A 115343-nucleotide genomic window follows, 5' to 3' on the forward strand; every position below is an offset into this window, starting at 1 on the left:
CGTCGGCCTCAAGGTGGTCAACGCCAACAAGATCGGCGCCTTCCTCGACTGGGGCATGAAAAAGGATCTGTTCGTGCCAAGCCGCGAGCAGAACAAGCCGATGCAGGTGGGCCACGTCTACCTGGTGCACCTGATGCTGGACAACGAGGGGCGCATGGTGGGCACCAGCCGCCTCGAGCGCTTCCTGCGCGTCGATCCCCCCTTCAAGGCCGGTGACGAGGTGACTGCGCTGCCGGGGGAACATACTCCCCTCGGCATCAAGGCCGTGGTCAATGGTCAGTACTCCGGCATGCTGTTCAAGAACGAGGTGTTCGGCCGTTTGATGACGGGCCGACCGCTGACCGCCTGGGTCAAGCAGGTGCGTGAGGATGGCAAGCTGGATCTGACATTGCAAAAACCGGGGCAGGATCGGATGGATGATGCCGGCAGCCGTATTCTCACCCGCTTGCAGAAGCAGGGTGGCAGCCTTGCGGTGGGGGACAAGAGCGAACCCGAGCTCATCTACAAGATGTTCAACATGAGCAAGGGCACCTTCAAGAAGGCCATCGGCGGGCTCTACAAGCAGGGCAAGATCGTCATCGAAGACAACTGCATCACGCTGGTCGCCGCAGAGACCAGCCCGGCGCAGGACGGCGAATAAGGTGCCGAGTCCCTGCATCGGCGACTGCCGGGCCAAGGACGGGCTCTGTCTCGGCTGCGGCAGGACCCTGACCGAGATAGGTCAGTGGTCCGCCATGGACAGCGAGGCCCAGCTGGCCCGCATGGCCGAGCTGGACGGCACGCGCAGCACCCATCAGTGTCCGGGATGCGGCGAGCCGGCGTTTTGCGCCGTCTCCGCCGGTGAACCCATAGAGCGTTGCTGGTGCAGCCAGCTGCCTTCCTTGCCCATGAGCGAGGCGAGCGCCTGCTGGTGCCGCCGTTGTCTGGTCAAGGCCATAGCGGCTCGCCCCTGAAGGGGTAAACAGCAGAGACGAAAAAGGCGCCAGGGGCGCCTTTTCTTATGCCTGTTGCTGGCGGTGCCAGCGAACATGGACCTGGTGTTCGCTCTGATCCCGCGGCAGCAGGAAGGTGGCGTAGATCACCTCGAACTCCTCCTGATGATCCAGCAAGCCGACCCACACCTCGGCCCAACGCTCCATGTCGACCGGCACGCCGAGCTCGGTCGACCAGTCGGCGTTGGGCAGGGTCGCCTCGACGGCGCCACGCTGCTCAAATTCGAGGGTGATGTCGACGATTTGTTCGGGGGCCAGCATGTCGGCGGCCTGCTCCAGAAACTGATCATAGGCCCACTCGACCAGCTGATCCGGGCTACGTTGTTCCATGAAATCACTCCAGATACGTCCAGGTTCGCCACTTTAGCAATTATTGGGGATGGCGACCAGCGTATGAGGCCGGTAACCCCGTGCTGTCAAATGGCCGAAACAGGGGATAAGGTTAACAGAGCTGCCGCCATCGGGCGGCATCACGAGGCATGTGGGCAGCATGAAGCGACGACAGCACAGGCGGCAGATCAAGCGGCGACGGGAGACCTGGTGGTGGCACTATTTACCGCTGCACCGGGAGGTCGTCGGCGGCCATCTGGGGCCGCCCTCCGATCCCCTCGATGAACCTAGCCGGCCTCGTGTACCCGGTTCAGGGTGATCTGACCGAGCTGACTCATCTGGCGGCGGATCCAGGCCGAGCGCTGCTGCACATAGGGCGAGGGGGGCTTGACCCGGTAGCGCCAGGGATTGGGCAGGGCGGCGGCCAGCAAGGAGGCCTCGTAACGGGTCAGGCGAGCCGCCGGTTTACCGAAGTAGTGCCTGGCGGCGGCTTCGGCGCCATAGATGCCGGGCCCGAACTCCACGATGTTCAGGTACACCTCGAGGATGCGGGACTTGTCCCAGCCCAGCTCCATCAGCAGGGTGAACCAGGCCTCAATCCCCTTGCGCAGGAAGCTGCGATCGCTCCACATGAAGAGGTTTTTGGCCGTCTGCTGGCTCAGGGTACTGGCGCCGCGCACCCGCCTGCTTTGCTGGTTGTGCTTGAGTGCCGAGCTGATGGCGTCCATATCGAAGCCATTGTGATCGGCGAAGCGCTGATCCTCGGCGGCGATCACCGCCAGCTGCAACTCCCGAGAAATGCGTTCGAGCGGCACCCAGTCGTGCTTGACCTCGGCCACCTTGGCGGGCGGAAACAGCGCCCGCTCGAGGCGCCAGGTCCACATGGGGGGATCGATGAAGCGCAGCAGCGCCACCGAGACGATGGAGCTGACCAGCGCCGCCAGCAGCAGCTTGCCGAGCCAGCCCAGCAGGCGACGCCAGCGCGTCGGTCTCACGGGCTCGGGCTCTGAGTCCCACTCATAGTGACCGGGATCGTCGGGATCCGGAATTATTGGGGCAGCCATTCGATGTGGCAGAACTTCTCGTCGACACGGCGGGAGAGCAGCATGCGGGCGAACAGGTGCTCATACTCTTGCTCGGCATTGCCAAGGCCAATCCAGATCTCGGCGTACTCGGCATCACTCACGGCAAACCCCACGTCCGCTTCCCAGTCATCGGCGGGATCCGTCTCTGCCAGCAGGCCGCGGTCGTTGAACGCCTGGTTGAACAGGGCTATCTCCTGCTCGGGCAGGTTGTCCGAGGCCAGCTCCATGAAGAGTTCGAGGGCGGTATCGAGCAGTTCCTCGACGCTGTGCATTTCGTCATTCAAAGACATAAGAGCTGTGTTCCAGATGAGGGGGGAGAGGTCCCGTCGGCAGGGCCGAGGGGCGGGCAGTATTCTAGCTGGCCCCGCACGCCTTGGCGAGATGCCTCTGCGCCAGGCAATAAAAAACCGGATCCTGACAAAGGATCCGGTCTTCACTGGGGAAAAGGGTCACGCATGGGGCGTCAGCTCATCCCTTCTTCTGGTCGTCGGCGAAGGTGATGTTGAGCTCCAGCACCGACAGCTCGTCACTCTTCTGATCGAGCTGGACGGTGATCTTGTCCGGATCGATCTGCACATATTTACGGATCACGTCGAGGATATCCTGCTTGAGCTGGGGCAGGTAATCCGGCCCCCCTCTGGATGAACGCTCGTGGGCAACGATGATCTGCAACCGCTCTTTGGCCAGTTGTGCGGTGTTCTGTTTCTTGTTGGAACGAAAATAATCCAATAATGACATGTTTAACTCCCGAACAGTCGGCTAAAGAAGCCCTTCTTCTCTTCTTCCAGAAAACGAAAATCCTTGGTATCGCCCAGCAGGCGCGCGACGGCGTCTTCATAGGCCTGACCGGCATCGGACTCCTTGTCCAGAATGACCGGCTCCCCCGAGTTGGAGGCACGCAGCACCGCCTGGGACTCCGGGATCACTCCGAGCAGTTTGATGGCCAGGATCTCCTGCACATCCTGCACGCTCAGCATGTCGCCACGGCTGACGCGAGTCGGGCAGTAGCGGGTCAGCAACAGGTGTTCCTTGATGGGGTCTTCACCGCGCTCGGCGCGACGGGACTTGGAGGCCAGGATGCCGAGGATGCGATCCGAGTCGCGCACGGAAGAGACTTCCGGGTTGGTGGTGACGATGGCCTCGTCGGCAAAGTAGAGCGCCATCAGGGCGCCAGACTCGATGCCGGCGGGAGAGTCGCAGACGATGTAGTCAAACTTCATCTCAGCCAGCTGATCCAGGATCTTCTCGACCCCTTCACGGGTCAGGGCGTCCTTGTCCCGGGTCTGGGAGGCGGGCAGGATGAAGAGGTTTTCCGAGCGCTTGTCCTTGATGAGTGCCTGGTTGAGGTTGGCCTCACCGTTGATCACATTGACGAAGTCATACACCACGCGCCGCTCGCAGCCCATGATGAGATCCAGGTTTCGCAGGCCAATGTCAAAATCGATGACCACTGTCTTGTGGCCACGCTGGGCTAAGCCGGTGCTCAGGGCCGCGCTGGTTGTGGTCTTGCCAACGCCACCTTTGCCCGATGTAACGACTATGATTCGCGCCATTCTCGCTTCCTTGTAACTCTATTTGATGCGGTCTATTCGGAGTTGTTCGTTGTCCAGTCGGATATGGACTGGCTCTTGTATCAGGCCTGCCGGCAAGGCATCGCTGAGCTGGAAGGTGCCCGCGATGGAGAGCAGCTCGGCCTGCAATTGCTGGCAATAAATGCGGGCAAGAGGATTGCCCTTGGCCCCCGCGATGGCTCGGCCACGCAGGGCGCCATAAATATGAATGCTGTCGTCGGCGATGACTTCGGCTCCCGGACTGACCGAGCCCAGCACCACCAGGGAGGTGCCGGCAGCATAGATCTGCTGGCCGGAGCGCACCGGCCCGACGTGGACCTTGCTCGGCTCCATAGGAGCCTGAACCGGGGCGACCGGAGCCGCCTCCACGGGGTCAGGTGTTGGTGCCGCAGGCTCGGGATCGGCCTTGCGGCTCTTGCCCGACACCATGACCGCCAGCCCGGCCGCCTTGGCCGCCGTCTTCATCGCCTCATCCCGCGCCCCCGTGATGCCGACCAGCACGAAATCTTCCGACTCGACCAGCTCCCTGAGCTGCTCGAAATCCGGGATCTCGCTGAGGCGTTCCACATTGAGGACGAGGGGGGCACAATTAAAAAACTGGGGGGCCTGCGCAACCTTGGCCTCCAGCAGTTGTCGGATCCGGTCCGGATTGCCATCGCTGAGATGCAACACAGAAATAGTGAAGGTGGTCCCTTTCAATTCGTTATCGCGTTCAACCATGAATCTTCCCCGAACCGAGACGGTAATACGTTATTGTTATTCAATTCCTGATGTTATAGTTTGCCACCACCAGAGGCAATGAACCCGTCGGATTATATCAATTTCCATGTTGTGTGCAGTCTATAAAAGTCGCAAAAAAGCCGAGACCTATCTCTTTATTGAAAGAAGAGAGGACTTTTCCCGTGTGCCAGAGGCACTGATGAGTACCTTCGGACGTCCCGAGCTGGTCTTGATGACCAAGCTGGACCCGGCCAAGCCCCTGGGGATCGCCTCCACCGAGCGGGTGATGGCAGCCTTGCAGAGCCAGGGCTTCTACCTGCAGGTGCCTCCGCCACCGGAAAATCTGCTGGAGCAGCACAAGGCACAATTAAAGGGCGCCCGCTGATGCAGGGTCGGCCGGTGCTGTTATTGTTGGGCGCACTATTAAGTGCATCCGCGCAGGCCGGCGCCGATTTTGACCATTATGTGACGAGTCTCAAACAGCAAGCCCTGGCGGCCGGCATCCAGCCTGCGACGGTAACGGCCGCCTTTGCCGATATTCGCCTTATCGAGGCGGCCATCAAGCACGACAAAAATCAGCCGGAATTCAAACTGACCCTGGATTCCTATATTCCCCGCGCCGTGCCCCAATGGAAAGTCAAGCAGGCCAGATCCTTATATCGCCAGCATCTGCCGCTGCTCACGAAAATAGGTGATGAATATGGGGTGCAGCCCCGTTTTATTGTCGCCTTGTGGGGCATAGAAACCAATTTCGGCAAACTCACCGGTAATTTCCCGCTGATCTCCTCCCTGGCGACCCTGGCCTGGGACGGGCGACGGGAAGCCTTCTTCAAGGATCAGCTGTTCGATGCCCTGCGCATCATAGAGCAGGGGCACGTGAGCCCCGCCGCCTTCAAGGGCTCCTGGGCGGGTGCCATGGGGCAGGTGCAGTTCATGCCCTCGTCATTTCTCAAATACGCGGTCGATCAGGACGGGGATGGCAGGAAGGATCTGTGGGGCAATCTGGCGGATGTGTTTGGATCGGCAGCCAATTATCTGCATCAGAATGGCTGGCGGGAAGATGAGACCTGGGGACGGCGGGTGAAGGTGCCTGACTCCCTCAATCCTGCCCTGTTCGGGCTTGAGACCCGCAAGCCGCTGTCGGCCTGGCAGGCTCTGGGGGTACGGCAACTGGACGGTTCGCCGCTGCCGAAGGCCGACATGCAGGCCTCCCTCATTCGGCCCGATGATGTCCATGGCCGCAGTTATCTTGCCTATGAGAATTATCGGGTGCTGCGCCACTGGAACCGCTCCCCCTATTTCGTGGTGGCGGTCGGCACCCTGGCGGATCGGATAGTGGAATAAAAGTGGAATAAAAGCGGGCAAGGAGCGAAATAGGATGCGGGAATAGTCTCTCCCCATTCTGACACCTGACGGATAAGCCAGGCCCATCTGAACGAATTGCCCGCTTCTTTTTTATTCTTTATGCCAATGCGACTGCCGTTGAGAAAATCACAGACAAAAAAAGGCGGGAATCTCTCCCGCCTTGTTTGTATCTGCTGTCTGCCGCTTATTCGCAGGCAACCTGCATCACCTTGATGGCCAGGCCACCGCGGGAGGTCTCACGGTACTTGGAGTCCATGTCCTTGCCGGTGATGTACATGGTCTCGATGACCTTGTCCAGGGAGACACGGGGCTTGGAGGTACGACGCAGGGCCATGCGGGAGGAGTTGACCGCCTTCATGGCGGCGATGGCGTTGCGCTCGATGCAGGGGACCTGTACCTGGCCAGCGACCGGATCGCAGGTCAGACCCAGATTGTGCTCCATGCCGATCTCGGCCGCTTCACACACCTGCTCCGGGCTGCCGCCCATCAGTTCGGTCAGGCCAGCGGCGGCCATGGAGCAGGAGACACCTACCTCACCCTGGCAACCCACTTCGGCACCCGAGATGGAAGCGTTCATCTTGTAGAGCATGCCGACGGCGGCGGCGGCCAGGTAGAAACGGGTGTATTCGTCGCGGCCGACCGGCTGGATGAACTTGTCGTAGTAGGCCAGCACGGCCGGGATGATGCCCGCGGCGCCGTTGGTCGGAGCCGTGACGACGCGGCCACCGGCGGCGTTCTCTTCACTCACCGCCAGGGCGAACATGTTGACCCAGTCAACGATGCTCATGGGGTCGTTGGAGAGATGCTCGTTGGTGGTCAGCTGACGGTAGAGGGGGGCAGCACGGCGCGGCACCCGCAGCGGGCCGGCCAGGACACCCTCGGTGCGGCAGCCGCGCTCTATCCCTTCACGCATGGTGGTCCAGATCTTGCCGAGCTTCTTGTAGATCTCTTCCGGGGTATTGAAGCACTTCTCGTTCTCCAGCATCAGGGCGGAGATGGAGAGGCCGGTCTGGCCGCAGTGGGCGAGCAGCTCGGCGGCGCTCTTGAAGGGGTAGTTGACGGTCATGTCGCCGCTGTCGGCCTTGCCGAAGCTCTCTTCGTCGACGATGAAGCCACCGCCGATGGAGTAATAGGTCTTGCTGTAGACGGCCTCGTCTTCGATGAAGGCGGTCAGCTTCATGCCGTTCTCGTGCAGGGGCAGGGCCTCGTCATGGAACACCATGGCGCCTTTCGGGAAGCTGACGGTGTGGCAGTGCAGGCCGATGGGCAGGCGACCGGTCTGCTCGACCCGGGAGATGAATTCAGGAATGCCGTCGATGTCGACATTTTCCGGCAGGTTACCCGCCAGACCCATGATGATGGCGGTGTCGGTGTGGTGGCCTTTGCCGGTCCAGGAGAGGGAGCCATAGACGTCAACCTGGATCCGGGTGATGTCACGGATCTTGCCGCTAGCACGCAGATCATCCACGAACTGTTTGGCAGCTTTCATCGGGCCGACAGTGTGGGAAGAGGAGGGGCCAACACCGATTTTGAAGATATCAAAAACGCTGATCATGTAACAATTACCTCAGGGTAGAAGGGGGCGCCATGCCCGCTCGCAGAAAGGGTGATCCATGGGACGGGTCTGTCGTCACAAAGGCCGGGAAACCAGATAACCGCAGTGTAACGGCTTCCTGCCTAAAAAAAGTTGAAATAGATCTATTTTTGTTGAATTCACGGCGCGAGTATAAAATTTATTTTGATGGTTATCCATTTTGTTAAGCGCAAGGCAAACGTTTTGCAAAAAAATACCCGGCCAAGCCGGGTATCTGAGGGTCATCTGAGATCGTTTTTACTCAGGTTTAACATTCGGTGATGTTGACGGCGAGGCCGCCGCGGGCGGTCTCCTTGTACTTGGTCTTCATGTCGTTGCCGGTTTCCCACATGGTTCTGATCACCTTGTCCAGCGACACCTTGTGCTCGCCGGTGCCACGCAGGGCGAGGCGGGCGGCATTGATCGCCTTGACCGCTCCCATGGCGTTGCGCTCTATGCAGGGCACCTGCACCAGGCCGCCGATGGGATCGCACGTCAAACCCAGGTTGTGCTCCATGCCGATCTCGGCGGCGTTCTCGACCACGGCCGGACTGCCGCCCAGCAGCTCGGCCAGAGCGCCGGCGGCCATGGAGCAGGCGACCCCCACTTCTCCCTGACAACCCACCTCGGCCCCCGACAGGGAGGCGTTCTTCTTGTACAAGATGCCGATGGCGGCGGCGGTGAGGAAGTACTGCATCAGCAGCTCGTCATCCACCTTGCGCACGAAGCGATCGTAATAGTGCAGCACGGCGGGGATGATGCCGGCGGCGCCGTTGGTGGGGGCGGTCACCACCCGGCCACCGGCGGCATTCTCCTCGTTGACGGCCAGCGCAAACAGGTCCACCCACTCCATCACCATCAGGGGATCCTTGTTGAAGTTGGTCTCGCCACAGAGCTGGCGATAGAGGGCCGGGGCGCGCCGTTTCACCTTGAGGCCACCCGGCAATACCCCCTCGCTCCTGCAACCGCGCTCGACACAACCCTGCATCGCCTGCCAGATCTTGCGCAGGCCCGCCTTGATCTCGGCTTCACTGCGAAACACCTTTTCATTGGCCAGCATCAACCCCGAGATGGAGAGGCCGCTCTCCTGGCAGTGGGCCAGCAACTGGGCCCCGCTCTCGAACGGGTAGGGCACGGGGTGGGCGGCATCGAAGCGGGCGGCCTCTTCGCGGGCGTTGGCGAAGTGGCTCTCTTCGATGATGAAGCCGCCGCCGATGGAGTAGTAGGTCTGCTCAAACAGCAGGGCGTCACCCGCGAAGGCGCGCAGGGTCATGCCGTTGGAGTGGGCGGGCAGGGTCTTGCGCCGATTGAAGAGGATGGCGCCGACGCGAGGGAACTGGCTCGGTTGCTCACCCCCCAGGCGCAGGGTCTGGCTGTGTTCCACCTGATCGAGGAAGGCGGGGATGGCCTCGATGTCCACGGATTCCGGCTCGAACCCGGCCAACCCCAGGATGATGGCCTTGCCGGTGCCATGACCCTTGCCGGTCTGGCCGAGGGAGCCGTAGCACTCGACCACGACGCGTTCGGTGCGGGAGAGGAGTGCGCTCTGCTTGAGGGTGTGCACGAAGGCGCAGGCTGCCCGCATCGGCCCCACTGTGTGGGAGGAGGAGGGACCAATCCCGATGGAAAACAGGTCGAAGACACTGATCATGACGTACTCCGATTATGGATTTCGTCTAAACATTGTAAATTTTTTGTAGTCGATGAAAAGGGGGGAAGCAACAGCCTGTGATGGCGGTGTGGAAATGGGGCAAGACAGGGGGATCAGGGGTGCCAGGAGGAGCGGATCTGCATCTCATGGCACCCCTGCGGGGCTATCAGTCGAGGAACTCGCACAGGTAGGCGGTGGCTGTCTTCACTTCCAGCTTGAAGGAGGAGTGACCGGCCACGTCGAAGGACTCGCCCTGATGGTAGCTGTGCCACTCGTCTTCATCGGCCAGCTGGATGCGAAGGGCACCCTTGATCACCGTCATCCGCTCCGGGGCGGCGGTGTTGAACTGGTAATCACCCGCTTCCATCACACCGACCGTGGCTTTCTCGCCTTTTTGCTCGAAACCGATGGATTTAACATTTCCGTCAAAATATTCGTTAACTTTCAGCATCTTTTCTTCCCTGTATGCACGTTTGCAGAGCAAAAGTAGCACATTATTTTGGCGATTGTCATGGTGAAATAGGGAAAAAACGGAGAGTTTCTTGTGGGTCTCAACTTTGTGAAAAACCATAAAAATTCGTTTCGTTCAGGGATCACGATGTTAAACGGGTAATAAATATGAGATAAAGCGCGCCGCCAGAGCAATGGAGAGGATTTGACGCTCTGGGTGGTCATTTGCACTGCCAAAGTGTGAGTAATTGCTTAATAAAGGAACATTCTGTGTTGACAAAAGGATTAATTAAAAATATCGGCTTCCAGGTTGTGGTTGCCATGATCCTGGGGGCGCTGGTGGGTGCCCTCATGGGTGAGCAGGCGACCGTCTTCGCGCCGTTCGGTACCCTGTTCATCCAGCTGATCAAGATGCTGGTGATCCCGCTGGTGGCGGTCGCCATCCTGTCCGGGGCCGCCAATCTGGGCGCCAGCCCGGCCGCAGGCAAGATAGGGGTGACCACGCTCGCCTTCTTCCTCGGTACCTCCGCCCTGGCGGTGTTGCTGGCACTGGTGATGGGTCAAGTCTTCAAGCCCGGTGTCGGGGTCGATTTCGGCTCCACGGCCGCCATGTTCTCTGGTGATTACGCCGACAAGGGCGCCCTGCCGGACGCCGTGGCTACCCTGCTTGGGATGATCCCGACCAATGTGTTCAGTGCCCTGAACGAGGCGAACATCCTGCAGATCCTGGTGTTCTGCATGTTCCTCGGCATCGCGCTGGCCAAGCAGCCCCGCGAGCGTGCCAAGCCGCTGGTGGATGGCCTCAACACTCTGGTGGACGCCTTCGTCTGGATGATCAACAAGGTGATGCTGATTGCCCCCATCGGGGTCTTCGGCCTGATGGCCGACGCCATCGGTACCTATGGTTTCGACGTGCTGACCCTGGTGCTCAAGCTGTTCGTGGTCTATGTCGCCGCCATCCTCATCTTCGGCTTCGTGGTCTACCCGCTGCTGATCGCGGTCTTCTCCAACACGCCGGTACGCAAGTACTTCTCGGCGATGAAGAAGCCGCAGATCGTGGCCTTCTCCACCGCCTCTTCCATGGCGACCCTGCCGGTCAACATGGAGACTTGCGAACACGATCTGAAGGTGACCAATGCCACCGCTTCCTTCGTGCTGCCGCTGGGCGCCACCATCAACATGAGCGGCAACGCCATCTATTACGGTCTGGTGGCCATCTTCTTCGCCCAGGTTTACAACATCGATCTCAGCATGGGCGCCTGGGCGGCCATCATCCTCACCTCGACCCTGGGTGCCATCGGCCAGGCCGGCGTGCCAGGCCCGAGCTTCCTGGTGGTGGCCGTGCTGCTGGCGGCCGGTATCCCCATCGAGGGCCTGCCGCTGTTGTTCGCGCTGGATCGCCTGTTCGACATGATCCGGACCGCGCTCAACATCACCGGCGATGCGGCTTGCGCCATCATCGTCGATCGCTACAGCCCGGATTACGATCCGAACCGCTGGAGCAAGGAGGCCTGATACCAGGCTCACAACCATGAATGACAAGAGGGAGGCGCAAGCCTCCCTCTTTTCGTTGTCCCCGGGCTATCTGCCCCCATCCTCTGCCGACTCAGGGCGTCAGCTGCCCCAGCGCCTGCCGGCAACGCTGCTCCGCCGCCTCCAGCTCCAGCAATACCATCTGGATGTCTTCCAGCTGTTGCTGCAGGGTCTCCCGCTTGTCGGCCACCAACCCCAGCATGGTCTGCAACTGGGAGCGGCTGCTCTTGTCCGCGTCATAGAGATCGAACAGCTCACGGATGTCTGCGAGGCTGAACCCCAGCCGTTTGCCACGCAGGGTCAGCTTGAGACGCACCCTGTCCTGGCGGCTGTAGATCCGGGTCTGTCCCTGGCGTGTCGGATTCAGCAGGCCCTGATCCTCGTAGAAACGGATACTGCGTGTGGTCACATCGAATTCACGGGCCAGCTCGCTGATGCTGAAGGTCCGGGCGTCATCCTTGGATTTGGTCATAGGGCTGTCTTGGCTGTCATCTGGTTGTCAATGCAGGCTGGCACCTTACCCAAACGTCAACTTCCCCGCAAGTCTTGTTCCGGGGACGGCGGCGGCATATGTTATCCCAATGTAACAAGGAGAGCGCTATTGATGGATATCGTGATTGTGGCAGCCAAACGTACCCCCATGGGGGCCTTCCAGGGGGCCTTGAGCACACTGAGTGCTCCGGAGCTCGGCGCCTGCGCCATCCGCGCCGCCCTGGCGGCGGCCGGGATGGGGGGGGATCGGGTCGATGAGGTCTATCTGGGCAATGTGCTGAGCGCCGGGGTCGGGCAGGCACCGGCCCGGCAGGCGGCACTCAAGGCCGGGCTGCCGGACAGCGTGCCCTGCACCACCCTCAACAAGGTGTGCGGCTCCGGCATGAAGGCGGTGATGCTGGCGGCAGACGCGCTGCGGCTGGGGGAGGTGGACGTGGTGGTGGCGGGCGGCATGGAGAGCATGAGCCGGGCCCCCTATTTGCTGGACAAGGCGCGCAGCGGTTTTCGCATGGGTCACCAAAGCGTGCTGGATCACATGTTCCTCGACGGTTTGCAGGATGCCTACGAGGGGCACCTGATGGGCCACTATGCCCAGCTGAGCGCGGACAGAGCCGGGCTGACCCGGGCTGACATGGATGCCTTCGCCATCGCCTCTCTCGAGCGGGCCCTGGCGGCGCAGCGAAGCGGCGCCTTCGGGGCAGAGCTGGCGCCGGTGATGGCCGGGGACACCCTGTTGCTGGCCGACGACGAGCAACCGGAGAAGGCCAGGCCCGACAAGATACCGACCCTGAAACCGGCCTTCAGCAAGACGGGCACCATCACGGCGGCCAATGCCAGCTCCATCTCGGACGGGGCGGCGGCGCTGGTGCTGATGCGGGCCGAGACGGCCCATCAACTGGGCTTGCCGGTGCTGGCCAGGGTGGTGGGATACCAGAGCCATGCCGCCCTGCCGGCGGAGTTTACCAGCGCCCCGGTGGGGGCCATCGACAAGTTGCTGGCCCGGGTGGGCTGGTCGGTGGAGGAGGTGGATTTGTTCGAGGTGAACGAGGCCTTCGCCATGGTGAGCATGCTGGCGATGGCGGGGTGCCAGATCCCCCATCACAAGCTGAACGTGAACGGAGGCGCCTGTGCCCTGGGGCATCCCCTGGGGGCCAGCGGTGCCCGCATCCTGGTGACGCTGATCCATGCCCTGCGCACACGCGGGCTTAGGCGAGGGGTGGCGAGTCTGTGCATCGGGGGCGGAGAGGCGACGGCCATGGCCATCGAGCTGGTGTGAGCCCTTGGTCCCAACACCGGCCCCAGGCCGGTCCGGTGTTGAGGCCGTTTCCCTCTGTTTCTCCCTCCACTCATTACTTATGTCCGGCAGCGGGTCGTTCAGGTGACCCGCTTGTCTCCCTCCATGTCGCTCTATCAACCCCTGGTTTTCCAACTGTGCTGTTCGTTCGTCATGTCACCTGGCCTGATGGATAGACGGTGGCGAAAAGTCCGGTTTTGGTGGGGAACATGGACTGATTTGCTTTCATTCAGCCGGGATTAAGCCTGATGACCGTTTTCGACACTGGTCTGCTTTGTGGCGGGAGATGGGTGCCCTACTATTCGCCTCTGTTTTACTGTCCTCGCACCGTTCCCATGCGCCACTGACCCACGGCAGTGCTCTGTCGTTGCCGTCATGGCCACTGCGACGATCAATGCCCGCTTGCGGTGGGTACCCACAAGAGAAACTCAGATGACTACGCCATTCAAGCGCAGCACCCTTGCCAGCGTGCTGGCACTGCTTGCCACCCATGCCTCAGCCTCCGGCTTCCAGATCAACGAGCACTCCGCCGCCGGCCTTGGCCGAGCCTTCGCGGGTGAGGGGGCCATCGCCGACAGCGCCGCCGTGCTGGGTCGCAACCCCGCTGCCATGATGATGTTCGACAAGACCGCCGTCTCGGTAGCGGCCACCATGGTCGATCCGGATTACAGCGTGGACGGGGCCTTTGTCACCGATCTGCCGGGTAGCCGGTTTGACTCCAGCACGCCGGCAAGTCATGGCAACGCCGGCCCCAACGCGGTCATCCCCGCCGCCTACATGATCCACCCCGTCAACGACCAGTGGGCCGTCGGTTTCGCCATGATGACCAACTACGGCCTGGGCACCCGTTTCGACGACAGCTTCGGGGCGGGCAGCCATCCCGCCGCCGGCCTGTTGGCGGGTGAGACGTCCCTGATGAGCGTCAATCTGAACCCCAATGTTGCCTATCGCGTCAACGAGCAGTGGAGCCTCGGGGCCGGTATCAACTACACCCTCGCCACCGGTTACGTCGATAGGGTCGATGCCAATGGAAACGCCAATGGTGCTCACAATACCCTGGCCAACTTCGATGGCGCCGGCAACGGTTGGGGCTGGAACCTCGGTACCCTGCTCGAGATCAACCAGGATAACCGCCTGGCGCTGACCTATCGCTCCCAGATCGATGTGGCGCTGGAGGGGGATTACACCGGGGCAGTGGGGGCGCCCGGCTATAAGGCCGAGGCCACGGTCGATGTGCCCATGCCCGCCATCGCCGAGTTTTCCGGTTACCACCGCCTGACCCCGCAATTTGCACTGCACTACTCCGTGATGTGGACCGACTGGAGCGCCTTTGAAAAACTGGAAGCCGTCAGCAGCCAGTGCAACCTGCCGGGTGGCGTCTGCCTGAGCAAGAACGAGCAGCTGCAAGATGCGATGCGCTACGCGGTCGGGGCGACCTGGTATGTGAACCCGCAGTGGGAGGCACGCGTCGGGGTGGCCTATGACGAATCCGCCGTGCAGAGTGAGCACGCCACCATCAGTCTGCCGGATGCAGACAAGTGGTGGTACAGCGCGGGGGCGACCTATCACATCGATGAGAGCAAGAGCATCGATCTTGGCATGGCTTATATCAATGGGGAAGCGAGCGGGGTGAAGGAAGGGATCCACAACAACGACCCGGGTCAGCCGTTCTATTTCGAAGGCAACAATGAAGGCAATGCCTTCCTGGCCTCGGTCCAGTTCAATATGGTGTTCTGAACGAAACGTCCCCTCGCGGGACGTTTGTGTTATGAGATGACATGAGGGAGAACCATGGCGGGTTCGCGGGTTCAGTCCATCCCTTCCATGGCCTGGAGCTGCTGATTGACCCAGGCGGTGGCGGCGAGATAGAGGTGGCTGACCTTCTCCTCGTTGAGGCCGAGGCGGGCGGTGCTGGCGGCGATCCGTTGCCAGTTGGCCTTCTCGTACTCTTCACAGAACGCGAGGTAGAACCCCAGGTTGCCCTTGCGCTCCAGCAGGGCGGCACGGATCTCGGCGGTCAGCGGTATGGTGCCGAGCAACTGATCCAGCGGCTGCCCCATCAGCACATCCAGCAGGGAGAAGAGCCCGGTGATGAAGGCTTGCTGAGCCTGCTGGGTGGGGGCATGGGTCTGTGCCAGCAGCTCGCAGAAGCGGGCACGGATGAGGGACATCTGGTAGAGCTCGGCACTCTTGTCGTGACCGGCACTGGTGGCGGCGATCAGGGCCACGAAGCGTTTCAGCTGGGCGTGACCCAGGGAGCTGGCGGCCTGGCGAAACGAGGCGATGGGCTGGGGAAAGTGCTTGAGATGGTTGACGTAACGCAGCAGCTTGAGGGAGAGGGAGAGATCCTGATTGAGCAGTTGCTCAATCTTGTCCAGATCCGGCTCGGCCTGATTGACCACCTTCAGCAGTTGCATCACCACCAGCTGGGTCGGGGGCATGGTGGTCTGCTGTACCATCTGGGGCCTGCTAAAGAAGAAGCCTTGGAACAACTCGACCCCGAGCCCCTTCATCCGTTCAAACTCGGCCTTGTCCTCCACCTTTTCGGCGAGATAGGTGAGCGGCAGGTGGCGATGGGTCTGCATGAACCGCTCGATGTTGGCAAGCGGCGTGGCCCGCAGATCGAACTTGATGATATGGATATAGGGAAGGAACCTGTCCCAGGCCGGGACCAGGGTGAAATCATCCAGCGCCAGCCGATAGCCCAGCCCGTGCAGCTGGATCACCTTGTCCAGCAGCGCATCGTCGGGCTCGGCATCTTCCAGTATCTCGATCACCACCTTGTCCTGGGGCAGGCATTCGGCCAGACCGTCCAGCAGCAGGGAGTGAGGGAAGTTGATGAAGCAGGGGTGTCCGCCAAGCAGTTGATCGATGTTCTGTTGCAGAAATTGCTCTGTCACCAGTCGGGAGGTAGCCAGCTGTGCGGAGATGGGGGGAAACACATTATCCAGGCTGTCGCGAAACAGCAGCTCATAGGCATGGGTCTTCAACTCCCGATCCAGGATGGGCTGCCTTGCTACATAGGAATACATGCATCTCTCCAGCATGGGTGAAGGCTTGATTCTATGGTGAAGCGGATCACTATGCCAGTGCCGACCGGGTCGAAACGGTCAGCAACTGGCAGAGTGCAGCCAAGGTTGGCAGGATCAGAACAGGTAGTTGAGCTGCAGGCCAGCCAGCCAGGCATCCCCTTCCGAGGTGCCCTGGAAGGTGGAGGTGGTTTGTGCCATCCCGGGTCTGAGCTGCATGGTCTCGTTCACCTCGACTTTTTTGCCGTCGATCAGGGTCAGCCCCAGATCCAGCGACAGGTTGCGATCTATCTGGTAACCCACCCCGGCGCTGTACCACACCCGATCCGAGTCCGGGATGGAGATGGTGCGGCGATCGGCGGGCACCGGGCTGCGATCGTAGGCCAGGCCGGAGCGCAGCTGCCACTTCGGATCCAGGCGATAGGTCAGGCCGAGGGCGTAGCGCCAGCTGTCTTCCCAGTGTTCGTCCTTGATGTGCATGGTGCCATGGTGATCGAGCTCGGACTCGAGCTGGACGAACTTGCTCCAGTTGGTCCAGTTGATGCTCGAATGCAACGCCAGGGCCGGGGTCAGCTGATGGAACAGGGCCAGCTCCGCAGTGGCGGGCAGCGGCAGGTCCAGGGTGCCGGTGTCGGTGAAGGTACGGCCCAGCAGATCGGTGCCGACAGCATCCCCTGAGAGGGTCAGGGTCACGTCATGGCGATAGGAGAGGCCGATGCGGGTGGCCGGCGACAGCTCCAGCAAGGTGCCGAGATGCCAGCCAAGGGCCCAGCCATCCCCCTTGAGGTGCTTGGCAATCTTGTTGTTGGAGGGGAAGGTGCCGCCCACTTCCCCTTCCCCCTGGATGGCGGAAAGCCCGGCACCGACCGACCAGTTCCGGTTGATGCGATAGGCCAGGGAGGCACCGAGATCCACGGTCTTGATATCGGAGATGTTGCCAAAGTGACCGGCGTTGTAGTTGTCCGGCATCTGGACGCCGAGGCCGTAATAGGAGGTGGCCGCCAGCCCCAGCCACCACTGTTCATTCAAAGGAAGGATGAGATAGGCATTGGGGACCCAGGCACCGTCCGCGATGTCGCTGGCGCTTGCATCCAGCGTCACCGGGCCCATGGCGGTAGGCACCCGGGTCACCCCCTCGATGTTGACGTCAGGCTGGATGTGAATGACGCCCCCGGAGAAGGCGGTGCGCTCGAAGCGGGTCATGGCCGCGGCGTTACGGGCGAGCACGCTGGCATTGTCGGCGATGGCAGCTTCACCGGCGAAGGCGCGGCCCATGCCGGTGGCCGATTGTTCCGCCAGCTGGAAACCGGCCGCCTGGGCTTGACTCGATAACACCAACAGGGCGATGAGGGAGGGCTTCATGTTCGGGAGCATTGCTTTTCCTCGGGATGAACTTGGAATTCATTCTGTTATTTGGTTGGGGACGGGATTTTATATGGTATGACCAGTAAGGCAACGGGGGCGGGGGCAGAGAGGACAAAACGGGATTTAATGCTGGAGGTATTGCCTCTAATAGCTTGATAAAAAACAAAAAGAGTACAGCTGTTTGCTACAGCTGTGCGCCGAGATGGGGATGTCGCATAAAAAAGAGCGCCCGGAGGCGCTCTGTTTTATCGCGATGAAATCAGAACTTCATGTTGAACTGGGCGGAAGCCAGGAAGGCGTTACCGTGGGAAGTGCCCTTCCAGCGAACCGGATCGGTATGGCTGGTCAGACCTTCGTTCACGTCCACTTCCTTGCCATCCAGGTAAGCCATGCCGAAATCGACGCTCATGTCCTGATCGATGTGGTAGGTGGCGCCGGCGCTGTACCAGACACGGTCGGAGTCAGGAATGCTCAGGCTGCGGTATTCCGGCTCGATCGGGCTGTTGTCGTAGGCGAAGCCGATGCGGGCTTCCCAGGACGGGTTGACGTACCAGGTTCCGCCGAGGGAGTAACGGGTAGAATCCTTGAACTTCTCGTCTTTTTGCAGGCAGACCCCACCGGCGCAGGCGTTGCTGGTGGCCTTGAGCTCCTGGAAGGCGCTCCAGTCGGTCCAGTTGACGGAGTAGTGCACCGCGAACTGCTGGTTCAGACGGTGGTAACCGGCGAATTCGGCCTGAGCAGGCAGATCCAGCTTCAGGTTGCCATCGACGGTCCGGTAGCCGGAGGTCAGCCCCTTGAAGTCGCCGTCAAAGCTCAAGTCCACCTGGGAGCGGTAGGTCAGGGCCAGGCGGTTGTTCTCATTGATCTCGTACAGGGTGCCGACGTTCCAGCCAAAGCCCCAGGTATCACCCTTGAGGTGAGCGATGGCGGTGTCGCTGTTGTGAACGATACCTGTCTTGGCAGTCAGACCCGGTGCCAGGGCTCCGGCATAGCGGTTCAGCTCGGCCTGGGCATAGACGGCATTGATGCCGGCACCCACGCTGAAGTTGGAGTTGATGCGATAGGCGATGTTGGGGTTGATATTGAAGGTCAACAGCTCGGTATCACCGGCACCGGCACCGGCCGGGAAGGTCTTGGAGTACTCGGTGGAGAGGCCGTAGTTGGAGAACAGGCCGATCCCCCAGGCCCACTGATCGTTCAGGGGCTGGATGAAATAGGTGGCCGGCACGAAGGCATCTGGCGCGATGTCGCTCTCGCTGGAAGAGGCCAGCTTGGCCGGACCGGCATAGATGTCGCCCGCGACATCCACGTCGGGCTTGATATAGGTACCGGAAACAGACAGTGCCATCTTGTCGAAGGTAGTCATGGCGGCCGGGTTGCGGGACAGCACGGACGCATTGTCGGCGATGGCTGCTTCCCCGGCATAGGCGCGGCCCAGACCGGAAGCCGAGTGTTCGTTCAGCTGGAACGCGGCGGCGAAGGTCTGAGTGCTGGCCAGGGTGACGGCCGCGGCGATCAGGCTTTTCTTGAAAAAGGCAGTTGTCATAGTGTTCTCTCTTTGTAAGCAGATTTTTTGTCGACATCAGGGCTCTTTGGCCGCTATAGACGACAAGATCTGTTGTTATGTCAGCTTCTTCCCATTCATTTCTGGCGTGATTCTATGGATCTGGTAGGAGGTAAGAAATCAGACCAGTGACAGCAGAATACATAAAAGTTTCCATTGTGTTAATCATTTGTTTTAACTTGCCGTTTAAATGGTCTGTTTTATCCATTATTGAATGAATAATATACAATGGGTGTCGTTTGTATCTTTCAAAAAAAATAGTAAAAATGTGACTTCAGGTGGGTATCAAGCGGGAAGTTGTCGGGATTCTGAGATGAACAGGCAGACAACGACGGTGTCTGCCTGTGATATGGAGGGGACGGGGGCCCAGTCAGCCCCAGTCAAGTTCTGTTAAATGGACCAGTGCAGGCGTGACTCAAGCTGCTGGGCAACCGGGGCAAGTGACTCCTGCATGTCTCCAATCAACACCATGTTTGCCCCTTTGAGCGGCAGTATCTCCCCCTTGAGGGTACCGTCTGCAAAATCGGGCTGGATCGTGAGTGGTACATGCTTGGGCACCAGGAACAGGGTGACCGGGCCCATCTTGCCCTGGATCACCATGTGCAGGGCCGGCCCCTGATAAAAGGCACAGTGATTGACATAGGTTACCTTCATGCCGGGCATGCCCATCAGGGTGGCACCATATTTTTCCATCTTGGCGTTGATGGTCTGCAGGCTCACCTTCTCATCCACCCCCTGGATGAAGGGCTCCTCCCCATAGACGTGGGCCATGGCCACCTGGGCCAGCGACAACGGCTCCGATGCCGGTGGCCAGCTGATCCAGCGGGTACTCATGCCGAGCAGGAAGGCGACCGAGGCCGCCATGGCGAGCGGGCGCCAACCTCTGCCTTTGGTCGGGGGGGGCAGTGGCATCACCACATCCTCGCTCGCGTCCATCGCCTGGCGGAGCAGGATCCGCTCGGCGAGACCGGCGGGCACCTCCACCTCCAGGGTGCGGCGCAGTTTGCTGTCCAGCTGCTTCATCTCGTCCAGATGCTTGCGATTGGCGGAAGACGCCTCTGCCGCGGCGAGGAAGGCCGGATCCCTGTCCGAGGGATGGGTGATGGCCCGGCGGCGAAATTCAAGCTCATCCATTGGTGTGACCTCTCTGTTGTACCGCAGCCTCCATGGCCTCTTTGATCTGGTTGCGAGCCCGGAACAGCCGCGTCATGACGGTATTCTTGTTCAGGCCGAGCTGGGCGGCGATCTCCTCGCCGCTGAATCCCCCCAGCACCTGCAACAGCAGGGGTTCCTGATATTCGGTAGGCAGGCGGGCGATATGGCGCCGAAGCCATTCGTGTTCCATCTCCTGCTCGCTGTGCAGCGCATCCGGATCGCTTTGGGGATGCTCGTCGAGATCGATGAGATCGAACTGCTTGCGCTCGAAGCGCCGGGCATTTTCCCGCCGCAAGATGGTGATGAGCCAGGCCTTGGCGGCCTTGTCATCGACCAGGGAGTCGAGCGCCTTCCAGGCTCGCAGGAAGGTCTCCTGCACCAGATCCTCGGCGACTTGGGGATCCCGGCACAGCCAGTAGGCGTAGCGGTAGATGTCCCCGTGCAGGGCGTGCACCAGGGCCTCGTATTTCGTTTGTTTGTCTGCCATATCCCCATAGACCGGGGTGGCCGAGGGATCCTTTCCCGTTCCTGCCTTTTTTTTTCTAAAAAAACCTAACGTCATGAATGCGATTCCTTTTTCATGAGTGGTTTGCCGCAGGCGTCAAGGATGTGCCCACGCCAGTTTTCTGAGGACATAGGCTATCGCAAAAGTCTCCCTGGCGCACAGCGACTGGGCGAGCCTCTGCCAGTCGACCCTTTGGCCGGCAGCGCCAGGGGCGGCAAAACAGGCCCTGTCCAGGTCATCGAGCAGCGTGCCCATGGCGGGATCGCCATGACAGGGCAGGTTGGCCAGGTGCTGGCAAGGCCGTCCCAAGCGCAGCGCTGCCCAGGCCAGCAAGGCCCATCTGGCCGGGTCAGGCTCCTGGGTCGCCAGGGCCCGTTGCAGCCGATAGAAGGCGAGCCAGCGCGGCCCGCCTTGGCACAGGGCGCGCAGCAGCAGCGCCCACAGCACCCAGTGGAGGCTCTCTGCGCCCGGCGCCCTGGCGGGATCGGAGGGGGCGGCGTCACCCTCGATGTGCAGGGTCTGCGTCGGCAGGCGGGCCTGCTCGATGCGCCCGGTACGGGTGTTGAACCAGGAGAGGGTCACGGCGGGCAGGGTATAGCTGCCTGGGGCTTGTGCGGTCAAGGCCTGGCGCCACTGGCGTTCGAAGCGCAGCGCCCCCTTGGCCACGAAACGCTCCTGCTGCTGCTCGCCGTCCGGTTTCATCGAAAGACCCTGCGGCAATGCCGGGGCCGGGATCTGTGGCAGGCGGTTGCCATCCCCTCCTTCCATCACCAGGGTGAGGGTGCGGATCACCGGCTCCCCGACGCTGGCTCCCCTGGCCGGACTGAACTGCTGGCGCAGGATCAGGCTGCTCGCCACCGGCTCCACCGGTGCCTTGTCTACCTTGACGAAAAGGGTGGCCGCTCTGGCGGAAAGCAGATCCCCCGCGTCGTTTTGCGCGGCAATGTCCGGGTCCTGGGGCAATCGACCCTGGAAACGGGGGGACTCCAGGGGATGCAGCCCGGGCTCCCTGGCCTGGAGCAGCCACTTGCGGATCAGGCGCCCTGGCATGCCGGGGCTGGCGGGGGACTCCCAGCGATCGTCGCCGAGGCGGCGTATGGTGAAGCCTTGACCGAGGGGCTCGCCGAGGTTGGGGGCCTCCATGTTGGCGGGCAGCCAGAGGCTCAGCTCATAGATGAAGGGTTGCCCCGGGTAGAGGGGGCCCTGATGCAGCACTCTGGCCTGCAGCTCCACGGGGGAAGGTCTCGCCTCGGGTTGTGGCATCAGGGTGCCCGTTCGGGGGCGCGTCGGAATGGACAGCGCGGGCGTCTGTTCGGCGCCGAGGGTCAAGGGAGGCACCTGGCGGGGACTGGTCTCCAGCAGGTGAAGCGGGATCTGCCAGCGGATCAGGCTGCTCACCTCGGTATTGACGCGGCTGATGCTGACCCGGCCTACCGCAAACTGGCGCAGCAGGGGGAGCAGGCTGAGCTCGTCGCCCTTGAGCTCCCCGTCGGCTTCGATGACGAGCAGCCAGTCGCGTTCGCTCTCCCCCGCCAACAGCTCGGCGCGAGGGGAGGCTGCCTGCACTTGAGCTGTCTGTACCTGGGTGGCCAGCAGCATGGCGAGCAGCCAGCAGCCGCTTAGGCCCTTCATAAACCGGATGAATGAATGCAGCCAAGGGATCACCAGGGCTCCTCCACCTTGATAAGGGGGCGGCGCTCGGCCTCCTTGCGCAGCCGCTGCTCCAGCAAGAGTACGGGGGGCGCCGGGGGGCGGGGGTTGTCCGGGACGGCAGAGGGCTCGGGGGGCTCGCCGCTCTCGGGAGCCTGGGCAGAAGGTGCCGCCTGTGGCGGGCTTGCTCGCAGCAGCGCCAGGTTATGGAGGGCATCCTGGTGCCCGGGCTCCCGCTTGAGGGCGGCCAGGTAGGCCAGCTCGGCCCCCTTGAGATCCCCGAGCCAGACCAGCGCATTGCCCCTGTTGTAGTGGGCGGTGGCCGTGTCGGCTCGGCCATAGGCGGCGACGGCCCTGGCATAGTCACCAGCCCTGTACCAGGCATTGCCCTGCCAGACGGGGTCCTGGAAGGCGCGGGCTGCCTCCTGATAACGCCCCTGGGAGAAGGCGTGCCAGCCCGGCGCCTCCTGGGCGGGCCACCAGGGGGCGGGCGCCGCCTGCAGGGGGGGCGGGGGGATGAACACCACCATGAGCAGCAGCAACCACTGCGCCCCTATGCGGGCCAGCAGCGCCAGGGGCAGCAGAGGAAGCAGCAACCAGGGGCCGAGATCGAGGGACCTGGCCCCGGTCTGGGTCTGGCTCATGGGCAGGGGGGCAAAGAAGGGGAGCCCGGCCTGCAGCCATTGCAATCTTCCCCCTGTGCTGGCCGCGAGATCCGCCATTGCGGCACCGTCCGGTGCCGGCAGAGTCTGCCCCAGGGCGCTGCCGAGTCGCCCCCCCTCGGCGGGGGGCGGGGGCAGCACGGCGCTCTCGCCGGCATTGGCCAGCAGGATGTCGAGTCGGGGGGACGGTGACTGCGGGCAGAAGAGTGTACCCAGACAGGGCCAGAGAGCGGCGATGCGCGCCATCTGGCTTTCCGAGAGGCCGTCGGTGATGAGCAGCAGGCGCGCCTGCTGGCCCGGGGGGATCTGCGCCAGGGCCAGTGCCACGGCCCGCTCCGGTGCGCTGCCCTGAAGCGGCATGATGGCCGGGCGCAAGTCCGGCAGCAGCAGCGAGATGGCCTGATGATCCCGGGTAGGGGGCATGGCGAGGTAGGCATCCCCGGCAAACAGGATGAGTCCGAGGGGATGGGGCGCCTGCCGGGCCGCCGCCTCGGCCAGCATGTCCTGAAGCAACAGCCGCACCCGGGTCGCCCGATCCGGGGGCAGATCCTTGGCTTGCATGGAGCTTGAGAGATCCAGTAACCAGAGATCCAGGGCAGGGCTGCTGACGGTCTGGCTCTGCTGGCGCAGTGCGGGGCCCGCGAGAGCCAGGATCACCGGCAGGGTGGCCAGCCAGAGCCAGGGGATGGCCCGGCCCCGGGCCGGCAACAAATAGGCCTGCATGGCGGGGGCCAGCAGGGGGCGCTGCCGACGACGGCGCCACCCCTGCCATAGCCAGGGCAGCAGGGCCAGCAGCCAGAGCGGGCGCAGCAGCATCAGCTCCATGATGACGCTCCTTCAAGCCACTTATTCATGGGGCGGCTCCGGCGCGTCCCTGTCCGTTCGCCGCCCCGGCCAGCGCAGTCGGGTCGGCCACACCAGCAGCAGCCAGGCGAGCGCCAGGGGCCAGGGATAGAGCTCATGGTGGGGACGATAGAGGGTCTGCGGACGGGCGGCCGGCTCCAGGGTGTCTATGGCCTGATTGATGGCCGAGAGATCGGCCTGGCTGCGGGCGCGAAAATAGCGGCCATGACCAAGTTCAGCCAGTTGCTGCAACAAGGGTTCATCCAGCTCGGCGCTGGGATCGGCCCCTCCCAGGGGGGAGGCGAAGGTATCGGGATCGGCCCCCACCCCCAGGGTATAGAGGCGGATGCCTGCGGCGGCGGCCCGCCTGGCCTCGGTCAGGGGGTCTGCGTTGCCCGCGGTGTTGCGCCCGTCCGTCACCAGCAGCAGGGCGGTGGGGCGGGCGGGGTCGGCGTGCTGGCGGGCCAGCAGTATGGCCTCGCCGAGCGCCGTGGTGCGCCCCACCAGATCGAAATCGAGCTCGCGGGTCAGTGCCAGCAGGGCCCGGGTCTCCTGGGTCAGGGGGGAGAGCAGGTAGGCGTGATCCGCAAAGACGATGAGGGCGATGCGATCGCCGGGGCGCTCGCCGATGAGCTGCGTTATCTGCTGGCGCACCGCAGAGAGGCGATCGCGCTGCTCCCCCTCGTCCAGCATGTCCTGGGTGCGCATGCTATCGGAGAGATCCACCGCCAGGATGAGATCCCGGCTGGCCTGGTAGTGAATGAGGGGGGGCTCCTGCCACTGGGGGCGGCACAGGGCCAGCACCAGGGCACACCAGCACAGGGCCATGCGCCACAGGGGTTGCCCGGCCTGGGGCTGCAGCAGGGGGAAGCCGGCATGGACCAGCCTGGCGCGGCCGGTGCGAGAGACCGGGGGCAGGCCGAAGCGCACCAGCAGCGGCAGCGCCAGGGCGAAGGCAAACCAGGGCCAGGCGAGGATCATCTGGCCCCTCCGCTGCGCGTGCGGCGCCACAACACAGGGCGCGCCATCCAGTGCGGTGCGCTGACGCAGCGGCGCCCCCAGCTAAGGTAGGCAAGGCGCAGCCGCGCCCGCTGCGCCTCATCCGGGGTTTCTGAGCCATAGAGCCAACCCGGCCACTGGTGGACGAACTCGCCAAAATGACAGCCCCCCCGGCGGTCGAGCCAGGCGAGCCATTCATCCCCTTGCAGGGCGCGCGCCTCCGGCCAGCGGGTGATGGCCGCCTCTCTCAGCGCGGCCTGCAGGCCAGGCACAAGATCGGCGGCCTGCCAGTCTATCTGGCGTGCCCAGCGGCGCTGACGCCACAGGGTGTTTATCGTGGCCCAGATCAGTAAAGCGGCGAGCACGGTGATCAGCAGCCAGCCCCAGGCCAGCAAACGGGGATCGCTCGTGCTCTCCAGGGGCGGGCCTGGATGGATGTCGCGAAGCTGTCCCTGGATCTCCTGAAGCCGCGTCAGCGAGAAGATCTCCCCAGGCTCGTGCTGGAGGGGGGCAGTTTGAGGGGCGCTCAAAACAGACGGCATCCAGCCTCCTGCCACTGGCGTTGCAGCGGCAAGCCGTTGTCGAGGCGGTATAGGCGCTGTACCAGGGGCAACAGCTGCTGCTGGCAGGCGTCGGCCTGCTGCCTTGCCGCGGCCTGGTAGCGCCAGCGAAAGAGGGCCTGCCCGGCGTCGAGCCAGCCGCTGCGCTTGCCCGATTGCACCGCCAGTTGCCCCTGCTCGGGCAGGGCTGCCTCCAGGGGATCCCGGATCTGCCAATAGTGGATGTCGTGGCGCTTGCCAAGGCGTTGCAACTGCTGGCAGAGCCCCTGATCAAGGGGCTGATGGTGGCTGATCAATGTCAGTCTGGCGCCATGGGGCAGGCTGAGGCGCGCCAGGGTCTGGGCCAGGGAGTGAGGCAGAGGGGCGCGATCCAGCCCTGCTTCATAGTGGTGACAGAGCGCCTCCAGCAGGGGGATCAGGGAGTCACGCTGAGACTCGCTGCGGGTCTCCACCCCGTGGCAGACCAGGGTGTTTGCCTGCTTCTCCCCCTGCCAGAGCAAGGCGGCGGCAAGTTCGCAGCCGAGGCGGGCCTTGAGCTGGGAGCCAGAGCCGAAATACATGGCGGGGGAGAGATCCAGTAGCAGCCAGTGGGCCTGCTCCTGCTCCTCGGCATACAGCCGGGTGTGGGGGCGGCCGAGGCGGGCGGTGACCCGCCAGTCGATGTGGCGCACCTCGTCCCCGGCCTGATAGAGGCGCAGCTCACGAAAATTCAGACCCGGCTGTCGCCCGAGCCGCCCTTGACGCGCCTGGTGAATGCGCGCCCGCTGACCCTGTCTCGCCCACAGCCGGATGGCCAGCAACTGGGACAGGGGCAGGGCGATGTCGGGATGGGCGCGGGGATCAGCGGATCTGGTCATGGGGGTTGCTCATCAGGGGCATGGGATGGCATCCAGCAGACGGGCGATCAGGGTGTCGTTGTCGAGGTTGTCCGCCAGGGCCTGATAGCTCGGGATGAATCGGTGGCGCTGGACGGCGGGTTGTCAGGGGCATGGGATAAGATCCAGCAGACGGGCGATCAGGGTGTCGTTGTCGAGATTGTCCGCCAGGGCCTGATAGCTCGGGATGAGGCGGTGGCGCAGCACGGCAGGCGCCAGTTGCTGGATGTCTTCCGGCAGCACGAAATCGCGCCCGACGAGCCAGGCTCGGGCGCGGGCGGCGCGGGCCAGGCCTATGCTGGCCCTGGGGCTGGCGCCTACCGCAATGAGGGATTCGAGCTCGGGGCAGAGGCCGCTGCCGGGGCGGGTGGCACAGATCAGCTGCACCAGATAGTGCTCTAGCCGGGTCTGCATCTGCACGGCCTGCACCGCGCTGCGAGCCGAGAGCAAGGCAGCCTGGCTCAGGGTCACGGGGGGCGGCGGCAGGGTGTCGCCCCCGGCGTTGAGCTGCAAGATGGCGAGCTCCATGGCGGGGCTGGGGTAATCCACCATGAGTTTGAGCAAAAAGCGGTCGAGCTGGGCCTCTGGCAGGGGATAGGTGCCCTCCTGCTCTATGGGGTTCTGGGTCGCCGCCACCATAAAGAGCGGCGGCAGGCGCCAGCTCTTCTTGCCCACAGTGATCTGGTGCTCGGCCATGGCCTCCAGCAGGGCGGACTGTACCTTGGCCGGAGCCCGGTTGATCTCGTCCGCCAGCACCAGGTGGTTGAACAAGGGGCCGGGCTGGAACACGAAGCTGGCATCTTGCGGGTGAAACACCTCGCTGCCGGTGAGATCGGCGGGGAGCAGATCCGGGGTGAACTGGATGCGGGCGAAGCGCCCCTCGACGGCGCCGGCCAGCGCCTTGACGGCCCGGGTCTTGGCCAGCCCCGGTGCCCCCTCGATCAACACATGTCCTTCACATAGGAGGGCGATCAGCAGCCCCTCGATGAGGGGGGCCTGTCCCAGAACCTGACTGCCAAGATAGTCCCCAAGTGCTCTGAATTCTGCCGCCGCCATGCAATGAACCCGTTGTTTTTATGGAAGTTGATCTTTTTATACTCCAGTTGGTCCCCAAGGGCGAGGGAGGGGGCCAAGATGGGGACAATTTAGTTTCAATCAGCCGTATGAAAGTTGTGATTGGATTGTTAAGATGTGGCGCTATGAGGTCAGACCTCTCCCTTTTAATCTTCTCGTTTAACCAAGGAGCCAGGATGAAACAGCCATTGAAACTGACGACTCGCCAGGGCGAACGGATTGCCGTCGTGGCGGGTCTGCGAACCCCCTTTGCCAAGCAGGCCACCGCCTTCCACGGCGTGCCTGCGGTGGATCTCGGCAAACTGGTGGTGAGTGAGCTGCTCGCCCGCACCGATCTCGATCCCAAGCTCATCGACCAGCTGGTGTTCGGCCAGGTGGTCCAGATGCCGGAAGCGCCCAACATCGCCCGCGAGATCGTGCTCGGCACCGGCATGAGCGTCAGCACCGATGCCTATAGCGTGTCGCGCGCCTGCGCCACCAGTTTCCAGGCAGTGGCCAACGTCACCGAATCCATCATGGCCGGCACGGTCGACATTGCCATCGCAGGCGGGGCCGACTCCTCTTCCGTGCTCCCCATCGGGGTGAGCAAGACCCTGGCCCGCGCCCTGGTGGATCTCAACAAGGCGCGCAATTTGCAGCAGCGTTTCAATATTCTGCGTCGTCTGCGCATCAAGGATCTGATGCCGGTGCCGCCCGCAGTGGCCGAGTACTCCACCGGCCTCTCCATGGGACAGACCGCCGAGCAGATGGCCAAGAGCCACCAGATCAGCCGCGAGGCGCAAGATGCCCTGGCCCACCGCTCCCATACGCTGGCGGCGCAAGCCTGGGCTGAGGGCAAGCTCAGTGGCGAGGTGTTCACCGCCCATGTGCCCCCCTACAAATCGCCGCTGGATCGGGACAACAACATCCGCGAAAGCTCGGATCTGGCGAGTTACGCCAAGCTAAAGCCGGTGTTTGACCGGCTGCATGGCTCCGTCACCGCCGCCAACGCCACCCCGCTCACCGACGGCGCCGCTGCCGTGCTGCTGATGCGCGAAGGGCGGGCCAAAGAGCTCGGTCTCGAGCCCCTCGGTTATATCCGCAGCTTCGCGTTCTCCGCCATCGACGTCTGGCAGGACATGCTGATGGGCCCCTCCTATGCCACGCCGCTGGCGCTGGACAGGGCCGGCATCACGCTGGCCGATCTGACCCTCATCGACATGCACGAAGCCTTTGCCGCCCAGACCCTGGCCAACCTCAAGATGTTTGCCAGTGCCGAATTTGCCCGCGACAAATTGGGCCGGGATCAGGCCATCGGTGAGGTGGATATGGACAAATTCAACGTCCTCGGCGGCTCTTTGGCCTATGGCCACCCCTTTGCCGCCACAGGTGCGCGCATGATCACCCAGACCCTGCACGAGCTGCGGCGTCGGGGTGGGGGACTGGGGCTCAACACCGCCTGTGCGGCGGGTGGGCTGGGTGTGGCCATGGTGCTGGAGGTTGAATGATGAGCGCTAAGACTTTTTCACTGGATATTCGCAAAGACGGCATCGGCATCCTCACCATGGATGTGCCCGGTGAGAGCATGAACACCCTGAAGGCCGCCTTCGCAGACGAGATCCGCACCGTGCTGGCCGAGATAAAGGGGAACCGCGATCTGATCGGCCTGGTGATCACCTCCGGCAAGAAGGACTCCTTCATCGCTGGGGCCGATATCAGCATGCTGGCCGCCTGCACCAGTGCCCAGGACGCCGAGACGCTGTCGCGGGAAGGGCAGATCGTGTTTGCCGAGATCGAGGCGCTGACCATACCGGTGATCGCCGCCATTCACGGCCCCTGCCTCGGTGGCGGGCTGGAGCTGGCGCTCGCCTGTCATGGCCGGGTGGTGACAGATCACGCTAAAACCGTGCTGGGCCTGCCGGAAGTACAGCTCGGCCTGCTGCCGGGCTCCGGCGGTACCCAGCGCCTGCCGCGCCTCATCGGGGTGGCCAAAGCGCTGGATCTGATGCTGACCGGCAAGCAGGTGCGGGCCAAGCAGGCCAAGAAACTGGGGCTGGTGGACGATGTGGTGCCGCCTTCCATACTGCTGGAGGCCGCCATCAAGCTTGCCAAGAAGGGCAAGCCCCGCCATCAGCTGAAGCGGGATCTGCAGGGCAAGGTGCTGGAGACCAATGCCCTGGGTCGCAAGGTGCTGTTCGATCAGGCCCGCAAGGGAGTCAAAGCCAAGACCCGTGGCAACTACCCGGCCCCTGAGCGGATCCTCGAGGTGGTGCGCATCGGTGTGGAGGAGGGGATGCAGGCCGGCCTCGCCGCCGAGTCCCGTCACTTTGGCGAGCTGGTGATGACGGCGGAATCCGCCGCCCTGCGCTCGATTTTCTTCGCCACCACAGAGATGAAGAAAGAGGTCAGCTACCAGGGCGCCGAGCCGCGCAAGGTGGCCCATGCCGCCGTGCTGGGCGGGGGCCTGATGGGGGGCGGTATCGCCTTCGTCACCGCCACCAAGGCCGGGGTGCCGGTGCGGATCAAGGACGTAGGGAGCGCCGGCATCGGCAACGCCATGCGCTACAGCTATGACCTGCTGGCCAGGAAGCTCAAGCGCCGCCAGCTGCTGCGCAGCGAGCTGGAGAAGCAGATGAGCCTGCTCACCTGCACCTTGGACTATTCCGGTTTCCACCGGGTGGACATGGTGGTGGAGGCGGTATTTGAAGATCTCGCCCTCAAGCACCAGATGGTGGCGGACGTGGAGCGCGAGTGCGGTGATCACACCGTCTTTGCTTCCAACACCTCCTCCCTGCCCATCCACCAGATAGCGGCCAATGCCGCCCATCCGGAGCGGGTGGTGGGGCTACACTACTTCAGCCCGGTAGACAAGATGCCGCTCGCGGAAGTCATCCCTCACGCCGGCACCAGCGCCGAGACGGTGGCCACCACCCTGGCCTTCGCCCGGGCCCAGGGCAAGACGCCTATCGTGGTGAAAGACGAGGCGGGCTTCTACGTCAACCGCATCCTGGCCCCCTACATGAACGAGGCGGCGCGCCTGGTGCTGGAAGGGGAACCGGTGGAGGTGCTGGACAGTGCCCTGCTGGACTTCGGCTTCCCGGTCGGCCCTATCACCTTGCTCGATGAGGTCGGTATCGACGTGGGGGCCAAGATCTCCCCCATCCTCGAGAAAGAGCTCGGCGGCGAGCAGTTCCAGGCCCCCAAGGCCTTTGACAAGCTGCTGCAAGACGATCGCAAGGGGCGCAAGAACGGCAAGGGCTTCTACCTCTACGGCAAGGCGGCGCCGCGCAACAAGCTCACTGGCAAGGAGGGCAAGAAGACGGTGGACGAGAGCGTCTACGCAGTGCTCGGGGTCAAGGTGTCGCCCAAGCTGGCCCGCCAGGAGATCGCCGAGCGCTGCGTGCTGCTGATGCTCAACGAAGCGGCCATGGCGCTCGACAGCGGCGTGGTGGCCTCGGCCCGTGATGGCGACATAGGTGCCATCTTCGGCATCGGCTTCCCGCCCTTCCTGGGCGGTCCCTTCCGCTACATGGACAGCCTCGGCATCGATCACCTGGTGGGGCGCCTCGAGTACTACCAGAAGCGCCATGGCGATCGCTTCGCCCCCTGTGCACGCCTCAAGGCAATGGCGGCGGAGCAGCAGCGCTTCTACTGATCCCAGGCGACATGCAAAGGATGTATGCGAGGCGACCCCGGGGTCGCCTCGCATTTTTTGTCTGACCGTGAGCAGGGAAGGGGGGAACGCTCGCCCCATGGGCAAAAAATCGGCACATCAGGGGCCAAATCATTGATCTGGCGCAAACTGGTGCCCCATTTATTACTTTGGTGGCATAGGACTCAGGCGCCGGTTGAGGTCAAATAGCCTTATCAGGAACGGGGACTACTCCGTCACGAAAGGGACACCCATTTCACTGGATGAAGGACACGTTATGAGTCTGCTTGAACAAACCATCTGGAACATATTGGGATACGGGGCCATGCCCTTTATCTTCCTGAGCGGCTTCGTGGCCGTGGCAGTGATCTGCTGCCTGCTGCTCAATGCCTTCGGGGTCAAGTCCGCCGAGAAGTGAGTCACTCTCGTTCATGCCGCCAAATGCCAGTCTCACGACTGGCATTTGTTTTATGTGTCTTTTAAGGCACTTATCCAGGCCCAAGTGGGGCAACTGTGGTCAATATGGTCGAACCCGGCGGCCATTTTGATTACACTGGCGCCCGGCATGTCCGCCCTTTTTCTTTTATCAGGTGTTCACGATTTCTATGGCGCTCAAGGCAACCATCTTCAAGGCCCAGATCAGCTTGTCTGACATGGACCGCAATCTCTATCAGGACTTCTCCCTCACCCTGGCCCGTCACCCCTCCGAGACCGACGAGCGGATGATGATCCGGCTGGCGGCCTTTGCCTGGCACGCCGCCGAGCGGCTGGAGTTCACCAAGGGACTCTCGGCGGACGACGAGCCAGAGCTTTGGCGCAAGAACTACTCCGACGAGATCGAGCTCTGGATTGAACTCGGCCAGCCCGACGAGAAGCGCCTCAAGAAAGCGTGCAACCGCTCCCGTCAAGTGGTGCTCTATCTCTACGGTGGCCGCGGCACCAGCGTTTGGTGGAAGCAGAACCAGGGCAAGCTCGGCCTGCACGACAACCTCACCGTGATCGAGCTCTCCGACAGCCAGACCCTGCCCCTGACCGCCATGGTGGAGCGTACCATGCAGCTCACCTGCACCATCTCGGACGGCCAGCTCTGGGTCAGCAACGGCACTCTGGAGGTCACCCTGGATCCCGTGGTGCTGATGGGGCGCCCCGCCCGCGAACTCTAAGACGGACTCCCCATGCTCAGTGCCCTGCTCGATATCGTCATCCCGGTGTTTGCGGTGGCGGGCCTCGGCGCCCTCTACGGGCGGCTGCGCGGGGGAGCCGAACTCGGTTACATCAACCGGGCCAACATAGAGCTCTTCTCCCCGGCGCTGGTCTTCTCGGCGCTGGTGAAATACCCGCTGGATCTGGCGGCCCACCTGCCGCTTATCGCGGCCGGGGCCCTGGTGATCCTGCTGCCGGGCTTGCTGCTCTCCCTGCTCAGACTCAAGGGCATAGAGCGAGCGGCGCTCATCTTGCCCGCCATGTTTCGCAACACCGGCAACCTCGGCATCCCGCTGATGGTGCTGGCCTTTGGTGAGCAGCAGCTCGGCGCCATCGTCATCCTCTTCGTGCTCTCCAACCTGCTCCACTTCTCGGTGGGCATGTTTATCCTCTCGGCCAATGCCTCGCGCTGGCTCTGGCTGCGCAGCCCCATGCTGTGGGCGGCTCTGGCAGGACTGCTGGTGGCCAACTTGCAGATCCCGCTGCCGGACTATCTGGTGACCAGCGCCTCCCTGCTCGGCCAGATAGCGGTGCCCCTGATGCTGTTTGCCTTAGGCATCCGGCTGATGGAGGGGGAGCTGGGCCACCTGGGGCTGGCGCTCAAATGCAACCTGCTCTATCTACTGGCGGGGGGGATCTCTCTTGGGATCGCCGTCTGGCTGCTGCCCCTGGATCCTGACTGGATACCGCTCCTGACACTCTCGGTGGCGCTGCCCCCGGCGGTGCTTAACTACATGCTGTGCGAGCAGTACCAGTGCCAGCCCGACAAGGTGGCCAGCATAGTACTCGGTGGCAATGCGCTCTCTGTGGTGGTGATCCCCCTGGCGGTCTGGTTGGCGCTGCATCTGGGGAGTTGACCTAGTGTTGTATTCAAGGACGCCTGATGGCGTCCTTTTTATTGCTATCGCGAATGTCCGATTACGCTTCGCTCATCGAACCTACGGCTCCTAAACCCGATTGGTTCTGTTCCCCTTGACCTTGCTGGTGATCCCTTTCGGAAACCAGCCCCCTTTACCCACCCGTGCCCGTACCTTTTTTTGATACTGCTCAGGGGATAGCACCTTGGGGGTTTTGTGGCGGGTGCCGTTGCAGTGCCGACAGGCGGCAACGATATTAGAGGGCTGATCAGAGCCCCCATTGCCGCGTGGCTTTAAATGCTCTCCTGTGCACTGCAATAGCCGGGCTTCGGCAGGGGTTAGGCTGTACTGATGCATCAGTGCGGCAGGGGAGGATTCCCACATAGGCAGTCCGCAATAGAAGCAGTGAAAGGATTGGCGAACGGCAGCTTGGTGGCGTTGTTTGGCGATGTTACCCATGGTCGTGACCTCAATAAATTTGATATTGAAGTCCGTAACGGTATGGATTGAATGATTGCCGGACGGACTTCGGTTCAAGTTGAAGTCCCGTCGGCCTGACTGGCTCAGAGCGGGTACTGACCGGCACAACCGGATCAGCCTTACACCGCTCTCCACAGATACAGCGGCAGTCAATTAATAGCGGCAGATCCATTGATTGTAAAGCCAACAAAACAAGAGGATATACATGGCATCGTAGATGCAAACAGGTCCATTCATGGAGGTATTATGGAAGGTACTGCGTATATATCTGACTAGAGTGCGATAGATGCCAAGCATATCGCCTTGTTTCGGGTTAGACGAAGGGGGGGAGAGCGGAGAGGGAGGAATGAGATAAAAACTGGACGGCCTTGGCCGCCCTGTTTATTGATGGGTGGCGGGTTGTGGCTGGGCATCCTTGCGCAATTGGGTATAGAGGCCAACCCCCGCCAGCAGGCCGGTGAGGGCCAGCAGCAGCCAGATGGCGGTGGCGGGGCGGCTGCCTGCATCCCCCAGCATAAAACCGATAAGCAGGTTGCCAAAGAGTGCCATGCAGCCCCCGGCGCTGGCATAGAAGCCGTAGTAGCTGGCGAGTTGCTCAGGGGGGGCGTAGCGGGGCAGCTGGGCGGCAAAGAGCGGGAAACAGAGGATGGAGCCCAAGGAAAGCAGGGCAACCTGTGTCAGGACCCCCGCCGTCGGCCAGGGAGAGAGCAGCGGCAGGGCCAGATAGCTCAGGCCCATCACCCCGATCCCCAGCCCCATGGCGAGCGGCACCCCAAGATGGCGTTCCACCAGACGGGACGCCGGCAACTGGAGTAGAACGCCGATCACCGCCGAGAGGGTGAAGACGCCGCCGAGCAGCTGGGTGGCGTCCGGCAGGCTCTGGATATGGGCGGGCAGGGCGAGATAGAGCTGGTGGAACAGGATCTGGTAGCTGCCCGCGAGCAGGGTGAAGATCATGAAGGGACGCTGGCGCAGGATCTCCCGCCATTGGCGCAAAATGGCGCCGCGCGGGCTCTGGTTGGCCGCCGGGCGCTTGGGCAGCACCCGGTACTGCAGCACTCCGAGCAGGGCGAACAGGCTAGCCGCCAGAATACCCGTCAGGGCATAGCTCTGCTGGGTCAGGGTCAGGCCGACCAGGGGGCCGAGCAGCATGCCCGCCTGGCTGGCGAGATTGTGCAGGGCGAAGGCGCGCTGACGCTGATCGGGCGCGCTGCATTCGCTGGCGAGATAGGCCTGGGCGCAGGGGGTGAACAGGGCCCCGGCAAAACCGGTGAGGGTCGCCGCCAGCAGCAGTATGGGCAGGGACTCGGCCCAGCCGAGCAGCACGAAGCCGACCGAGCGCACCAGGCAGCCCCAGACGATGGCGGGGTGATAGCCGATGCGATCCCCAAGGGTGCCCCCCAGCAGAAACAGCCCCTGCTGGCTGAAGACCCGCATCCCCATGACCAGGCCGCAGGCCCAGCCGGCGAGGCCAAGCCCGCTGCCCATGTGCTGGGCGAGGAAGGGCATCATCATGTAGAAGCCGAGGTTGAACGCCAGACCATTGATGATGAGCAGGCGGGCGGCCGGGCTCATGCCTTGCCAGTCCCGCCAGTAGGAGGCGCCGTTCATCTTGTGTGTACTCGGGAGCCGGTTGCGGGCCATGCCGAAGGCGCCGTCATGGGAAGTCTCGTCATGATTGTCTTCGCAGGGTACGCAGGAAGGGGGTACCGCTCTGATCGTGGCTTATCTGCACCGGCACCTGATAGAGGCGCTCGATGAGGGCTGCGTCGAGCACCCGGGCGGGGGGGCCGAAGGCTTGCAAGTCGCCCCCCGCCAGTACGATCAGCTGATCGGCAAACTGGGCGGCGAGATTGAGATCGTGCAGCACCACCAGGGTGATCCACTGCTGCTCCCGGGTCTGCTGGCAGAGGTGCTCCATCAGTTGCATCTGGTGGTGCAGGTCCAGGGCGCTGACCGGTTCGTCCAGCATCATGATGCGGGGATCGCGCAGCAGCACCTGGGCAAAGAGCACCATCTGCCGCTGGCCGCCGCTCAAGGAGTAGAGGGGGCGATCCGCCAGATGGGCGATGCCGAGCGCCTGCAGGGCGCGACCGGCCGCCAGTATGTCCTCGTCCGCCAGACGCATGGAGAGGCTGTCGAGGCGCCCCAGCACCACCACTTCGATGACGCTGAGATCCAGCTCCAGCTGGATGTTCTGGGGCATGTAGCCAAACTGCTGGCGCCATTTGGCTTGCGTCATCTGGCGGGCACTCTGGCCCCCCAGGCGGATGTCGCCAGCGGCCGGGGTCAGTTCACCGAACAGGGCGCGCAGCAGCGAGGTCTTGCCGGTCCCGTTCGGGCCGATGATCACATGGACCTGACCCGGATGCAGGGTGAGGTCGAGCTCTCGCAGCAGGATCTGCTGGCCGAGGGAGAGGGAGAGTCGGGATATTTCAAGCACGTTTACGCCCTCTGCCGAGGATCAGCCAGATGAAGAAGGGCACACCAATCAGGGCGGTGACGATGCCGATGGGAAAGAGAGCCCCCGGAATGATGGACTTGGAGAGCACCGAGGCCGCCGACAACATGCAGGCGCCGCACAGGGCCGAGAGCGGGATCAGGAAGCGTTGATCTTCCCCCACCAGCATGCGGGCGATGTGGGGGGCCACCAGGCCGACGAAGCCGATGATGCCGACGAAGCTGGTGGCGGTGGCGGTGAGCAGGGCGACCAGGATCAGGGTCTTCATGCGCAGCCTGTCCACGTTGACCCCGAGGCTCCTGGCCCGGGCTTCCCCCAGACGCAGGCTGGTGAGGGCCCAGGCATCCCGGTAGATGAGCAGGGTGCAGATCAGGGTGACGGCGGCCGTGATGATCAGGGAGTCCCAGGTGGTGCGCATCAGGCTGCCAAACAGCCAGAACATGATCTGCTGGTTGAGCTCGGGGGAGGAGAGGAACTGCAGCAGGGAGAGCAGAGACTGGAACAGGAACAGCAGGGCGATGCCCGCCAGGATCAGGGTCTGGCTGCTGATGTTGCGCATCATGGCCAGACCAAACAAGAGGCTGGCGGCAAACATGCACAGGATGAAGGCACCGGCCGGAATGGCGATCAGGGGAGGGAGCCCGAGACCGCCGCTATAGAGCGCCAGTGCGGCGCCAAGCCCGGCCGCCGCCGCGAGCCCCAGGGTGAAGGGGCTGGCCAGGGGGTTGTCCAGCAGGGTTTGCATCTGGACGCCGCCAAGGCCGAGCGACGCGCCGACCACCAGCGCCATCAGGGCGATGGGCAGGCGCATGTCATGGACTATGGTGCGGGTCATGGAGTCCGCCTGGGCGGGGGCGATCAGGGCATCGACCACCTCCCCAAGGGGCAGCAGGGAGGGGCCGGTGGCGATGTCGAGCACTAGCGTAATGCACAGCACCAGGGTGAGCAGTGCCAGCCAGTGCCAGCGACGGCGCTCCCGTTGCCGCTGGCGGGTGAGGGTCTGCTGCAGGGCAGCCAAATCATTCATGATGACAATCCTGAAGCGGGCGCCATGAGGGCGCCCGGTTAAAGAGGGATGACGAAAAGGGCTCTGCCAAGGTGGGCAGAGCCCGAACGACCGGATTTAGTTTGCTTCACCCTGCTTGATACCCAGCATGAAGGTGCCCTGGGGGTGAATGGGCAGATAGCTGTGGTAGAAGCCCTGATAGGTGGCCAGGGGATCGAGATCCTTGAACAGATCCGGATAGAGCGCCTTGGCCATGAACTCGATGAGGGCGGCATCCATGATGCTGCGGGTAGCGCCGTGATAGACCGCATAGAGGCGACCCTGCTGCACCGCGGGCAGCTCGCTCCAGCCCGGACGGGCGGCAAAGCCCTGCAGACGCTGGCGCACCGTCTCGGCCGAGACGTCCTGACCGACTTGCATCGCTTCTGCACTGCTCACGCTCTCGTATCCCGCCATCAGGATCACCTCGGGCTTGCTCGCCAGCAGTTGCTCAGGGTGGATGGGGCCCCAGCGTTCGACAAAGGGAGCCGCGACGTTGTCACCGCCCGCCAGCAGGGCCATGGCGCCCCACATGTCCTTGCCATAGGTGTAGCTGTATTCGGCCGGTCCCTTGTCACCCAGCTCGATATAGACCCGGGGTGGCTGGCGCTTCGCGGCGGCGATGCGGGAGGTGATGGTGTCAATCTTGGCCTTGTACTCGCCGGCCATTTTCTGGGCTCGGGCTTCCTGGCCGGTCACCTTGCCAAGCAGCAAGGTGCTCGCCATGTGGCGGTCCAGGGTCTGGGCGTTGTAGTCCACCACCACCACCGGGATGCCTGCCTGCTCGAGACGCGGCAGATCCGGGGCCAGGGCCTCATATTGCCACTGGGCCAGGATCACCAGATCGGGTTTGACTGCCAGGGTCTTTTCGATGGAGAAGCTCTGATCCTGCACGTTGCCAAGGTCGGGCACCCTAGCCAGTTGCGGCAGGCTGGCCACATAGAGGGACCAGATGGCGGGGCGGGACTTGACGAACCAGCCACGGGACATGCCCACCAGGCGATCGGCGCCGCCTTCACCGGCCACGGCCAGATAATCCTCGGGATAGAAACCGAGCACGATGCGACTCGCGGGCAGACTCAGGGAAACCTTGCGGCCCATCACATCTTCCACTTCAACGGGGGCGGCGGCCTGCGCCATCCAGCTCATCAGGGCGAGCTGACCAAGCAGCAGCAACTTTGCCAGGGGGTGACGAAACATCTTGTAGCACCTCAGGAATAAAGACGGTCAAAAAAGAAAGTGAGAACTATTGCCATTCGCGAGCGCAAAAGCAACAAGCGTTTGTGCCATCTCCTCTCTTGTTATTTCTGTCATTACTGAACCGGTTTCACACGAGCACAGAGTATCGTTCCAATGGAGCCCATCTCGCTGCCTTCACGGGGCATGGGGGCCTGTGGCGTCTATCTGGTTGCACTTGGAACCACGCTCTGGCCGCCTCGCTCGCACATCTGGAGCGGCTCTCAGCTCCGGACTCTGCTCGATGTCGAGCCCCTTGGCATGGCCCCCCGGAGGTGGCGACGATTTCCTGCGCACCGATGACAGGCACTGCCCATTCGGGTATTGATCGTCACCTGCGCGCAACAATTTGCGGTCATTGTTAGCCAGCTCCCAGCGGCTCCGTCGTCAAAAGGGCAGAGTAGGCGCGCTCTTGGTCATCGGCCGAGTTCGACAGGTAACAAGGTGCTGCGGCCCGCCTTGCGCGGGGCGCCAATAACATAATCTGCAAATAAAAAAAGGAAACTGACCATGTCAGGAAGACACTCTCTGGTAGCGCTGGCCGTCGGGCTGGCGCTCTCTGGACAGACACAGGCACAACTGCTGATCAGCGAATACCTGGAAGGATCCAGCAACAACAAGGCGGTGGAGCTGAGCAATCTGGGCGCGACTCCCGTCGATCTCTCTCAATACCGTTTGGCGCTCTATGCCAACGGCAAACCTCTCACCGATGCCCCCACCAACAGCCTGACACTGCAAGGCACGCTCGCCCCCGGTGCCAGCCTGGTGCTGGCCAACCCCTCCGCCAGCGGCGAGATCCTGGCCAAGGCGACCCAGACCAGCGGCAACCTGGTGTTCAACGGTGACGACGCCCTGGTGCTCTATCGCGGCAGCGAGATAGTGGACAGTTTCGGCCAAGTCGGGGTGGATCCGGGCACTGCCTGGGTGTCTGGCAGCGTTTCGACACTGGACATGACCCTGCGCCGCAAGGCCACCGTCAGCACTGGCCGCACTGATGCGACCGCCCCCTTCGATCCGGCACTGGAATACGTGGCCGCCGCCAAGGATGACGCCAGCGGTCTCGGCTGCAGCGGCGATGCCTCCTGTGATGGTACCCAGCCGCCCGCCTTCGTCTGTCCGGTAGACACTCTTGTGCCGGTGCCTGCCATTCAGGGTTCAGGCAGCAGCAGCCCGCTGGTACCGGCCGGCAAGTTTGAATCCGAGCAGGCCCATGCCACCCGTGGCATCGTCACTCAGGTGGTGAACGGTCTCTACAAGGGCTTCTTCATCCAGGACCCGCAAGGGGACGGGGATCCGGCCACCTCCGACGGTCTCTTCATCCACAGCACCCAGGCCAACGGCGCCATCGTGCCGGGCGCCGAGGTATGCGTCTCGGGCAAGGTGAAGGAGTATTTCAACCAGACCCAGCTCAGTGCCGATGCGCTGGTAGTGACCCAGCCGGTGGGGGCTGTGCCGACGGCGGTGGATCTGGTGCCGGTGGCGGGCGAGAGCCTCAGCCAGCTGCTGGAGCGCCACGAGGGGATGCAGGTACGGCTGGTGCCCGAATCCAGTCTGGTGGTGACCCGCAACTTCAGCTTCGATTACGACGGCAAGCGCAACAACCTGGTGCTGGCCTATGGCGCGCCGCTTATCAAGTCTACCCAGAAATTTGCCGCCATGAGCCAGGAGGCGAGCGACTGGGCCCTGCGCAACCAGCAAAACCAGCTGGTAGTGGAGACCGACGCCAAGGCGCCGGACGGTGTGCTGCCCTGGTTCCCCGGCTTCAACGCCGAGGATGGTTACCTGCGCATCGGTGACAAGCTCAACGGGCTGGAGGGGGCGCTTGGCTACTCCTACAACCTGTTCAGACTGGTGGCGAACAACCGCATCGATGCCAGCAACATCGATCACAGCGGCTGGGACAGGGTCGAGACCCCTGAGCTGGCCGAGGCGGGGGATCTGCGGGTCGCCAGCTTCAACGTGCTCAACTTCTTCACCACCGTGGTGGGGGGGGATGCCAACCCCACCGGCAGCAACCGGGGCGCCCTGACGGTGGCGGAGTTCGAGCTGCAGCGCACCAAGATCGTGAGCGCCATCACCCGTCTCAATGCCGACGTGGTGGGGCTGATGGAGATAGAGAACAGCGGCTACGGCGATAACTCCGCCATCGCCAACCTGGTGGCGGCCCTCAACGCCGCCCAGCCGGATGAGGCGGATCACTATACCTGGGTGGCTTCCCCCGATGGCCAGCCCATCGGCACCGACGCCATCACGGTGGGTCTCATCTACCGACCCGCCAGCGTGACGCCAGAGGGGGCTGCCAGCCTCATCGAGCTGCCGGTGCAGCAGGCCGAGGCGCAGGACGCCAGCGGCAAGCCGGTTGCCATCAAGCAGGGCATGCGCGAATCGCTGCTGCAGCGCTTCAGCTCGCCCAAGGGGGATGCGCCCCTGACCCTGGTGGTCAACCACCTCAAGTCCAAGGGTTCCGCCTGCTTCGAGGATTACCCCGACTACGCCACCGCCGATCCGCTGGACGGGCAGGGCCACTGCAACGCGCTGCGGGTCTCCGCCGCCAAGGTGCTGGGTGAGCGCCTCAAGGAGGTGAGCGGGGATCTGCTGCTCATCGGCGATCTGAACGCCTACGGCATGGAGGATCCCATCCGGGTGCTGACCGACTATGATCCGGCCGCCCAATCGCGCCAGATCATTAGCGCCTCTTTCACCACACTGGCGGGCCAGCCTTTCGAGGAGAGCGGCAGCGCCCTTGGCAAGGGCTATGGTCTGGTGAACCTCAACACCCGTTTCCACGGCACCGACACCTACTCCTACAGCTATGAGGGTGAGCTCGGCAACCTGGATCACGCCCTGGCAAGCCCCGGCCTCGTGGCCAAGGTGATCGGCATCGAGGATTGGCACATCAACTCCGCCGAGAGCAACTTCTTCGAGTACGGCAGCAAGTACACAGGCCAGCTGGCCAAATCGGACGGGCCCTTCAGCGCCTCGGATCACGATCCCGTGCTGGTGGCGATCCAGTATCCGCTGCCGCCCGCCGGAGTATTGAGTCTCGAGAGCGCCGCCGCCAGCGTGGAGGAGGGCAGCATTCTCGCCCTGTCCGTGGCGCGCCGTGACGGCAGCCATGGGGAGGCCAGCGTCAGCTATCGCATCGCCTTTGGCAGCGCCGATGCCAACGACGTGGCACCCCTCACCGGTACTCTGAACTGGGCGGCGGGCCAGAGCGACAGCCAGACCATCCAGATCCCGGTGAAGAGCGACACCCTGCACGAGGGGAATGAGACCTTCACCCTGGAGCTGTTTGACCCGAGCGGCGCGGCGCTGGGGGAGCAGCTCCAGACCCTAGTGACCATCAAGGACAAGCTGGCACCGTCCACCATCTCCCTGGCCCAGACCAGCCTGACGGTGAACGAGGGGCAGTGGTTTGCCGAGATCCCTGTGGTACGCAGCGGTGATCTCAGCAAGCCGGCCCGCGCCCAGCTGGGCCTTGAGGGGAGCACGGCGCGCTGGGGGCTGGATTTCCTGCCCTGGTTCGGCCAGTCGGTGAGCTGGGCCGCCGGTGAAGGTGGCAGCAAGTCGGTCAAGGTGCTGATCCTGGATGACTGGTTCGTGGAGTCCACCGAGCAGTTCAGCGTCAACCTCGAGAAGCTGAAAGGGGCCCAGCCGGGCACAGTTCAGCAGACCCGGGTCGATATTCAGGACAACGACAAGCCCTGGTGGCCCTTCGGGCGCCACTGATGAGCGTCAGTACCAAGATGCATAACACAAGGGGCCCGCGGGCCCCTTTTTGTCGGCCGGCACTGCGGCCTGCCTGGCAACGCAGAGATACGGGCATCTCTTCGCCCATGAAAAAAGCCCACCTCGTCGGGTGGGCCTTCTCCATGGCAGGGCGCTCCTAACGGAGTATCAACCCTGCGCGTTGCTCAGTACCAGCTTGCCATCCTTGACCGGGATGGTGGGGCCGGGTTGTTTCTCCATGCGGATCACCCCTTCCTGACCGGCGAGGCGGTAGGTGACGTCATAGCCCAGGGTGCGGGTGCTGCTATCCTGTACCGTCTTGCAGCGCTGTTCCGTGGTGGTGTAGGTGTCCCCGGCCTGCATGTTGCCCTGCACCTGGTTGCCTGCATAGCCGCCGGCGACGGCCCCCGCCGCGGTGGCGACTTTCTTGCCGCTGCCGCCACCGAACTGGTGGCCCACCACGCCCCCGAGGGCTGCGCCGACCACTGTGCCCAGGATCTTGTGTTCATCCTGCACCGGCTTGCGGTGGGTGACGGTGACGTTGCGACACTCCTGGCGCGGCGTCTTGATGGTTTCGGTCACCGGTTTGCTGGCCAGCACTTCGGCAAACTGGGGCTCTGATGAAAACAGGGATCCGCTGGCTGCCGCCGACAATGCCAGCGCAGAGGCAATACCGATCCCGACACCTGCCAACATGGATTTGTTCATCTCTTTAACTCCTGTCTACTGTGATTGCCCGCTCTCGGGGCCTGTGAGCATTCTTGTCATTTTGCTGCCCCCACTCAAGCAAAGGGGCCCCGGTCTGCGACAAGGCCTGACTGCGCAAAAAATGACCGCGGCAAAAAGGCGTCTGTGTTTGGCGACAAAAGAGAGGGCGGTCGAAGGGCGCAGACCAGCAGGCGTGGGGTCGGGCCTGCCTAAGACGTTTTGCTAATACCTGCCCCCAGAGCCCCTTGATACCCTTGCATTGAGTACCAGAAAGCCACCGCCGGCACGATGCCAGGGCGCGTTCACGGCTGCACCGCCGCTTTGCACCCCGATGAGGAAGGAACCCGATGACAAGCCAGAACATCTACGAGACAGGTCTTGAGAAAACCGCTGCCAATTTCGAGGCACTGACCCCCTTGAGCTTTCTGGCCCGGGCGGCTCGGGTCTACCCCGACTACCCGGCGCTGATCCACGGTCCCTTGCGCCAGAGCTGGGCCCAGACCGAGGTGCGATGCCGCCGGCTCGCCTCGGCCCTGCGCCGCCGCGGCATCGGTGAGGGGGATACGGTCTCCATCGTCGCGCCCAATGTGCCGGCCATGTTCGAGGCTCACTTCGGCGTGCCCATGAGCGGCGCCGTGCTCAACACCATCAATACCCGGCTCGATGCACAGTCCATGGCCTTCATCTTTCAGCACGCCCAGAGCAGGGTGGTGCTGGTGGACAGGGAGTTTGGCGCCGTGGTGCGCAAGGCGCTCTCCCTGATCGAACGCCAACCCCTGGTGATCGCCATCGACGATCCCCTCTTTCGGGAGGGGGAGCTGGTCGGCGAGCTGACCTACGAGGCCTTGGTCGCCACGGGGGATGAGCAGGAGCCCGGCTGGCTGCCGGCGGACGAGTGGCAGGCGATTTCGCTCAACTACACCTCGGGCACCACGGGCAATCCCAAGGGAGTGGTCTATCACCATCGCGGCGCTCACCTCAATGCCATCAACAACGTGCTCTCCTGGGAGCTGCCCAAGCACCCCGTCTATCTGTGGACCCTGCCGATGTTCCACTGCAACGGCTGGTGCTTCCCCTGGACTCTGGCGGCGACCGCCGGGGTGAGCGTCTGCCTGCGCCACGTGCAGGCGGGCGCCATCTATGAGGCACTGCACGAACACAGGGTGAGCCACTTTTGCGCCGCCCCCATCGTCCTCAACATGCTCAACAACGCCGATCCGGCCTTGAAACTGGGGCTCAGTCATCCCATCAAGGCGATGACGGCGGGGGCGGCGCCGCCTGCCACCGTGATCGCCGGCATGGAGGCCATGGGGATCGCCGTGACCCACGTCTATGGCCTCACCGAAACCTATGGCCCCTGCGTGGTGTGCGAGCCCCAGCGAAGCTGGCAGGGACAGGATGCCACGGCGCTCTCGCGGCTCAAGGCGCGCCAGGGGGTGGCCTCGCCGCTGCAAGGGGAGATGCGGGTGGCCAACCCCGTCAGCGGCGAGCCGGTACCCCGGGATGGCAAGACCCTGGGGGAGATATTTCTGCGCGGCAACATCGTCATGAAGGGCTACCTCAAGAACCCGGCGGCGAGTGAAGAGGCGATGGCGGACGGCTGGTTTCGAAGCGGGGATCTGGCGGTCTGGCACCCGGACGGCTACGTGGAGATCAAGGACAGATCCAAGGACATCATCATCTCCGGCGGGGAGAACATCTCCAGCCTGGAGGTGGAGGACGTGCTCTATCGCCACCCGGACGTGGACGAGGCCGCGGTGATCGCCATGCCGGACGAGAAGTGGGGGGAGGTGCCCTGCGCCTTTGTGAAGCTCAAGGAGGGGCGGGTGCTCAGTCAGGCGGAGCTGATTGCGTTCTGCCGAGAGCAGATGGCCCACTTCAAGGTCCCCAAGCGCATCATCTTCACCCCGCTGCCCAAGACCTCCACCGGCAAGGTGCAAAAATTTATGCTGCGAAAACAGCTGGAGTGAGGGTGGGACGTTACTCTCTTCTGAGTGCTTGAGTCGGCGCCATATTGCCTCGGGATGATATGGCGCCAAATCCTATGTTCATCAAACTCTTTCGGAACTCACTCTGGTAATATCCTGCTCAGTATCGAGACAGGGAAATACTATGGCGCTTGCAACATTTGATTGGGTGGAATCTGTTTCATGGGATGGTCCTGGAGCTATTGAAGGGGGAGAGGAAAAGGTCGCAGGAGATCGACTGGAGCGCGCTCGCTATGCCGAGTTTCTGACCAACTATCTGGCGGCAGAGGGCAAAGAGCGCAACTATGTGTTGAACCTCAATGCCGAATGGGGCGCGGGTAAAACCTGGTTTATCAAGCGCTGGTATATGGAGCTTAAAGAGCATTATCCCACCGTTTATATCGATGCCTGGCAGCAGGACTTTTCCGATGATCCCTTGTTGACGGTGATCTCATCGATTGTCGAACAATTGAGAGATGCTGCGGGAAATAAGCTTGCCGTACCTGATGGCATTAAATCAAAGCTTTTAGGATTGCTAAAGGTTGGTGGGAAATTGGTACTCAAGTCAGCCATTAAAAAAGCTGGACTGGAAGATGGTGACTTTTCTGTAGAAGGAGAAGACGCAGATAAGCTGGTTGATACACTTTGCAGCAATCATAAAGAGCGTTATGAATCTATTCAGTATCTTAAACAAGAGATTAGGCAATGGATTGAAGCGGCTGTTGCTGCAAATTTAGATCAATTGGATAGCCAAGGTCGCTTGGATTATCCCGCCTTTATTTTGATTGATGAGTTGGATCGCTGCCGTCCCTCCTATGCGGTAGAAATGCTGGAAACCATCAAGCATATATTCGATATCCCTGGTGTGGTATTTGTACTCGCAACGGATACCGAACAACTTCAGCATGCTATCAAGGTAATTTATGGTGACGGCTTTGATGCGGAGAGCTATCTTGGGCGATTTTTTCATAGACGATTTACGTTAGGCAGTATCTCTCGGCGAGAGTTTATTCAACAGACAATAGTAGATAAAAAATTGCATTTTGAGCATGTCAAGGTATGGCCGGAGATAACTGATACCCAAGTATTGGTAAATATATTGACAGCTGTCAGTGATCATTTTTTATTGAGCTTAAGAAAAACAGAGCAAGTGTTGGATAGAACGTTTGCTTCCATCGTGAATTATCAAGGGTATACATTAAATCTGATTTTTCTTGTTTACTTGTTCTCTCTGTGCGAGAAAAACAATGAAGATTATCGCGCTGTAGCGGATGGCAAAATGCCTACGACAGATAACCATCCAAAGCTAAAAGGTTTCAATACACTAACAAATGAGTATGGAGAACATTACTTCCAATGCTTTATAAAAGCAGGAAGTACCATAGGAAGTTATGTTGAGGATGTCGATTATGAACGATATTTAAATCCATTTAGAGATGGTGAATATATGGTTTCATTAAAGAAAATTTTGTTCATGTCTTATGAGAACCTATTCAAACCGAATTCAGACGATGAATGTTCTTATCGTTTAATAACGTTGGCAAAAGATTGTGCTAAGCGAATGCGGAATTTGACTGTAGAAGAAAATACTATTTTGGCCGAAAAAGAGCTGTCACAGTTGGAGCGACGTTTAGCAACGTATAAGAATTTAGTCGAGCTGGCAGTGCATCTTGACTAAATAAAGCCGGGAAATCCCGGCTTTATTATCAGATCACTTGTTGTGGCGCTCATGGAGACGCTGCACCACATCCTTCAGTCCCAGCCCTTCGTTTTGCAGCAAGACGGTCAGGTGGTAGAGCAGATCGGCGGATTCGTTGATGAGCTCTTCCCTGTCTTTCGCCATGGCGGCCAGGGCCACTTCCACCCCCTCTTCACCCACCTTCTGGGCAATGCGCTTGGTGCCTTTGCCATAGAGGCTGGCGGTGTAGCTGGTGGCCGGATCGGCCCCCTTGCGCGACGCCAGGATCTGCTCGAGCTCCGCCAAGAAGCCGAGTGGCGGCAGCGGGTGGCCGTCGAAGCAGGACGGGGTGCCCAGATGGCAGGTGGGGCCCACGGGATCGGCGGCGATGAGCAGGGAGTCCTGATCGCAGTCGGTGCTGATGGCGACGAGTTTCAGCACATGGCCCGAGCTCTCCCCCTTGGTCCACAGGCGCTGCTTGCTGCGGCTGAAGAAGGTGACCTGGCCGGTGGTTTGGGTCTTTTCCAGGGCCTCGCGGGTCATGAAGCCCTGCATCAGCACTTCGCCGCTCGCGGCATGCTGGACGATGGCGGGGATCATGCCGTCACACTTGTCCCAGTCCAGGCGCTCGGCGAGGGGCAATGCATTGTCTACTGCTTGATTATTCACGGATGGCGACTCCTTCGTTTTTCAGCCAGCGTTTCAATTCGGGAATGGGGATAAGGCCCTTGTGGAATACGGACGCCGCCAGGGCGCCGTCCACGTCGGCAAGGGTAAAGGCATCGCGAAAATGTTCCATGGCCCCGGCGCCGCCGGAGGCAATCAGCGGCACCTTGCAGACGGCCCGCACCAGTTTGAGCTGCTCGAGATCATAGCCCTGGCGCATGCCGTCCTGGTTCATCACGTTGAGCACGATTTCGCCGGCGCCGCGTTGTTGCACCTCCTTGACCCACTCCAGGGTGGTCCAGCTGGTGGTGCGGGTGCGGCTCTCGTCACCGGTGAACTGCTTGACCTGATACTCGCCGCTCTGCGCGTCGAAGTAGGAGTCGATGCCCACCACCACGCACTGCACGCCGAAGCGCTCCGCCAACCGGGTGATCAGGGTGGGATCGGCCAGGGCCGGGGAGTTGATGGATACCTTGTCGGCACCGAATTCCAGGATCTGGCGGGCATCCTCCACGCTCTTGATGCCGCCGGCGACGCAGAAGGGTATGTCGATGACCTCGGCCACCCGGCTCACCCAGCTCTTGTCCACCACACGGGCGTCACTCGAGGCGGTGATGTCATAGAACACCAGCTCGTCGGCACCCTCCTCGGCGTAGCGGCGGGCGAGCTCGACGATGCCGCCCATCACCTCGTGGTTGCGAAACTGCACGCCCTTGACCACCACGCCATCTTTGACGTCGAGGCAGGGGATAATACGCTTTGACAACATGCTCATTGCTCCATGTAAAGCACAGTTAAAAAAACATCGTTCTGTCGGTGATGCAGGATCAGGCGGCGAACGGAAAAGCGGTTGGCATGCTTTCACTGCAGGATCCTGAGCGGGAAACGGCGCGCTCATCGGGCGGCGCGGCCCCGGGGGAACCAACACTATATGCATGACTTTATTCAGTGATTCAACCCTTTGTCTCCCTTCACCGGGCCCGGGGGCAGCGAAGGGCCATCGGGGAGGGAGGTCTCGGCCTCAGCTTGGGGCTCATCTGCACCCTCACATTGGCGAAGGGTGAGCAGGGCACCGTCGAAGTCAAATGTCTTCAACTGCCTGGCCAGGGTTTCGCTGCGTGGCCCGAGCATGAGCCGCAAGGGGGCGGCATACTGCTCGAACAGCGGGATCACGGCGGTATCGCTTTGCACCAGCAATGCCTCCATCTGGTGGCGCAGTGCCCGTTGCCACTGGCTGCCAAGGGGGATGAGCTCCGCCGCGTGGGCGGGCACCTCCTCTCCCAACCGGTCGTGCAGGGCAGTCAAGGCCCCGTCAATGGCCGCCATCAAGGCGGTCGGCTCAGGGTCATCCCCCGCGAGTGTTTGCTCCAGCTGCAGGCATTGCTGCGCGAGATCCACCATCCCAAGGGTGCTCGCGACCCCGCGCAGGGTGTGAACCAGCCGGGTAGCGCTCGTTTTATCCCCCGTTTGCAGGTGGTGGCCGAGCAGGGTCATGTCCTGGCCATGCTCGCTGGCGAAGTAGCGCAGCAAGGCGATGTATTTGTCCTGATTGCCCTGCAGTGCCGTCAGCCCTTGCTGCAGGTCCAGCCCGTGGAAGCCCTGCAGGTGGGCGAGGGGGCCTGCCTGCATGTCGTGGGACAGCGCCTGATGCTCGGGCTCCACCATCCCGTTGCTCGGCAGCCAGCGCTGCAGCGCCTCAAACAACTTGGCAGGGGTGACGGGTTTGGTGATGAAATCGTTCATGCCGGCAGATTCACATGCCTTTCGGTCTTCCTCAAAGGCACTCGCCGTCAGGGCGAGGATAGGAAGCAGCTCCCGGCCGGGCAGGGTGCGGATGGCGCGCGTGGCATCGTAACCATCCATCACCGGCATCTGTATGTCCATCAGGATGAGATCGAAGGCGTGCTGGCGGACGCGCTCCAGCGCCTCCTGGCCATTGACGGCGGTCTCGATGACGAGGCCGCTGTTGCAAAGCAGCTCCAGCACCACTTCGCGGTTGATGGCGTTGTCTTCCACCAGCAGTACCCGGGCGTGGTGAGGGAAGTAGGTCTGCGTCACGCTCTGCACGAGCGGGCTCGGCTGCGGCACTTCCCCCTGACCTGCCGAGAGCGCGGCGGTAAACCAGAAACAGCTCCCCTGGCCAAGGGTGCTGCTGACGCCAGCCTCCCCCCCCATCAGGGCGGCGAGCCGGCTGGTGATGGCGAGTCCGAGGCCGGTGCCGCCGTATTTGCGGGTGGTGGAGACATCGGCCTGCTCGAACGCCTGGAACAGCTTCTCGCGCTGCTCCGGACTGATACCGATACCGGTGTCCTCCACCTCGAAGCGCAGCAGGTAACCGCTGGCGAGTGGACGCGCCACCCGCACCCGCAGGGTGACCGCCCCCTGTTCGGTGAACTTGATGGCATTGGCTGCATAGTTGAGCAGTGCCTGGCGCAGGCGGGTAATGTCGCCATGGACCCAGGTGGGCGAGTCTCCCATATCGACCATGATGGTGAGCCCCTTGGTGCGGGCCTGCTCGCTCACCAGGGCACTGACGTTGTCCAGCATGGCGGTGAGGGAGAAGTCGCCCTGCTCGAGCGCCATCTTTCCCGCATCGATCTTGGAGAGATCCAGGATGTCATTGATGATGGTGAGCAGGTGCTGGGCGGCGTGATCGATCTTCTCCAGCCGCTCGTGCTGGGTGCTGTCCGGGGTGTCGCGTTTGAGCAGGTAGGTCAGCCCCAGGATGGCGTTCATGGGGGTGCGGATCTCGTGACTCATGTTGGCCAGGAAGGCGCTCTTGGCGCGGTTGGCGCTCTCGGCTCTCTGATGGGCCTGGGCCAGTTGCAGGGTGCGCTCATCGACCATCTCCTCCAGGTGGTAGCGATACTGATCAAGCTCCTCGCCAAGCTGCTTCTTCTCGGTGATGTCGGCTTGTACCGCCACATAGTGGGTCACGATCCCGCTCTCCTGGCGGATGGGGGAGACAGTGGCCAGCACCTGATAGTGGGAGCCGTCTTTGCGCCGGTTGATGAACTCTCCATGCCAGCGTTGACCCTGATTAATCGCATCCCGCAGGGCGATATAGGTCGCCCTGGGGGTGAGGCCGGAGCGCAGCAGGGCGGGGGTCTGGCCGATGACCTCGTCCTGCCGGTAGCCACTGATGGCCAGAAAGGCCGCGTTGACATACTCGATGCGCGCCTGGGTATCCGTGATGAAGACACCATCCGGGCTCTGCTCCAAGGCCAGGGAGAGTTGGCGCAACTGCTGCTCGGCCTGCTTGCGCTCGGTGATGTCAAGATGGATGCCGAGCAGGCGCAACGGACGCTGGCGGGCATCCCGATAGACGCTGCCCTTGCTCACCAGCCAGCGCATGTCACCGTCTGGCAGCAGGATCCGGAATTCTATCTCGAAGGGTTTGTCGCTGGCCGACAGCTCAGCCAGCAAGGGGTCGACACGGGGTCTGTCGTCCGGGTGCAGGCAAGCCTGCCAGGCGTGAAACGTCGCGAGTTGCTCGGTGGTGCGGCCATAGAGGCGGGCGCATTCCGGGGAGAAAAAGAGGCGATCATTGACCATGTCCCACTCCCAGATCCCGACGTGGGCGCCCTCCTGAGCCATCAGCAACCGTTGCTCGCTCTCGCGCAGGGCGCTGCTGATGGACTCGGCTCGGACCCTGGCACTGATGGCATCGTCCATCAGGTTCAGTGCCGCCAGGCGGGCGCGGCGCTGGGTATCGAGGGCCGTCTGCTGATTGTGCAGCAACTGCTGCTCGGTCAGCTTGCGCTCCGTGATGTCCTGCACAGTGCCATAGAGCTCGACGATATGGCCGTCACCGTCCCGCAAGGCCGCGCCACGGGCGATGACCCAGACGGCGTTCCCCTGCTCGTTGATGACGCTGGCATCACATTCATAGGGCAACCCATCACGCAGGCAGCGCTCGACGGACTGGGAGATGGTGTGCCAGCCCTCCTGGGTGAAGTATTTTTTCACCTCGGGATAGACGGCAGGGGGCAGGGCGGGGTCACGCCCATAGATGCGATAGATCTCCGGCGACCAGAAATGGTTGTCGTCGTCGATGCGCCAACGCCAGTTGCCAATCTTGGCCAGTCGCTGGGATTCCCGCAGGATCCCCTCGTTGCGACGCAGGGCCTCCTCGGTCTCCTTGTTCTGTTGATTGTCCTCGATGATGGAAATGAAGTAATCGGGCTCGCCCTCGAGATCCCTGACCAGGGCTACCGTCAGGGTTGTCCAGATGACGTCACCCCTCTTGTGCAGATAGCGCTTTTCCAGGGTGTAATGGGGCAACTCGCCTGCCAGCATCCGGGCCACATAGTGTTGGTCAATCAAGAGATCGTCCGGGTGGGTGATCTGCTGGAAGCTCATGCCCATGAGCTCATCGGCGTGGTAGCCCAGTATGTCGCACAAGCGCTGATTGACCCGCAGCCAGCACCCATCGGGAGAGACCAGGGCGATACCGACCGCAGCCTGCTCGAAGGTAGCCTGGAAGCGATTTTCGCTTTGTTGCAGGCGAGATTGGGTGCTAATCAGCTCCTGCCAGCGCTGGATCTCCCGGGCGCGGGAGTTGTGGATGGCGGCGCTGAGCAGGCTGACGAGGATGCCGTTGGCGATCAGGATCCCCCACTGTACGAGATCCTGACCGGTTGCCACGGTCAGCTCATAGACCGGGGGCAGCAGGAAATAGGCGGTGGCCAGGGCACTGATCAGGGTACAGAGCAGGCCTGGCAGCAAGCCCCCCAGCAGGGCGCAGATGATGATGGGTAGCATGAAGAGCACCAGCAGCGGCCGCTCGCCAAAGGCGATGGGTAGCTGGACCCGGATCTGCAACATCAGGATGGGCAGTAGCAGGGCCAGCAGGCAGACGCCCCAGCGCTGGGTGGAGGGGCGGACGAGCCATAGTTGCGGTCGGTTCATCATGGATGCTCCTCCGGCGGCATGGGAGCCTGGGGGTAGGGCGGTGCCAGCCCGAGCTGGCGCGAGAGTGTGTTGATCTGGTGCTTTAGGGTCAGCATGGCGAGTTCTCTGTCCACCATCACCTTGTTGAAACGCTCGAGCTCCTCGTTTTGCTGGCGCAGCTCCATGGCTTGATGTGTCAAGGCCTGCTCGACCTGTTCCCGCTCGGTGACATCGAGCAAGAGCCCGAGCAGGGCGGGTTGACCGCGATAGTCGACACGCCGCCCGTACAGCTCCACCTCCAGGGTCTGACTGCCGTGGTGCAAGGCGCTGAAGCGGGTATGGATGTCGCCGCCCTCCTGCTCGCAGTGCAGCACCAGCTCGGCCACCCGGTCGCTGTCCTCTGGGCTTGCCAGGGCTTGCAGGGTGCCGACGCCGAGCAGTGCGCCGGGCGAGTCATAGCCAAACAGGTGGGCAAAACAGGGGTTGATGTAGCAGAGTTTGCCCTGCTGGATGATGTAGATGCCGGCGAGCGATTGCTCGACCAGGGCGCGAAACAGCCCCTCCCGCTCCCGCAGGTCTGCCTCGGCACGCTTGAAGCCCGTGATGTCGCGGGAGATGCCGAAGATGCCGATCACCTGACCGTCGTTGTCTTGCAGCGGCCCCTTGGTGGCGAGGAACACCCGATCGCCACCGGGCAGGGTCAGGTACTCCTCCTCGGTTTGCACCCGGTTGTTCTCGATCACCCGATGGCCTGCCTCCATCAGCATCTTGGCCTGCTCGGGCGGGAAGATGGCCATGTCATCCTGGCCCAGCATCTCGGCGGCCGGTTTGCCCACGAACTGGCTGGCGGCGCGATTGAACAGTATGTATCTGCCCTCTCTGTCCTTGGCAAAGATGGCATCTTCCGAGCTGTCGGCGATGGCGGAGAGCAGCTGCAATGCCTGCAGCCGTTGCGTCTGGGAATGACGGATCTGTTCAGCCATCAGCAGTCGGGTGTGCTGGCGCAGCAAGATGATGCCGGCGTTGGTGACGAAGAGCACCAGCAAGGTGATGAGACCGATCCAGATGCTCTCTTTGAAACTGGCCTGGTTGAGCTCGGCCTTGTCTATCTTGGTCAGCAGGAACCAATCCGTACCCGCGACCGGATAGACGACGCCAAAGGCCGCTATGCCTTGATAATCCATACCGGAAAGCACCCCGGGTTTTCGTTGTCCGGTCTCAAGGCGCAGATACTGGGCCGCCAACAGGGTGCTGTGATGGAGCGGAAGCTGCAGGCGCAGGGCCGAGTCGGGGCGATAGCGCAGGTCACTCAGATACTGCACCTGGTCTGCGTGCTGGCGAAACAGCGTGGCTTCGCCACTGCTGTCGGGGATGGGCCAGGGGTTGAGGATCTGGTTTACCCAGTGGCTGCCGCTTATCTGCAGCACTATGATGGGCGCCGGCTCCGCCGCCGTGGCCAGGGGCGTCAGGAAGTCGAACCTGGTTTGGCCCTGTTCATCCAGATAAGGCCCGACCCTGAGCACCTTGCCTGCTGTCGCCCGTGTCAGGGCATCGCGCAACGTGGCATTCATGATGCTCGCCCCCGGAGTCTGCCACAGGGCCTGGCCGGTCCGGTCGAAGAGGGCCGCGCCATCGAATCCCCGCACCGAGATGAACTCGATCAGCCGCTGGGTCTGTTCATCGGATGGCCTGTCCCTCTGCCCGGAGAGAGAGAGGGCACCATAACTCGGGTTGTCGAGGATCTGACGAAGATCCTGTTCCCGGTTGCCCAGCCACTCGGTGATGCGCCTGCTCTTGAGATCGGCGATGGTTTCAAGTCGGGCGACCTCCTTGTCCCGGGTCAACCCGATGTTCTGGGCGATGGCCATGATAGCCAGGGCCAGAATGAGGCTGTTGAGCAATAGGATGGGCAGCCACTGGCGCCCGGAGAGCCGGGGACTGGCCGTGGACTGATTGATGCGGCGGCGCAGCATGACATAGAGCATGAGCGCGGTGATGAGGATAAAGAGCCAGCCCTTGATGGTGCTGGCCAGGGCGAATTGGGCCGGGGTGCTGAAGAGCCACTCCACCGCCTTGTCCGACAGCAGGATCCACAGACTTGCCACGGCGGCATAGGTGAGTACCACGTTGAGCACGTGGGCTCGGGTCAGGGGAGACTGCTCAGCCATGGGGTGCCTCGGCGCCATCCTGATAACGCTCGGCGATGATGACGAACTGCTCGAAGTGGCTGTCAAAGGCCGCCACCACGTCAGGGTCAAAATGCTGACCGCTGCCGGAGAGGATCAGGGCGCGGGCCTCCTCATAGGACATGGCCGGTTTGTAGACCCGGACGTTGATAAGGGCGTCAAACACATCTGCCAGCGCCATCAGCCTGGCCGAGAGAGGGATGGCATCGCCCTGCAGGCCGTCCGGGTAGCCGCTGCCGTCCCATTTCTCGTGGTGCCAGTGGGCTATCTCCTTGGCCAGGGTGAGGAAGGCCAATGGTTGCTCTATATCCTGCTCGGCCTCCTCGATGGCATCGCTGCCGAGTTTGGCGTGGGTACGCATGGTCTGCCACTCCTCGGGGGTCAGCTTGCCCGGTTTGAGCAAGATATGGTCGGGAATGCCGACCTTGCCGATGTCGTGCAGGGGGGCCGAGCGACTCAGCAGATCTATGTAACGAGGCGTCAGGGTGTCGCTAAAGCGGGGGTGGCTGGCCAGGGTGCTCGCCAGCAACCTTACGTAGGCCTGGGTACGCAGGATGTGATTGCCGGTTTCGGGATCGCGGATCTCCGCCAGATGGGCCAGCGCCCGGATGGAGACTTGCTGGATCAGATCGTTCTCCGTCATCCGGCGCGCCACCTCGGCCTCCAGGGCCGCATTCTGATCTTGCAGACCATCCCGGGCCTGCTTGGCCTCCAGCTGGGTGCGCACCCGCGCCTGGACGATGGCGGGTTTGATGGGTTTGGTGATGTAGTCGGCGGCGCCGAGCGACAGGCCGTACTCTTCGCTCTGGAGATCGGCGAGGGCGGTGAGCAGCACCACAGGGATGCGGCGGGTGTCGGGGTTGATGCGCAGATGCTTGAGCACCTCATAGCCGTCCATGCCGGGCATCATCACATCCAGCAGGATGAGATCCGGCCTCGTCTTGCCGCTCGCAATACGCAGGCACTTCTCCCCGCTCTGGGCGGCGAGCACCCGATAACTGGGAGAGAGCAACTCGGTCAGCACCATCAGGTTCTCGGGAGAGTCATCGACGATGAGGATGGTGGCACAGTGAGATGTGAACATAAGCCTTCCGTGACGTTATCTCGATGAGACCGAGTATAGAGTCAATTGCTTCCAGATTATAAGGACTTGCCGCTGGCTCCCGGCAGAAGAGGTGCCTGTTCCGGCGCTGATGGCCGGACAGGCTCCCCTGGATCACCCGATGATCACTCATTCCAGCAGGTGATGGCCTCACTCACCGAAAATTTGCCCTCGAGGAGCGCGCGGCCAAGGATGACCCCCTTGACGCCGGTGTCCTTGAGCGCCTCGATGTCGGCCAGACCGCCGATGCCGCCGGAGGCCTGAAACGCCACGCTCGGGTAGCAGGCGCAGAGATCCCGGTAGAGCTCGACGTTGCTGCCCGAGAGCGTCCCGTCCCGGCTGATGTCGGTGCAGAGCACGTGCCTGAGCCCGGCGGGGAGGAAGCGCTCGATCAGCGCCTCGATAGTCACCCCGCTGTTCTCCTGCCAGCCGGCCACCGCGATCTGGCGCTTGCCCTGGGCATCGATATTGACGTCCAGGGCCAGCACGATGCGTTCGGGGCCATATTTTTCCATCCAGCTCGCCACCAGTTCCGGGGACTTGACCGCGGTGGAGCCGACCACCACCCGATTGGCACCAGCGGCAAGAAGGTCCGCCACGTCCTGTTCGCTGCGCACGCCGCCACCCACCTGCACCGGCGCCCTGGTGGTCGCCAGCAGCGCCGTGATGAGGGCAAGCTGGCGGGCTTTTGCATCCTTGGCGCCGTCCAGATCCACCAGGTGCAGTTGCTCCGCCCCCTGGGCGACATAGTCGTCGAAGCGGGCCTGGGGGCTGCTGCTGTATGCGGTCTTCTGGCCGTAGTCCCCCTGATAGAGTCGGACTACCTGACCATTGATGAGGTCGATTGCGGGAATGATCATCCTTGTTACAGCTCCAGAAAGTTTTGCAGTAAACGGGCACCGGCCGAGCCGGATCGCTCCGGGTGGAATTGGGCGCCAAAGAAGTTGTCACGGCCGACGATGGCGGTGAAGGGCTGGCCATAGTCGCAGGTGGCCAGGGTCGCGTCGGTCACCTCCAGGGCGTAGGAGTGAACGAAGTAGAAGTAGCTGCCGCTTTGGATCCCCTTGAGCAGGGGATGGGTCTCATCGTGCTCAATCTGGTTCCAGCCCATGTGGGGCAGGCGCAGATTGTCCACCTCCATCAGCCGGATCCTGCCAGGGACTATGCCGAGGCAGTCGATGAGCTGGCCTGAGTCGCCATCGGCGATCATGTTCTCCTCGGAGGCCTGTGCCAGCATCTGCATGCCGAGGCAAAAGCCCAGCAGCGGCTGTTTGGCGGCGCGGATCAGGGGCACCAGGTTACGTTCATTGAGATTCTTCATGGCGGCCACCGCAGTGCCCACCCCGGGCAGGATCAGCTTGTCCGCCTGCTCGATGTCGGCGGTCTGGCAGGAGACCTGCGGCTGCACGCCAAGGCGCTCGAACGCCATGCGCACCGAAGCCAGGTTCGCACAGCCGGTGTCGATGATGACCAGCTTCTGGTTCGTCATCACAGCACCCCCTTGCTGGAAGGGAGTTCGCTCCCTTCCACCCGGATGGCCTGGCGCAGGGCACGGCCGAAGCCCTTGAACAGCGCCTCCACCTGGTGGTGGGTGTTGCCGCTGCCCACCTTCATCTGCAGGGTGATGGCCATGGCGTCCGACAGGGAGCGGAAGAAGTGGGGCACCATCTCGGTGGCCATCTCACCCACGCTGTCGCGACCAAAGCCGCTCGGGCAGTCGAACACGAAGTAGGGGCGACCGCTCAAGTCCAGCGCGGTGGCCACGTCCAGCTCGGTCAGGGAGGGAGCCTGGTCGCCCTCGCGGGGACGACCATCGATCACCGCCTGCACCTCGTCCATCGCCAGCACGAAGCCGAAGCGGCCGATCCCGCGTTTGTTGCCAAGGGCCTGGCGCAGGGCCTGACCCAGGGCCAGCCCGACGTCTTCCACCGTGTGGTGATCGTCGATATGCAGATCGCCGCTGACTTTCAGCTTGAGGCGAAAGCCCGCGTGAGTGGCTATCTGATCCAGCATGTGATCGAAGAAGCCGATGCCGGTGGCGATCTGGTTGCCGCCGCTCTTGTCCAAGTCCACCGCCACCTGGATGCGGGTCTCCTTGGTGTAGCGCTCCACCTCGGCGGTGCGCCCTTTGGCGAGCAGCTGATCACGGATGGCGAGCCAATCGTGATCCTGCGGGTGGTAGCGGATGCCGCGGATGCCCATGTTCTCGGCAAGCTGCAGATCGGTCTGTCTGTCGCCAATGACGAAGGAGTTGGCAAAGTCGATACGACCGGACGCGAGGTACTCCTTCACCAGTCCGAGGTGGGGCTTGCGGCAGTTGCAACCGTCGGTGGGGAAGTGGGGGCAGATCAGCACCTGCTCCCAGTTCACCCCTTGGGACTCAAAGAGGTGCATCATCAGATCCTGAGGGGGCTGGAAGTTCTCCAGCGGCAGGCTGGCGGTACCCAGCCCATCCTGATTGGTCACCATCACCAGCACGTACCCGGCGGCCTGCAACTCGCGCAGCACCGGGATCACCATGGGTTCGAAGCGCAGCTTGGCGAGGCTGTCCACCTGCTTGTCGGTCACCGGCTCTTCTATCAGAGTGCCGTCACGGTCGATAAACAAAAACGGGGTCTTCATCTGGCTACTTCCTTATATGCTGGCGGCAGTCTGGTTGCTGGCTGAGGGGGCGTTGAGTGACAGATCTCGCAGCACGTTGATCACGGCATCCATCTCCCCCTGATAGCCGATGGTGATGCGGATACTGTTGTCCAGGCCCGGCTTGGTGGAGAAGTCCCGCAGTATGATGCCGGCGGCCTTCATGGCGGCAAAGACGCTGGCACCGTCATTGAAACGCACCAGCACGAAGTTGCCCTTGTCCTCGAACACCTCTTTCACGCAGGCAAGCCGGAGCAGCTCGGCCTTGATGAGGGCCTTCTGCTTGTTGAGTTCCTGCACCCGCTCCTGCATCAGCGATAGCCCCATGGGGGAGAGCGCCTGGGCCGCAATCTGGGCGATGGGCTCGGGGATGGGGTAGGGGGCGATTACCTTGGCCAGCATGGCAATGACCTCCGGATCCCCCAGGGTGAAGCCACAGCGGATCCCCGCCAGGGCAAAGGCCTTGGAGAGGGTGCGGGTCACCACCAGATTGGGGTATTGGGCCAGCAGATCCACCACTGAGCTTTCCGGGCAGAATTCGATGTAGGCTTCGTCCACCACCACGATGGCGCGTTCCCGGGCCTTCTCCAGCAGGGCGATAAGCCCCTTGCGGCCCACCAGATCCCCGGTGGGGTTGTTGGGGGAGCAGAGGAACACCAGTTTCACGTCGGAGAGCCGATCCGCGATGGCGGGCCAGTCCGGCTGACGGCTGGCGGTGAGCGGCAGCTCGACGATGCCGACGCCACAGGTCTCGGCGCTGATGGCGTACATGCCGTAGGTGGGGGGGCAGATGAGGATCTGATCTTCACCGGCGTCGCAGAAGGTGCGGATCAGCAGCTCGATGGCCTCGTCGGCGCCACGACTCACCAGCACCTGATCCGGATTAACACCGGCGTAGGCGGCATAACTGTTGACTACCTCGGCAGGTTGGCACTCGGGGTAGCGGTTGAGGCGATTGCCCTCGATGGTGAAGGGGTAGGCCAGTGGGGCCTCGTTGGCGTTGAGCCAGACGTGACCCTGACCGCCGATGCGGCGGGCGGATTGATAGGGGGTGAGGGCCCGCACCACGCGGCGAGCCAGATTGGCGATGCTCATGACAAATCCTTTTGCTGCTGGTTTGAAAGTGCGTTCAATCTCAGGGTCACGGCATTCTTGTGGGCATCGAGGCCCTCCGCATCGGCGATGCGCTGGACTATGGGGCCAAGGCCCTGGATCCCCTCGATGCTCAGCTCCTGCACAGTGTAGCGACGCTGATAATCAGCGAGCCCCAGGCTTGAACAGGTGCGGGCATAGCCGTAGGTGGGCAGGGTGTGGTTGGTGCCGCTGGCGTAGTCGCCGACCGATTCCGGCGTCCATGCCCCGAGGAAGATGGATCCGGCGTTCTCGAGTTTATCCAGCAGTTCCCGTGGCGCTTTGGTCTGCACGATCAGGTGCTCCGGCGCATAGGCATTGGAGATGGCGCAGGCCTCGTCCAGATCGTCGCAGAGGATCACCAGACTGCTGCCGAGCGCCTGTGCGGCGATGTCGCGGCGGCTGAGCTGGGCCAGCTGGCCCTTGATCTCGCCGGCAATGGCGTCTGCCAGGAGCGGCGAGGTGGTGACCAGCACCACTTGGCTGTCGGGGCCGTGCTCGGCCTGGGAGAGCAGATCTGCGGCCACGAAGGCGGGGCTCGCGCTCTCGTCGGCAATCACCAGCACCTCGGAGGGGCCGGCCGGCATGTCGATGGCGGCGCCGCGCCAGTCCCGGGAGACCTGGCCCTTGGCTTCGGTCACGTAGGCGTTGCCCGGGCCGAAGATCTTGTCCACCTTGGGAATGCTCTGGGTGCCGTAGGCCATGGCGGCGATGGCCTGGGCGCCGCCGATGGCGAACACCTTCTCGACGCCGCAGGCGCGGGCGGCAAACAGGATCTCGTCGCTGGCGGGGGACGGGGTGCAGAGCACCACCTCACGGCAACCGGCCAGGCCTGCCGGAATGGCCAGCATCATCACGGTGGAGGGGAGCGGTGCGCTCCCCCCCGGCACGTAGAGGCCGACCCGGCTGATGGCCTGGGTGCGCAGCTCGCACACCACACCGGGCTGGGTTTCGACACGCACCACTGGCTGCACCTGGGCGGCGTGGAAGGTACGAATGTTGGCAATCGCCGCCTCGATGGCACCCTTGATGCCGTCATCCAGGCGCGCACAGGCGGCCTCGATCTCGGCCTCGCTGACGCGCAACTGCTCACGGGGGGCGCGCTCGAAGCGCAGGCTCAGCTCGCGCAGCGCATCGTCACCCCGGCTGCGCACAGCTGCGATGATCTCCTTGACCACGGCGCCGATATCCGCCTCATCGTTGAGGGCGGGGCGGGTCAGCACATCGGCCTGCTGGGCGAGGGAGAGGGTCTTCCAGATCAGGGTCTGCATGATGTCCCTTCCTTATTCCATCATTTTTTCGATGGGCAGCACCAGAATGGAGCTGGCGCCGAGGGCCTTGAGCTGCTCCATGGTCTCCCAGAACAGGGTCTCGCTGGAGACGACGTGCAGGGCCACCTGGTTAGTGTCACCGGCCAGTTGCATGATGGTGGGGCGCTCGGCACCCGGCAGCAGATCGGTAATGGCATCGAGCTTGTCCTTGGGGGCGTGCAGCATGATGTACTTGCTCTCGCGGGCCTGCTGCATCCCCTGGATGCGGGGCAGCAGCTTGTCGATGAGCTTCTGCTTGGCCTCATTCAAGGGGTTGGGGGCCTGTACCAGCACAGCCTTGGAGCGGTAGATTACCTCCACCTCTTTGAGGCCGTTGGCCTCCAGGGTCGCGCCGGTAGAGACCAGATCGCAGATGGCGTCGGCCAGTCCCGCGCGGGGGGCCACTTCCACCGAGCCACCCAACATCACGCTCTTGAAGCCGAGCCCCTTCTCGTCGAAGAAGCGCTTGAGCAGCCCGGGGTAGGAGGTGGCGATGCGCTTGCCTGCCAGACTATCCGGCCCTGTGTAGGTGACGTCTTCCGGCACCGCTAGGGAGAGGCGGCAGCCACCGAAGTCGAGCTGCTTGAGGGTTTTGACCTCGAAGGGGAGTCCCTGTGAGGCGCGAATAAGCTGCACCTCTTCCAGCACGTTCTCGCCGATGATGCCAAGGTCGACCACCCCTTCCATCACCAGCCCTGGGATGTCGTCATCACGCACCCGCAGGATGTCGATGGGCATGTTTTCCACGTGGGCGATGAGGCGCTGTTCCCGCAGGTTGATCTTGAGGCCGCAGCTCTTGAACAGGGCCTGGGAGTCCTGGCTCAGGCGACCGGATTTTTGCATGGCGATGCGCAGACGTTGTGTTTCCATTGCTCGATTTCCTTCTAGTCAAAAACGAAAAAACCCTCGGAAGTGTGTGCTTCCGAGGGTTTATGAATCTTGCGGTCCTTTTGGAAGTCACCAGTTAAGTGTCTTCCAGCAGTCAACCTCCTGAAAGACTAGTCGGGATGATGATGGTGATGATGAGTCTTCAGCAGGGTGAACTTCATGTAATCAATCCTTTACAAATAAGATGTCGTAGTTGACGCCTGATTTAAACTACCTGCCTTGACGGAAAATGCAACCTGAAATTGTGTTTTGCCCGATTAAAGTGGGGAAAACGGTTTTCTGGTCGATAACTAATCAAGATAACCTGAGGAGTGATCACCATGCCCAGCCAGGATCTGTTATTTCCCATCTTGCCGCGCGCACCGTCGACCCCGAGCCCCGACGACATCAAGCGGGAGGTGACCCAAATCAGCCAGAAACATCAGTTGCGCAAGATTGGCACCGACAATGGTGGCGGCGCCCAGCAGCACCAGCAGGGGTACCCTCCGGCCAAGCGTGATCAGCCAAAGGTGCAGGATGATGATCACAAGCCGGATCCGGACCATCAGATCGATCTCTTCGTCTGAACGCATTATCAGTCCCGCTTTCGTCGTGCTTTTGGCATAATGGCCGCTTTTGCGCGGGACGCTCCTTTGACCATCCAGACCCTGTTCAAGCCAGATGGCCCTCTGGCCAGCCACATCGACGGCTTCAAGGCCCGTGCGCCGCAACTGGAGATGGCCGAAGCGGTGGCGCGCGCCATCAAGAGTGGCGGCCGCCTGCTGGTGGAGGCGGGCACCGGCACCGGCAAGACTTACGCCTACCTGGTGCCGGCGTTGGAATCCGGCAAGCGGGTGGTGATCAGCACCGGCTCCAAGAACCTGCAGGAGCAGCTCTTCTACCGGGATCTCCCCACCATCACGGGGGCGCTCTCCTACACCCCGCCAGTGGCCCTGCTCAAGGGGCGCAGCAACTATCTCTGCATCGAGCGCATGAACCGCCTCCTGAGCGAATCCCACCTGCAAAAGCCCGAGATCCTCAGCGATCTGGTCAAGGTGAAGTCCTGGTCCACGGCCACCGATAACGGTGATGTGGGTGACATTCCGGGGCTGCAGGAGAACGCCGAGATCCTCGCCCACGTCACCAGCACCAATGACAATTGCCTCGGTCGCGACTGCCCCTATTATGACGACTGCCATCTGGTGGTGGCCCGCCGCCGTGCCATGGATGCCCAGGTGGTGGTGATCAATCATCATCTCTTCTTCGCCGATATGGCGGTGAAAGACACGGGATTTGGCGAACTGGTGCCCGAATCGCAGGTCTATGTGTTCGACGAGGCGCACCAGTTGCCGGAGATCGCCACCAACTATTTTGGCAAGTCGGTGGGCAGCCGCACCATCCTGGATCTGGCGCAGGACATCCAGCTCGCCTACAGGGCCGAGGCCCACGATATGGGGCAGCTTGGCAAGGCGGCGGACAGGCTCTCCATCGCGAGCCAGGACTTGCGCCTCGCCTTCGGGATAGACGGGGGGCGTGGCAATACCCGCGATATCCTGCGCCAGCCGCTCTGGGGCCAGGCCCTGGCTCGTCTCAACGACGCCATCGGGCTCTGCTACGAGGTGCTGAAACTGGCGCTCGGCCGTGGCGAGCAGCTGGATCACGCCTTCGAGCGAGTCTGCGAGCTGCGCACCCGCCTTGGGGAGGTGCTGGCGGTCAATCAGACCGGTTTCTCCTACTGGTATGACTGCTCCCGGCTGCACTTCTCCCTCAATCTCACCCCCTTGTCGGTGGCCGAGCGATTTGGCGCCGAGGTGCAAAAGCCCGAGGTGGCCTGGATCTTTACCTCCGCTACCCTGACGGTGGACAACCGTTTCGATCACTTCAAGGCTGAGCTGGGGCTCGCTGGCAGCGCCGAGCTTATCCTCGACAGCCCGTTCGACTATGGCGAGCAGGCGCGGCTCTGTGTGCCGCGCTTCCTGCCCGAACCCAATGCCTTCGGGCGGGGGGAACAGTTGGCCAATCTGATGATCCCCCTTATCAACAAGACGCCGGGGGGCTGCTTCTTCCTCTGTACCAGCCATCAGGTGATGCGGCAGGTGGCCGAGGTGCTGCGCCGGGAAATCGGCCGCACCGTGCTCTTGCAGGGGGAGGACAACAAGCAGCGGCTGCTCAAGGAGTTTGTTGAGAACGGGCGCGCCGTGCTGGTGGCGACCAGCAGTTTCTGGGAGGGGATCGACGTGCGAGGGGCGGCATTGTCCTGTGTTATCATCGACAAGCTGCCGTTTGCGAGCCCGGACGATCCGCTGCTCAAGGCGCGGGTGGATGATTGCAAGCTCAAGGGGGGAGATCCCTTCGCCGAGCTGCAGCTACCCAAGGCGGTGATTGCCCTCAAACAGGGGGTGGGGCGACTTATTCGTGATCGCAGTGATCACGGCGTGCTGGTCATCTGTGATCCACGGATGGTCAACAAGCCCTATGGCGCCACCTTCATCAAGAGTCTGCCCGCCATCCCTCGTACCCGGGAGTTAGGGTCACTGGGGCGTTTCTTTGACCGCGGCGAGTAACTCGGCAGGCTATTTACCAGAACGTGGGAGCTGGCTACCCTGGGGCGTTGTGTCGAGCGGGATGCTCTGGCCTGGGCCGCGTACCCGGCGCGCCTTGCATTGGACCTGAGATGCTGGCGAGTGGATAGCGATTGACGGATTTGCCATGTTAAGAAAACGGGTGAGCACTGCTCGCTTGCACGTTATGTAATTGACTGATTTTATAGAGATTGTAACCCATGACCGAGTTGAAGATCCTGGCCGTTGATACCGCCACCGAAGCCTGCTCCGCCGCCCTGCTGGTGGGCGACAAGCTGTTCTCCCGTTGGGAAGAGGCGCCGCGGGATCACACCCAAAAAATCCTGCCCATGGTTCAGTCTGTGTTAGACGAGGCCGGTCTATCGTTGGCTGAGCTCGACGCCATCGCCTTCGGGCGTGGGCCGGGCTCCTTTACCGGCGTGCGCATCGGGATCAGCGTGGCCCAGGGGCTCGCCTTTGGTGCCGGCGTGCCGCTCATCGGCATCTCGACCCTGGCTGCCATGGCCCAGGGGGCTCATCGTCTGGAGGGGGCAACGCGGGTGCTGACCGCCATCGATGCGCGAATGAACGAGGTCTATTTTGGCCACTACGAGCTGCTTGACGGCCGCATGCAGCTGGTGGGAGAGGAAGTGGTGAGCGATCCCGCCGCGCTGATTGACGCGCGCGGCAAGCTGGCGGGCAGCCTGAGCTGCGTCGGGACCGGCTTTGAAACCTATGGCGAGACGCTCAATGCGCTGGCCGACGAGCTGGCGGTGAGCCAGGTGCGTTTCCCGGCGGCGGTCGACATGCTGCCCCTGGCACGCAGCGCCTGGCTGGCGGGGGAGGCGGTGGCTGTTGAGCAGGCAACCCCCGTCTATTTGCGCGACAAGGTGACCTGGAAAAAACTGCCGGGTCGCGAGTGACATCCAACGGCGAGCCGTGACTCGACGCCAGTGAGTGAAGGCAGACGGTGCGGAGAAGGAGAGGCAAATGATGAAACGCGTGATCATGCTGGGCCTGACGGGGCTGCTGCTCGGCGGCTGCAGCACTGTGCCCAAGGAGCTGGCCTATGAGCCGGAAAGCCAGCTGGTGGCCTATCAACCTGCCCTGCAGGGGATGGAGGGCAGGCCTGCGCGCTGGAGCGGCGTCATCTCGGCGGTGCACAACGAGCAGGATCAGAGCGTCATTGAAGTGGTCTACCTGCCGCTCAAAGCCAACGGCGTACCGACCCAGACGGAGCAGAGCCCGGGGCGTTTTCTGGCCGTCATGAAGGGGTTTGTGGATCCGACGCTCTATGCCAAGGGGCGCAGCCTGACGGTGCTCGGTACCCTGGACAAGCCGGTGGACAGCCAGATAGGCGATCACAAATATCGCTTCTCCGTGCTCAAGGTCACCGCCAGCAAGCTGTGGCCGCCGGTGAAGGAGGTGGAGATCCGCTACATGGACCCCTACTTCTACGACCCCTTCTATGATCCCTTCTGGCCAAGACGCCACTACTCCCGCTGGTGATGATGGAAGAGCGCTTCCTCACCCTGGCCGATGGCCGGCGCATTGCCCTGCTGGATAACGGCCGGCAGGGTAAGCCCCTGGTCATTGCCCTGCACGGCTGGCTCGACAACGGCGCCAGCTTCCTGCCCCTTGCCCCCCATCTCGATGAGTGCCACCTCGTCTGCGTCGATCTGCCGGGGCACGGTCATTCGGATCACAAGGCGACCCCCTATGTCTTCGTCGACTGGCTCGACGATCTGCACCAGATTGCCCAGGCTGCGGGCTGGCAGCGTTTCATCCTGCTCGGCCACTCCCTCGGGGCCCTGATCGCCAGCGCCTATGCTGGGGTCTTCCCCGAGCAGATAGTGCGGCTCATCCTGCTGGAGGGGCTGGGGCCACTGAGCCAACCCGATGAGGAGGTGCCTGCCCAGTTGCGGCGGGCCATTCTCAATCGCAGCCGTACTCGCGAGCGAGCGTCCGGTGGGTTTGCCTCCCTCGACGAGGCGGTGGCAGCCCGCTGCAAGGTGGCGGAGATCTCCCCGGCGGCGGCGCGCCTCATCTGCGAGCGCCAGCTGGAGGTGCGGGAAGGGCGCTGGCACTGGCGCAGCGATCCACGTCTGCGGGATCTCTCGCCCATGCGCATGAGCGAAGGCCAGGCCCAGGCGCTGATCCGGGCCATCGCCTGCCCTGTGCTCTTCATCCGTGGCGAGCAGGGGTTCCAGGGTCTGCTGGCGCAGTGGCAGCAGCGGGGACCACTCTTTGGCCAGATTGAAATGGTACAGGTGGCGGGAAATCATCACTTCCATATGGAAAATTCGGCCAAAACCGCCGTTTATATCGAAAACTTCTGTCAGATCCGGTAGGATCGCCGGCTTTCAATCATGTCAGGTTTGCTTTCTCCCTCACACTTCTCGTTGTTAATTTGCTGTTAATCGATGTTGCCTTGTGTAACTATGTGCGGCATTAGAGCTGTAGCTTAAAACAACTGATTGAAATGGATGTGACAGGGACGGAGGCAACACAGTGAGCGCACAGGTGCTAGTTATGCAGGAGAAGTTCGTGGAAAGAGTCTGGCTGAAGCGTTATCCAGAAGGGGTGCCCGCCGAGATCAATCCAGACCAATACGGCTCCCTGGTCGAGATGTTTGAAGAGTCGGTGACCCAGTTCGCCGACCAGCCCGCTTTCGTCAACATGGGGCAGACCATTACCTATCGCCGGCTGGAAGAGCAGTCCCGTGCCTTTGCCGCCTACCTGCAAAACGAGCTCAAGCTCGGCAAGGGCGACAGGGTGGCGGTGATGATGCCGAACCTGCTGCAATACCCCATCGCCGTGTTTGGCATACTGCGGGCCGGCATGACGGTGGTCAACGTCAACCCCCTCTACACCCCGCGCGAGCTGGAGCACCAGCTCAAGGACTCCGGCGCCAAGGCCATCGTCATCGTCTCCAACTTCGCCCATACCCTGGAGAAGGTGGTCTACGACACCCCGGTCAAGCACGTGATCTTGACTCGCATGGGGGACAACCTCGGCCTGGCCAAGGGCACCCTCGTCAACTTCGTAGTCAAGTACGTCAAGAAGCTGGTGCCCAAATACAACCTCCCGCACGCCAGCACTATGCGCCAGGCCCTGGCCAAGGGGCGCTACCTGCAGTACATCAAGCCGGAGATCAGCAACCAGGACATCGCCTTCCTGCAATATACAGGCGGCACCACGGGTCTCTCCAAGGGGGCCATGCTGACGCACCGCAACATGATTGCGAACGTGGAGCAGTGCCTCGGTGTCTATGGTCCCGTGCTGGAGCGGGGCAAGGAGTTCGTGGTCACGGCGCTACCGCTCTACCACGTCTTCGCCCTGACGGTGAACTGCCTGCTGTTCATGCGCCTGGGTGGCTACAACCTGCTCATCAGCAACCCCCGCGACATCCCGGGCTTTGTCAAAGAGATCAAGAAGTACCCCTTCACCTGCATCACAGGGGTCAACACCCTGTTCAACGCCCTGGTCAACAATGGCGAGTTCCAGGGCATGGACTTTTCCAAGCTCAAGCTCACCATAGGGGGCGGCATGGCGGTGCAGCGAGCGGTGGCCGAGCAGTGGAAGACGCTGACCCGGACCCCGCTGCTGGAAGGCTATGGCCTGACCGAGTGTTCACCCCTGGTGAGCGTCTGCCCCTACGATCTGGTGGATTACAACGGCTCCATCGGCCTGCCGGTCTGCTCCACCGAGATCCGGCTGGTGGATGACAAGGGGTTGGTTATCACCGAGCTGGGCGCCCCCGGCGAGATGCAGGTGCGTGGCCCCCAGGTGATGACGGGCTACTGGCAACGTCCCGAGGCGACCGCCGAGGTGATGCAGGATGGCTGGCTCTGTACCGGTGACATCGCGGTGTGCGACCAGCAGGGCTTCTTCAAGATCGTCGATCGCAAGAAGGACATGATCCTGGTCTCCGGCTTCAACGTCTACCCGAACGAGATTGAAGACGTGGTGGCGCTCCATCCCAAGGTGCTGGAAGTGGCTGCCGTCGGCGTGCCTAACCCGGTTTCCGGCGAGCTGGTGAAAATCTTCGTGGTCAAGAAAGATGCAAAGCTGACAGAGGACGAGATAATTGCCCACTGCCGCAAACATCTGACTGCCTATAAGGTGCCGAAACTGGTAGAATTTCGCGACGAACTTCCCAAGACCAATGTGGGCAAGATCCTGCGGCGCGTGCTGCGCGACGAGGAGATTGCCAAGCAGTAACCGGCATGCACTGCTCTGCAGTCAAGCGCTGTCGTTATGCAAAACCGTGGGTCATGCCACGGTTTTTTCTTTCTGGGTCCCGACCAACGTGCAGGCAAAGATGCAATATCAACTCATTTCACAGCAAGCCGAACTGGAGCAGTATCTCGCTTCCCTGGCCGACGTTCCCCTGGCCATAGATACCGAATTCGTTCGCACCCGTACCTACTATCCCCAGCTCGGTCTGTTCCAGATCTATGACGGCGAACGCCTCGCTCTGCTGGATCCGCTGACTCTGGATCTCTCCGGCCTGTGGCAGCGGCTCGGCCGGGCAGGGCAGATCGCCATACTGCACGCCTCCGGTGAAGATCTGGAGCTCATCCAGCATCAGGCGGGCCACCTGCCCAACCAGATGCACGACACCCAGCTCGCGACGGCATTTCTGGGGTACGGCGTCTCGGTGGGCTTCGGCGCCTTGGTGAAAGAGTTCCTCGGGGTGGAACTGGAAAAGGATCAGGCCCGCACCGACTGGCTGGCCCGCCCCCTGACCGCGCGCCAGCTCGAATACGCGGCGGCGGATGTCTTCTACCTGATGCCCCTCTACGAGAAGGTGATGGCCAGGCTGCATGAAAGCGGCAAGTTTGCCTGGTTCGAGCAGGAGTGCCAGAACCACTCCGCCCGCAAGACCCAGGGCAGCGATCCCCGTCAGGCCTACCTCGAGATCATCAACGCCTGGCAACTGGGTCGGCGTGAGCTGGCCATCCTGCGCGAGCTCGCCGCCTGGCGTCAGCAAGAGGCGGTACGCCGGGATCTGGCCCTCAACTTCGTGGTCAAGGAGCTGCACCTATTCAAGGTGGCGGAGCGCCGACCCACTTCATTGCGGGATCTCAACGAGCTGGGGCTGGCCCCCATCGAGATCAAGATCCACGGCAAGCGGATGCTGGACATCGTCGTCTCCGCCCAGCAGAGCGATCCGGACAGCTGGCCAGAGCCCATTCGCCGGCTGGTGGACTTCCCCCAGTACAAGGCCGAGCTCAAGCGCATTAAGGCCATGGTGGAAGAGAAGGCCAAGGCCAGCAACATTCCGCCGGAGCTGGTTGCCAGCAAGAAGATCATCCACCAGTACTTCACCTGGAGCTGGCGCATGAGCGCCGAGGAGCGGGCCAGGGCGGATAAACCCATGCTGCTGCAAGGGTGGCGTCATGAGCTGGTGGGCCACCTGCTGGCACAGTAGCGGCCTCTGGTGCCCCTATGACGAAAGCCCTGGCTGCGTGTGCGGCCAGGGCTTTTGCTTTTTTGGATGGCGTGAGCCGGGGTTATCCGTGGGTCAGCAGGTTGCCTTGCTGCTGCAGCTCGTCGAGATGCAGGCCTGTGGTGCCCTGCAGCAGAACCAGATCCTGGAAGCCGGCATCCCCCGTTGCACCATCCCTATCCACGCTAAGGATGGTGCTGCCATTTTCTTCCCGCACCGCCAGATAGTCCGACAGGTCGCCGCCCGTCGTATCCTGGAACAGATCTCGCAGATCCAATACGTCTCCCCCCTGTATCAGGTTGGCACCATTGAAGTCGGTTATGGTGTCCACCCCCCCTTCGCGGCCGAAGACGAAGGTATCGCTTCCTTCCCCGCCGACTAAAACATCATGGCCAACCAGCCCGTTCAGGGTGTCGTTGCCATCGCTGCCCACCAGGCCGTCATCGCTCTCTGTCCCCGTCAGTATTTGATCAGCCAGTATCGCGTGGTAGCTGATCGTGGTGCTCGCATCCTCTCCTTGTGTCATCTGGAAACCGGCTGTCGTATAGGTGCCCTGCAACTGGATTTCGCTACGGTGGGTACCATCGTCGATGGTCAGCACACCGCCGCTCGCGGTGGCGTTGCTGACATAGCTGATGGTTGCGTTGCCAACGTCGGCCAGCTCGAACTTATCTCCTGCGTTGAAGCCAGAGACAGTGCCGGTGAAGTCGGCGGCATGTGCCAGCCTTAGGATCCCATCCCCCTCGAGGGCAAAAGCGGTGTCCATGTTCGACGCAGCAGCGTAAGCCAGCGTAGCCATGCCGCTGATCAAGGCGCTGCCGGTACCGCTGACAGCCGCGTTCAAGGTCACATTGCCGCCATTGGCCCACAGCAGGCCGCTGTTGTCGAGCCCACTGTCGATGATCAGACCACCGGCCCCGATCGCTGCCAGCATGCCGGAGTTGATGATGACCTCATCGCCTGTGTCGATCACCAGGGCATGACTGCCATCGGCGATGATGCTGCCTGCGTTGTTCAATATCAGCTGCCCGGCGCCGAGTTGGCCTGCACCGCGGATGCTGTTGTCGATGTTGAACAGCACTGTATCGGCGCTGCCACCGAACAGAGCATTGTGGTCGCTGTCGGAGAGCACCAACTGCCCGCCGCCACTCAGGCTGGCTCCGCGGAACAGGATCTCCAGGCTGGCGCCGCTGTCGTGGCCACCAAGGGCAATCATCCCTTCGTTGATGAGACTGCCACCAAACGGCATGATGGCCCCGTCATCTATGGTGAGGGTACCGCCGTTGCGGGTCACCGGATCGACGTTGAACTCGAAGTTCGCCTCGCCGAGCAACGCCCCATCGACCCCCTTGATCGTGATGCTCTGGCCCTCGCCAATGCTGATCACCGCATTGCCATCGGCGTCATTGCCTATTTGCACGTTTGCCATGCTGGTGACGCCGGCAAAGCCGATCAGATCCAGCCTGTCGGTGGTCACGTCGAAGTTGTAGACGACGTTGTTGCCGATGGGTTGGGCGAACACGAACTGATCCGCACCGGATGAGCCGGTCAGGTTGTCGTCTTGCGACAGGGCGAAGATGGGGGAGCCTGGGGCATAGGCCTCGACGTTGTCGGCGATATAGGCGCTGCCCATGCTGCCGTCGACGTTGGTCCAGCTCATGTTGACAGCCAGGACTGCGGCCCCGACAAAGTCAGCCGGGGTGGTGACAGTGAGGCCGCTCGGATCCTCGGTCATTAGGCTCCAGGTGCCGTCGCCATTGTCGTTGCCGCCGTTTATGGTCCAACCCGAGGGAACGCCGGATATCTTCATCGAGATCAGGCCAATAAGCCCCTCGGGGGCTTCCAGGGCCAGGTGGATCGGTTCACCGGCAATACCAGCGGGTGCAAGAGATGCAATCTGTGGTGTGCCGAAGGAAGTTGATGTGGCGACATTGCCATTGCTGTCGATCACATTGTTACCCGCATTCAGGTTTAGCCCTAGAGTGTTACCTCGGTCGCCATTGGCTGGCTGTCGACCATCGTAGGCAACAGTCACCGTCCAGGTCGAGCCGGAGCCTGAGACGCCCGTGATACTGGGGAAGGGCGAAACGCTGGTAGCACTGCCGAACAGGGTGAAGTCTTCGGCGCTGACCCCGTTGACCTGTTCGGAGAAGGTGACGGTGAAGGTCGCGGTGCCGGAGTTGCCGCTACGTGAACTGATGCCCGTGATGGAGAGTACGGTCGGAGCGACCTCGTCGAGGTTGTTGACCGCGAGGGTGACGGCCTGCTCGGTGGCCGGGTTGACGCCATCGCTGGCCAGGACGCTGAAGCTGTAGCTGGACTGGGTCTCGTGATCGGGGTTGCCGAGCAAGGTGACCGCACCGGTGATGGCGTTGATGGTGAACTTGTTGGCATCGGTACCGGCGAGGCTGAAAGTCACGCCTGCGCTGATGTCGGCACTGTCGTCGGCGGTGGCGGTGTAGACGACCTGACCGGCGCCGCTGTTTTCATTGATAGCGGCGGCAGTGCCACCGGAGGTGATGGTCGGTGCGATCTCGTCGAGGTTGTTGACCGCGATGGTGAAGGTCTGCGCCTGGCTGGAGCCATCGGCACTGGTGGCGGTGACCTCGATATTCACGCTGGCACCGAGGGCTTCACGGTCGATGGCGGTGGCGACGGTGACCACACCGGTGGCGGGATCGATGGCAAACAGGCCGCCGGGATTGCCGGACAGGCTGTAGGTGACGGCATTGGTGGTGGCGTCGGCGTCGCTGGCAAAGGCGGTGATGCCGACCAGGGAGCCGATGGCGATGTTCTCGTCGACGGCATTGGTGGCGGCGTTGGTGTCGGTCGGGGTAGTGACATCGAACTCGTCAACATCGTTGATGGCGATGGTGAAGGTCTGCGCCTGGCTGGAGCCATCGGCACTGGTGGCGGTGACCTCGATATTCACGCTGGCACCGAGGGCTTCACGGTCGATGGCGGTGGCGACGGTGACCACACCGGTGGCGGGATCGATGGCAAACAGGCCGCCGGGATTGCCGGACAGGCTGTAGGTGACGGCATTGGTGGTGGCGTCGGCGTCGCTGGCAAAGGCGGTGATGCCGACCAGGGAGCCGATGGCGATGTTCTCGTCGACGGCATTGGTGGCGGCGTTGGTGTCGGTCGGGGTAGTGACATCGAACTCGTCAACATCGTTGATGGCGATGGTGAAGGTCTGCTCGTCGAAGGCACTGCCATCGGAGACGCGCACCACCACTTCATAGGTGTTGTCGCCGTTGCTGTCGCTCGGGCTTTCCCGGTTGGGCGCGTTGACAAACGACAGGGCGCCGGTGTTGGGATTGATGGTGAAGAGTCCTGCATCGGCGCCACCGACTATGGTGTAGGTCAGCAGCGCACCGACGTCCAGGTCACTGGCCGTCACTGTGGTGACCACAGTGGTGTTTTCGTCGATGGCCAGAGCCGCCGAGCTGCCCCCCCCGTCGGAGGTGATGGTGGGGCCGTTGTTCTGCACACCGAGGAAGTCGGTGTTGCTCAGGTCCTTGAGACCGTCGAGTTTGATCACCAGATCGGCCTGGCCGTCGCCGTTGGTATCGGCCTTGATGTAGGTGGCATTCTGCCCGGCGTTCTGCTCGTACCAGACACCGTTGATCAGGGAAATGGTGCCTCCCCACTTGAGGTCGGTGGAACCCAGCAACGGACGCAGGTCGACCTTGTCGTTGTCCGGGTTGGCGTCACGCACACCGGAAAAGTCACGGATAGTATCCATCCCGCCACTATTGGATTCCATCGCGCTCTGGTAGACGAAGAGGTCATTGCCGCTACCGCCGCTCAGCAAATCGGCGCCATTGCCGCCCTGGATGGTATCGTCACCACCTTCACCGTAGACGGTGTCGTTGCCGTTGCCGGCATAGATAGAGTCGTTGCCGCCACTTGCATGACCATCGCCGTTGTCGCCATAGATGGTCTCCGAGCCATTGCCGCCGTAGATGGTGTCGCTGCCGGCGATGGCTCGGCTCTGCTGCCGGTAGTCATCCCAGCCGTCGCCGTAGATGACGTCGTTACCGTTCTCGCTGTTGACGAGCGATGTCCCGATGACGTCGTTGCCGGATCCACCATAGACGAGGTCCTGGCCGTTGCCGCCGGAGAGGATATCGTCCCCGAGCCCGCCGTAGAGGGTATCCTCGCCGTTGCCGCCCAGCAGGGTGTCGCTCCCGCTGCCGCCGTCGAGCATGTCACTGCCATTGCCTCCATCTATGAGGTCGGCTCCTGTGCCGCCAATGAGCGAGTCGTTTTTATTGGTGCCGCTGATGTCAGCCATGGGTCTGCTCCTTCAGAAAGCGGGAAGATGATTCGGTATGGAGACAAGATCGCCGTCCTGGCCATCTGCTCTTGTACCGCGTAACACTTCATCTGGTGCAACAGTCGGGGATCTCTTTCACCAGCAGTTGCAGGTCTTTGATTTTGATGGCCATACCGGTGAGAGGGCCGTCCTGGTCTCGCCGCACTATCTGCCCGCAACACCGGATCTTCATGGCACCGTGCGTCACCCCGGGATCGAGATCGAAGCAGACATTACTCACTTGGTTCTCAGGCGTGGCAGCCTCCTCGAATTGCAGGTAGCAGCCCCCGATGCTGATGTCCCGGGTGAACCCTGTCTGGCCCGAGAGCCGGACAGGTATCACCGTCCTGATGCGATCATGCTGGCGAGCATGGATATGTGTGGGTGTTGTCATGCCGATTAGCCTAGGCCAGAAGGGGAAGATGAAAAATGGAAGAATCAGGCCGATTTATGTGGGACAAAGTGACGGTCGACCCAGGACAAAACCAGGATATTTCGACTAATTTGAGAGGGGACCATTGTCAGGCAGGATGCCTGTCACGTTGTCGTAGGCGTTGGGGAGCGGGGTATGGATACCAGAATCAATGTCATCGTGATCTGCGACTTGCCGATAGTCGCATGGGGTTTGCGCGGGGCCATTAATGCACAGCCCAACGAGATGAACGTCATCGCCTGCGTGGCCGATCCCGTCGATGCCGTGCAGTGGATGGTGCCAGGCAAGACGTGTGTCGTCCTGTTTGATCTGGATGGTCGAAATGGCATCGACCAAATACCTTCCCTGCTGTGCGATACCCACGTTCGCGTGCTGGTGATCGCCACAGCGGAGGGCACTGAACTGCAGGAGAGAGCGGTATTGGCCGGGGCCTGCGGCGCCATCAGCAAGCGGGAACCGGTGGAGGTGCTGTATAAGGCCATCCGCAAGGTGCACGGGGGCGAGTACTGGGTCGATCGCGCCGCCACCGAGCGGATCCTGATGGCCATCGCGAGGGAGAAGGGGGCTCACCATGCCGAGCAGGCGAAGATAGCGCGGCTGACCCGGAAGGAGAGACTGACCATCGCGGTCATTACCCTGGGCGTTGATGCCAATACCCTCGAGATCGCGCGGCGCCTCAACATCAGTGAGCACACCCTGCGCAATCACCTGACATCCATTTATGCCAAGTTGGGCATTCGCAATCGAATGGGCCTCTATGCCTATGCACAGAAGCATGCGCTGACAGAGCAAGGCTCCCAGACCTGAAACGCTTGTCGGCCTCCCAAGGCAGCGATGCTCTGCCGCAGGCCACCGGGGCCCGCGTGATGAAGGGGCCGGGTGCCCTTGTCGAGTTGAGAGTCAGCTATGGCCTTGGCAAGAGGAGGAGGACATGGATGGCTGTGGGCAGGGGAAGGGCCATCAGAGTTCGTGGGCGTGGAATCCCTTGCGATAACGGGTTTCGCAGCGCGGGCAGCGTTGCAGGCTGGGATCCTGATCCAACTGCTCGATGGCGAGCGGCTCCTCGCAATCGGAGCAGAGGCCATAGAGACCCAGTTCCATCTGGCAGAGCGCCGCGTCGAGGCGTTTCAGCCGTGCCACGCTCGACTCCACCTTGGGCAAGTCGAGGCGACTGGTCAGGTCCACCAGCTGATCCCGCTCGCAGGATGCCACCTTCTGTGCCCAGTCGTCACGTCGACAGGCCTTGAGCTGAGTAATCAGCGCTTCTCTTGTTTGTGCCCAATCGGTCAGCAGGCGCTCACGCCATTCGGCCAACCGGGCTTGCGTCACTTCACACACAACAGCCCCCAAAGACGAGTGATAAAACTCGGCCAGTATAGGGAAAGCCGCGGTTTATCAAGATGACATGAGTCAAGTTAACCGCGCTTTGACGCGTTTTTCCGGCAGGTGTCGTGGCTTGCCGGTGATCACGTAGAGCACCCCCACCACCAGGCAGACGATACCGAGCAGGGTGCTCATGGTAGGCATGATCCCGCGCAGCATGAAGGCGTAGAGCAGCCCCGCCAGGGTTTCAAACACGATGAGCGGTCCCACCAGCACGGTCGGCAGACGCTGGCTCGCCTCGTTCCAGCACAGGGTGCCGAGCCAGGAGCAAAAGAGCCCTACCGCCCCCATCAGCAGCACGAAGCGCAGGGGCGTCGGCCCGAAGGGCAGGGGAAAGTCCGGTGCGCTCAGGGCGAGATGACCGAGACTGCCGAGGTAGGCAATGAGCGCCACCGGCAGGGTCACCAGTCCCTGAGCCGTGGCCCAGACGACCGGGCTGCGGCTCGGGTGCTCGCGTAGCCAGCGGGCGTTGCGCAGGGGATACCAGGTCCAGCACAGCACGGCGGCCACCGCCAGGGCGAGCCCGAACAGCTGCTCGGTGGGCGCCTCTGCCTGCCAGGTCAACTCGGCGTGGTTGACCAGATAGAGGCCGGCCCCCATCAGCAGCAGGGCCGGGTAGAGGCGGGCGCGGGAGAGGCGGCCGTCCCGTGCGCCATAGAGGCAGTTGGCGGCCAGGGCCGTCACCACTGGCAGGGTGCCGATGATCATGGCCGCCAGCGGCGAGCCGATGCGCAAGATGGCCCCCGACAGGCAAAAGTAGTAGATGAGGTTCCCCACCAGGGTGAGAGCGAGAGCCTCTCGCCAATCGCTGGCCGAGAGGGCCGCCAGGCGTTTGCGGGCCTGCCAGGCGAACGGCAGCACGATGAGGCCGAAGGCGAGGTAGCGGCCGCTGGCGAGCAGGGCGGGGGGATAGCCGTCAACCAGCAGGGGGGCGACGAAGATGAGCCCCCACATCAGGCCGGCCAGCAGGGCAAACAAGACTCCGAGCAACATTTTCTATTTCCGGTGGAGAAGAAGGAGGCCAGCCTAGCAGGCGGGGAAGGGCGGTGTATTGAACCAGATTGCGCTTTAGCGGCCGGCCTGCACCTGTTTCTGGTAGCGCACCGGGGTGGTGCCATAGCGGCGCAGGAAGGCGCGGTTGAGGTGTGACTGATCGGCCAGACCACAGGCGGCGGCCACCTCGGCGGCGGGCAGGCCGGCGGCCAGCCACCCCTTGGCGCGCTGCAGGCGTATGGCCATCAGCATCTGCTGGGGGGTGACATGAAAGCGGGTCTTGAAGCTGCGCTGGAAGTGGTAGGGGCTGAGGTTCACCGCCCCGGCCAGCTCGGTCAGGGTGATGGGGCGGGCGAAGTACGCCTGCATATAGTCGATGGCGCGGCCCAGAGGATGGGCTGCTTCGCGCGGGGCCGCCAGGGCCCGGGCGTGGGGGCGCAGAGTTTCGCACACGCTCAGCAGCAGGCCGTCGGCGGCGAGCTCGCTGTCACAGTGCCAGAGGGCGTCCAGGGTCGCTTGCAGGACGGGGGCGGCGTGCGGGTCGCTTCGCACTGCCTCGGCGAAATACCAGCCGCGCTCGCCGCTGATGGCCTCGAGCCGATCGGCGGGCAGGTAGAGCATGCGATAGCGCCACCCCTGCTCGCAGGCAGCCTCGCCCGTGTGCAGTTCATCGGGGTTCATCAGCACCAGGCTGCCGGGGCCCGCCAGGAGCTGGCTGCCACGATAGCGAAAACGCTCGGCGCCACACTCGATGACACCGAGGCCAAACCCCTCGTGGCTATGGGGATCGAAGGTGTGGTGCTGGATGTGGGCGCGGTAGAGCTCGGTCGCAGGCTGGCCAGGCAGGGCACGAAAATCGGCCCTGTCGTGCTGATGGGTAAATGTGACCGGTACTCCCTGCATCCTGACCTCCTGTCATTGAGCCTTCATCATAAGGTGCCGCGGGGCGGCGGCCAAGACTAGGCCCGTGCGGCGCACTCGCGCTCGAGAGCGATACGGATCTCGTCCGCGGTCTTGATGGTGCGGATGCGGCGAAACAGCTCATCGGCCTGGGGGTATTCCCGCACTATGTAGGAGAACCACTGCTTGATGCGGCTGGGGTAGTAGTCGGCCTTGTCGCTCGCCAGATCCTGCTCGGTATAGGTCACCATCAGCTGCAGCACCTCGGCCCAGCTCATGTGGGCACAGCCGGTTTTCATCACGTTGGCCAGGTTGGGCAGAGAGATGGCACCGCGGCCCACCATGAGAGCGTCGCAGCCGGAGACGCCGGCGCAGGCGAGGGCATCCTTGTGATCCCATATCTCGCCATTGGCGGTCACCGGAATGGGCAGGGCGCGGCGGATGAGATCCACGTATTCCCAGTGCGCCGGCGCCTTGTAGCCTTCCCGCTTGGTGCGGGCATGGACAGCGAGCTCGTTGGCGCCCCCCTGATAGACCGCCTGGGCGTTGTCCATGTAGAGCTCCTTGTCGTCGTACCCCAGACGGATCTTGGCGCTCACCGGCAGGTGGGCAGGGACGGCTTCGCGCACCGCCTTGACGATGCGGTAGACGGTCTCTGGCTCCTTGAGCAGTACGGCCCCCCCCTTGCTCTTGTTGACCGTGGGGGCGGGGCAGCCGAAGTTGAGATCGACCCCGGGGGAGCCGAGTTCGATGGCGCGCACCGCATTTTCCGCCAGCCATTCGGGGTGCTGGCCCAGCAGCTGCACCCGCACCGGGGTGCCGGCGCGGGTCTTGCCATCCTGCTTGAGTTCGGGGCAGAGGCGATAGAACACCTTGGCGGGCAGCAGCTGATCGACGACCCGAATGAATTCGCTGACACAGAGGTCGTAATCGTTGACGGAGGTGAGTACCTCCCGCATCAGGTGATCCAGCACCCCCTGCATGGGGGCCAAAATAACGCGCATAGCTGCTTCCGAAGACAAGGGGAGAAAAAAGAGCGCAGATTGTAGTGGCAATGGGCGGCGTTGTCAGCCGTCTGCCCACTCGATGAGCCTAATCGACTGCTGCTGCATGGGCCGGGCTGTCAGCTTCCGGGCCAACTCTGTTAGGCTAAAGGCAGAGATGCATTCAGAGGAGTACCCATGAAACGCTGGTGTCTGATGGCCCTGGGCTGGCTCGCCTTCGCCACCGGGATAGTCGGGATAGTGTTGCCCCTGTTGCCGACTACCCCCTTCATGTTGCTGGCGGCGGCCCTGTTTGCTCGCTCGTCCCCCCGTTTTCACCGCTGGCTGCTGACACACCCCTGGTTCGGGCCCCCCATCCATGACTGGCAGCTATATCGCGGCATTCGGCGCCATGCCAGACGCCGTGCCATCGTCTTCATCCTGCTCTCCTTCTCGGTGTCGCTGATGGTGGTGCCGTTGCCCTGGGTGAGGCTGCTGCTGGTTGTCATAATGGTGATCCTGCTCACCTGGTTAATGCGTCTGCCGGTGCTGGAGCCAGTTGCAATGGAGAAGTGAAATCCCTAAGCTATCGCGGCAATAATGCTATGGAGTCGGCCTGTCATTTTTTGCATGACGGGCCTTTTTATTGCCCGCTGGCGGGCAGCGCAAGAGACGCCACGCCTGGGCTCAAAAATAAGCGGTCAAATAATGAATCCGGATACCCTGAAGTTTATCGAAGCGAGCATCAAGACCATTCCCGACTATCCGAAGCCGGGCATACTGTTTCGCGACATCACCAGCCTGATCGAGAATGCCGAGGCCTTCAAGGCCACTATAGATCTGCTGGCCGAGCATTATCGTGATCAAGGGATCACCAAGATCGTCGGCACCGAGGCCCGCGGTTTCATCTTCGGCGCCCCGGTGGCCTACGCCATGGGGCTGGGCTTCGTGCCGGTGCGCAAGCCGGGCAAACTGCCCCGCGCCATCATCGAAGAGTCCTATGCCCTCGAGTACGGCACCGATACCCTGCAACTGCACACCGACGCCATCGTGCCCGGTGACAAGGTGCTGGTGGTGGACGATCTGCTGGCCACCGGCGGTACCGTCGATGCGACCGTGAAGCTCATTCGCCGCGCCGGCGGTGAAGTCGCCGATGCGGCCTTCATCATCTCCCTGCCGTCGCTGGGCGGTGATGCCCGCCTGACCGCCTCAGGCGTCAAGGTGGTCTCTCTGGTCGAGCTCGCAGGCGAGTAATCCCCCCTGGCAGGCGGGCCTCGTCAACCCGCCAATGCCCCGAACCGGTGCCTGAATGGGCACCGGTTTGAAAATCAAGCGATTCCTCCCACGGCGGCCGATAGCCCATACAGCCCGCCCTCCATTTGTGTTAGCATCCTGCCTCAATGCCTCGTTTTCCAGCATCGAGATCTATGAGCTATCAGGTTCTGGCGCGTAAATGGCGCCCCCATACATTTGAACAAGTGGTTGGCCAGCAGCATGTGCTGACCGCCTTGACCAATGCCCTTGATCAGGGACGGCTGCATCATGCCTACCTGCTGAGTGGCACCCGCGGGGTCGGCAAGACCACGATCGCCCGCATCCTGGCCAAGAGCCTCAACTGCGAGCAGGGGATCAGCAGCCATCCGTGCGGCGTATGCGACACCTGCCGCGAGATCGATCAGGGCAACTTCGTCGATCTGCTGGAGATCGATGCGGCGTCCCGCACCAAGGTGGAAGACACCCGGGAACTGCTCGACAACGTGCAGTACCGCCCGGCCCGTGGCCGCTTCAAGGTGTACCTCATCGATGAGGTGCACATGCTGTCGCGTCACAGCTTCAATGCGCTGCTCAAGACCCTCGAAGAGCCGCCCCCCTATGTGAAGTTCCTGCTGGCCACCACGGATCCGCAGAAGCTCCCCATCACCATCTTGTCCCGCTGCCTGCAGTTCCACTTGAAGAGCCTGGATCAGACCCAGATCGCCAGGCAGCTCGAATGGGTGTTGGATCAGGAAGGTCAGCCGTTCGAGCCCCGCGCCCTGCTGGCCCTGGCCAAGGCCGCCGATGGCAGCATGCGCGATGCCCTGAGCCTGACGGATCAGGCGCTGGCCCATGGCAATGGCAGCGTGCGTCTGGAAAGCGTGCTGACTATGCTGGGGACGCTGGATCATCACCACCTGCACCAGTTGCTGGAGGCTGTCCTGCGCCAGGACGCTCCGGCCACCATGGCCAAGATCACCGAAATCGCCACCCTGGGGCCGGACTTCGATCAGCTCCACGCCGAACTGGAAGCCTTGCTCCATCGCGTCGCCATGGCCCAGTTGCTTCCTGCCAGCGTGCAGGAGCAGGGGGCGGATGCCGATGCCTTGCTGCAGCTGGCAGGGGCCATGAGCCCGGAAGAGGTGCAGCTCTGCTACCAGATAGTGCTGGGGGGGCGCAAGGACTTGCCCTGGGCGCCCGATGGCCGCACCGCGCTGGAGATGACCTGCCTGAGGATGCTGGCGTTCTCGCCGCGCCGCGAGGCGGTGCATCCCGCCAATCTGAGCGCCTTGCCCGTATCCATGGGCGCATTGCCCGGGGCGGGGAGGGAGGCAGTCTCGGCCCTGCCGGGAAAGCCGTCAGGGGCTGAGCCAGCCCCGCATCAGGCCGCGACGACGGCCGGCACGGCCGCGCCCGTAGCCCAGACGCCGACAGCGCCGCTCTTGGCTGTGCAGGAAGATGAGCCGGCTGCCGGCGACGATGAGGCCAGCGCAGCCCTCTTTGCCGAGCAGCAAGAGCTGCTGCAAGCCGCGCAGCAGATGGGGTTCGAGGCGCAGCCGATGCAGCCAGAGCACCAGACCGGTGGCGCCCCCCAGGTACAGGAAACGCAGCCCGTAGAACCCGAGCCGCCTGTCTCCTCCCATGAGGAGGCCCTGCCGACGGCGGCCCCTGCCATAGCCCCTGAACCCGAGGCTGCCCCCTCGGCGGCCTCCAGCATGCAGAGCCTGCTGGGCAAGCGCAATCTGCTGCGCAGCCGGCTGCGTGGTGAGCCAGGAGCCACCGCCGTTGCATCCGCACCTCCTCGCGTTGCGCCCACCCGGCCGGTGGCGGCCCCTGAGGCCAGCCCGATCACGCAGCCGGTTGTTGCACCCGCATCCCCTGCTTGGCAACCTGCCGCTGTGGCGCCGACCCAGAGTTCAGCAGTAGCGGGTTATGAGGATCTGCCGCCGCTCGATGCCTATGACGACAGTGGCAGCGATTACGAGGAGTACCTGAGTCAGGGCTTCGGCGACGGGCCGGTCAGTGCCCCTGCGGCGCAAGCGGCGGCGCCAAGGCCGAGAGTTGCGCAAAAGGCCAGTCCCGTCTCGGATGACTTGCCCCCCTGGGATCTGGACGGTACACCCGCGAGGTCTGCCGCTGTTCCCGTTGCCGTGGCGCCGGCAGCGCCAGTTGCGACGCCCCTTGCAGTGCCCGACAACGCGCAGCCAACGACGGCCCAGGTGATGGAGACCATCGACTGGGATGAGCTGGAGAGCGACGCCCAGCCGATGGAGGGGGAGGAGGTCAGTCGCCTGATCCCCTCTTCCCTGCTGGTCAATTGCGGTGACGCTTGGGCCGAGCTCATCGCCCGCACCGGGGTCGGTGGCCGGCTGCGCCAGCTTGCCATCAACTCGGTGATGACCCGACAAGGGGAGTTGGTGTCCCTGGTGCTCAAGCCGGAGCAGCGCCATCTGGTCAGCGACAGAGCCCTGGCCGATCTGGCGGGGATCATCGGCCCCGAGCTCGGAGAGTCGGTGCGTGTCGAGGTGACCCTGGGCACGGATCCGGTGCGGGAGACGCCGCTCGAGATCGAGCATCGCCTCTACCTGGGGGTGCGTGAGCAGGTGAGCCGGGATCTGGCGGACGATCCCAATGTGCAGTTCTTGCAACAGCGATTCGGCGCCGTGCTCCATCCCGAGAGCATCGAACCTCTGAGTCGCTGAGCGCTATGAGTTAAATCCCATGCCGGGACCCGAGTCCCGGTTGAAAAATCTTTTGGCTGCCCCCATATCCGGGGCAGAACAACCCCACAGCCCGGCGCTGGATGCCGGATTTCAAGACGAGAGACGACCTATGTTTGGTAAAGGTGGAATGGGTAACCTGATGAAACAGGCCCAACAGATGCAAGAGCGCATGCAGAAGATGCAAGAGCAGCTGGCTCAGATGGAAGTCGTCGGCGAAGCCGGCGCCGGCATGGTCAAGGTCACCATGGCCGGCAGCCACAGTGTGCGCCGTATCGAGATAGACCCGAGTCTGATGGAAGATGACAAGGAGATGCTGGAAGATCTGGTCGCCGCCGCCGTCAACGACGCCGTGCGCCGGGTGGAAGAGCAGAACAAGAGCAAGATGGGCGAGCTGACCGGTGGCATGCAACTGCCCCCTGGCTTCAAGATGCCGTTCTAAGGGTTAAAGCTTTTCAAATCAAGAAGCCATGACCCATGGCGATGGCGCAGCCGATACGGTTTTCTCCGTGTCAGCTGCGCTTTGTTTTTTCTGGCCTGCCTGCCCGGCATTTGCTTGGCATGGTGACGCAGTCACCGACTCAGCCTCTGGCCAAGGCATGCAGCCTTCCCAAGCGCCCTTCTTCGCATCTTTTCTTGTCTTGCCCTGACCCGTGCGATGCCGCCCCGCTATCCGGCATCCTGCATGATCACACTTGCTGGCGTGGAGGATCCCCTGACTCGCCTGTCGAGGGGAGTAACCTGGAAACTCGCCTCGGGTGTATCAGAGGAGGTTGCCAACATAAGCCGCCGGTAAGCTCACGGGCGCCTTGATCCGACACAGGCACGAGCACCGGGAGCGGCGTCCCACTTCTGCGGGCCAGATCTGTCTCACGCATGGCATTGGCCGGGGAGGCATGGGGATTGAGGGGGCTGGGGGAAATGGCGGGAGACAAAAGGCCCCGGTTTCCCGGGGCAGGCATGTGCTACTTGCTGCTCTGGATGGTGGTGTAGCTGTTGATCAGATTGCGATAGTCGGGGATGTGGTTGGCGAACAAGGTGCCCAGGCCTTCCACATCGTTGCGCCAGTCGCGGTGCAGTTCACAGGCGGCACCAAACCAGGTCATCAGCTGTGCCCCGGCGGCGGACATCCGATCCCAGGCCGAGTGACGGGTGATTTCATTGAAGGTTCCCGAGGCATCGGTGATGACAAACACCTGGTAGCCTTCCTCGAGTGCGGACAGGGTCGGGAAGGCCACACACACCTCGGTGACGATGCCGGCGATGATCAGCTGCTTTTTGCCGGTGGCCTTGACCGCCTTGACGAACTCCTCGTTATCCCAGGCATTGATCTGCCCTGGGCGGGCAATGTAGGGGGCATCCGGGAAGGTCTCCTTGAGCTCTGTCATCAGTGGGCCGTTGGGCCCGTTTTCGAAACTGGTGGTCAGTATGGTCGGCAGCTCGAAGTACTTGGCCAGTGCGGCCAGCGCCAGGACGTTGTTGCGAAACTTGTCCGGCTCGATGTCACGCACCAGGGAAGAGAGGCCGGCCTGATGATCCACCAGCAGCACGGCAGCATTGTGTTTGTCGAGTTTGACGTAGGGCTTGTTCATGACTTTTCTCCAGGTTTGTTGGCAAAGAGATTAACGCTGGGGGCCAGCATTTCGTTGTTTTGCAGCGCCATGCGCCGCGGTCGATCAATGGCTGTTGGTCGATGATTGTCAGCGTATAAGCGTGGTGCCTGCTTGCTGAGGATGCTTTCCCGATGTTGGTTGTTCAGCGTCCGATCTGGCCAAAGCGGCCACTGTTGTAATCATTGATGGCCTGCACGATCTCTTCCTGGGTGTTCATCACGAAGGGGCCGTGACCGACGATGGGTTCATCGAGGGGGGCGCCATTGAGCAGCAGCAACGTCGTCTCCTCCTCGACATCCATCACCAGTTTGCTGCCGCGGCGATCCATGACTGCCAGCTCGGCGGCGCTGACCGCGTGGCGGTTGCCGAGGCGAATGGTGCCTTTGAGCACAAACAGGGCGGTGGTGTGTCCCTCTGGTAACTCGAGCGTCACCTGGTGATGGGCCCTCAGACGCATGTCCCAGACGTTCATCGGGGTGAAGGTACGGGCAGGGCCGGAGGTGTCGTCCACGCGACCGGCGATGATGCGCGCTTCACCTGCGCCATCTGGCAGTGCCACCCGAGGGATCTCTCCTGCGGTGATGCCCTGGTAGCCAGGGGCCGTCATCTTGTCTTTGGCGGGCAAGTTCACCCACAGCTGCACCATCTCGAAGGGGCCGCCTGCCTTGGCGAATGCCGGGCTGTGGTACTCCTCGTGGATCAGGCCAGATGCGGCCGTCATCCACTGTACGTCACCCGGACCTATGGTGCCGCCGCCCCCCGAGGAGTCTCTGTGGGAGACCCCCCCCCTCGTAGACGATGGTCACGGTTTCGAACCCGCGGTGAGGGTGCTGGCCGACGCCGAGTTGATGGGAGGTGGCCGGGAAATTGGCCGGGCCCGCGTAGTCCATCAGCAGGAAGGGGGACATCTCCTCGGCGATGTCGTTATAGGAGAAGATGCTCCTGACCGGAAAGCCGTCACCCACCCAGTGTTGTCCGTTGCTGCGCTTGATAAATGCCAGTTCTTTCATCTCGGTGTCTCCGTTGAATCAATGGACACAGTGTAGAAAGTCGCCATTTACCGGACTAGATGGTTAAATAAGAAAACACTTTCTATTAAGTTGGAAGATGGACTTCAATCAGGTCGTCGTATTCGTCAAGGTCGTGCAAGCCGGCAGCTTCAGCGCTGCGGCGCGTCTGCTGGGGTTGCCAACCTCCACCGTCAGCCATCGGGTGGCCATGCTGGAGAAGCGTCTGGGCGTCACCCTCTTGCAGCGGACCACCCGCCGGTTGCATCTGACCGATGCTGGACAGATCTATTTTGACCACGCCTCGGCCGGCTTGGTGCATGTGCTTGACGCCGAGGCGGCGGTGACCGAGGCGCGGGAAGAGCCCTGTGGTCTGCTGCGTATCACGGCGCCCGTTGATATCGGCAACCAGATCCTGTCGTCGATCCTGGGAGAGATGCGTAGCCAGTGGCCAAAGGTCGATGTGGAGTTGGTGTTGATGAACCGCTATGTGGATTTAGTCGCAGAAGGCGTCGATGTCGCCATCCGTACCGGTCCTCTCAAGGATTCGACGCTGATAGCCAAGCAGGTGGGCGTTGCACGCTGGGCCCTGTTTGCGAGTCCGGATTACCTCGCCAGTGCGACGGCGATCGATGCACCGCAGGCGCTACGACATCATGCCTGCCTGCAGTTCACCCCATTGGGCAAGGAGGCCTGGGTACTCCACGACGGAGCCGCCAACAGCGTGACCGTCTCTCTGGCCCGGCAGACGCTGATCAACGACGTCGGCCTGATCATGACCATGGTCTCGGCCGGAGGGGGGGTGGCATTGTTGCCGTCATACCTGTGTCGTCAGGCCTGCGATGAGGGAAGATTGGTGCCTGTCCTCCCCGAGTGGCATGGCAAGGCGGATCCCATCCATATCGTCTACCCCAGGCAGCGCTTCATGCCTCCCAGGCTGCGCGCCTTCGTGGATCTCGCCACGCTGGCGCTGCGACAATGGCTCGAATGACAGCTCGCCGATGTGGTGGCTGTCAGCCCGCACAAAGAAACAAAGCGCCTGATGGCGCTTTGTTTCTTTGATATCACCTTAGGCTAGTTGAGCCAGCCCATCGTCAGGGCCAGCCGTCCACACAGGGCGGCCAGCAGGATACCGAGCAGGGTGCGCAGCAGCCAGATCACCACCAGTTGCCCCAGGTTGACCGGGATCTTGGTAGCCAGGATGCAGGGGATGGAGGCGGAGAAGAAGAGCACCGAGCTCACCGAGACCACAGCGGTCACATAGCGCACCAGCAGATCCGCATCCTTGAGCAGAATGGCGGGCAGGAACATCTCCGCCAAGCCGGCCGAGAGCGCTCTTGCAGTTTCCAGCGGTTCCCCCAGATCCAGCAGCCAGGTGAGGGGCCACAGCAGCCAGCCCAACAGATCAAACAGCGGCGTGTGCTGGGCCAGCAGCAGTCCCAGTAGGCCGACGGACAAGATGGTGGGCACCACGGCGGCAGCCATATAAAGGCCATCTTTGAGGTTGTCCTGCAACTGACGCAGCACGGGATCTGCCTGGCTGGACTGGGTGAGCCCGGAGGCGAGCGCCGCTTGCCAGCGGCTCATGCCTGCCGGCAGCGGTTCGTCGGTCTCGCTCTGGTGCGCCATGGCGCTGATGGGCGGGACGCGCGCCAGGATGGCGGTGATGACGAAGGTGATCACCAGGGTGGACCAGAAGTAGAAGTTCCAGTGCCCCATTAGGTTGAGGGTCTTGGCCACGATGATCATGAAGGCGGCGGAGACGGTGGAGAAGCCGGTAGCGATGATGACGGCTTCCCGTACCGTGTACTTGCCCGCGAGGAAGACCCGGTTGGTGATGAGCAGGCCCACCGAGTAGCTGCCGACGAAAGAGGCGACTGCATCGATGGCGGAGTGGCCAGGGGTGCGCCAGAGGGGGCGCATCACCGGCTGCATCAGTACGCCGATAAGCTCCAGCAGGCCGAAGCCGAGCAGGAAGGTAAGGGCCATGGCGCCGATGGGCACGATGAGCCCCACCGACATGGCCAGCTTGTCAAAGAGGAAAGGCAGGCGATCCGGCGTCATCAGCCAGGCGGGGCCCCAGCCTGCCACATACATGATGGCCAGCCCCAGCCCGAGCAGCTTGAACAGGCTCAGCACCCTGTCGATGGGGCGGGCGCGCCAGCGGCCATCCAGCAACGGGCTGATGGCGCCATAGGCGATCAGCAACAGGATGAGCCCCAAGGCGAGCGGGCGCTGCGCCATCAGGAAGCCCGCCAGGTGATCCACCAGTATGGTGCTGCGGCCCGCGAGCTCGAAGGGCACGAAAAAGATGGCGATGCCGAGCAGGCTGGTCAGCAGCAGTTTGATGCCAGCCCCCGAACGGGCAGGGGCGGTGAGTGCGTGTTCAGGTTCCATTTCCTCTCCTTGTGATCCACATGATTCAACTCCGTTGATGACAGGTATTTGTATATACAATATCTGCCGAAATCGAAAATGGAAACAATAAAGACACTAAAATGCAACATTCGTGATGGGTGAATTCGTATGAAACCTTCGGTAGGAACATACCGCGGGGAGCGGGTCGGGTAGCGGTCAGGTCGTGCCGACCTTGCCTGTCAAGGCGCGAGCCAGGGCAAGGTCGGCAGATACGCAGGAGGGATGCGGTTAAAGATGTTCCATAACGACCAAAAAAACAGGGAACCTGATCCTGGATTTAAACATCTCTACAATCTTCCTCAAGGTGAATTTTTTATAACTATTTATGAGTTGGTCATAAAGCCTTTGTTCATTTGACTACTTTTCGAGTATCTCATTGCGGAGTAAGATGCCACTTCAATAAAAATAAGAATTAGGAGTTCGGGTGTGAAGGCATTAGAGAAAGAAAGGATATCGCCCTATATCAGCCAGTTATACGAGTGCGGTATTAATGATTCTGACATTAAGTTGGTGGTAGACCAATTTCGCACCGACTTGTCCGGCAGTTCATCCCTGTTTTTATTGCGGGATGATGACAAGAGCGATGGAATAAAGCTCTTTTCAAGCGGGTTGACCGAGGCCCAGCAGCAATTCTATGTGCAACACCATCGCCAGGATGTGTGGTTCAATCATTATCTGGACAAGGGCTGCCAGGGGATCGTCAGCGCCAATACCATTTCCAGCTCGGTGGGGCTGCTGGCCAGTTTTGGTGCCCAGTTTGCGGCGGGCGGCGTCTGCCGCGTGAAGGGGCGGGGTCTTAGCACACTGTGCAGTTACCGCGGCGCCGCCCAGGATGACTTCAGCAGCCGGGATCTCACCTCGCTGACAGAGATCTATTCTGGTCTGGCCGCCTGGAGCCAGCATTATTGGAACCTGCTGGCCCTGGAAACCCAGAACTATCAGCTGCAGCAACTGGTGAAAAACCATAATAAACCCAGCGCCATCATAGATGACAAGGGGCATATTCATTATTCCAATGTGGCGTTCAACCGCATCGCCGATGAAAACGTCGAATTGCGGGCCGTCAATGGTATTTTCTCTTTGCAAAATAAGGAGCAGCAACGCCAGCTCAAGGAGACCTTGAATGGCTTTGCCTATTTGTTGCCAGGTGCCAGCGCCTATATGTCCATTCCCCGCCAGTCCAATCTCAGGCCGCTGCTGATCCAGTGCACCCTGATGAGCGGCCTCAGCCGCTTCGAGCGTTACGTGGAAGTGGTATTGCGCGATCCCGAGCATTCTTTCAATCCCGACATAGAGGCGCTGGCCAGCCTTTATCCCCTCACCATCGGCGAGAAGGAGCTGCTGGTGCTGATGAGCAAGGGCTACAGCAGCAACGACATCGCCGAGCTGCGCGGGGTCAAGGTGGAAACCGTGCGTTCCACCCTCAAGGGGGTGTTCAAGAAGACCGACTGCCACAGCCAGAACGAGCTGCTGCTGTTGCTGCAGTCCATCTCCTGATAGGCACGAGCTATGCTTGGTGTGAGCCGGACATAGTGCCCGGCTCGCGCCTCCTGTCGGGAGGCCTGTTGGGGGAAGCGTCATGGAATCACTCAAGGCAAAGGATTATATGCAGACCAAACCCATCACGTTCAGCGCGGACATGATGGTGCAAAATGCGGTCACCAAGTTTCTCAACAGTCATCAGCTTGGCGGCCCCGTCGTGGACAGCCAGGGCCACCTGATTGGCTGGGTGTCCGAGCAGGACTGCATTGCCGTCATGTTGAAAGAGGCCTATCACTGTGAACAGGTGGCCCAGGTCAAGGATGTAATGCGCAAGGAGGTGCTGGCCGTGGGGCCGGACACCAGCATCCTGGATCTGGCGGAGATGATGATGGGCCAAAAGCCGAAGATCTATCCGGTGGTGGAGGAGGGTCGCCTGCTCGGGGTGATCAGCCGGCACAATGTGATGCAGGCCATCCATGCCCAGCTTGGTACCTGCTTCGTGCACCAGGCCAGGGTCTGATCCGGTTTCGCCGGATCATCGAGAGCAGGCCGGGTGCCTGCTCTTTTTATTGTCCGCCGCGTCATTGAACCTGGCAGGTGCCGCTTTAAGGCTTGCACCGCCCCCGCTCGCTCTTTAGGATCGCTCCCAGCTAATCGATATGGCCCCTCTGGGCACTTATTTAAGGAATTCCTACCTTGTCTCTCTCTATCGAGGCGCTGCGCCGCCGTCTCTCTGCCTGCATGAACCTCGACGCCCGCCGCCTCTCCAGCCGTCTGCACGGGGTCAAGAAGCTGCCCGAGGCCAAACAGGCCGCCATGCTGGAGACCATCGCCGCCGATCTGGATGTCGCCGAGGCGCGTTACCAGTCCCGTCTGGCCGGTGTGCCTAAGGTCACCTATCCGGATAATTTGCCGGTCAGCCAGAAGCAGGCGGAGATCGCCCGCGCCATCAGCGAGCACCAGGTGGTGATCATTGCCGGGGAAACCGGCTCGGGCAAGACCACCCAGATCCCCAAGATTTGTCTCTCGCTCGGGCGCGGGGTCAAGGGCTACATCGGCCACACCCAGCCGCGGCGTCTGGCGGCCCGCACCGTGGCGGCCCGTATCGCGGAAGAGATGGAGTCCGAGCTCGGCCACTACGTGGGCTACAAGGTACGCTTTACCGATCAGGTGAGCGAGCAGACCCACATCAAGCTGATGACAGACGGTATCCTGCTGGCCGAGATCCAGCACGACCGCATGCTCACCCAGTACGACACCATCATCATCGATGAGGCCCACGAGCGCAGCCTCAACATCGACTTCATCCTGGGCTACTTGAAGCAATTGCTGCCAAAGCGCCCCGATCTCAAGGTGATCATCACCTCGGCCACCATCGACCCGCAGCGCTTCTCCCGCCATTTTAACCAGGCGCCCATCATAGAAGTCTCAGGGCGCACCTACCCGGTGGAGGTGCGCTATCGCCCGCTGTTTGCTGATAAAAAGAGCGGTGACAAGAGCGCAGACAAGAATGAGGCGCTGGAGGAGCGCGACGAGCTGCAGGGCATCTTCGATGCGGTGGAGGAGCTGGCCCAAGAGGGGCTGGGGGACATCCTTATCTTCATGAACGGCGAGCGGGAGATCCGCGACACCGCCGATGCCCTGCGCAAACTCAACCTGCGCGACACCGAGGTGTTGCCGCTCTATGCCCGCCTCTCCAACGCCGAGCAGAACAAGGTGTTCCAGCAACACGCCGGTCGGCGCATCGTGCTCGCCACCAACGTGGCGGAGACCTCGCTGACGGTGCCGGGCATTCGTTACGTCATCGATCCGGGTACCGCTCGCATCAGCCGCTACTCCTGGCGTACCAAGGTGCAGCGCCTGCCCATTGAGCCGGTTTCCCAGGCCAGCGCCAACCAGCGTAAAGGGCGTTGCGGTCGGGTGGCGGACGGTATCTGTATCCGCCTCTACTCCGAGGAGGATTTCAACAACCGTCCGGCCTTTACCGACCCCGAGATCCTGCGCACCAACCTGGCCTCCGTCATCTTGCAGATGCTGGCGCTCGGCCTTGGCAACATGGAGGCCTTCCCCTTCGTCGAGCCACCGGAGTCGCGTCATATCAAGGATGGTTTGACTCTCTTGAAAGAGCTGGAGGCGGTCAGAGAGCTGCCCGGTACCCGCGAGCAAGAACCCAAGCTGCAGCTGACCGAAACCGGTCGTCAGCTCTCGCGTATTCCCCTTGATCCACGTCTGGCGAAGATGGTGATCACGGCGGCGAAAACCGGCTGTCTGAGCGAGGTGATGGTGATCACCGCGGGCCTCAGCATCCAGGATCCCCGCGAGCGGCCCATGGAGAAGAAACAGGCCGCCGACGAGCAGCACAGGCGCTTCGAGGACAAGGATTCCGACTTCCTCGCCTTCGTCAATCTGTGGAATTACCTGAAAGAGCAGCAGGATCTGCTGGGCAGCAACCCGTTCCGCCGCATGTGCCAGAAGGAGTTTCTCTCCTACCTGAGGGTGCGCGAGTGGCAGGATATCCACTTCCAGCTGCGCCAGACGGTGAAAGAGCTGGGCTTCAAGGCCAACCATGAACCGGCGGATTTCAAGACGGTGCACTGCGCATTGCTGACCGGCCTCTTGAGCCATATCGGCAACAAGGATCTGGAAAAGCCCGAATTCCTTGGTGCCCGCAACGGCCGCTTCCACCTGTTCCCGGCCTCGGGTCTGTTCAAGAAGCCGCCCAAGTGGGTGATGGCCGCAGAGCTGGTGGAGACCTCCCGCCTCTACGCCCGCATCAACGCCAAGATTGAGCCCGAATGGGTAGAGCCGCTGGCGGCACACCTCATCAAGCTCCACCACAGCGATCCCCACTGGTCGAAGAAAAACGGCGCCGTCATGGCCAAGGAGAAGGTGACGCTTTACGGCCTGACCCTGGTCAATGAGCGCACCATCAACTTCAGCCGTATCGATCCGGCCCAGTGCCGCGAGCTCTTCATTCGCCGCGCCCTGGTGGAAGGGGACTTCGAAACCCGCCACCGCTTCTTTGGCGAGAACCGCAAGCTCCTGGCCGAGGTGGAGGCGCTGGAGCACAAATCCCGTCGTCGCGACATCCTGGTGGATGACGAAGATCTGTTCCGCTTCTACGACGCCCGTTTGCCGGAGGACGTCATCTCCGCCCGCCACTTCGACAAGTGGTGGAAGGAAGCGCAAAAGCAGGATCCCGAGCGGCTGAACTTTGAGAAAGAGATGCTGATGAAGGGGGATGCCGCCCACATCAGTGATCTCGACTACCCCAACTTCTGGCAGCAGGGGCGCCTCAAGCTCAAGCTGACCTACCAGTTCGAGCCGGGGGAGGCTGCGGACGGTGTGACGCTGCATATCCCGCTGCCGCTCTTGAACCAGGTGGAGGTGAAAGGGTTCGAATGGCTGATCCCCGGGCTGCGTCATGAGCTGCTGGTCGCCCTCATCAAGTCGATGCCAAAGCCGATGCGCAAGAACTTCGTGCCGGCGCCGAACTACGCCGATGCGCTGCTCGCCACCCTCAATCCCGAGCAGGGCCCGCTGCTGGACGAGATGGAACGCCAGTTGCGCCGCATGACCGGTGTCACCGTACCCCGCGAAGCCTGGGACTGGAATGCGGTGCCCGATCACCTGAAACTCACCTTCCGGGTGGTGGACGATAGGCATAAGCCTATCGCCGAGGGCAAGGATCTCGAGGCCTTGAAAGAGTCGCTGCGCGGCAAGGTGCAGGAGACCCTCTCCCAGGTGGCGGACGACGATATCGAGCAGTCCGGTCTCACCCTGTGGAGCTTTGGTGAACTGCCTCAGGAGTACAGCCAGAAGCGCAGCGGCTTCGAGGTGAAGGCCTATCCGACCCTGGTGGATCAGAAAGATTCAGTCGCCATCCAGCTGGTGGAGAGCCCGGTGGCCCAGCAGCAGCTTATGTGGGCGGGCCAGCGCCGGCTGGTGCTGCTCAACGTGCCATCCCCCATCAAGTATCTGCAGGAGAAGCTGCCGAACAAGGCCAAGCTCGGGCTCTACTTCAACCCCTTCGGCAAGGTGGCCGAGCTGATTGATGACTGTATCGCCTGTGGCTGTGACAAGCTGATCGAGCAGCACGGCGGCCTGGCCTGGGATGAGGCCGGGTTTGAGTCGCTCAAGGAGTTCGTGCGCGCCGAGCTCAACGATGCGGTGGTGGAGGTGGCCAAGCAGGTGGAGGCCGTGCTGACCCTCTCCCACGAGATCAAAAAGCGGCTCAAGGGCAAGATGCAGCTCGACACCGCCTTTGCCATGTCGGACATCCAGCAGCAGTTGGGCAACCTCATTCACAAAGGATTTGTCACCGAGACCGGCTGGCAGCGACTGCCTGACTTGCTGCGCTACCTGCGTGCCATCGAGCGGCGCCTCGAGAAACTGGCCATCGATCCCAACCGGGACCGGGTCCATATGCTCAAGGTGCAGAGCGTGGAGAGCGACTACAAGGCGCTGCTCGCCAAGATCCCCAAATCCCAGCCGATCCCGCCGGAGGTGGCCAATATCCGCTGGATGATAGAGGAGCTGCGGGTCTCCTTCTTCGCCCAGCAGTTGGGGACACCCTACCCCATCTCGGATAAACGGGTGCAGAGCGCCATAGCCCAGTGCTAAGCTGCTATGTGTCTGTTTTCTGAGCCATAGTGTGACGAAGAGCGTGGCGAAGAGTGTGGCGATAAGAGCCAGGGAAGCGCAGGAAGGGAGGCCATCACATGCTGGGGATCTGGTTGGGGGTTGCGCTGGTCAACATCAGCGGCTATCAGCCCATTGCGGAGCAAACCTGGGTGCAGCTCAATCCGGAGTACTATCCGGTGCACAGGGCCGTGCCGCCCATCTTCGCCGCCTGGCGGGGCAATCAGTTCCCGCCGCTGGAGCAGAAAAAAAAGAACGGCCGCTGGCAGATCCTGTTTCCTGCCCGTCTGGTGCCCCCCTTCGATCTGTTCGAAGGGGAGGCCCAGCTCTCCAAGGCCTATCTGGCCAGGCTCAAGCGCATCGATGAGATGGCCTATGGCATGGCCCCGCATTCATCCGTGTTGCCCGTCACCACCACCTCTCTCTCTTCTCAGGAACTGGGGGTGGCACCCTTCATCGCCGAGTTCTCCTTGCCGGGGGCGAGTGCGGGGAGGGGACGAATGCCGGAGGCTGAGCCGCTGCTGGCCAACCTGATTGGGCGGGCGGCGCCTATCCCTCAGAGAACCGCCGCTCAGATCGGGGCTGTTCAGATCGCTGCCCTCGGCCAGGGAGCCGAGGGGTCCACTCTGACCCTGTCTACGACAGCGGCGGAAGGGGCATCGCGAGTCTGCCACCAGGTCGCGGCGGGGGAGACGCTCTGGCGCATCGCCAGCCAGCTCCAGGCGCAGGTGGGCAGCGGGTCTGATACCTACAGCTATCTGCTGGCGCTGGTGGAGGAGAACCGCCCCGGGATGGGCAAGGGGATAAGGGTACAAACAGGCCAGCGTCTCTATTGCCCCAATGCCGAGACCCTGGCTCGGTTCGACGCCATGAGCCCGGCCCAGCGTCAGCAGCAATTTGCCCGCCTGGAGCAGCAGCGCTGAGCTGCGTTCGGATATGATCTGGTGCCGCGGCAGGGAGGTATGGATGGCGAGTCGCTCGTACCTTGTATCCACCCCAGGCCCATGCTAGTATTCGCGCTCGTTTTGCGAGGTGCTGACCGGTCGCAGTCAACACCATATATTCATCTTAAAAGAGATAACCACTATGTCTTTCGTATTCCAAGCTGAAGTCCGTTCTGACCTGGGGAAAGGTGCGAGCCGCCGCCTGCGTCATGCTGACCAAGTTCCTGCCATCGTTTACGGTGCAGGCAAAGAAGCCGTGTCCGTTACCCTGGACCACAAAAAGCTGATCCTGGCCCAAGAGAAGCCGGAGTTCTACTCCTCCGAGCTGACCCTGGTCATCAACGGCGAAGAAGTAAAAGTAAACGTCAAGGCGATCCAACGTCACCCGGTACGTTACAAGCTGGTTCACCTGGATTTCGTTCGCGTCTAATCGGCAACGAACTTTCCTGTAAAGAGGCCACCCAATCGGGTGGCCTCTTTGTTTTACGGTATTTTTGTCGGGAAAATAAAATACTCGAACAGCACTATTGGTCTTTACTTGCAGGCATGATTGACAGCAGGACACGTGTTGTGGTGCTCTGATGTCCACAAGGTATTCATTCAAGGCCATTTTCTGGGGTGATGTTGACCGTTATGAAGGGAATCGTACGGGCATATTTCCTGCTGTTTTCACCTATTCTGCTGTTGGTCCTGGCGGGGGGGTATCTGCTGGGCAATGCACTGATTGAGCGCGAGCTCTACCGCGTTCGCAGCGATGAGAGCACCTTCCTGGCGCTCGCCAGCGGCCGTCTTGACGACGAGCTGGCGGTGCCGCTGCGCCATGTGCGCAGCATATCGGAAGAACCCATCCTGCTCGAGGCGGCGAGTCGCAATGACCGTGACACCATGGCAGTCCAGTTCACCATCCTGATGAACCGTAATCCCGACTATGCCCAGGTGCGTTGGCTGGCCCCGGATGGAATGGAGCGGGTACGCATCGATCGTCAGGGCCAGCGCCTGCTGCGTGTGGCGGACGAGCAGTTGCAGAACAAGGTGGAGCGTTATTATTTTCGCGACGCCATGGCGTTGCCCTGGGAGCGAGTCTACGTCTCTCCGCTCGATCTCAACGTTGAACACGGGGTGATCGATCGCCCCTTCAACCCCATGATCCGCATTGCCAAGCGCCTTCGCCTTGGGGGACATGATCTTGGCTTGCTGCTCATCAACGTGCAGGCTGCTCGTATGCTCAAGGCGTTCGCCAACAGCAGCGGCAAGGCGACGGATCACACCATGCTGTTCAACCAGGACGGTTATTGGCTGCGTAGCCCGGACCCATCTCAGGAGTGGGGTTTCATGCTCGACCGCCCGGAACTCACCCTGAAGCACGCTTCTCCCCAGGCCTGGCATGCGTTCTGGGGCGCTCCGAGTGGCCAGATGGAGTCTGCCGATGGGCTGTGGAGCTGGACCACCCTGTACCCGGCACAGAATCACGATCAGCTGATCTGGAAAGCCGCCTCTCTGGTACCGCGCAGCGAGCTGCTGGCCATTCGCACTCACATCTGGGGGAGCATCTCGGTCACCTGCGCCATGCTGCTGTTGCTTTTCGGTGCCGGCGTGGCCGCGCTGGTGCGCAGCCGGCGTCGGGAGCAACTGGCGCAGCAGGAGGCGGCCAGGCTGGCGCAGGTCAAAGGGGATTTCATTGCCAACATGAGCCACGAGATCCGTACCCCCATGAACGCCATCATGGGGCTGACCTACCTGCTCGAGCAGGGAGGGCTCGACGATGGTCAGCATGCTCTGGTACGCAAGATCCACCAGGCCGGACAGGCGCTGCTCGGGATCATCAACGACATCCTCGATTTTTCCAAGATTGAGTCGGACCGGCTCGAGCTTGAGCGGGTGCCATTCAGCATGGAAGAGGTGCTCGATCATGTGGCGGCCATCATGTCCACCTGCGTTGGCGAGAAGCACCTCGAACTGGTGGTGAGCAGTGCCCCCGAGCAGGTTTCCCATCTGATTGGGGATGCCCTGCGCCTGGAGCAGGTGTTGCTCAACCTGACCGGCAATGCCATCAAGTTTACCGAGCGCGGGGAGGTGGAGGTCAAGGTCGAGCTGGAAGCCGAGCAAGATGGCATGGCCACCTTGCTGTTTCGGGTGCGCGACACCGGGATCGGCATTCCGCCCGAGCAGCAGGCCAATATTTTCAATGCCTTCTCCCAGGCAGACTCCTCCACCAGCCGCCGTTTCGGGGGAACCGGGCTTGGCCTGACCATCAGTCGCCGCCTGGTGAACCTGATGGGGGGAGAGATCGGCGTCACCAGTGAACTGGGCAAGGGGAGCGAGTTCTGGTTCCGCGTCCGGCTGGAGCAGGTGGAACGGCCCGAGGCCTTGAGCGAGCGTCTGCAACACATCTCGCTGCTCATCGCCGACGACAATCAGGTGACTCGCGACGCCCTGTCGATGACGGTGGGTTCCCTCGGCTGGCAGTCACGGGTAGTGGAATCCGGTGAGCAGGCGCTGCACCACCTGCTGCGCCAGGGTGAGCGCTTCGACGTGATTCTGCTCGACTGGATCATGCCGGGCATGGACGGGCTCGAGACCTGCCTGGCTATTCGCCGTGCCTTCGAGCGGCAGGAGCGTTCACCCATCATCATCATGGCGACCGCCTATTCCCAGGACGAACTGATGCACCGTCCCGGCTCGGAACAGGTGGATCTGGTGCTGCACAAACCGGTCACCGGCTCCAGCCTCTACAACGCGGTGGCGCGCCTCATTCACGAGAAGCGCGAGCACGTGGAGCCGCTGGAGAGTGGCCAGCGCCGTCTGCGGCTGCCGGGCGTACATGTACTGCTGGTCGATGACAGCGACATCAACCTGGAGGTGGCGACCCGCTTGCTGCAACGGGAAGGGGCTGAGGTGATCACCGCCATCGACGGAGAGCGGGCCCTGGCTTGTCTCGCCGATCCGGCGCGGCGCATCGATCTGGTGCTCATGGACGTACAGATGCCAGTGATGGATGGCTACGAGGCGACCCGTCGCCTGCGCCAACTGCCGGGACGGGAGGAGACTCCCGTGCTGGCTCTCACCGCCGGGGTGTTCAAGGATCAGCGCGAGGCGGCGCTGGCCAGTGGCATGAACGACTTCATCGCCAAGCCGCTCGATGTGGAGCAGCTCATCGCGACCTTGTTGCGCTATCTCCCGGACAGCGTCCTGCCGCTCGCCGTGAGCGACGAGCCCCTCGTCCAGGAGCCGGTGGCCGGCATCGATATCGATACCGGACTTCGCAACTGGGGCGAAGCCTCGGTCTATCTCAAGTACCTGCGCCGTTTTCGCGATGACTACATGACGGTCGGCACCGTGTTGCCTGACTATATCGCCCAGCACGAGACCGATGCGGCCGCGAGCCTGACACACAAGATAAAGGGGGTGGCGGGCAGCCTGTCGCTCACCGATGTGGCGCGCGTCAGCGCCGAGCTGAACGAGGCCATCGAGCAGGGAGGCGACACCAGTCAGCTCATCGCTCCCTTCCTCGAGGCGCTGGAGCGGGCGCAACAGTCCATCGATACCTATGCCGGGCGCGAGCCGGGCGCAGTCAGCTCCCCGCAGGCCCAGGGGGAGGCGCGGGAGGCGTGCTTGCACGCCCTGCATCAGGCCCTGGTGAGTGAGGATCTGGATCTGATTGAGCCGGCGCTGAGTCAGGCCAAGAGTTACCTGCCTTGCGAGCTGGTGAGTGAAATAAGTGCGGCTCTGGAGCTGTTCGATATCCCGTTCGCCACCCGCAAGCTGGAGGATTATCTGGAGGAGCGTGAGGAACCTGCACCATGAATCGACCGCGAGTGCTGATCATCGACGACGAGCCGAGTAACCTTGGGCTGCTGCGGCAAATCCTCAAGGAAGAGTACAACCTCTTCTTTGCCAAGGGGGGGGAGGAAGGGCTGGCCGCCGTGGGTCGCCACGAGCCAGCCCTGATCCTGCTTGACGTGCGCATGCCCGACATGGACGGCTATGAGGTGTGCCGCCGGCTCAAGGCCGATCCGGCGTATGCCGGGATCCCGGTGCTCTTTATCACGGCGAGCGACAACGCAGACAGCGAGAGTCAGGGCTTCGAGGCGGGCGGGGTGGATTACATCTACAAGCCGGTCTGCCCGAGCACGGTGCGCGCCCGGGTGCGCAACCACCTCTCCCTGGTGCGTCTCGATCAGCTCGAGCGCAGCTACCGTACCGCCATCGTGATGCTGAGCGAGGCGGGTCACTACAACGACACCGACACCGGTGTGCATATCTGGCGCATGGCCGCCTATGCCCGTGCCCTGGCCGATGCGGTTGGCTGGAGCCCGGAGCAGTCGGACCTGCTGGAGCTGGCGGCTCCCATGCATGACATGGGCAAGATCGGGATCCCCGATCACATCCTCAAGAAGCCCGGCCCCCTGACCGAAGAGGAGTGGGCCATCATGCGTACCCATCCGCGTATCGGTTACGAAATCTTGAAACGCTCCGACGGGCTTATCTTCCGCATGGCGGCGGAGATTGCCCTGCATCACCACGAGAAGTGGGATGGCTCGGGTTACCCCGCAGGAGAAACCGGCGAAGGGATCCCCGAGGCATCGCGGATCGTGGCCATCGCCGATGTGTTTGACGCCCTGAGCGTGCGTCGCCCCTACAAGGACCCCTGGCCTCTGGAGCAGGTGCTGGCGACGATGCGTGACGGTGCTGGTCAGCACTTCGATCCCCGGCTGCTCGCACGTTTTCTCGAGATCATGCCGGAGATCTTGCGCCTCAAGACTCAGTGGGACACCCGCGAGGCGCGGGGGGATTACCAGATAGGTTGCGTCAGGTAGGGATTGCTGACCCGCTCGCGACCCAGGGTGGAGCTGGGGCCATGGCCCGGCACGAAGACGATGTCATCGCCAAGGGGCAGCAGGGTCTCGGTGATCGAGCGGATCAGGGTGGCATGATCCCCGCGGGGGAAATCGGTGCGGCCTATGCTGCCGGCAAAGAGCACGTCTCCCACCCAGGCGAGTCGTTCGGCTTGATTGAGCAGCACTATGTGCCCCGGGGTGTGGCCGGGGCAGAAATAGACCTCCAGCTCGCACTGGCCCAACTGCACCTTGTCACCTTGCTCAAGCCAGTGATCCGGCGTGAACACGGGGGTATGGGCGAAGCCGAACATCTGGCTCTGTTGGGGCAGCATGTCGAGCCAGAAGGCATCCTCCTTGTGGGGCCCCGTGATGGCCACACCGGTTTTCTCCCGCAGCTCGGCCGCCGCCCCCACGTGATCCAGATGCCCGTGGGTCAGCAGAATATGGGTCAGGGTCAGCCCCCGCCTGGCGATGGCCGCCAGCAGCTTCTCCGCCTCGCCACCGGGGTCAATCAGCGCAGCCTGGTTGGTCTCGTCACACCAGATGAGGGAGCAGTTCTGGGCAAACTGGGTGACCGGGATCACCTCGAACTTCAACATGTGGGACTCTCCTGATGGGTCTGACGGGCGTGCTGTTCGGCGAAGTAGGCGAGGCAGGCCTGCTTGTCACCACGAAACTGGATCCGCTCGCGCTTGTTGTTCAGTTGATAGAGGTACATGGGGTCATAGTAGCGGGTCAGCAGCAGGCGGATCCAGGCGAGGTGCAGCGCCGTATCCCCCGTGTTGGCCTGCTCCTTGAGCGCTGCCTGCATCAGGTCATCCAGCTCCCGGTGGTCCTTGTCACCGAGGCGACGCTTGAGGCGGGCCAGGGCATCGGTCAGGTAACCGGCAAACTGTGGCCAACCCGCCTCGCTGCCGTACATTTCCAGATAGCGTTGCCAGAGATCCTGCACGTAATCCACCCGGATCTGCTCGGCCCGTTCCTCCTGAGGCACCTCTACCACCACCAGGGGAGCTTGGCACATGGCCTCATAGAGGTTCAGCGGCAGGGCGCAGCGACCGATGAGGCGGCTCTCGTCTTCGACCACGAAGGCATGTTCGCCATTGTGACGGCGCTTGAGCAGCTCGATGGCCAGCCGGTTCTCGAAGTTGATGTTGCTGGGCTGTCCCCCCGGCAACTGGCCAAAGGAGGATCCCCTGTGATGGGCGTGCCCTTCCAGATCCACCGACTGGGCAATTTTCGCCAGCATGTGGGTCTTGCCGGAGCCGGTCATGCCGGTCAGCACACTCCAGTGACACTGGGCGCTGGCGCTCTCCTGGGTATCGATGAGAAAGCGGCGCAGCTCCTTGTAGCCGCCGGCCACCCGCGGGCGGATGACACCTTCATCAGCCAGCCACTGCTGCACTGTCTGCGAGCGCAGGCCACCGCGAAAACAGTAGAGCAGGGCATCGGGCTGCTGGCGCAACTGCGCCAGCCATCCTTCAATACGGGTGGCGCGCACGGCGCCCCCCACCAGCTTGTGGCCGAGTTCGATGGCCGCCGCTTGACCTTGCTGCTTGTAACAGGTACCCACCTGGGCGCGTTCGTCATCCGTCATCAGCGGCAGGCTGACGGCGTTGGGGAAGGCCCCTTCCTTAAATTCGACGGGGGCGCGCAGATCGATGAGGGGCACGTCTTCCAGGAAGATGCGCGCCAGGTTCGTTTCGAGCGGCAGTTCACTCATCGTGCATCCCTCTGACAGGTCAGAACCGTCGGGGCGACAAACCGCAGTGCACTCATTGGATGACCTCGATAAAGCGCGCGCCATCCAGTGGCTGCAAGCGGCCAATGGGGGAGAGGGCCAGCCCGGCCTGCTCGGCAATGGCGAGGAATTCGGCCTCGGTTTCCTGACCGACGGCCACCAGCAGGCCGCCGCTGGTCTGCGGATCGCACAGTATGTTGCGGGTGCGATCACTCATGGCATCGAGCTTGTGACCATAGGAGTCGAAGTTGCGCAGGGTACCGCCTGGTACGCAGCCCTCACTCAGGTAGTGATCCACCTCGTCTAGCAATGGCAGCGCCTTGAAATCCAGGCGGGCGCACACCCCTGAGCCTTCGCACATCTCCAGCAGGTGGCCCGCCAGCCCGAAACCGGTCACGTCCGTCATGGCATGCACGCCGGGCAGCTCGGCAAAGCGTTGGCCAATCTTGTTGAGAGTGCACATGGCGTTGGGGGCCAGTTGCTCGTGCTCGGGCTTGAGCTTGCCCTTCTTCTGGGCCGTGGTGAGGATGCCGATGCCAAGGGGCTTGGTCAGATAGAGTGTGTCTCCCACCTTGGCGGTGTCGTTCTGCTTGATGGCACCCAGCGGCACTATGCCGGTCACCGCGAGGCCGAAGATGGGCTCGGGGGCATCGATGCTGTGGCCACCGGCGAGCGAAATACCGGCCTCATGACACACCTGGCGACCACCGTCGATCACCTGCTGAGCCACTTCCGGCGCCAACGTATTGATGGGCCAGCCGAGGATGGCGATGGCGACGATGGGCTTGCCACCCATGGCGTAGATGTCGCTGATGGCGTTGGTGGCGGCGATGCGGCCAAAGGTGAAGGGGTCATCGACGATGGGCATGAAGAAGTCGGTGGTGGAGACGATGCCCTGACCGTTGCCGATGTCCACCACGGCGGCGTCATCCTTGCTGCTGTTGCCGACGATCAGGGTCGGGTCGTCAAAGCCCGGGATCTGGCTCTTCAAAATGGTGTCGAGCACCTTGGGGGAGATTTTGCAGCCGCAGCCAGCGCCGTGGCTGTACTGGGTCAGACGAATGGAAGACATGCTTACCCCTCTTGGTTCAAACTCATGTCGGCGCGCGTGACGCGATAAGGGTGCGACCCCTGTGAGGGTCCACCAGAGACGGTGATCCGGATGGGCGGCGGGCCGGCAGGGTGTGCCGGATGGCATTGAGAGTCTGGCCCCCAGGGTCGCGCCAACGGAGTCACGGGACGGCGCATTATGCCACAAAGAGGGTGAGGATTCCGAACCCCATTGACGGCAAGAGGGCCAAGAGACTGCTGCCTCATCAGTGTCCTGGATGGCCCAGGCGGCAGACGAGGGCAGATGGGAATAAACTGGCAGGGCGCCACCCACACAGGAGTGATCCCGATGAAACTCTATGCCCATCCCTTTTCGTCCTACAGCCAGAAGGTGTTGATCGCCCTCTACGAGAATGACGTCCCCTTCGATTACTTGAACCTGGAGGCGGCGGCGGTGAAGGCCGAACTCGCCAGTCTCTGGCCCCTCAAGCGCTTTCCTGTGCTGGTGGATCAGGGGCGCACCCTGATAGAAAGCAGCACCATCATCGAATATCTCCAATGCGCGCATCCCGGCCCCCATTGTCTGGTGCCCGCGGGGGAGGATGGGATCGAGGTTCACATGCTCGACCGCCTGTTTGACAACTATGTGATGACACCGATGCAGAAGGTGGTGCTGGACAGGATGCGCCCGGCGGGAGATCACGATGGCTATGGCGTCGCCCAGGCCAGGGAGCTGCTGGACAAGATCTACCCCTGGCTTGACGAACACCTTGCCGGACGCACCTGGGCGGCAGGGGAGGCGTTCACCCTGGCCGATTGCGCCGCCGCCCCCTCGCTCTTCTATGCCGACTGGGCCCATGAAATCCCGCACTCACTCACCAGGCTGCGTGCCTACCGTGCCCGTCTGCTGAGTCACCCCTCCATAGTCCGGGTGGTGGATGAGGCGAGGCCCTACCGCCACTACTTCCCCCTGGGGGCGCCGGCCCGTGACTGAGCCGGGCGCGAGATCCCGGCAGAAGGTAACCAACCCAGCACTGATGTCGGACGGGGGAATGGTCGGGAGAGGGGGGGGGCGTGTTATATGCAGGAAAATGAGTTTTGATGCGCTTTTGTCTGATATTTCCCCGAGGATTTTCCAAGGTATGTGATTTTATTTTCATATTTTTGCATAAAGTAATCGACCATGTTCACCGCTGGTGAGTGCCATCTGCCAGTGAGCATGAACCTTGGCTAAAGGCGAGGGCACGTGAGGAGTAGCGGCCAGTTGAGGAGGGGACAGACGGAGTGAGCCTCGTTATCTCTTGGGGACGTAAAACAGAGAAGGCCCGCTATCGCTAGCGGGCCTTCTCTAGGGTATGGCTTGCCATCAAGCCCTGGTCTGGCACTGTGCCAGCGCTGGTTGGCGCGGCTTAGCGGGCGCGTACCACCAGACCCTTGAGGTAGAAGCCTTCCGGATAGGCGGTACCTATGGGGTGATCGGAAGCCTGGGACAAGAGCTCCAGGATCTGGGCATCGCGACCGGCATCGAGCGCCGCATCGGCCACAATCTTCTGGAACAGGCTCTGCTCCATCAGGCCGGAGCAGGAGTAGGTCAGCAGCACGCCGCCCGGCGCCAGCAGCTGGAACGCCAGCATGTTGATGTCCTTGTAGCCGCGGCAGGCACCCAGCAGCTGGGCCTTGCTTTCGGCAAACTTCGGCGGATCCAGCACGATGACGTCGAACTTCTCGCCCTTCTCGCGGTATTCACGCAGCAGCTTGAACACGTCGTGACGCACGAACTGGGTGGTGCTGGTATCCAGCCCGTTCAGCTCGGCGTTCTGGCGGGCGATGTCCAGCGCATTCTGGGAGAGGTCCACGTTGACCACTTCCCTGGCGCCGCCCTTGAGGGCATAGACGCCAAAACCGCCGGTGTAGCAGAAGCAGTTGAGCACTCGCTTGCCTTCGGTGTACTTGGCGGCGGCCTGGCGGTTGTCACGCTGATCCAGATAGAAGCCGGTCTTGTGACCGTTGCGAATGTCCACCAGGATCTTGACGCCGCCGTTCTCCTCGATCACCACAGGCTCGGTGGGCGTCTCGCCATGGATGACGCCAGTGCGTTCTTTCAGCCCCTCTTTCTTGCGTACCGCCACGTCGGAGCGCTCATAGATGCTGCACTCCGGGTAGAGGGTACGCAGGGCCTGGGTGATGAGGTCGCGCTGGAACTCGGCACCGGCGGAGAGGATCTGGCACACCAGGAAGTTGGCGTAGCGGTCGATGGTCAGGCCCGGCAGGCCGTCGGATTCGGCGGCGCACAGGCGATAGCCGGTGAGACCCTGACGCTTGATCAGCGGATCCCGGGACTCTTGCGCATATTTGAGGCGGCGGATGAAGAAGTCGAGGTCGACGGTCTCGTCCTTGTCGAAGGTCCAGACCCGGGCACGGATCTGGGAGCTGCCTGACCAGGCGCCCCGGGCGAGCCACTTGCCATCGTTTGAGTAGATCTCGACGGTATCGCCATCGATGGGGTTGCCCTGCACCTTGTCGATCCCCTTGGAGAAGATCCAGGGGTGACGGCGCAGCAGGGATTTTTCGCGGCCTTTGACGAGATAGATGGAAGCGCTCATGGGAGTTGCCAGATGGTCAATAGAAAAGGGGCCACATTCTAAGTGCAACTGCGTTGCTAAGCCAGAGTTTGCGTGCATGGATAAGATGGGCTGTTGCAGATGGTCAATAGCAAGAAAACGCCGTGAGGTGTTTCTCAAGGTGAAAGCAACTGTGGGATGGCAGTCATGATGACCTTTTATCTCATCGCGAAGCGCCATGAAGAGGTCATCGATGCTTGGGAACGTTGAAATTATTAATATTTTGCATCTTGCCAGTCAGTTTTTTATAAAGATTTATATGGTGATGTCGATAGTGATTGAAGACTAAATTGAATCTTATCTTCTTCGGTGGACACATCATGTCACTCTCTGTTCGTACCAATGTTTCCGCGATGACGGCACAACGTCATCTCGGTACTACATTGGGTACTTTTGACTCTGTATTCAAGCGTTTATCCTCGGGTCTGCGTATCAACAGTGCAGCGGATGATGCGGCAGGACTTCAGATCAGTAATCGTCTGACCAGCGAAATCAATGGTACCAATGGGGCTATTCGCAATGTCAACGATGCCGTCTCCGTCATCAATGTGGCCGATGGGGCGATGGATGAATCGATGAATCTCATGCAGCGTATGCGGACGCTTGCTCTGCAAGCGGGCAGTGGCATCAATTCGGCGGATGACCGCGCCGCACTCAATGCTGAATTCCAGCAGATGCGCCTGGAAATGGATCGGATCGCGACCAAGACGACGTTTGCCGGGCAAAGTCTATTGGCCGGGACATATAAGGGGATATTTTCTATCGGGGCTTATGCTGGCCAAAACATGGTCATCACGGATATGAATGCACAGACCAAAAATTTGGGCGAAATGGTTTGGCAGTCCCGCAGCCCAGTCAGCAGCAAACCCGGCGCTCACAGCATTGATGGTTTACAGCTTGGGGTACAGCCAATCACGCTCAATGGCGTGACGTTTGACAAGAACTATTCAACGATGGAAGCCTTTGTCTCCGACATCAATAGCACCAGCTTTCCCAATAATCAGGGTCCGGTGGAGGCTGTGCAGCATCCATTTTCGGTAAGGTCGTCAATCGATCTGTCCACTCTTCCCTCCTATATCGATATCGAAGGACAGACAGTGGATTTGACGACGGGCATCGACATGACTGGCTGGGATCCTGTGAACCCAACGTCGGAGAATAGTTGGTTGATGGCAACGGTTGTCCATCGGATCAACCTGGCGGCACAATCCGCCGGTCTTGGTTTTTCTGTCAGTGGCTCATATAGCAACGATCCTGCCAATAATCAGCTCACCATCAATAGCTCCCAGGGAAAGAGTCTTACTCTGGCGAATGGCACCACTCATCCACCCCAGCCACCTCAGCCAGCCCCTCCAGCACCCCCAGTTCCACCTATCTCCGCCAATCCGTCACTCTCGGCCTTGCTCACGGATGTGAGCAGCACGACCTATATTGGACAACTTGAGCTCAGCTCTTCGGGTACTCAATATTCAAATATTGATATGGAAGGTAACACCTTGGGCTCCCTTGGTTTTTTCCTTCAAGATAAGCAGAAATATACGGTAGACAACGTAGACGTACTGAACGAGAGCAATGCCAGTCGTGCCATCAAGACACTGGATGCAGGTATGAAGCAGCTCGGTGTACAGCGTTCCCATATTGGGGCTCAAGCAAATGCACTTGAGGCAAGGGGGCGTAATTTGAGCATCAGCAATGAAAGCCTGAGTGCTGCCCGCTCACGGATCCGGGATGCCGACATGGCCAGCGAGTCTGCACGCATGGTTCGAATCCAAATCTTGCAGCAGGCCAGTACCAGCATATTGAGTCAGGCCAATAGCCGCCCCAACTTGGCGCTGAGTTTGTTGCAGTCCTGAGCTTGTTGCATATGGAGCTGTAACGGCCGAATGAGACTCTTAAATTAAATTCCCCGATGCGGAACATCGGGGAATTTGAGTAACAGAAGGCAAGTTGGAATGATCTCGTCCTATCCCAGGACCGGACATGCTCAGTACTTTAGATCCGCAGGCCCGTCATGGCCTGGCCGAGCTCGGTGGCGGTGGCCTTGAGGCCGGCGGTGCCGGCGACCGAGGCGCTGGCGGACTCTTCCACCCGGCTGGCCTCGTGGCGCACCTGATCCAGGTTGCGGGTGATCTCTTCAGCTACCGAGCTCTGCTCTTCGCTGGAGGTGGCGATCTGGGTGCTCATCTCCAGCACGGCGTCGCTGTGGTTGCTCAGCTTGTCGATGTCCTGCCCCACTTCTGTGATGAGCTGCTGGCTGCTGGCGGCGCGCCCGACCGTCTTCTCCATGATGTCGTTGAGCGCCCCTGTGCCGGCCTGCAACTCTTCAATCATCTGCTGGATCTCCACCGTGGCCTGCTGGGTGCGGCTGGCGAGGGTACGCACCTCGTCTGCCACCACGGCAAAGCCGCGGCCCTGCTCGCCGGCCCGGGCGGCCTCGATGGCGGCGTTGAGCGCCAGCAGGTTGGTCTGCTGGGAGATGGCGTTGATGACGTTGACCACTTCGTTGATGCGGTTGGCATTGTGGGTCAGCCGCTCGACGGCGCCTGAGGCGTTGCCTATCTCGTCCGCCAGGGTACGGATGGCGGCTATGGTGCGAGCCACCCGCTGGGCGCCGTTGGCTGCCTCCTCGCTGGACTGGCGGGTCTGCAGCAGGGTGTCGTTGGCGTTGCGGGCCACTTCGCGGATTGCCGCCGACATCTGCTCCATGGCGGCGGCCAGGGAGTCCATGTGCTGGCGTTGGGCGCGGGCCAGGGTCTCTCCGTCACTGGCGTGCTCGCGGAACTCGTCGGCGGCCATGGTGAGTGCTACGGCGGACTCCTCCACCAGTTTCACTATTTTGTGCTGGCGATCGGTGAAGCGGTCTATGCTGCCCGCCAGGATGGAGAACTCGTCCCGCACCGGGAAGAAGTTGAGGCGGAAGGTGAGATCCCCGTTCGCCACCGTCTGCAGCGCCTTGTTGGTGGAGTAGAGGGCCCCGGAGACGAAGGTCATCAGATAGTGGGTGATGAGGGCAAGCAGGGCGGCCAGCACGGCGATGATGGTGAGGGTCGTCCCCTGTCCATCCCACATGGAAAAGTTGCCGGCATCCAGGGTGCCGCTGACAAAACCGGCCTGACCGGCCTGGGCACTATATTGAAAGCGATCGCCCTGCTGGGTCAGACCGGCACTGCCGGTGGGCGCCAGGGTGAGCTCGGCCGGCAGGGTGAGGGTGGGCTGCTGGGTGATCAGCTGGGCCGTGGTCTCTACCCGTTGCTTGAGTTGATCCAGCCGGATCTGCATCTGCTGATCATGACCGTCGGCCAGCAAGTACCAGGTGAGGAAGGCGATGAACAACAAGGGGCACCAGAAGGTGATGAGAAATTTTTCGCTGATCGTAAGGTGAATGAGATAACGGTCAACCCACCGGAATTTAACTTCTTTCATAATGGTATTGCGTCCTGCAAGGGAGAGAGTGTCGTGCTCATTATCGCCTTGGGGGAAAATTTCTTAAGGGGAAGGTGTGATAAATGGGAGAGCAATCGTTTATCGTGCGGGTGTGGGGCCAGGTACAGGGGGTGGGGTTTCGTTACTTCACCCGGGAGCGGGCACTGCAGCTGGGGCTCAGAGGACATGCCTACAACCTGGAGGATGGCTCTGTGGAGATCCTCATCGCCGGTCCTGAGCAGAAGGTGCAGATGATGCTGGGCTGGCTGGAACACGGGCCCCGAACGGCCACTGTGACCAAGATGGAGTGCACCCGGGCATTGCCTCCTGCGGGATCCGGTTTTCATACCAACTGAGCAGGCAGGAGGCCGGCAGATGATGGATCAGGGTAAGGGGCTAGAGCAGGCACGCTGTCTCATGGATCAATACTGGGCCGCCACCCTGGCCCTGCGCCAGCGGGCGGGCTCGGAGGAGGTCCATGCCTACCGGATTGCGACCCGTCGCCTGCTCGCCCTGCTCGCCCTGTGGCGTCCCCTGATCCATGAGCCCGGGTTGGAGCGGCGACTGATGCGTGCGGCGGGCAGACTCTCCGCCCTGCGGGATGCCCAGGTCTATGCGGCGCACTTTGGTGGCAAGGCTCAACCCGAGGTTGTGCCCCGGGTGCCCATGCTGACGGTACGACTGGCTCGCTGGCTGGACCGATTGTTGCAAGTCCCTGCCGACTTCAATCCCCTGCCGCTTTTTCAGATGCATCTCGCGCTCGGTCTGGCGGATTGCCTGGCCGAGCCCGGGCTGGAGAGACCGTCGGCCGGCAACAGGCTGCGGCTGCGCCACTGGCACAGGTTGCGGCTGGTTCTGAAGCAGACCCGCTATGGGGTGGAGCTGCTGGTGGGACAGGGGGAGGGCGATCCGGCCTGGCTCTCCATGCTGATCGAGTGGCAGGATAGGCTGGGTCAGTTGCAAGACGCGCGGCAATGGCGCAGGCGGCTGCGTCGCGAGAAGGGGCGTGACAAGAAAGTACGCGCCCTGCGGGAGGCGATACGTTGCCAGTTGCACCAGCTGGACTGCCGACAGGCGGAGCTTGTTGGTCTGCGGATGGCGTTGCAGCGCCAAGATTAGCGGGAAGAAAAAGGGATAAAAAAAGAGAGGCGCCGGGCCTCTCTTTTCAATTGGATGTCGACTGCGCTTACTTGACGCGCATACCTGGCTGGGCGCCTTCCTGGGGCTCCAGGATCCAGAGATCCTTGCCGCCCGGGCCGGCGGCCAGCACCATGCCCTCGGACATGCCAAAGCGCATCTTGCGCGGTGCCAGGTTGGCTACCATCACGGTCAGCTTGCCTTCCAGATCTTCCGGATTGTAGGCGGACTTGATGCCGGCAAACACCTGACGGGTCTCGCCACCGATATCCAGTTGCAGCTTGAGCAGCTTCTCCGCTTCCGGTACGGCTTCTGCCTTCTTGATCAGGGCGACGCGAAGGTCAATCTTGGCAAAATCCTCGTAGCTGATGGTCTCGCTGATGGGGTCGTCTGCCAGGGGACCTGTCGCTTTTGGCGCCTGCTCCTTGGCCAGATCTTCCTTGGAGGCTTCCACCATGGCTTCCACCTTGGCGGGCTCGATGCGGGAGAACAGCGCCTTGAACGGGGCCAGCTGGTGGTTGGTCAGCGGCTTGGCCACGCCATCCCAGGAGAGGGTCTCGCCCAGGAAGGCTTCGGCGCGCTCGGCCAGGTGCGGCATGACGGGTTTGAGGTAGGCCATCAGCACCCGGAACAGGTTGATGCCGACGGAGCAGACGTCCTGCAGCTGTGCATCCGCCCCTTCCTGCTTGGCAATGACCCAGGGAGCCTTGTCATCCACATAGCGGTTGGCTTTGTCGGCGAGCGCCATGATCTCGCGGATGGCGCGGCTGAACTCACGGGCCTCGTAGGCATCGGCAATAGAGGCACGGGCGCTCGCGAACTCGTTATAGAGTTCGGGTTCGCTGCACACATCGGCCAGCTTGCCGTCGAAACGCTTGGCGATAAAGCCGGCGTTGCGGGAAGCCAGGTTCACCAGCTTGTTGACCACGTCCGCATTGACCCGGGAGACGAAGTCTTCGAGGTTCAAGTCCAGATCGTCGATGCGACTGTTGAGCTTGGCTGCGTAGTAGTAACGCAGGCACTCGGGATCCAGGTGCTTCAAGTAGGTGGAGGCCTTGATGAAGGTGCCCTTGGACTTGGACATCTTGGCGCCGTTGACGGTCACATAGCCGTGCACGTTGACCTTGGTCGGCTTGCGGAAACCCGCTCCTTCCAGCATGGCCGGCCAGAACAGGCAGTGGAAGTAGGCGATGTCCTTGCCGATGAAGTGATAGAGCTCGGCGTCGGAGTCTGCCTTCCAGTAGCTGTCGAAGTCGATGTCGCCGCGCTTGTCGCACAGGTTCTTGAACGACGCCATATAGCCGATGGGGGCATCCAGCCAGACGTAGAAGTACTTGCCCGGGGCGCCCGGGATCTCGAAGCCGAAGTAGGGGGCGTCGCGGGTGATGTCCCACTGCTGCAGACCCGATTCGAACCACTCTTGCATCTTGTTGGCCATCTCTTCCTGGATGGCGCCTGAACCACGCACCCAGTCGGCGAGCCAGGCTTCGAACTGGGGCAGATCGAAGAAGAAGTGCTCGGAGTCCTTCATCACAGGAGTCGCACCGGAGACGGCGGATTTCGGATCGATAAGCTCGGTCGGGCTGTAGGTGGCGCCGCACGCGTCGCAGTTGTCACCGTACTGTTCCGGGGACTTGCACTTGGGGCAGGTACCCTTGACGAAGCGGTCCGGCAGGAACATGGACTTTTCCGGATCGAACAGCTGGGAGATGGTGCGGATCTTGATCTTGCCGGACTCCTTGAGGCGGCCATAGATGAGCCCGGCCAGCTCGCGGTTCTCGTCGCTGTGGGTCGAGTGGTAGTTGTCGAAGCTGATGTTGAAGCCGGCAAAATCCCCCTGATGCTCCTGGGATACGGCGGCGATCATCTCCTCGGGAGTGATCCCCATCTGCTGCGCCTTGAGCATGATGGGAGTGCCGTGCGCGTCATCGGCACAGACGAAATGCACCTGATTGCCACGCATTCGCTGATAACGAACCCAGATATCGGCCTGGATGTGTTCCAGCATGTGGCCAAGATGGATGGAGCCGTTGGCATAGGGGAGGGCGCAGGTTACCAGCATTCTACGAGGATCAGTTGCCATAATACGTTCTTGATGTGCCTGTTGGGATGATACAGTGCCGAGCATGTTACCCGAATTGGGGGCGGCCTGCCTAGGGTTGTGGCCCCCGGGGCCTTGGCTGACAGGAACAGCAAGGCGTCGGCAAGCCACTGATTTGTGTGCGGTAACCGTTCACCTCAGGATAACGACAACATAATGGGGAGTTAATGGTGATTGATTCAGTAAAACAGATCCTTGCCGAATTTAAGCCGGCCGGATGGGGCCAGGATCTGGTTGCAGCCGGTTTTGTGCGTGCCGTCGAGCAGCATGAGCAGACCCTGACCATCAAGCTGGTGCTGCCCTTTGCCGGTCAGACCCTGTTTGAACAGATGAAAGAAACGTTTGATGCGCACATCAGGGCCGCCACGGGCGCCGCCATCGTCGACTGGCAGTGCGACATCGAGGTGGCGAGCATGCCTCGCGCCCAGCAACTGGCGGCGGTACAGGGCATTCGCAACATCCTGGTGGTGGCCTCCGGCAAGGGAGGGGTGGGCAAGTCCACCACCGCCGTCAACCTGGCGCTGGCGCTGCAAAAGGAGGGGGCGCGGGTCGCCATTCTGGACGCGGACATCTATGGCCCCTCCATTCCGACCATGATGGGGACCCTCAAGGAGCGCCCCCACAGCCTGGATGGCAAGTTGATGGAGCCCGTCATGGCCTGCGGTCTCAAGACCAACAGCATCGGTTATCTGGTGGCGGAGCAGGATGCCACCATCTGGCGCGGCCCCATGGCTAGCAAGGCGCTGGCGCAGATCCTCCACGAGACCCGCTGGGGCGAGGTGGATTACTTGGTGGTGGACATGCCCCCGGGCACAGGGGACATCCAGCTCACCCTGGCCCAGCAGGTGCCTACGACGGCCGCCCTGATCGTCACCACCCCGCAGGATGTGGCACTGGCGGATGCCCGCAAGGGGATCGCCATGTTCAACAAGGTCAATGTGCCGGTGCTCGGCATCGTCGAGAACATGAGTTATCACGTCTGCAGTGCCTGTGGTCATCACGAGGCGCTGTTCGGTACCGGTGGCGGCAAGAAGATGGCTGAGCAGTATCAAGTGGCGCTGCTTGGTCAGTTGCCGCTGCACATCGACATCCGCCAGCACATGGACGATGGCTGTCCCACCGTGTTCGGTTCACCGGAAGGCGGGCTGGCTGAGGCCTATCTGAAACTGGCCCGTCGGGTGGGGGCTGAACTCTATTTCAGCGGTAAACCGATTTCGACCCCGCTCTACACGGTGGCGCTGGACGAATAATCGGCTGTCGGCCGGTTGCAATGGATTTGGGGTGGGCATGGCCCACCCTTTTTTATATAATGGATCGGTTTAAACAATCCCCAGTGCTCTTCTCTTTAGGTATTTTCAATGTCTGATACTCAACATTCGTGTGTGATCATCGGTATTGCTGGTGCATCCGCATCCGGCAAGAGTCTTATCGCTCAAACCATCTACGAAGAGCTGGTGGCCGAGCTGGGCGCAGGTCAGATTGGTGTGATCACCGAGGATTGCTACTACCGTGATCAGACCCACCTGACCATGGAAGAGCGGGTCAAGACCAACTATGACCACCCCAATGCCCTGGATCACGATCTGCTGGTGCAGCATCTGACCCAGCTGGTGCAAGGGGATGCCGTCAATATCCCCCAATACTCCTATACCGAACACACGCGCATGAGCGAAGTCACCGCTTTCGCACCGCGCCGGGTCATCATCCTGGAAGGCATATTGCTGCTGACCGACAGTCGTCTGCGTGAGCTGATGGATGCCTCCATCTTCATGGATACCCCGCTGGATATCTGCCTGCTGCGCCGTTTGGTGCGTGACGTGCAAGAGCGTGGCCGTACCATGGACTCCGTCCTCAAGCAGTATCAGAAGACGGTCCGCCCCATGTTCATGCAGTTTATCGACCCGTCCAAGCAGTATGCGGACGTAATCGTGCCCCGTGGCGGCAAGAACCGCATCGCCATCGACATGCTCAAGGCGCGTATCCGCCACATGTTGATTGGTTGATATGAAACAAGCCGGGTGATGCCCGGCTTTTTTAAATGAAACTTTTGTCAGGAGAGTCGCCGAATGCGTCTTTGTGATACCGATATCGAACGCCATCTGGATGAAGGCAAGATCGTCATTGAGCCGAGGCCCGGTGTTGAGCGGATCAGTGGCGTCAGCGTCGATGTGCTGCTCGGCAACGAGTTTCGCGTGTTTCGCGATCATGCCGCGCCTTATATCGACCTCGGCGGTACCAGTGCCGAGATGGCCGATGCCATCGATCGGGTGATGAGCGACGAGATCCACATCCCGGACGGCGAAGCCTTCTATCTGCACCCGGGGCAACTGGCGCTGGCGGTGACCTACGAATCCGTGACCCTGCCTGCGGACATCGTCGGCTGGCTGGACGGACGCTCCTCCCTGGCACGCCTCGGCTTGATGGTGCACGTCACCGCGCACCGCATCGATCCGGGCTGGTCCGGTCGCATCGTGCTGGAGTTCTACAACGGTGGCAAGCTGCCGCTGGCGCTGCGTCCCAAGATGAAGATAGGGGCGCTGAACTTCGAGATGCTCTCCGGCGCCGCGGCCCGTCCCTACAACAAGCGGGAAAACGCCAAGTACAAGAGCCAGCAAGGCGCGGTGGCAAGCCGCATCAACCAGGACTGATGTCCGCCTTCATGCTGCTTATATAGAGGGTGCTTCGGCACCCTCTTGCTTTTTCTGCGAAGGGAAGGGGACGTGCTGTACGGCGCCCCATGCGCTGCCGTGATGGTAAAACGCGTATAAAATCGCTGGTTTTGTGGCCCAATGATGGATGTTTGGTGTTGATTGGCGCCTATCCACAAGGTGTAGACGGCCTTTAATTAATCCATGACAAGCCCCATTCCTGCTGGGCCTAAGACATTTTCTGACGGAATGCCCTTTTTTTTTCTTACTGAAATATTTCAACAACGGGTATGGCACACCGAGCCTTCTGGCATAATCCGCCGCAACTCATAAACAGGTTCGTTTTTTATGTTTGAAATGTTTAGTGGTTTGGGTTTGTGGTGGTCAATCGGTTTGGTATTGGCCGTTTTTTTTGTGCTGGCCTATGAGTTCATCAATGGCTTTCACGATACCGCCAACGCGGTAGCAACGGTTATCTATACCAAGGCCATGCCCGCACACACCGCGGTAGTGGCTTCCGGCCTGTTCAACTTTGCCGGGGTCATGATGGGGGGATTGGGGGTGGCCTATGCCATTGTCCATCTGCTGCCCATCGATCTACTGCTCGGCATGGATTCGACCCAGGGTCTGATCATGGTGTTCTCCCTGCTGTTCTCGGCCATTGTCTGGAACCTGGGAACCTGGTACTTCGGCATCCCGGCGTCCAGCTCTCACACCCTGATCGGCTCCATTCTGGGGGTAGGCGGTGCCTATGCCCTGATCAGTGATCAGCCTCTGAAAGAGGGCATCAACGTCGGTAAAGCGATCGACATCATGCTCTCCCTCATCATCTCTCCCACCGTGGGCTTCATCATCGCCGCCTTGCTGCTGTTCGCCATGAAGCGAGTCTGGCTTGGCAGCAAGATCCACAAAACCCCGGAAGAGCGACTGCTGGTGGATGGCAAGAAACATCCGCCGTTCTGGGCCCGTGTGACCTTGATTTGTTCCGCCATGGGGGTGAGCTTCGTGCACGGCTCCAACGATGGTCAGAAGGGTATTGGTCTGGTGATGCTGGTGCTGATCTGCATGGCGCCCGCCTACTTCGCACTGGACATGAGCAGCCGCTCCTACGATCTGGACCGCACCCAAGATGCCAACCAGCGCATCATGGAAATCTACCAGCGCAACCAGGAGCAGGTCTCCACTGTTGTGAACTTCAGTGTGCCTGCCCATGCCCAGGAAGAGTTGATGACTCACTGCGAGGCCGGTGAGGCCCTCGAGGCCATGGCCACCCTGGACAACCGTCTGGGCCAGGTGCGTACCTACGAGGAGATGAGTCTGACCGATCGCCGCGAGGTGCGCCGTCTGCTGCTCTGTATCGATGATACCGCTCGCAAGGTCTCCAAGCTGCCGCTGCCAGCCAAGGAGCTGACCGATCTGGCCAAATGGCGCAAGGATCTGACCGCTACGGCCGAATACGCGCCGACCTGGGTCATCGTCTCCATCGCCTTGGCGCTGGGCTGTGGCACCATGGTGGGCTGGCGCCGTATCGTCTACACAGTGGGCGAGA

At 61.9% G+C, this 115343-nt stretch carries 97 protein-coding genes and 1 other annotated feature (2 of these 98 cut by a window edge); of the genes, 43 read left to right on the forward strand and 54 right to left on the reverse strand.

The window, feature by feature from the left end; translation table 11 throughout:
* A protein-coding gene (locus tag PG898_RS03005) for a CvfB family protein (RefSeq protein ID WP_043129885.1) crosses the window boundary here: on the forward strand, positions 1–640 show its 3' portion. It extends 236 nt beyond the left edge of the window; only the last 640 of its 876 coding nucleotides appear in the window; the start codon falls outside the window, past its left edge; it ends in the stop codon at positions 638–640.
* A gap of 1 nt (position 641) precedes the next feature.
* The gene (locus PG898_RS03010; protein ID WP_043129886.1) at positions 642–953 is read left to right on the forward strand and encodes a DUF1289 domain-containing protein; all 312 of its coding nucleotides are present in this window, start codon (positions 642–644) and stop codon (positions 951–953) included.
* A gap of 45 nt (positions 954–998) precedes the next feature.
* Here the strand turns inward: PG898_RS03010 and PG898_RS03015 are convergent, their stop codons facing one another.
* The 6 genes from PG898_RS03015 to minC all read right to left on the reverse strand — a co-directional run bounded on the left by PG898_RS03015 (position 999) and on the right by minC (position 4698).
* Positions 999–1322: an HI1450 family dsDNA-mimic protein gene (locus PG898_RS03015; RefSeq protein WP_043129887.1), complete on the reverse strand. Its 324-nt coding sequence runs from the start codon at positions 1320–1322 to the stop codon at positions 999–1001.
* A 287-nt stretch (positions 1323–1609) separates the two neighbouring features.
* Positions 1610–2317, reverse strand: coding sequence for a monofunctional biosynthetic peptidoglycan transglycosylase (mtgA, locus tag PG898_RS03020; RefSeq protein ID WP_081934449.1), 708 nt, complete (start codon positions 2315–2317; stop codon positions 1610–1612).
* A 53-nt stretch (positions 2318–2370) separates the two neighbouring features.
* The gene (locus tag PG898_RS03025; RefSeq protein WP_043129889.1) at positions 2371–2697 is read right to left on the reverse strand and encodes an HI1450 family dsDNA-mimic protein; all 327 of its coding nucleotides are present in this window, start codon (positions 2695–2697) and stop codon (positions 2371–2373) included.
* Between the two features lie 178 nt (positions 2698–2875).
* The gene (gene minE, locus PG898_RS03030; RefSeq protein WP_010674646.1) at positions 2876–3145 is read right to left on the reverse strand and encodes a cell division topological specificity factor MinE; all 270 of its coding nucleotides are present in this window, start codon (positions 3143–3145) and stop codon (positions 2876–2878) included.
* A gap of 2 nt (positions 3146–3147) precedes the next feature.
* Entirely contained in the window at positions 3148–3960 is an 813-nt protein-coding gene (gene minD / locus PG898_RS03035; RefSeq protein WP_005331693.1) for a septum site-determining protein MinD, read from the reverse strand.
* Between the two features lie 18 nt (positions 3961–3978).
* Positions 3979–4698 carry a septum site-determining protein MinC gene (minC, locus tag PG898_RS03040; protein WP_043129890.1) on the reverse strand — a complete coding sequence of 240 codons (720 nt, stop codon included), beginning with the start codon at positions 4696–4698 and terminating at the stop codon, positions 3979–3981.
* Between the two features lie 106 nt (positions 4699–4804).
* Between minC and PG898_RS03045 the strand changes: the two genes are divergently transcribed.
* Entirely contained in the window at positions 4805–5083 is a 279-nt protein-coding gene (locus tag PG898_RS03045; protein ID WP_025326888.1) for a YcgL domain-containing protein, read from the forward strand.
* The gene (locus PG898_RS03050) at positions 5083–6042 is read left to right on the forward strand and encodes a lytic murein transglycosylase (RefSeq protein ID WP_043129891.1); all 960 of its coding nucleotides are present in this window, start codon (positions 5083–5085) and stop codon (positions 6040–6042) included. The genes PG898_RS03045 and PG898_RS03050 overlap by 1 nt, the downstream gene beginning before the upstream one ends.
* Positions 6043–6247: 205 nt before the next feature.
* Here the strand turns inward: PG898_RS03050 and PG898_RS03055 are convergent, their stop codons facing one another.
* The 3 genes from PG898_RS03055 to ppnP all read right to left on the reverse strand — a co-directional run bounded on the left by PG898_RS03055 (position 6248) and on the right by ppnP (position 9738).
* Complete coding sequence (locus tag PG898_RS03055; protein WP_005325119.1) at positions 6248–7618, reverse strand: L-serine ammonia-lyase; 1371 nt, start codon at positions 7616–7618, stop codon at positions 6248–6250.
* A 286-nt stretch (positions 7619–7904) separates the two neighbouring features.
* The gene (locus PG898_RS03060; RefSeq protein ID WP_041205714.1) at positions 7905–9287 is read right to left on the reverse strand and encodes an L-serine ammonia-lyase; all 1383 of its coding nucleotides are present in this window, start codon (positions 9285–9287) and stop codon (positions 7905–7907) included.
* 166 nt (positions 9288–9453) lie between these two features.
* A complete protein-coding gene (gene ppnP, locus PG898_RS03065; protein ID WP_025326892.1) occupies positions 9454–9738 on the reverse strand; it encodes a pyrimidine/purine nucleoside phosphorylase in 285 nt (94 codons plus the stop codon).
* Positions 9739–10007: 269 nt separating this feature from the next.
* On the opposite strand from ppnP, the gene PG898_RS03070 reads away from it, so the two are divergent.
* Positions 10008–11252, forward strand: coding sequence for a dicarboxylate/amino acid:cation symporter (locus tag PG898_RS03070; RefSeq protein WP_082030010.1), 1245 nt, complete (start codon positions 10008–10010; stop codon positions 11250–11252).
* 91 nt (positions 11253–11343) lie between these two features.
* Here the strand turns inward: PG898_RS03070 and PG898_RS03075 are convergent, their stop codons facing one another.
* The gene (locus PG898_RS03075) at positions 11344–11742 is read right to left on the reverse strand and encodes a MerR family transcriptional regulator (protein WP_005325128.1); all 399 of its coding nucleotides are present in this window, start codon (positions 11740–11742) and stop codon (positions 11344–11346) included.
* A 132-nt stretch (positions 11743–11874) separates the two neighbouring features.
* On the opposite strand from PG898_RS03075, the gene PG898_RS03080 reads away from it, so the two are divergent.
* Positions 11875–13038 carry a thiolase family protein gene (locus tag PG898_RS03080; protein WP_042649117.1) on the forward strand — a complete coding sequence of 388 codons (1164 nt, stop codon included), beginning with the start codon at positions 11875–11877 and terminating at the stop codon, positions 13036–13038.
* A 450-nt stretch (positions 13039–13488) separates the two neighbouring features.
* Complete coding sequence (locus tag PG898_RS03085; RefSeq protein WP_043129893.1) at positions 13489–14793, forward strand: outer membrane protein transport protein; 1305 nt, start codon at positions 13489–13491, stop codon at positions 14791–14793.
* A gap of 71 nt (positions 14794–14864) precedes the next feature.
* Here the strand turns inward: PG898_RS03085 and PG898_RS03090 are convergent, their stop codons facing one another.
* From PG898_RS03090 to PG898_RS03145, 11 genes are all read right to left on the reverse strand, one after another.
* Positions 14865–16088, reverse strand: coding sequence for an EAL and HDOD domain-containing protein (locus tag PG898_RS03090; protein WP_043129894.1), 1224 nt, complete (start codon positions 16086–16088; stop codon positions 14865–14867).
* Positions 16089–16202: 114 nt separating this feature from the next.
* The gene (locus PG898_RS03095) at positions 16203–17459 is read right to left on the reverse strand and encodes an OmpP1/FadL family transporter (RefSeq protein ID WP_270823524.1); all 1257 of its coding nucleotides are present in this window, start codon (positions 17457–17459) and stop codon (positions 16203–16205) included.
* A gap of 250 nt (positions 17460–17709) precedes the next feature.
* Positions 17710–18996 carry an outer membrane protein transport protein gene (locus PG898_RS03100; protein ID WP_043129896.1) on the reverse strand — a complete coding sequence of 429 codons (1287 nt, stop codon included), beginning with the start codon at positions 18994–18996 and terminating at the stop codon, positions 17710–17712.
* A 408-nt stretch (positions 18997–19404) separates the two neighbouring features.
* Positions 19405–20148, reverse strand: a complete 744-nt coding sequence (locus PG898_RS03105; protein ID WP_043129898.1) for a DUF3379 domain-containing protein — start codon at positions 20146–20148, stop codon at positions 19405–19407.
* Positions 20141–20731, reverse strand: a complete 591-nt coding sequence (locus PG898_RS03110) for a sigma-70 family RNA polymerase sigma factor (protein ID WP_081934451.1) — start codon at positions 20729–20731, stop codon at positions 20141–20143. The genes PG898_RS03105 and PG898_RS03110 overlap by 8 nt, the downstream gene beginning before the upstream one ends.
* A 39-nt stretch (positions 20732–20770) precedes the next feature.
* Positions 20771–22306, reverse strand: coding sequence for a BatD family protein (locus PG898_RS03115; RefSeq protein ID WP_043129947.1), 1536 nt, complete (start codon positions 22304–22306; stop codon positions 20771–20773).
* A 29-nt stretch (positions 22307–22335) separates the two neighbouring features.
* A complete protein-coding gene (locus PG898_RS03120) occupies positions 22336–23811 on the reverse strand; it encodes a VWA domain-containing protein (protein ID WP_043129900.1) in 1476 nt (491 codons plus the stop codon).
* A gap of 21 nt (positions 23812–23832) precedes the next feature.
* A complete protein-coding gene (locus PG898_RS03125; protein WP_043129902.1) occupies positions 23833–24810 on the reverse strand; it encodes a VWA domain-containing protein in 978 nt (325 codons plus the stop codon).
* Complete coding sequence (locus tag PG898_RS03130; RefSeq protein WP_043129903.1) at positions 24807–25370, reverse strand: DUF4381 domain-containing protein; 564 nt, start codon at positions 25368–25370, stop codon at positions 24807–24809. The genes PG898_RS03125 and PG898_RS03130 overlap by 4 nt, the downstream gene beginning before the upstream one ends.
* Positions 25355–26245 carry a DUF58 domain-containing protein gene (locus tag PG898_RS03135; protein ID WP_043129904.1) on the reverse strand — a complete coding sequence of 297 codons (891 nt, stop codon included), beginning with the start codon at positions 26243–26245 and terminating at the stop codon, positions 25355–25357. Before PG898_RS03135 ends, PG898_RS03130 begins: the two co-directional genes overlap by 16 nt.
* 123 nt (positions 26246–26368) lie before the next feature.
* Entirely contained in the window at positions 26369–27319 is a 951-nt protein-coding gene (locus PG898_RS03145; protein ID WP_043129905.1) for an AAA family ATPase, read from the reverse strand.
* Positions 27320–27513: 194 nt separating this feature from the next.
* Between PG898_RS03145 and fadI the strand changes: the two genes are divergently transcribed.
* The 5 genes from fadI (at position 27514) to PG898_RS03170 (ending at position 33028) form a co-directional block, all read left to right on the forward strand.
* Positions 27514–28824, forward strand: a complete 1311-nt coding sequence (gene fadI / locus PG898_RS03150) for an acetyl-CoA C-acyltransferase FadI (RefSeq protein WP_043129906.1) — start codon at positions 27514–27516, stop codon at positions 28822–28824.
* Positions 28824–30971 carry a fatty acid oxidation complex subunit alpha FadJ gene (fadJ, locus tag PG898_RS03155; protein ID WP_043129948.1) on the forward strand — a complete coding sequence of 716 codons (2148 nt, stop codon included), beginning with the start codon at positions 28824–28826 and terminating at the stop codon, positions 30969–30971. The genes fadI and fadJ overlap by 1 nt, the downstream gene beginning before the upstream one ends.
* A 274-nt stretch (positions 30972–31245) precedes the next feature.
* Positions 31246–31386 (forward strand): TIGR02808 family protein, encoded by a 141-nt coding sequence (locus PG898_RS03160; RefSeq protein ID WP_081934454.1) that lies wholly within the window; start codon positions 31246–31248, stop codon positions 31384–31386.
* A 187-nt stretch (positions 31387–31573) separates the two neighbouring features.
* Positions 31574–32131: a YaeQ family protein gene (locus PG898_RS03165; RefSeq protein ID WP_043129908.1), complete on the forward strand. Its 558-nt coding sequence runs from the start codon at positions 31574–31576 to the stop codon at positions 32129–32131.
* 12 nt (positions 32132–32143) lie between these two features.
* The gene (locus PG898_RS03170) at positions 32144–33028 is read left to right on the forward strand and encodes an AEC family transporter (protein WP_043129909.1); all 885 of its coding nucleotides are present in this window, start codon (positions 32144–32146) and stop codon (positions 33026–33028) included.
* A gap of 90 nt (positions 33029–33118) precedes the next feature.
* Here the strand turns inward: PG898_RS03170 and PG898_RS03175 are convergent, their stop codons facing one another.
* The 5 genes from PG898_RS03175 to PG898_RS03195 all read right to left on the reverse strand — a co-directional run bounded on the left by PG898_RS03175 (position 33119) and on the right by PG898_RS03195 (position 38214).
* Positions 33119–33487, reverse strand: a complete 369-nt coding sequence (locus tag PG898_RS03175; protein WP_081934455.1) for an HNH endonuclease — start codon at positions 33485–33487, stop codon at positions 33119–33121.
* A 402-nt stretch (positions 33488–33889) separates the two neighbouring features.
* Positions 33890–35152, reverse strand: coding sequence for an MFS transporter (locus PG898_RS03180; protein ID WP_270823525.1), 1263 nt, complete (start codon positions 35150–35152; stop codon positions 33890–33892).
* 28 nt (positions 35153–35180) lie between these two features.
* Entirely contained in the window at positions 35181–35951 is a 771-nt protein-coding gene (locus PG898_RS03185; protein ID WP_043129911.1) for an ABC transporter ATP-binding protein, read from the reverse strand.
* On the reverse strand, positions 35944–36996 hold the full coding sequence (locus PG898_RS03190) for a FecCD family ABC transporter permease (RefSeq protein WP_005326119.1): 1053 nt from the start codon (positions 36994–36996) through the stop codon (positions 35944–35946). Before PG898_RS03190 ends, PG898_RS03185 begins: the two co-directional genes overlap by 8 nt.
* 96 nt (positions 36997–37092) lie before the next feature.
* Positions 37093–38214: an ABC transporter substrate-binding protein gene (locus PG898_RS03195; protein WP_043129912.1), complete on the reverse strand. Its 1122-nt coding sequence runs from the start codon at positions 38212–38214 to the stop codon at positions 37093–37095.
* Positions 38215–38760: 546 nt separating this feature from the next.
* Here PG898_RS03195 and PG898_RS03200 point away from each other — a divergent pair.
* Entirely contained in the window at positions 38761–41979 is a 3219-nt protein-coding gene (locus tag PG898_RS03200; RefSeq protein ID WP_270823527.1) for an ExeM/NucH family extracellular endonuclease, read from the forward strand.
* A 168-nt stretch (positions 41980–42147) separates the two neighbouring features.
* Here PG898_RS03200 and PG898_RS03205 read toward each other — a convergent pair whose 3' ends face one another.
* Positions 42148–42687, reverse strand: a complete 540-nt coding sequence (locus PG898_RS03205) for a glycine zipper 2TM domain-containing protein (RefSeq protein ID WP_005326114.1) — start codon at positions 42685–42687, stop codon at positions 42148–42150.
* A gap of 347 nt (positions 42688–43034) precedes the next feature.
* Between PG898_RS03205 and PG898_RS03210 the strand changes: the two genes are divergently transcribed.
* Both PG898_RS03210 and PG898_RS03215 read left to right on the forward strand, forming a co-directional pair.
* Positions 43035–44657 (forward strand): acyl-CoA synthetase, encoded by a 1623-nt coding sequence (locus PG898_RS03210; RefSeq protein WP_043129915.1) that lies wholly within the window; start codon positions 43035–43037, stop codon positions 44655–44657.
* 142 nt (positions 44658–44799) lie between these two features.
* A complete protein-coding gene (locus tag PG898_RS03215) occupies positions 44800–46332 on the forward strand; it encodes a KAP family P-loop NTPase fold protein (protein ID WP_043129916.1) in 1533 nt (510 codons plus the stop codon).
* Between the two features lie 33 nt (positions 46333–46365).
* Here PG898_RS03215 and hisIE read toward each other — a convergent pair whose 3' ends face one another.
* The 11 genes from hisIE to hisG form a co-directional block, all read right to left on the reverse strand.
* A complete protein-coding gene (gene hisIE, locus PG898_RS03220) occupies positions 46366–47001 on the reverse strand; it encodes a bifunctional phosphoribosyl-AMP cyclohydrolase/phosphoribosyl-ATP diphosphatase HisIE (RefSeq protein ID WP_043129917.1) in 636 nt (211 codons plus the stop codon).
* Positions 46994–47767, reverse strand: coding sequence for an imidazole glycerol phosphate synthase subunit HisF (gene hisF, locus PG898_RS03225; protein WP_043129918.1), 774 nt, complete (start codon positions 47765–47767; stop codon positions 46994–46996). The genes hisIE and hisF overlap by 8 nt, the downstream gene beginning before the upstream one ends.
* 176 nt (positions 47768–47943) lie before the next feature.
* On the reverse strand, positions 47944–51912 hold the full coding sequence (locus tag PG898_RS03230) for a PAS domain S-box protein (protein WP_043129921.1): 3969 nt from the start codon (positions 51910–51912) through the stop codon (positions 47944–47946).
* Positions 51909–54059, reverse strand: coding sequence for a PAS domain S-box protein (locus tag PG898_RS03235; RefSeq protein ID WP_043129922.1), 2151 nt, complete (start codon positions 54057–54059; stop codon positions 51909–51911). Before PG898_RS03235 ends, PG898_RS03230 begins: the two co-directional genes overlap by 4 nt.
* The gene (locus tag PG898_RS03240; protein ID WP_043129923.1) at positions 54052–55161 is read right to left on the reverse strand and encodes a response regulator; all 1110 of its coding nucleotides are present in this window, start codon (positions 55159–55161) and stop codon (positions 54052–54054) included. Before PG898_RS03240 ends, PG898_RS03235 begins: the two co-directional genes overlap by 8 nt.
* A gap of 143 nt (positions 55162–55304) precedes the next feature.
* Entirely contained in the window at positions 55305–56039 is a 735-nt protein-coding gene (gene hisA / locus PG898_RS03245; RefSeq protein ID WP_043129925.1) for a 1-(5-phosphoribosyl)-5-[(5-phosphoribosylamino)methylideneamino]imidazole-4-carboxamide isomerase, read from the reverse strand.
* 5 nt (positions 56040–56044) lie between these two features.
* Positions 56045–56668 carry an imidazole glycerol phosphate synthase subunit HisH gene (gene hisH, locus PG898_RS03250; RefSeq protein ID WP_041205736.1) on the reverse strand — a complete coding sequence of 208 codons (624 nt, stop codon included), beginning with the start codon at positions 56666–56668 and terminating at the stop codon, positions 56045–56047.
* The gene (hisB, locus tag PG898_RS03255; protein ID WP_005324998.1) at positions 56668–57801 is read right to left on the reverse strand and encodes a bifunctional histidinol-phosphatase/imidazoleglycerol-phosphate dehydratase HisB; all 1134 of its coding nucleotides are present in this window, start codon (positions 57799–57801) and stop codon (positions 56668–56670) included. Before hisB ends, hisH begins: the two co-directional genes overlap by 1 nt.
* A 12-nt stretch (positions 57802–57813) precedes the next feature.
* A complete protein-coding gene (hisC, locus tag PG898_RS03260; protein ID WP_005324996.1) occupies positions 57814–58914 on the reverse strand; it encodes a histidinol-phosphate transaminase in 1101 nt (366 codons plus the stop codon).
* Entirely contained in the window at positions 58911–60221 is a 1311-nt protein-coding gene (hisD, locus tag PG898_RS03265; RefSeq protein WP_270823528.1) for a histidinol dehydrogenase, read from the reverse strand. The genes hisC and hisD overlap by 4 nt, the downstream gene beginning before the upstream one ends.
* 12 nt (positions 60222–60233) lie before the next feature.
* The gene (hisG, locus tag PG898_RS03270; protein WP_005324991.1) at positions 60234–61130 is read right to left on the reverse strand and encodes an ATP phosphoribosyltransferase; all 897 of its coding nucleotides are present in this window, start codon (positions 61128–61130) and stop codon (positions 60234–60236) included.
* A gap of 24 nt (positions 61131–61154) precedes the next feature.
* Positions 61155–61283 (reverse strand) — a sequence feature (His leader region).
* Between the two features lie 185 nt (positions 61284–61468).
* Here hisG and PG898_RS03275 point away from each other — a divergent pair.
* From PG898_RS03275 to rnd, 7 genes are all read left to right on the forward strand, one after another.
* Complete coding sequence (locus PG898_RS03275) at positions 61469–61714, forward strand: hypothetical protein (protein WP_270823529.1); 246 nt, start codon at positions 61469–61471, stop codon at positions 61712–61714.
* Between the two features lie 66 nt (positions 61715–61780).
* Complete coding sequence (locus PG898_RS03280) at positions 61781–63691, forward strand: ATP-dependent DNA helicase (protein ID WP_270823530.1); 1911 nt, start codon at positions 61781–61783, stop codon at positions 63689–63691.
* 218 nt (positions 63692–63909) lie between these two features.
* The gene (gene tsaB, locus PG898_RS03285) at positions 63910–64611 is read left to right on the forward strand and encodes a tRNA (adenosine(37)-N6)-threonylcarbamoyltransferase complex dimerization subunit type 1 TsaB (RefSeq protein WP_043129935.1); all 702 of its coding nucleotides are present in this window, start codon (positions 63910–63912) and stop codon (positions 64609–64611) included.
* Positions 64612–64678: 67 nt separating this feature from the next.
* A complete protein-coding gene (locus tag PG898_RS03290; protein ID WP_043129936.1) occupies positions 64679–65197 on the forward strand; it encodes a Slp family lipoprotein in 519 nt (172 codons plus the stop codon).
* Entirely contained in the window at positions 65197–66039 is an 843-nt protein-coding gene (locus tag PG898_RS03295; RefSeq protein ID WP_043129937.1) for an alpha/beta fold hydrolase, read from the forward strand. The genes PG898_RS03290 and PG898_RS03295 overlap by 1 nt, the downstream gene beginning before the upstream one ends.
* Positions 66040–66235: 196 nt before the next feature.
* A complete protein-coding gene (gene fadD / locus PG898_RS03300) occupies positions 66236–67912 on the forward strand; it encodes a long-chain-fatty-acid--CoA ligase FadD (protein WP_081934458.1) in 1677 nt (558 codons plus the stop codon).
* Positions 67913–68012: 100 nt separating this feature from the next.
* Entirely contained in the window at positions 68013–69125 is a 1113-nt protein-coding gene (gene rnd, locus PG898_RS03305) for a ribonuclease D (RefSeq protein ID WP_043129939.1), read from the forward strand.
* Positions 69126–69207: 82 nt separating this feature from the next.
* Here rnd and PG898_RS03310 read toward each other — a convergent pair whose 3' ends face one another.
* Both PG898_RS03310 and PG898_RS03315 read right to left on the reverse strand, forming a co-directional pair.
* The gene (locus tag PG898_RS03310; protein ID WP_270830624.1) at positions 69208–73443 is read right to left on the reverse strand and encodes a beta strand repeat-containing protein; all 4236 of its coding nucleotides are present in this window, start codon (positions 73441–73443) and stop codon (positions 69208–69210) included.
* Between the two features lie 88 nt (positions 73444–73531).
* Complete coding sequence (locus PG898_RS03315) at positions 73532–73858, reverse strand: PilZ domain-containing protein (RefSeq protein WP_043131345.1); 327 nt, start codon at positions 73856–73858, stop codon at positions 73532–73534.
* A gap of 174 nt (positions 73859–74032) precedes the next feature.
* Here PG898_RS03315 and PG898_RS03320 point away from each other — a divergent pair, with 174 nt between their 5' ends.
* Complete coding sequence (locus PG898_RS03320) at positions 74033–74704, forward strand: response regulator transcription factor (RefSeq protein ID WP_043131348.1); 672 nt, start codon at positions 74033–74035, stop codon at positions 74702–74704.
* Positions 74705–74857: 153 nt separating this feature from the next.
* Here PG898_RS03320 and PG898_RS03325 read toward each other — a convergent pair whose 3' ends face one another.
* The 4 genes from PG898_RS03325 to dusC form a co-directional block, all read right to left on the reverse strand.
* Positions 74858–75226, reverse strand: coding sequence for a TraR/DksA family transcriptional regulator (locus PG898_RS03325; protein WP_043131350.1), 369 nt, complete (start codon positions 75224–75226; stop codon positions 74858–74860).
* 81 nt (positions 75227–75307) lie between these two features.
* Positions 75308–76273, reverse strand: coding sequence for a DMT family transporter (locus PG898_RS03330; RefSeq protein ID WP_043131353.1), 966 nt, complete (start codon positions 76271–76273; stop codon positions 75308–75310).
* Positions 76274–76348: 75 nt separating this feature from the next.
* The gene (locus PG898_RS03335) at positions 76349–77176 is read right to left on the reverse strand and encodes an AraC family transcriptional regulator (RefSeq protein WP_043131354.1); all 828 of its coding nucleotides are present in this window, start codon (positions 77174–77176) and stop codon (positions 76349–76351) included.
* A gap of 56 nt (positions 77177–77232) precedes the next feature.
* Entirely contained in the window at positions 77233–78177 is a 945-nt protein-coding gene (dusC, locus tag PG898_RS03340; RefSeq protein WP_043131357.1) for a tRNA dihydrouridine(16) synthase DusC, read from the reverse strand.
* Between the two features lie 177 nt (positions 78178–78354).
* Here dusC and PG898_RS03345 point away from each other — a divergent pair, with 177 nt between their 5' ends.
* The 4 genes from PG898_RS03345 (at position 78355) to PG898_RS03360 (ending at position 82572) form a co-directional block, all read left to right on the forward strand.
* Positions 78355–78732: a YbaN family protein gene (locus PG898_RS03345; protein WP_043131359.1), complete on the forward strand. Its 378-nt coding sequence runs from the start codon at positions 78355–78357 to the stop codon at positions 78730–78732.
* A 132-nt stretch (positions 78733–78864) separates the two neighbouring features.
* Positions 78865–79410 (forward strand): adenine phosphoribosyltransferase, encoded by a 546-nt coding sequence (apt, locus tag PG898_RS03350; protein WP_043131360.1) that lies wholly within the window; start codon positions 78865–78867, stop codon positions 79408–79410.
* Between the two features lie 173 nt (positions 79411–79583).
* Entirely contained in the window at positions 79584–82112 is a 2529-nt protein-coding gene (gene dnaX / locus PG898_RS03355; RefSeq protein ID WP_043131363.1) for a DNA polymerase III subunit gamma/tau, read from the forward strand.
* Positions 82113–82242: 130 nt separating this feature from the next.
* Positions 82243–82572 carry a YbaB/EbfC family nucleoid-associated protein gene (locus tag PG898_RS03360; RefSeq protein WP_011706069.1) on the forward strand — a complete coding sequence of 110 codons (330 nt, stop codon included), beginning with the start codon at positions 82243–82245 and terminating at the stop codon, positions 82570–82572.
* Positions 82573–83095: 523 nt separating this feature from the next.
* Here the strand turns inward: PG898_RS03360 and ycaC are convergent.
* The 3 genes from ycaC to PG898_RS03375 form a co-directional block, all read right to left on the reverse strand.
* Positions 83096–83722, reverse strand: coding sequence for an isochorismate family cysteine hydrolase YcaC (gene ycaC, locus PG898_RS03365; protein WP_043131365.1), 627 nt, complete (start codon positions 83720–83722; stop codon positions 83096–83098).
* 163 nt (positions 83723–83885) lie between these two features.
* Positions 83886–84488: a pirin family protein gene (locus tag PG898_RS03370; RefSeq protein ID WP_235210096.1), complete on the reverse strand. Its 603-nt coding sequence runs from the start codon at positions 84486–84488 to the stop codon at positions 83886–83888.
* A complete protein-coding gene (locus tag PG898_RS03375) occupies positions 84475–84753 on the reverse strand; it encodes a pirin family protein (RefSeq protein WP_235210094.1) in 279 nt (92 codons plus the stop codon). The genes PG898_RS03370 and PG898_RS03375 overlap by 14 nt, the downstream gene beginning before the upstream one ends.
* A gap of 97 nt (positions 84754–84850) precedes the next feature.
* On the opposite strand from PG898_RS03375, the gene PG898_RS03380 reads away from it, so the two are divergent.
* On the forward strand, positions 84851–85741 hold the full coding sequence (locus tag PG898_RS03380; RefSeq protein WP_270823536.1) for a LysR family transcriptional regulator: 891 nt from the start codon (positions 84851–84853) through the stop codon (positions 85739–85741).
* A gap of 83 nt (positions 85742–85824) precedes the next feature.
* Here the strand turns inward: PG898_RS03380 and PG898_RS03385 are convergent, their stop codons facing one another.
* Positions 85825–87147: a YjiH family protein gene (locus tag PG898_RS03385; protein ID WP_043131369.1), complete on the reverse strand. Its 1323-nt coding sequence runs from the start codon at positions 87145–87147 to the stop codon at positions 85825–85827.
* 447 nt (positions 87148–87594) lie between these two features.
* Here PG898_RS03385 and PG898_RS03390 point away from each other — a divergent pair, with 447 nt between their 5' ends.
* From PG898_RS03390 to PG898_RS03420, 7 genes are all read left to right on the forward strand, one after another.
* Positions 87595–88665, forward strand: a complete 1071-nt coding sequence (locus PG898_RS03390) for a helix-turn-helix transcriptional regulator (protein ID WP_333563610.1) — start codon at positions 87595–87597, stop codon at positions 88663–88665.
* An 82-nt stretch (positions 88666–88747) separates the two neighbouring features.
* Entirely contained in the window at positions 88748–89170 is a 423-nt protein-coding gene (locus tag PG898_RS03395; RefSeq protein WP_005325086.1) for a CBS domain-containing protein, read from the forward strand.
* A 176-nt stretch (positions 89171–89346) separates the two neighbouring features.
* A complete protein-coding gene (gene hrpA, locus PG898_RS03400) occupies positions 89347–93273 on the forward strand; it encodes an ATP-dependent RNA helicase HrpA (RefSeq protein WP_043131916.1) in 3927 nt (1308 codons plus the stop codon).
* 98 nt (positions 93274–93371) lie between these two features.
* On the forward strand, positions 93372–94214 hold the full coding sequence (locus PG898_RS03405) for a hypothetical protein (RefSeq protein ID WP_043131914.1): 843 nt from the start codon (positions 93372–93374) through the stop codon (positions 94212–94214).
* 163 nt (positions 94215–94377) lie between these two features.
* Positions 94378–94665: a 50S ribosomal protein L25 gene (gene rplY, locus PG898_RS03410; protein WP_041205748.1), complete on the forward strand. Its 288-nt coding sequence runs from the start codon at positions 94378–94380 to the stop codon at positions 94663–94665.
* A 203-nt stretch (positions 94666–94868) separates the two neighbouring features.
* Entirely contained in the window at positions 94869–98039 is a 3171-nt protein-coding gene (locus tag PG898_RS03415) for a hybrid sensor histidine kinase/response regulator (protein ID WP_270823537.1), read from the forward strand.
* On the forward strand, positions 98036–99052 hold the full coding sequence (locus PG898_RS03420; RefSeq protein ID WP_042650066.1) for a response regulator: 1017 nt from the start codon (positions 98036–98038) through the stop codon (positions 99050–99052). Before PG898_RS03415 ends, PG898_RS03420 begins: the two co-directional genes overlap by 4 nt.
* Here the strand turns inward: PG898_RS03420 and PG898_RS03425 are convergent.
* Genes PG898_RS03425 through selD form a run of 3 tightly spaced genes read right to left on the reverse strand, consistent with a single transcriptional unit; the run spans position 99028 to position 101886 of the window.
* On the reverse strand, positions 99028–99672 hold the full coding sequence (locus PG898_RS03425) for an MBL fold metallo-hydrolase (protein WP_043131912.1): 645 nt from the start codon (positions 99670–99672) through the stop codon (positions 99028–99030). The two genes, PG898_RS03420 and PG898_RS03425, sit on opposite strands and share 25 nt — an antisense overlap.
* Positions 99666–100796: a tRNA 2-selenouridine(34) synthase MnmH gene (mnmH, locus tag PG898_RS03430; protein ID WP_043131911.1), complete on the reverse strand. Its 1131-nt coding sequence runs from the start codon at positions 100794–100796 to the stop codon at positions 99666–99668. The genes PG898_RS03425 and mnmH overlap by 7 nt, the downstream gene beginning before the upstream one ends.
* A gap of 52 nt (positions 100797–100848) precedes the next feature.
* Positions 100849–101886: a selenide, water dikinase SelD gene (selD, locus tag PG898_RS03435; RefSeq protein ID WP_043131909.1), complete on the reverse strand. Its 1038-nt coding sequence runs from the start codon at positions 101884–101886 to the stop codon at positions 100849–100851.
* Between the two features lie 327 nt (positions 101887–102213).
* Here selD and PG898_RS03440 point away from each other — a divergent pair, with 327 nt between their 5' ends.
* Positions 102214–102858 (forward strand): glutathione S-transferase family protein, encoded by a 645-nt coding sequence (locus PG898_RS03440; RefSeq protein WP_043131908.1) that lies wholly within the window; start codon positions 102214–102216, stop codon positions 102856–102858.
* Between the two features lie 415 nt (positions 102859–103273).
* Here PG898_RS03440 and PG898_RS03445 read toward each other — a convergent pair whose 3' ends face one another.
* Positions 103274–104467: a class I SAM-dependent methyltransferase gene (locus PG898_RS03445; RefSeq protein ID WP_043131905.1), complete on the reverse strand. Its 1194-nt coding sequence runs from the start codon at positions 104465–104467 to the stop codon at positions 103274–103276.
* Positions 104468–104805: 338 nt separating this feature from the next.
* Between PG898_RS03445 and PG898_RS03450 the strand changes: the two genes are divergently transcribed.
* A complete protein-coding gene (locus PG898_RS03450) occupies positions 104806–106338 on the forward strand; it encodes a flagellin N-terminal helical domain-containing protein (protein ID WP_270823538.1) in 1533 nt (510 codons plus the stop codon).
* A 139-nt stretch (positions 106339–106477) separates the two neighbouring features.
* Here PG898_RS03450 and PG898_RS03455 read toward each other — a convergent pair whose 3' ends face one another.
* Complete coding sequence (locus PG898_RS03455) at positions 106478–107908, reverse strand: methyl-accepting chemotaxis protein (RefSeq protein WP_043131903.1); 1431 nt, start codon at positions 107906–107908, stop codon at positions 106478–106480.
* Between the two features lie 83 nt (positions 107909–107991).
* Between PG898_RS03455 and PG898_RS03460 the strand changes: the two genes are divergently transcribed.
* Together PG898_RS03460 and PG898_RS03465 are read left to right on the forward strand one after the other, a co-directional pair.
* Positions 107992–108264 carry an acylphosphatase gene (locus PG898_RS03460; protein ID WP_005328342.1) on the forward strand — a complete coding sequence of 91 codons (273 nt, stop codon included), beginning with the start codon at positions 107992–107994 and terminating at the stop codon, positions 108262–108264.
* Between the two features lie 19 nt (positions 108265–108283).
* On the forward strand, positions 108284–109027 hold the full coding sequence (locus PG898_RS03465; RefSeq protein WP_139751574.1) for a CHAD domain-containing protein: 744 nt from the start codon (positions 108284–108286) through the stop codon (positions 109025–109027).
* 67 nt (positions 109028–109094) lie between these two features.
* Here the strand turns inward: PG898_RS03465 and metG are convergent, their stop codons facing one another.
* Positions 109095–111128 (reverse strand): methionine--tRNA ligase, encoded by a 2034-nt coding sequence (gene metG, locus PG898_RS03470; protein WP_042650070.1) that lies wholly within the window; start codon positions 111126–111128, stop codon positions 109095–109097.
* Positions 111129–111313: 185 nt separating this feature from the next.
* Between metG and apbC the strand changes: the two genes are divergently transcribed.
* The 4 genes from apbC to PG898_RS03490 form a co-directional block, all read left to right on the forward strand.
* Positions 111314–112396: an iron-sulfur cluster carrier protein ApbC gene (gene apbC, locus PG898_RS03475; protein ID WP_270823539.1), complete on the forward strand. Its 1083-nt coding sequence runs from the start codon at positions 111314–111316 to the stop codon at positions 112394–112396.
* A gap of 108 nt (positions 112397–112504) precedes the next feature.
* Positions 112505–113149 (forward strand): uridine kinase, encoded by a 645-nt coding sequence (gene udk / locus PG898_RS03480; RefSeq protein ID WP_041205758.1) that lies wholly within the window; start codon positions 112505–112507, stop codon positions 113147–113149.
* 63 nt (positions 113150–113212) lie between these two features.
* On the forward strand, positions 113213–113794 hold the full coding sequence (gene dcd, locus PG898_RS03485; RefSeq protein WP_005328350.1) for a dCTP deaminase: 582 nt from the start codon (positions 113213–113215) through the stop codon (positions 113792–113794).
* 348 nt (positions 113795–114142) lie between these two features.
* Positions 114143–115343, forward strand: the 5' portion of a protein-coding gene (locus PG898_RS03490) for an inorganic phosphate transporter (RefSeq protein ID WP_226172857.1). The gene runs 272 nt beyond the window's last position; 1201 of the gene's 1473 nt are visible here — the first part of the coding sequence; its start codon is at positions 114143–114145; its stop codon lies off the right edge, out of view.

Origin of the sequence: Aeromonas sp. QDB31, assembly GCF_027707605.1 — a bacterium.
Classification (GTDB): Bacteria; Pseudomonadota; Gammaproteobacteria; order Enterobacterales; family Aeromonadaceae; genus Aeromonas; species Aeromonas media.

Bases quoted from the DNA above. Each gene is read 5' to 3' on its own strand.
- PG898_RS03015 (WP_043129887.1), bottom strand. From the start codon at position 1,322: ATGGAACAACGTAGCCCGGATCAGCTGGTCGAGTGGGCCTATGATCAG.
- PG898_RS03025 (WP_043129889.1), bottom strand. From the start codon at position 2,697: ATGTCTTTGAATGACGAAATGCACAGCGTCGAGGAACTGCTCGATACC.
- minE (WP_010674646.1), bottom strand. From the start codon at position 3,145: ATGTCATTATTGGATTATTTTCGTTCCAACAAGAAACAGAACACCGCA.
- minD (WP_005331693.1), bottom strand. From the start codon at position 3,960: ATGGCGCGAATCATAGTCGTTACATCGGGCAAAGGTGGCGTTGGCAAG.
- minC (WP_043129890.1), bottom strand. From the start codon at position 4,698: ATGGTTGAACGCGATAACGAATTGAAAGGGACCACCTTCACTATTTCT.
- PG898_RS03045 (WP_025326888.1), top strand. From the start codon at position 4,805: ATGTTGTGTGCAGTCTATAAAAGTCGCAAAAAAGCCGAGACCTATCTC.
- PG898_RS03050 (WP_043129891.1), top strand. From the start codon at position 5,083: ATGCAGGGTCGGCCGGTGCTGTTATTGTTGGGCGCACTATTAAGTGCA.
- PG898_RS03055 (WP_005325119.1), bottom strand. From the start codon at position 7,618: ATGATCAGCGTTTTTGATATCTTCAAAATCGGTGTTGGCCCCTCCTCT.
- PG898_RS03060 (WP_041205714.1), bottom strand. From the start codon at position 9,287: ATGATCAGTGTCTTCGACCTGTTTTCCATCGGGATTGGTCCCTCCTCC.
- ppnP (WP_025326892.1), bottom strand. From the start codon at position 9,738: ATGCTGAAAGTTAACGAATATTTTGACGGAAATGTTAAATCCATCGGT.
- PG898_RS03075 (WP_005325128.1), bottom strand. From the start codon at position 11,742: ATGACCAAATCCAAGGATGACGCCCGGACCTTCAGCATCAGCGAGCTG.
- PG898_RS03080 (WP_042649117.1), top strand. From the start codon at position 11,875: ATGGATATCGTGATTGTGGCAGCCAAACGTACCCCCATGGGGGCCTTC.
- PG898_RS03085 (WP_043129893.1), top strand. From the start codon at position 13,489: ATGACTACGCCATTCAAGCGCAGCACCCTTGCCAGCGTGCTGGCACTG.
- PG898_RS03090 (WP_043129894.1), bottom strand. From the start codon at position 16,088: ATGTATTCCTATGTAGCAAGGCAGCCCATCCTGGATCGGGAGTTGAAG.
- PG898_RS03095 (WP_270823524.1), bottom strand. From the start codon at position 17,459: ATGCTCCCGAACATGAAGCCCTCCCTCATCGCCCTGTTGGTGTTATCG.
- PG898_RS03100 (WP_043129896.1), bottom strand. From the start codon at position 18,996: ATGACAACTGCCTTTTTCAAGAAAAGCCTGATCGCCGCGGCCGTCACC.
- PG898_RS03105 (WP_043129898.1), bottom strand. From the start codon at position 20,148: ATGGATGAGCTTGAATTTCGCCGCCGGGCCATCACCCATCCCTCGGAC.
- PG898_RS03110 (WP_081934451.1), bottom strand. From the start codon at position 20,731: ATGACGTTAGGTTTTTTTAGAAAAAAAAAGGCAGGAACGGGAAAGGAT.
- PG898_RS03115 (WP_043129947.1), bottom strand. From the start codon at position 22,306: ATGAAGGGCCTAAGCGGCTGCTGGCTGCTCGCCATGCTGCTGGCCACC.
- PG898_RS03120 (WP_043129900.1), bottom strand. From the start codon at position 23,811: ATGGAGCTGATGCTGCTGCGCCCGCTCTGGCTGCTGGCCCTGCTGCCC.
- PG898_RS03125 (WP_043129902.1), bottom strand. From the start codon at position 24,810: ATGATCCTCGCCTGGCCCTGGTTTGCCTTCGCCCTGGCGCTGCCGCTG.
- PG898_RS03130 (WP_043129903.1), bottom strand. From the start codon at position 25,370: ATGCCGTCTGTTTTGAGCGCCCCTCAAACTGCCCCCCTCCAGCACGAG.
- PG898_RS03135 (WP_043129904.1), bottom strand. From the start codon at position 26,245: ATGACCAGATCCGCTGATCCCCGCGCCCATCCCGACATCGCCCTGCCC.
- PG898_RS03145 (WP_043129905.1), bottom strand. From the start codon at position 27,319: ATGGCGGCGGCAGAATTCAGAGCACTTGGGGACTATCTTGGCAGTCAG.
- fadI (WP_043129906.1), top strand. From the start codon at position 27,514: ATGAAACAGCCATTGAAACTGACGACTCGCCAGGGCGAACGGATTGCC.
- fadJ (WP_043129948.1), top strand. From the start codon at position 28,824: ATGAGCGCTAAGACTTTTTCACTGGATATTCGCAAAGACGGCATCGGC.
- PG898_RS03160 (WP_081934454.1), top strand. From the start codon at position 31,246: ATGAGTCTGCTTGAACAAACCATCTGGAACATATTGGGATACGGGGCC.
- PG898_RS03165 (WP_043129908.1), top strand. From the start codon at position 31,574: ATGGCGCTCAAGGCAACCATCTTCAAGGCCCAGATCAGCTTGTCTGAC.
- PG898_RS03170 (WP_043129909.1), top strand. From the start codon at position 32,144: ATGCTCAGTGCCCTGCTCGATATCGTCATCCCGGTGTTTGCGGTGGCG.
- PG898_RS03175 (WP_081934455.1), bottom strand. From the start codon at position 33,487: ATGGGTAACATCGCCAAACAACGCCACCAAGCTGCCGTTCGCCAATCC.
- PG898_RS03180 (WP_270823525.1), bottom strand. From the start codon at position 35,152: ATGGCCCGCAACCGGCTCCCGAGTACACACAAGATGAACGGCGCCTCC.
- PG898_RS03190 (WP_005326119.1), bottom strand. From the start codon at position 36,996: ATGAATGATTTGGCTGCCCTGCAGCAGACCCTCACCCGCCAGCGGCAA.
- PG898_RS03195 (WP_043129912.1), bottom strand. From the start codon at position 38,214: ATGTTTCGTCACCCCCTGGCAAAGTTGCTGCTGCTTGGTCAGCTCGCC.
- PG898_RS03200 (WP_270823527.1), top strand. From the start codon at position 38,761: ATGTCAGGAAGACACTCTCTGGTAGCGCTGGCCGTCGGGCTGGCGCTC.
- PG898_RS03205 (WP_005326114.1), bottom strand. From the start codon at position 42,687: ATGAACAAATCCATGTTGGCAGGTGTCGGGATCGGTATTGCCTCTGCG.
- PG898_RS03210 (WP_043129915.1), top strand. From the start codon at position 43,035: ATGACAAGCCAGAACATCTACGAGACAGGTCTTGAGAAAACCGCTGCC.
- PG898_RS03215 (WP_043129916.1), top strand. From the start codon at position 44,800: ATGGCGCTTGCAACATTTGATTGGGTGGAATCTGTTTCATGGGATGGT.
- hisF (WP_043129918.1), bottom strand. From the start codon at position 47,767: ATGTTGTCAAAGCGTATTATCCCCTGCCTCGACGTCAAAGATGGCGTG.
- PG898_RS03230 (WP_043129921.1), bottom strand. From the start codon at position 51,912: ATGATGAACCGACCGCAACTATGGCTCGTCCGCCCCTCCACCCAGCGC.
- PG898_RS03235 (WP_043129922.1), bottom strand. From the start codon at position 54,059: ATGGCTGAGCAGTCTCCCCTGACCCGAGCCCACGTGCTCAACGTGGTA.
- PG898_RS03240 (WP_043129923.1), bottom strand. From the start codon at position 55,161: ATGTTCACATCTCACTGTGCCACCATCCTCATCGTCGATGACTCTCCC.
- hisA (WP_043129925.1), bottom strand. From the start codon at position 56,039: ATGATCATTCCCGCAATCGACCTCATCAATGGTCAGGTAGTCCGACTC.
- hisH (WP_041205736.1), bottom strand. From the start codon at position 56,668: ATGACGAACCAGAAGCTGGTCATCATCGACACCGGCTGTGCGAACCTG.
- hisB (WP_005324998.1), bottom strand. From the start codon at position 57,801: ATGAAGACCCCGTTTTTGTTTATCGACCGTGACGGCACTCTGATAGAA.
- hisC (WP_005324996.1), bottom strand. From the start codon at position 58,914: ATGAGCATCGCCAATCTGGCTCGCCGCGTGGTGCGGGCCCTCACCCCC.
- hisD (WP_270823528.1), bottom strand. From the start codon at position 60,221: ATGCAGACCCTGATCTGGAAGACCCTCTCCCTCGCCCAGCAGGCCGAT.
- hisG (WP_005324991.1), bottom strand. From the start codon at position 61,130: ATGGAAACACAACGTCTGCGCATCGCCATGCAAAAATCCGGTCGCCTG.
- PG898_RS03275 (WP_270823529.1), top strand. From the start codon at position 61,469: ATGCCCAGCCAGGATCTGTTATTTCCCATCTTGCCGCGCGCACCGTCG.
- tsaB (WP_043129935.1), top strand. From the start codon at position 63,910: ATGACCGAGTTGAAGATCCTGGCCGTTGATACCGCCACCGAAGCCTGC.
- PG898_RS03290 (WP_043129936.1), top strand. From the start codon at position 64,679: ATGATGAAACGCGTGATCATGCTGGGCCTGACGGGGCTGCTGCTCGGC.
- PG898_RS03295 (WP_043129937.1), top strand. From the start codon at position 65,197: ATGATGGAAGAGCGCTTCCTCACCCTGGCCGATGGCCGGCGCATTGCC.
- rnd (WP_043129939.1), top strand. From the start codon at position 68,013: ATGCAATATCAACTCATTTCACAGCAAGCCGAACTGGAGCAGTATCTC.
- PG898_RS03310 (WP_270830624.1), bottom strand. From the start codon at position 73,443: ATGGCTGACATCAGCGGCACCAATAAAAACGACTCGCTCATTGGCGGC.
- PG898_RS03315 (WP_043131345.1), bottom strand. From the start codon at position 73,858: ATGACAACACCCACACATATCCATGCTCGCCAGCATGATCGCATCAGG.
- PG898_RS03320 (WP_043131348.1), top strand. From the start codon at position 74,033: ATGGATACCAGAATCAATGTCATCGTGATCTGCGACTTGCCGATAGTC.
- PG898_RS03330 (WP_043131353.1), bottom strand. From the start codon at position 76,273: ATGTTGCTCGGAGTCTTGTTTGCCCTGCTGGCCGGCCTGATGTGGGGG.
- PG898_RS03335 (WP_043131354.1), bottom strand. From the start codon at position 77,176: ATGCAGGGAGTACCGGTCACATTTACCCATCAGCACGACAGGGCCGAT.
- dusC (WP_043131357.1), bottom strand. From the start codon at position 78,177: ATGCGCGTTATTTTGGCCCCCATGCAGGGGGTGCTGGATCACCTGATG.
- PG898_RS03345 (WP_043131359.1), top strand. From the start codon at position 78,355: ATGAAACGCTGGTGTCTGATGGCCCTGGGCTGGCTCGCCTTCGCCACC.
- apt (WP_043131360.1), top strand. From the start codon at position 78,865: ATGAATCCGGATACCCTGAAGTTTATCGAAGCGAGCATCAAGACCATT.
- dnaX (WP_043131363.1), top strand. From the start codon at position 79,584: ATGAGCTATCAGGTTCTGGCGCGTAAATGGCGCCCCCATACATTTGAA.
- PG898_RS03360 (WP_011706069.1), top strand. From the start codon at position 82,243: ATGTTTGGTAAAGGTGGAATGGGTAACCTGATGAAACAGGCCCAACAG.
- ycaC (WP_043131365.1), bottom strand. From the start codon at position 83,722: ATGAACAAGCCCTACGTCAAACTCGACAAACACAATGCTGCCGTGCTG.
- PG898_RS03375 (WP_235210094.1), bottom strand. From the start codon at position 84,753: ATGAAAGAACTGGCATTTATCAAGCGCAGCAACGGACAACACTGGGTG.
- PG898_RS03380 (WP_270823536.1), top strand. From the start codon at position 84,851: ATGGACTTCAATCAGGTCGTCGTATTCGTCAAGGTCGTGCAAGCCGGC.
- PG898_RS03385 (WP_043131369.1), bottom strand. From the start codon at position 87,147: ATGGAACCTGAACACGCACTCACCGCCCCTGCCCGTTCGGGGGCTGGC.
- PG898_RS03395 (WP_005325086.1), top strand. From the start codon at position 88,748: ATGGAATCACTCAAGGCAAAGGATTATATGCAGACCAAACCCATCACG.
- PG898_RS03405 (WP_043131914.1), top strand. From the start codon at position 93,372: ATGCTGGGGATCTGGTTGGGGGTTGCGCTGGTCAACATCAGCGGCTAT.
- rplY (WP_041205748.1), top strand. From the start codon at position 94,378: ATGTCTTTCGTATTCCAAGCTGAAGTCCGTTCTGACCTGGGGAAAGGT.
- PG898_RS03415 (WP_270823537.1), top strand. From the start codon at position 94,869: ATGAAGGGAATCGTACGGGCATATTTCCTGCTGTTTTCACCTATTCTG.
- PG898_RS03420 (WP_042650066.1), top strand. From the start codon at position 98,036: ATGAATCGACCGCGAGTGCTGATCATCGACGACGAGCCGAGTAACCTT.
- PG898_RS03425 (WP_043131912.1), bottom strand. From the start codon at position 99,672: ATGTTGAAGTTCGAGGTGATCCCGGTCACCCAGTTTGCCCAGAACTGC.
- mnmH (WP_043131911.1), bottom strand. From the start codon at position 100,796: ATGAGTGAACTGCCGCTCGAAACGAACCTGGCGCGCATCTTCCTGGAA.
- selD (WP_043131909.1), bottom strand. From the start codon at position 101,886: ATGTCTTCCATTCGTCTGACCCAGTACAGCCACGGCGCTGGCTGCGGC.
- PG898_RS03440 (WP_043131908.1), top strand. From the start codon at position 102,214: ATGAAACTCTATGCCCATCCCTTTTCGTCCTACAGCCAGAAGGTGTTG.
- PG898_RS03445 (WP_043131905.1), bottom strand. From the start codon at position 104,467: ATGAGCGCTTCCATCTATCTCGTCAAAGGCCGCGAAAAATCCCTGCTG.
- PG898_RS03450 (WP_270823538.1), top strand. From the start codon at position 104,806: ATGTCACTCTCTGTTCGTACCAATGTTTCCGCGATGACGGCACAACGT.
- PG898_RS03455 (WP_043131903.1), bottom strand. From the start codon at position 107,908: ATGAAAGAAGTTAAATTCCGGTGGGTTGACCGTTATCTCATTCACCTT.
- PG898_RS03460 (WP_005328342.1), top strand. From the start codon at position 107,992: ATGGGAGAGCAATCGTTTATCGTGCGGGTGTGGGGCCAGGTACAGGGG.
- PG898_RS03465 (WP_139751574.1), top strand. From the start codon at position 108,284: ATGATGGATCAGGGTAAGGGGCTAGAGCAGGCACGCTGTCTCATGGAT.
- metG (WP_042650070.1), bottom strand. From the start codon at position 111,128: ATGGCAACTGATCCTCGTAGAATGCTGGTAACCTGCGCCCTCCCCTAT.
- apbC (WP_270823539.1), top strand. From the start codon at position 111,314: ATGGTGATTGATTCAGTAAAACAGATCCTTGCCGAATTTAAGCCGGCC.
- udk (WP_041205758.1), top strand. From the start codon at position 112,505: ATGTCTGATACTCAACATTCGTGTGTGATCATCGGTATTGCTGGTGCA.
- dcd (WP_005328350.1), top strand. From the start codon at position 113,213: ATGCGTCTTTGTGATACCGATATCGAACGCCATCTGGATGAAGGCAAG.